Genomic DNA, 85,259 nt, shown 5'->3' with positions numbered 1-85,259 from the left:
GGGCCGCAGGCCGTGGGCCGCAGGCCGCAGGGCCGCAGGGCCGCAGGCCGTGGGCCGCAGGCCGCAGGGCCGCAGGGCCGCAGGCCGTGGGCCGCAGGCCGTAGGGCCGCAGGCCGCGGGGCCGCAGGCCTGGGGGGCGCAGGCCTGGGGGGCGCAGGCCGTGGGCCGTGGGGGTTCCGGACCGCGGGCGCGGGACCGCAGGGCCCCAGGGCCTCAGGGTTGCTGGGCCCCAGGGTTGCTGGGGCGCAGGGTTGCTGGGGCGCAGGGTTGCTGGGCCGCAGGGTTGCTAGGCCCGGGTCCGGGGCGGACGGGTTGTGGGGCGACGGGGCGTTGGCGGCGGGCTGAGCACTGGCGCGGTACACCCACCGCCGCCGCCCGGGCTACACCGTGTCGGCCGGGCGCCGACACGCGCGCCGACCCAGGCGGCCGGATTGCTCCTGCCCGCGCCGGAGGCTCGCGGAGGCCGGCCCGGTCGTCCGCCCGGCCGCGCCCGGGCGACCGCCGCACCGGAGGATCGACGGCCGGTGGCGGTCACCCGACGCCCGCGTGCTGTACCGGATGACGGTCGCGGCATCCGAGCACCCGCGCCAGATGCTGAGCCGTCAGCGACCACCGCCGCCTCCCTCCCCGCCAGAGCCCGGCCCGACCCCACCTCTGCCCGCCCCGCCTCTCGCCGCCCCGCCCCTCCCCGCCTCAGCCCGGCCCCGCCAGGCCCCGCTCGGCTCGGTCCACCTCGGCCCGGCCCCGCCCGGCCCGACTCGGCCCGGTCCACCTCGGCTCGGCCCGGCCCGGCCCCACCCGACCCCGCCCGGCCCGACTCGGCTCGGCTCGGTCCACCTCGGCTCGGCCCCGCCCCGCCCCGCCCGGCAAGAGGAACCTGGCTACCCCATTGCTCCATTCGCACCCGGCCCGGCCCCAGCCAATCCACCGTCCCCTGCACCCCGCCAACCCGCCGACGTCCGCCCAGCCGAGGGCATCCAGCCGATCCCACGCCGGTACCCCGATCAACCGGATGCCTCGCCGCTGCCGCCCGACGGCCCCAGAACCCCCGTGGCCCCACCTGCCGCCCCGCAGGCCCGACAAGCTCCACAAGCCGGCGGCTCCACCGCCCACGCAACTCCACGGCCGGGTGCCTCCGCAGCACCGCGATCTCGTTTTGCTACGGCAGTCGTCGATCCCGCGTGTCCGTACGGCCCGGCGCGCAGATCGACGACCTTCCGGGCTTATGGAGCTCGAAATAACCCCGATATCCCGTCAAGTCGCGGAGAGCGCGGGGGGAACGTAGCGGAGATCGGCCGCCCCTCCGCGCTGCCGGCGGCCGGAGCGGCCGTGAGCAGCACTGCCCGGCCCCGGCCGCCCGGTCGAAACAACGCAACGAAGCGGCCGAGGCACCGGCCACACCCGAACCGCGCCTAGTTTCCGTGCTCCGCCCGGATCACGTGCATCACCGCATTGATCAGCGCCAAATGCGTGAACGCCTGCGGGAAATTCCCCAGATGCTTCCCCGAGTACGGATCGAGCTCCTCCGCATACAACCCCAACGGACTCGCGAACGACAGCAGCTTCCCGCACAACTGCCGGGCCCGATCCAGCTCCCCGATCTCCGCCAACGCCGACACCAACCAGAACGAACAGATCGCGAACGTGCCCTCTTCGCCACGCAACCCGTCGTCGGTCTCGTCGGTCTTGTACCGGAGCACCAGGCCCTCGACCGTCAGCTCGTCGGCGATCGCCAGCACGGTCGCCTTGATCCGCGGGTCGTCCGGGGCCAGGAACCGCACCAGCGGCAACAGCAACGCCGACGCGTCCAGCGCCTCGGTGTCGTAGTGCTGGGTGAACGCGCCCCGCGAATCCACGCCCCGCTCGCACACGTCGGCGTGGATCTCGTCGGCGATCTTCTGCCAGTCGTCGGCGAGCGTGTAGTCCTGCCGCAACCGGGCCAGGCGGGCACCCCGGTCGACCGCCACCCAGCACATCACCTTCGACGAGGTGAAGTGCTTCGGCTCCCCGCGGACCTCCCAGATCCCCCGGTCGGGCTCCCGCCAGTGCTCGATCGCCTTCTCGACCTGGCGCCGCATGATCTTCCAGGTGCGGTCGTCGAGCCGGTCGCGCGAGCGGGTGTGCAGGTACATCGAGTCGAGTACGGCGCCCCAGACGTCGTGCTGCTCCTGGTCGAACGCGCCGTTGCCGATGCGCACCGGCCGGGCTCCGTCGTACCCGGACAGGTGGTCGAGCACCTTCTCGGTGAGCACCCGCTCACCGTCCACCCCGTACATGACCTGCAGGTCGCCCTGCGAGGCGACGTCGGCGACGAAGTTGAAGAAGTCGTCGGCCTCCCAGTCGAACCCGAGCGTGTAGAGGCCCCAGAGCGCGAACGTCGAGTCGCGGATCCAGCTGTACCGGTAGTCCCAGTTCCGCTCGCCCTGGGGCGTCTCCGGAAGGGACGTCGTCGCCGCGGCCACCAGCGCACCGCTGGACGCGTACGTGAGCCCCTTCAGCGTCAGTGCGCTGCGCTGCAGGTGACCCCGCCACGGGTGGTCGGGGAACGAGCCCCGGGCCAGCCAGTGCTGCCAGTGGTGCGCGGTCCAGGTCTGCCTGGCGTTGGCGTCCTCGTAGGAGTACGGCGGCTCCACCGAGGCCCACGACAGCGCCACGTACCGCTCGTCGCCCTCCTTGAGCAGCGTCCGGGACGTCGCCCGGCCACCCTCGAACCCGATCCGCATGTCGGTGGTGAGCCGCAGCGACGGCCCGCTGTCTTCCCCGTTCGACGACGTCGCCAGGCCCTGGTGGTAGCCCCGGTCGGTGTAGGACCAGCGGGCCTGGTGCTGCCCGTAGTCGAACATCGGCTCGCAGTCCATGACGACCTGGACCTCGCCCTTCACGCACCGCACGGTCCGCAGCAGGCAGTGCTGGGCGTCGTAGTCGGTGGGGGCGCGCCGCTGGGTGGGCGAGAACGCCTCGTTGTGGTGCCACGGTCCGATCAGCAGCGTGTCGCGGACGATCAGCCAGCCGCCGGACGACTCCCACGACGTCTCCAGCACCATCGTGCCGGGCAGGTACCGACGGTCGACCGGCACCATGTTGTCGGCCGGGCCGAGCCGGAAGCCGCCGGCGTCCCGGTCGAGCACGGCGCCGAACACGCTCGGTGAGTCGAGCCGGGGCAGACACAGCCACTCGACGTTCCCGCTGGGAGCGACCAGCGCCATCACTTCGCAGTCGGAGAGGAAGCCGTAGTCCGCGATCGGCGGGAACGGTGAGCGGGACGCCAGCGCGTCCGCCGACACCGGCACCCGGATCCGGTCGAAGCCACCGCCACTGATCATCGCTCGGCCGCCCGATGCCGCGGCCTGCGGTGCACACGATTCGTCATCGGCGCCGCACCTCCTCGTTCTACAGGCCGACACGCGGCCCGAAGCTGTTCCCGCGGGGACGGATTCCCCCCACGCTCCTCACCGTCCATGACGGTCGCGTCTCGCCGGGGTGACCAGTGTGTAGCACCTCGGGCGGCAAGACCAATCCCCAGAATGACGCCCCCCGTTCACCTTCAGGTTGCCACTCTCCTCGGCCCTTCACACGGTCCGTACGTACGGCTTCTGAATCCATCCGGACGACCCGGAAAGTGCACACCGTACCTCCGACCAACGAATACACACCGTCACCGGTTCGACGAAAACGACGGAACGACGAAGCCCCCGCACGCACGAAGCGCACGGGGGCCGAGAGAACCCGGGAACGAAACTCAGGCAGCGAGAGTCTGGATCGCCCACTGCATTCGGGCCACCGCCGTCTCGGGGTGCTCCCCGAACTCGGCGGCCAGCCGGCGGGCGCACTCCTCGGCTCCCCCGCAGGAGATCAGCACGGCCGCGATCGCGTCACGCACCTGCTCGGCGGTCGGCAGATCCGATGGCTGCAGAACACTCACGAAGAGCGCCTCGGCGTCGATGAGGTTGGTAGTCATGGCCTTGATCCCTTCCTGGGTTCCCGGTTCGTCTCTCTACTGGAATCAAGGTTGCGCCCGGAAAGCCGTTCCCACGATCGGCCGTTGGACAGTTCATCTGTCTCCTCCCGAACAGTAGGGAATACGCCGTTCGGAGGAGGCCCGGGTGCAATCCGCGCCGACGCGTTCGGCACGTGCCATTTCCCAGGTAGGGTGCAGCCAAATCAGCTGGTCAAAGCCTTCGAAACTGACGAATCGGGCGGGGAACTGACCACCGGCGGCCGGTCGCGCACAGCGTCGACGGCCGCCTTGAACCCGGCCGGAATTTCCCGGAACCGGTTGCGCCAGAGCGTCATCTGACGGCAGTCGTCGCACCGCCCCGCGACGCCGTCGGCCTCGATCCCCACGTGCCGGCACAGCGCCACCGCCCGGGGCAGATGGAACTCCTGGCTCACCAGCAACGCCCGGCGCACCCCGTACACCTGGTACGCCCGCACACAGGTGTCGTACGAGTCGAGCCCGGCCGGATCCGCGACCAGCTTCGCCGCCGGCACGCCCCGCGCGGCCAGGTACCGCGTCATCGCCGCGGTCTCGTTCCCCGAGGTCCCGCTCCCGTCGCCCGACACCAGGATCGCCTTCACGTGCCCGGCCCGGTACAGCGCGGCCGCGACGTCCAGACGTCCGGCCAGGAACGGCTTCGGCTTCCCGTCCGGCTGCAGCTGCGCGCCGAACACGATCGCCACCGGCGCGTCCGGAGCGTCCGGCACCCGGCTGAACCGGTGCCCCGACGAAACGCTCCAGGTCCAGACCAGCGGCCCCCCGAACGCCAGCACGCCCAGCACCACCACCCCGGCCAGCGCCCCGATGATCCGTCGCCGCATCCGCCGCCGAAAAGAACCGTCCAACGACACGTCCGTCGCATCCGCCACGCCGTTAGCGAATCAGGCCCACGCAACTGGGTAGGTTCTTCGCTCGTGACCATCGATCGGGACCTGGCCGCGCTCGCCGCCGCACATGGGGTCGCCACCGAATACGTCGGCTCGACCGGACGCCCGGAGACCGTCACCCCCGACACCGTGATCGCCGTCCTCGGCGCGCTCGGCGTCGCGGCCGGCACCCCGGCCGAGGTCGCCGCGTCGCTCGCCGACGCCGACACGACCCCCTGGCGGCGGCTGCTGCCGCCGACCGTCGTGGTGACCGCCGGCGCACCGGCCACCGTCGAGGTCCACACCCCGTCCGGGGTGGTCCCGTCGGTGGTCGTCCACACCGAGCCCGGCCCCGAGCTTCCTACCCAGAACGGTGACGTCACTCAGGCTCGCACCGTGGGTGAGCTGCTGCGCGAGGCGCGCACCGTGAGCTTGCCTCCGCTCGAACCCGGCTGGCACCGGCTGGTCGCCACCGCCGGCGGGGAGACCGCCGAGGCCGTGCTGATCGCCGCCCCGGCGCAGGTGCCGTACCCGCCCGGCGACGCCCGGGTCTGGGGCTGGATGCTGCAGCTCTACGCGCTGCGCGGCGACGACTCGTGGGGCATCGGCGACTACGGGGACCTGCGCGACCTGGTCCGCTGGAGCGGCGAGCTCGGGGCGGGCGCGGTCGTCTGCAACCCGCTGCACGCGCCCTCGCCGGTGCTGCCGCTGGAGAACTCGCCCTACTACCCGTCGAGCCGCCGGTTCCGCAGTCCCCTCTACCTGCGGGTGACCGACGTACCCGAGTACCGGGCCGCGTCCGACGAGCTCCGGTTGGCCGTGGACGATCTACGCCCGGAGGCGCCGGACGACCGGATCGTCCGCGACCCGGTCTGGCAGGCCAAGCTGGCCGCGCTGGAGATGCTGTTCCCGCTGGCCGCGTCCCGGGATACCGCGGTGACCGCGTACCGGGAGGAGCAGGGCCAGGGCCTCACCGACTTCGCCACGTTCTGCGCGCTGGCCGAGGAGCACGGCGTGCCCTGGCAGACCTGGCCGGAGGAGCTGCGCCACCCGGGCTCGGACGCGGTCGCCGCCGAGCGCACCCGGCTGGCCCACCGGATCGACTTCCACGCCTGGCTGCAGTTTCTCTGCGACGAGCAACTCGCCGCGGTCGACCGGGGCGCCCGGGAGGCCGGCATGCCGGTCGGCGTCGTGCACGACCTGGCCGTCGGCGTCGACCCGGGCGGAGCCGACGCCTGGGGGCTGCAGGACGTCCTGGCCACCGCGGCGACGGTCGGCGCGCCGCCGGACTCGTTCAACCAGCAGGGCCAGAACTGGGGCCTGCCGCCGTGGAACCCGCAGAAGCTGGCCGAGGCCGGCTACGGCCCGTACCGGGACATGCTGCGGGCCGTGCTCCGGGCCGCCGGCGGGGTGCGGATCGACCACGTGCTCGGCCTGTTCCGGCTGTGGTGGGTCCCGGTGGGCTCGTCGGCCGCCGACGGCACCTACGTCCGGTACGACGCCGACGCGTTCCTCGGCGTGCTGGCGCTGGAGGCCTACCGGGCCGGCGCGCTGGTGGTCGGCGAGGACCTCGGCACGGTCGAGCCGCACGTGGCCACCGCGCTGGCCGCGAGGAACGTGCTCGGCAGCAACGTCCTCTGGTTCGAGCGCGACGACCCCGACCCGTCCCGGGACGTCGAAGGGGAACTGCCGGACCGGCCGCGGCCGCCGGCCGACTGGCGGAAGGGCGCAGCGGCCAGCGTGACGACGCACGATCTGCCGACCGCGGCCGGGTTCCTGACCGGCGAGCACGTGCGCGTGCGGGCGGCCCTGGGGGTGCTGGGCCGGTCGGCGGCCGAGGAGCAGGCGACCGCGGACGCCGAGCGGGCCGCGCTGCTGACCCTCGCGCACGCCGAGGGCCTGGTCAGCTCGCCGGACGCGACCGGCGAGGAGGCCATCCTCGGGCTGCACGCGCTGCTGACCCGGACGCCGGCCCGGATCGTGCTGGCCGCTCCCGGCGACGCGGTCGGCGACGTCCGCCAGCCGAACCTGCCGGGGACGATGGACGAGTACCCGAACTGGCGGCTGCCGCTCGCGGTGCCGTCGGCCGACGACGGCGCGCACCGGACCGTCGGCATCTCGGAGTTCATGACCTCGGAGCGGGTCCGCCGCTTCGCGGCGGTGCTGAACGAGGTGCGCGACGCCTAGGCCCTGTCTTGCGAATCTCGCTCGCAGCGAGGCACCGCTCAGCCGTCGTCAGGCAAGGCGGAGGGATGTCCGGATACCGCTGTTGTATCCGGACAGCCCGACAGCGCGGCCTGGCGGCGGCTGAGCGGAGCCGCAGCCGAGCACGGATTCGCAGGACAGGGCCTAGACGGCGGGCACCTCGGTCTCCAGCAGCGCGGGGCTGCCGAGCAGGACCGGGATCGAGGTGTAGCCGCGCAGGACGCGGGTCTCGCGCTGGCTGGGCGGACCGGCCAGCGTGAGGCCGGGGAACCGGCCGAACAGGCGGCGCAGGCCGATCTCGCCCTCGAGCCGGGCCAGCGACGCCCCGATGCAGTAGTGGGCCCCGCTGGAGAACGACAGGTGCTCCCGGGCGTTGGCCCGGCGGACGTCGAAGCGGTTCGGGTCGGCGAACACCCCCGGGTCGCGGTTGGCGCCGGCGATCATCGCGGTGACGAACGACCCGGCCGGCAGCGCGACCCCGCACACCTCGGTCGCGCGGACCGACCGGCGGCTCGTCGCCTGCACCGGCGGCTCGAAGCGCAGCATCTCGTCGATCGCGTTCGGCCACAGCGACGGGTCGGCGTCGAGCTCGGCCCGCTGGTCGGGGTGCTGGAGCAGCAGCAGCGCCCCGGTGCCGACGAGGTTGACCGTGGTCTCGAACCCGGCCGCGAGCAGCAGCCCGGAGATCGCCAGCAGCTCCCGGTCGGTGAGCTTCCCGCTCGCGTCGTCGAGGTGGACCAGCCGGCTGACGATGTCGTCGCCGGGCTCCCGGCGCAGGCGCTCGAAGTGCGCGTACATCCAGTCCGACATCTTCTCGAGCGCTTCCTCGGACCGGCGGAACTGCCGGTAGGAGATCCCGACGTCGAGGACCGGGGCGGCCATCGTGCCCCAGGTCAGGAACTGGCGACGCATCTCCAGCGGTACCCCGAGGATCTCGGCGATGACCGTGACCGGGAGCAGGCTGGCGTAGTCGGCGACGAGGTTCCGCGGCCCCGCCGACGGCCGGGCGGCCATCGCGTCGAGAAGTTCGTCGGCACGCTGCTCGATCCGGGCCCGCAGGGCCTCGACCGCCTTGGCGGTGAAGACGCGGCTGACCAGCCGCCGGTACCGGGAGTGGTCGGGCGGGTTCGTGACCAGCAGCGACGGCGGGTCGATGGGGCCGACGATCCGCTCGTCGGCGGCGACCCGGGTGAGCACGTGCCGGGCGATGAACGGCATCGTCTCGGGGTCGAAGCCGACCTCGAACGCGTCGCTGCGCAGGACCTGGGTGACCGCCTCGTGGCTCACCGCCTGGGTTATGAGCCGGCCCTGGACCACCGGGCCGCGGGCCCGGATCGCGTCGTAGGTCGGGTAGGGGTCGCGGCGCGCGTCCGGGTCGGTGAGGATGCGGGCGTGCAGGTCGCCGTGCTTGGCCGCCCGCCTGATCACGACCCGGGCGATCCCGTGCTGGCCCATCCACCGGACCCAGGCCTTCACCGGCACGTCGCCACACCCCCGTCCGTCGTCAGGCTTATTTTGCCCTGATCCTGACGGACGGTGTCAGCTTCGTAAGGAAGAGTGGCCGGTGCGCACGATGAGGCTGAGGAGACCGTCATGACGATGCCCGACGACGTGGGTGCCTACAACAGACAGTTGATCGCGCAGTTCCGCGAGACCAACGGCGAGGCGGTCGAAGACCGTCCGTTGCTGCTGCTGACGACCACCGGCGCGCGCACCGGGCGCGAGCACACCGCGCCGATGATGTACATCCGCGACGGTGACCGGCTGATGGTCGTCGCCTCCAACGCGGGGGCGCCGGCCCATCCGGCCTGGTTCCACAATCTGGTCGCGAATCCGCGGGTCACAGTGGAACTGCCGGGTGACACGTTCGCGGCGACCGCGGTCGTTCCGTCGGGCCAGTCGCGCGATTCGCTGTTTGCCGGGATCGTCGAGCAGTACCCGTTCTTCGCCGAGCACCAGGCGAAGGTGGACCGGCAGATTCCCGTGGTCGTACTCGAACGCGCATGAGTTAGGCTCCCCTAAGCCGGTGGCGCGGGAGGAGACGGCATGGCTCGGTTGCACGCGGACGGGGTCGAGCTGGCCTACGACCAGCGGGTCGTCGCCCGGGAGCTGACCGTCGAGATCCCCGACGAGTCGTTCACGGTCATCGTCGGGCCGAACGCGTGCGGCAAGTCGACGCTGCTCCGCGCACTCGCGCGCATGCTCGAGCCCAGGACCGGCGCGGTGTACCTCGACGGCGCGCAGATCAGCGCGCTGCCGTCGAAGGAGGTCGCCCGCCGGCTCGGGCTGCTGCCGCAGTCGCCGACCGCGCCCGACGGCATCACGGTCGCCGACCTGGTGTCCCGCGGGCGCTACCCGCACCAGAAGCTGCTGCGCCAGTGGTCCCGCACGGACGCCGACGTCGTGGCCGCGGCGATGGCCGCGACCGGCGTCGCGGACCTGTCCCTGCGTCTGGTGGACGAGCTGTCGGGCGGGCAGCGCCAGCGGGTGTGGCTCGCGATGGCGCTGGCCCAGGAGACGCCGATCCTGCTGCTGGACGAGCCGACGACGTATCTGGACATCGCGCATCAGCTCGAGGTGCTGGATCTGTGCGCCGAGCTGCACGAACGGGAGAACCGGACGTTGGTCGCGGTGCTCCATGACCTGAACCACGCGTGCCGGTACGCGACGCATCTGATCGCGATGAAGGCGGGGGAGGTGGTGGCGGAGGGGACGCCGGGGGAGATCGTGACGGTCGAGCTGGTCGAGGAGGTGTTCGGGTTGCCGTGTCAGGTGGTTCCCGATCCCGAGACGTCGACTCCCCTGGTCATCCCGGCCGCGCGCGCCCGCCGCCGAGCAGCCGCCGCCGTCTGAGCCCGCGGGCCACCGGTCGGCCGTGCGCGGCCGGTCGGGTGCGGGGCGGGGTCAGCCGAGAGCGGTGGCTCGGGCTTCGGAGGCGGTCGGGGCGGCGAGCGCTGCGGAGGCCGTGGTCGTCGCGGTCGCGGCGGTCAGCTCGCGGACGGCCTGCTTCACCTCCGGCACCCGGGCCGGGGCCACACTCAGCTCCCGCACGCCGAGACCGATCAGGACACTCGCCGCGCCCGGATCTCCCGCGAACTCCCCGCACACGCTCACCGTGACCCGATCGGACGCCCCCCGGCACACCGAGTCGACGAGCCGCAGCACCCCGGGATCCCACGGGTCACCGAGCGCCGCGACCCCGCCGTCGCCGCGGGCGGCGGCCAGCGTGTACTGGGTCAGGTCGTTCGTCCCGATGCTGAACACGTCGACGAACGGAGCCAGCGCCGAGGCCTTGAGCGCGGCCGCCGGCACCTCGATCATCGCTCCGACCCGCAGCCCGGCGGGGGAAGCCTGCTCGGCCCGGAGCACGTCGTCGAGCGCGGCGCGCGCCGCGCGAAGCTCGTCCACCGTGCTCACCATCGGGAACAGCACGGTCACCGGCGTCTCGACGGCGACCCGCACGATCGCGGTCAGCTGAGCCCGGAACAGATCCGGCCGCACCAGCGAGAACCGGAGCCCCCGGACGCTCAGGAACGGGTTGGCGGTCGGCGGCACCGGCGCGTACCGCAGCGGCTTGTCCCCACCGACGTCGAGCGTCCGCAGCGTCAGGCGACGCCCACCGAGCGCCTCCGCCAGCGCCCGGTAGGCCGCGGTCTGCTCGTCGACGTCCGGCGCGGTTTCGCGGTCGAGAAACAGGAACTCGGTCCGGACCAGCCCGGCCAGGTCCGCCCCGTTCGCCGCGGCCGCGCGCGCGTCCGCGACCGACCCGAGGTTGGCCCCCACCTCGATCCGGACGCCGTCCCGAGTCACCGCCCCGAGCGACGCTCGCGAGGCCGCCGAGGAGGCCCTGGCCGCCGCGGAGTCCCGCTCGCCGACGAACCGAGCCCGGACCCCCGGCGACGGATCGACCACCAGCTCCCCGGTCGTCCCGTCGAACGCGATCGGAGTGCCGTCGGGGAGGCTCAGCACGCCTCCCCCGGCGGCCACGACGGCCGGTATCCCCCGGCTACGCAACAGGATCACGCCGTGCGAGGTGGGTGCCCCGGCGGCCAGCACGACCCCCACCACGCCCGCCAGCCCGACCGCCTCTCCAGGCGTCAGATCCTCCGCCACGAGCACGAGCCCCTCCGCGTCAGCACCAGCCCCGGCCACGGCGGCAGGGCCGGCCGCGCCGGCCGTGGCGGTGGGGCCGGCCGCGGCGGTGCGGAGTGCGGTGACGACCTGGGCACGGAGGGCGGCCAGGTCAGCGGCTCGGGCTCGGAGGTACGGATCCGCGAGCGCGCTCCAGGCGGTCTCGGCCTCGCCGACCGCGGCCGCCCACGCCGCTCCGGCCTCGGCGCCGTCGTCGATGCGGTCGAACGCGGCCGACCGCAGTTCCGGGTCTTCGAGCAGCATCGCGTGGGCGTCGAAGATCTCCGCCTCGGCCTCGCCGAGTTCCCCGGCCACGCGCTCCCGGGTCCGCCGCACCTCGGCCCCGGCCCGGCCCAGCGCGGCCAGCAGGCGCTCCCGCTCGACCTCGGGCTCCCCCGCGACCCTCGCTGCCTCCGCGCCGCCGCCCGCCGCCTCCCGCTGCCGCACCGCCCCGACCACGATCCCCGGCGACGCCGCCAACGCCCCCGCCGCCCCCAAAACCCCACCCGAAGCCGCCAACCCGCCCGAAGCCGCCCCCACGCCGGCAACGCCGAGCGCGGCACGCCCGGCCGGCCCAGCCGGCCCAACCGGCCCAACCGGCCCAACCGGCCCAACCGGCCCAACCGGCCCAACCGGCCCAACCGGCTCGGCCGACCCGGCCGGCTCCGTCGGCTCGGCCGGCTCGGCTGGCTCGGTCGGCTCGGTCGGCTCGGCCGGCTCGGCTGGCTCGGTCGGCTCGGTCGGCCGGGGCGGGAACGCGGCGAAGATCTCGTCGGCGGCGGCCAGCACCCGGGCCACGGCCGCTTCCCCACCGGCCGGGGCGGTCACCTCCACTCGATGGCCGAGCAACGCACCGAGCGTCGCCACCCGGCTGAGGCTCTCGGCCGGGACCGGGTCCGAATCCGTCGTCAGGTTCCGGAACCGCATCGGCACCCCGGTGCCGCGCACCGCCCCGACCAACGCGGCCGCCGGCCGCGCATGCAGCCCCATCGGGTCGGTGACCACGAACTCCCCCCGCGGCCCGCGATCGCCCCCCACCGCCCCGGGCGGCTCGAGCTCCCCGGACGGCTCAGACCCCCCGGACGGCTCGCCCACGGGCGGCGCGGCCTGCGCCGGCCCCGCGCGGGCCGCGCCCCGCCCGGCTCCGGGCGGCTCGAGCTCCCTGGACGACTCGGACGCGAAGGACGGCTCGACCGCAGGCACCCCGCCCAGGTGCTCCGCCTTCGCCGCAACCCCGGCAGCGGCCTCCGCCGCCACCTCGTCCCTCCCCGCACCCCCGGCCGCGGCCACCACCGCCGCGACCAGCCCCTCCACCAGCGGCGCCGGGCTCAACACCACCCCCTCGGCCACCGCAGGCTCCAGCAACTCCAACGCCATCTCGGCCGACAACAACGCCGACCCGAGATCCATCAACACCACGACCCCGGCCGGCCCGGACGCCCGCTCGATCGCCTCCGAGATCGCCACCGCATCCGTCCCGAACGTCTCCGCGTCCAGGCCGGCCGCCACCTCCACCCGCAAACCCGACCCCGGAACCATCTCCGACGCCAACCCCACCGCCGCCTCGGCCAGCGCCCGGCTGTGCGACACCACCACCAACCCGACCAGCTCAGTCATTCGCACCCAACGCCGACGCCGCCGCCCGCACCAGCAGGAACGACGACTCGGCCCCCGGATCCAGGTGCCCGGCGCTGCGCTCCCCGAGATACGACGCCCGGCCCTTCCGCGCCACCAGCGGCACGGTCGAGTTCCGCCCGGCCGACGCCGCGTCCACCACCGCCGGCCAGTCCTTCCCGGCCTCCAGCGCGTCCGCCGCCGGCACCAGCGTGTCCAGCATCGTCTTCTCCCCCACGGCCGACTTCCCGCGCGCGGCCACGCCGTCGACCCCGGCCCGGAAGGCCGCCGGGAACCCGTCGCCGAGGGCCGACGAGACCCGGAGGAAGAACGTCCCGTACAGCGGCCCGCTCGCCCCGCCGACCGTGGAGACCAGCGTCATCCCGACCTTCTTCAGCAGCGCCCCGTCGTCGTCGAACGACGAGGAGTCCAGCGCCGCCACCACGGCCGCCATCCCCCGGGACAGGTTCGCCCCGTGGTCGGCGTCCCCGACCGCCGAGTCGAGCTCGGTCAGCCTCGGCGCCGCCTCGGCGATCAGCCGCGCGTACTCCCGGATCCAGGCCTCGACGCTCACACGCCCCACCGCAACCCCGGCGTGTTCACCGGCGCGTCCCACAGCTGCAGCATCTCCTCGTCCACGGCCAGTAGCGTCACCGACACCCCGGCCATGTCCAGGCTCGTGATGTACGGCCCGACCAGCGACCGCACGATCGGCACGCCGTGCCGCTCCAGCAGCGCGGCCACCTCGCCGTAGACCAGATACTGCTCGATGAGCGGCGTCGCGCCGAGCCCGTTCACGAACGCCAGCACCCCCTGCTCGGGCGAGATCTCGGCCAGCACCGGCTCGACCAACATCGCCGCGGCCTCCCGGGCCGACGGCAGCGGCACCCGCTGCCGCCCGGGCTCCCCGTGGATGCCCACCCCGAGCTCGATCTGGTCCTCCGGCAGGTCGAACGTCGGCTTACCGGCCGCCGGGACGGTCCCCGACGTCAGCGCCAGCCCCATGCTCCGCCCCCGGTCGTTGACCCGCTGCGCGACCGCGGCGACCTCGGCCAGCGACCGGCCCGCTTCCGCGGCCGCTCCGGCGATCTTCTCCACCAGGACGGTGACGCCCACCCCGCGCCGGCCCGCCGTGTACAGACTGTCTTCGACGGCGACGTCGTCGTTGGTGACGACGGTCGCGATCTGGACGCCGTCGGCGAGCTCCGCGGCCATCTCGAAGTTCATCACGTCGCCGGTGTAGTTCTTGACGATGTGCAGCACGCCGGCGCCACCGTCGGCGTACTTGGTCGCGGCGAGGATCTGATCGGGCACCGGCGACGTGAACACCTCACCGGCGGCGGCCGCGTCGAGCATCCCGAGCCCGACGAAACCGCCGTGCAGCGGCTCGTGCCCCGACCCGCCGCCCGAGATCAACCCGACCTTGCCCGCGACCGGCCCGTCGGCCCGGTGGACCACCCGCTGCTCGAGATCGACCGCCAGCGACGGATGGGCGGCGGCGAGACCGGCGAGCGACTCGACCACCACGTCTGCGGGAGCGTTGATGAGTTTCTTCATGCCGATGCTCCTTTGCGTCAGGCCTGAGGAAACCCTACGGAAGATCCTCGGGGAGTCCACCGGAAGCGGCCGCCGCGGCCAGATCGGCGCCGAGCGCCGGGGCGAACTTGAACAGGTTCTCGCCCCAGACCGCCAGCACCGGCCCGGCCCTGGCCACCCGGATGCCGTCCCCCAGGCCGGGCGTCGGGGCGCAGTACACCTCGTCGACCGGCTCCGGATCCACCACGTCGGAGAGGAACTCGCGCACGTACTCCGACGCCAGCGCGAGCGAGCGCCGCCGGACCTCGTCGCGCCCGAGCTCCCAGGAGGCGTCCGCCAGGTGGCCGCCGATCGCCCACCGTCCCGGCGCCACCAGATGCCCGTAGGTCGTGTACCCCGGACGCCACGACCCGCTCTGCTCGATCCAGCACGGCACCCCGCCCGGCGCCGACAGCGGGAACGTGAACCGCACGTGGTGCTCCAGCGCCGACGGCACGTCCAGCCCGAGCGGCCCGGCCAGCTCCGAGGTCCGCGCACCGGCCGCGATCAGCACCGCGTCGCACTGCCAGCTGTCCTGCTCCGAGTGGACGGTCGCACGGGCCGTACCCACGGTGATCCGCCGGACGACGTCGAAAAAAAGACCTCGACGGACCGCGGACCGGAGGAATTCGCCGGTCTCGGCGGCCCGGATCACGCCGCCGCCCGGGTCGACGAGGAACGGGCCGGGCGTGCGCGGACGGGCCGGCAGGCCCGGGACCGACGACACGTCGGGGTACAGTCCACACCGGACGCCGACCGCACGCATCGCGCGGTACCGCTCGGCCGCGTCCCCGCCGCTGACGACCGTGCCCTCGGTGCCGACGAGCGTGCGGCTCGCGGTCCGCTCCCACCGGCCCCAGCCGACGCGGGCCCGCGCGGCGTAGCGGACCAGCGCCGGCGACGTGTGGGCGAGCCGGAAGATGCGGGTGTCGCCGCGGGAGCGGCCGCTCATCGGCTCGCCGGCCTCGTAGAGCCGCACCGAGACCGGGTACCGGCGCAGGGCGTAGGCGGTCGACAGCCCGACGATGCCGGCCCCGATCACCGCGATCCGCACGGTACTAGCCCTATCAGAGGGCCAAGCCTCACACCACCGGCGGCTGCGTCGACCAGGGGAAGTTGATCCAGCGGTCGGTGCGCCGCCAGACGTACTCGCAGTGCACGACCGAGTGCGGCTTCTCGTACAGCACGGCGGTGCGCGCCTCGGCGACGTGCGCCGCGCAGAAGTCGTACACGACCTCCAGCGTCCGCCCGGTGTCGGCCACGTCGTCGACGATCAGGACGCGGGAGCCGGCCAGGTCGACGACCTCGGGCACCGGCGGGAGCATCACCGGCACCGCGAGCCGCTCGTCCACCCCGGTGTAGAACTCGACGTTGATCGTCGCGACGTTCTTGACGTCGAGCGCGTAGGCGAGCGCGCCGACCGGCAGCAGGCCGCCGCGGGCGATCGCCAGCACCAGGTCGGGCCGGTAGCCGTCGTCGGCGACCAGCGTGGCGAGTTCGCGGCTCGCGGTGCCGAACAGGTCCCAGGTGAGGACTTCCCGGGAGACATCGGCGCCGACTGCCTCAGAAGATGTCACGGCCGAATCGTAGGCGCCCTGGCGGATCCGGTAACCGCGCGCAACAGTTGTTGCACTGTAATCAAAGCTTCAGCCCGGAGGCGGTCATGACCGAACTCGACGCCTACTCCCAGATCGTCACCCGGGTGGCCCGCACGGTCGGGCCGCACGTGGCCGCGCTCGCGGTCCGGAGCCGCCGCGGTGAGGGCGCCGGCTCCGCGGTGCTCGTCGACGACGACGGCCTGATGCTCACGAACGCCCACGTCGTCGCCGGAGTCACCCGCGGAAGGGTCGCGTTCGCCGACGGCTCGGAATCGAACTTCCAGGTGATCGGGGCCGATCCGCTCTCCGACCTGGCCGTCGCCCGCGCCGACCAGGCCGACCTCGGCGGCATCGAACTCGGCGACGCCGACGCCCTGCAGGTCGGCCAGCTGGTCGTCGCGGTCGGCAACCCGCTCGGGCTGTCCGGCACCGTGACCGCGGGCGTGGTCAGCGCGCTGGGCCGGTCGCTCCCGGCGCAGAGCGGAACCGCCAGCCGGCTCATCGAAGACGTCATCCAGACCGACGCCGCCCTCAACCCCGGCAACTCGGGCGGGGCCCTGGCCGACGCGAACGGGCGGGTCGTCGGCATCAACACCGCGGTGGCCGGCGTCGGCGTGGGTCTGGCGGTGCCGATCAACGCGACGACGCGGCGGATCATCACCGCCCTGCGCCAGGACGGCCGGGTCCGGCGGGCCTACCTCGGGCTGGTGACCGCGCCGTTCCCGCTGCCCGAGAAGCTCGCGAAGCGGGCCAAGGCCGCCCGCGGCCTGCGGGTCGTCGACGTCGTCGGCGGCAGCCCGGCGCAGCGGGCCGGTCTGCGCACCGGAGACCTGCTGCTCGACGCCGGACGCAGCCCGGTGCGCGACGCCCAGGGTCTGCAGAAGCTGTTGTTCACCGACGCGATCGGACAGCCGTTGCCGCTCACGGTCTTCCGCAACGGGGCGATGGTCGACGTGGTCGCGGTGCCCACCGAACTGGTCTGAAGAGGACCCGGCTCGTGCCGCCTCCCGCGCCGCGAGCCGGGCCCCGCTCAGAAGTGTGTCACCGGACGGTCTTGTTGCACACCATCAATGGCAACATCCACTTTCTCGTCGTAGAAAGCGAGGAGTCCGGTCACTTTCTGTGACTCCGGTAGTGGCGTTCGGTACGTCCAGACCACATTCGAGTGGACAGCACCGGTATCGAGCACGACGTCCCAGTACGTCGCCGCGCCCTTGTACGGACAGTGGGTGACGAGCGTCGTCGGGCGCAGGAGGTCGAGCCGCACGTCGGTGATCGGCAGGTAGTACCGGGGCGGCAGCGACGTCTCGAACAGAATTCGCGGCTGGCGCGAGTCGGCCACCACGACGCCGTCCAGGCTGACCTGCACGTGCCGGCTGCTGCTGAGGATGTCGACCCGCTTGTACGGGTCGCGCGGGTGGACGTAGACCGGCTCGTCCTCCTCCAGCCACTCGTCCATCGACGCCCAGTCGAGCCGGACCAGCGCGCGCAGCTCGGGCAGCGGCGAGTCGGGGTGGGTCACCGCCGCGCTCTTCAGCGTCCGGTCCGGCAGGACGACGTCGTGCACCAGCCCGTCGCCCCGGCTCGGCGACCGGCTCACCTCACCGGTCGCCACCAGCTCGGCCAGGACGTCGTCCCGGGGCAGGTAGTAGGTCGGGTAGTACGGCTTCTCCCAGACCAGCACCGGGGCGTCCGTGTCGGCCACCACGCGGCCCCCGGCCAGTGCCCGCACCCGCTTGCGCCCGGTCTCGACGCGAACCAGCCCGCGATTGCTCATGCCTGGAGATTCTTCACCGAATCCGGTCCATGTCGAGCACGTACGTCGTCCGTCCGCCGTCGGCCGGCCAGGCCACGACGTCGTCGTGCAGCGCGACCGCGAGCAGGTCGTCGTCGTCGGTCAGGTAGCCGAGCGGCACGGTCCGGTCGCCGGCCAGGTCCAGCAGCTGGAGCAGCCGGGTGTGGTTGCCGATCGAGTGCCCGAACACCGGCAGGTACCGGTGACGCAGCGGGGTCAGCCCCGACCAGCTGGACTCGAACTCGTCCCACGTGCGGCGGTTCGAGCCGTCGACCCGCTGGGTCGTCACCGGGTAGCCGCCGTCGCCGACCTCGACGCACCAGATCGGGCTGCACGCGTCCCGGCGGCTGGTCGGGTGGAAGTTTGCGATCCAGTGCTGCCCGGTATCGACGTTCCACAGCGTCGGCGGCGCGGTGACCAGCGACTCCGGCGCCACCGGGTTGAGCACCAGCCAGGGCCAGTACACCTCGTAGGAGTGCGCGGTGTGGTCGAGCAGGTGGGGGGCGCCGCCGTCGGCCGGGACCGTGCGGATCCCGTCCTCGGCCGGGCCGTAGACCACCTGGTCGCCGGCGAGCGTCACCGAGAACGTGTCCCGCGGGTGGGCGACCTCGTCGAGCAGCGTGAGCTTCCGGTCGCTCCACCGGTAGCTGTAGATCCGCTCGGGGAACCCGGCGCGGTGCACCCGCCAGGCCATCCGCTGGCTGTCGGCCTGGACGCTGGAGATGATCGCCGGGTTCTTCGGCGACTGCTCGAACGAGGCGATCAGGCGCGCGGTGAGGTTGTCGGCGCCCTTCTGCACGAGCCGCAGTTCCGCGTTCCCCGGGGTGCCGAACGTGTGGATGACGATGTGCCGGTCCGGCAGCACCGCGTCCACCGTGAACGTCCGGCCGCCGATCGACGACGGCAGCTTCGTCACCGCATCCGGCCAGAGCTGCTCGGCCGAGGCCGGCCGCTCGGCCACCGGGGCCTTCTCGCCGACCCCGGTCACCTTCATCAGACCGACGGTCCCGAGCACGAGCAGGACCGCGACCGCGGTCGCGACCACGGTCAACCCGCTGCGCCGCCGGGCCGCGCGGTCGGACACGACCCGGTACAGGTCGTCCGGCGGCGGTGGCGCGCCGTCGGCGGCCCGGTTCAACGTCCTCATGAGGACGTCACCCAGCGCGTGATCCTCGGGTTGCGGGTCGTCGGGATGGGGGACGTCGAGGCGGGGGTCAGGCATGTCGCCTCCAGTCGGTCGTGAGGATGTCGGGGCCTTGGACGTCGGGGTCACGGACGTCGGGGGTGAGCGGGCCGCCCGGGGCCTCGAGGTGGGCGCGGAGCGTGCGCAGCCCGCGGAGCGCCTGGCTGCGCACGGTGCCCTCGCTGATGCGCAGCCGGTCGGCGATCACGTCGTCGCCGAGACCCTCGTAGTAGCGCAGCACGAGGACGGTCCGCTGGCGCGGCGGCACCGCGCCGAGCGCGTCCCAGACCCCGATGTCCTCCTCGGCGCGGGTGATGCCGGGATCGACGGCCCATTGATCGGGCACCGCGTCGACGAGCCGTTCCCGGCGACGTTTCCGCCACCAGCTGACGTGCAGCCGCGCCATCGTGGTGCGGACGTACGCTTCCGGGTCGTCGCGCTTGCGCACCCGGCCCCAGGCCCCGCGTAACCGGATCAGGGCCTCCTGGACCAGGTCAGCGGCGTCGTGCGGATTGCCGGCCAGGACGTACCCGTACCGGGTGAGCGCGGCGGAGCGTTCGGCGACGAACTGTTCGAACCCGTCGGGCTCCGGCATACCCACCTCCCCGTTCCTGCCCGGGACGCGCGGGGCCCCAGTTCCGTTGCACGGTCCCCCGCCCGGGAATCGGATCGCCGGCCGGGCGACCGCGGTCCCGCCCGGGCGGGGAAGGTCGGTCCGGAGCGGGATCCCGGACAGGTTCGTCCGGACGGTGTCCAGGACCACCGGGGGTCAGCGGCGGCGGAGGCGGTGCGCACGTCCGCCACCGCCACCCTCCCTCTCGTGGTTCCAGGTAACCACCTCGGGACGGTTCATTCAGCGTCCACAAGAGAAACGGACACCGATACCAGAAGCGGTGCAAAGGTGCGCGACAATGGGGACATGACGTCTCGCCCCGGCATCGACACCCCGGACGCCCGCGGGCGCACCGGCCTCCACCTCACCGGCCGTGACCTGCACGGCAACCCGGACGTCGAGGTCCTGGACGTCGAGCTGCTGTCGTCGAACTGGTCGGTGCTGCGCAACAACACCTACACCTACCGGCACCGCGACGGCCGGGTCACGACCGAGACCCGGGAAACCTACGACCGCGGCAACGGCGCCACGATCCTGCTCTACGACGCCTCCCGCCGGACCGTGCTGCTCACCCGCCAGTTCCGGTTCCCGGCCTACGTCAACGACCATCCGGACGGGATGCTGCTGGAGACCGCGGCCGGCCTGCTCGACGGCGACGACCCGGAGACCGCGATCCGGCGCGAGGCCGAGGAGGAGACCGGGCACACGGTCGGCGAGGTCGAGCACGTGTTCGAGGCCTACATGAGCCCGGGGTCGGTCACCGAGCGGCTGAGCTTCTACGCGGCGCCCTACAGCGCCGAGAGCCGCACCTCGGCGGGCGGCGGCATCGCCCACGAGGGCGAGGACATCGAGGTCGTCGAGCTGCCGATCGAGCGCGCGCTCGCCCTCGTCGAGTCGGGCGAGATCGAGGACGCCAAGACGATCATGCTCCTGCAGTGGGCCGTCCTCAGGGGGCCGTTCCGAGGCGCCTGAGCTGGCTGGCGATCTGCGCCCGGGCCTTGCGCTGGCCACCCCGGACCGCGATCGCCTCCGACAACTCGGTCAGCGTCCGGATCAGGTGCGGACGGTCGACGTCGTAGCCCCGGCGCTCGCACTCGTCGGCCCAGTCGGCGACCCCGCGGTGCCCACGGGCCCGGTTGCAGCGCGAACAGGCCGCGACCTCGTTCTCGAGCCACGACGGCCCGCCCTTCACCCGCGGCACCACGTGATCGGTCGTCGCCCGGACCAGCCGCCCGAACTCCCGTCCGCACCACACGCAGGCCGCGCCGTCCCGGGCCATCCGCTCGGCCAGCCGGTCGGCCCGCCCGAGCGGTCCGGAACCTCGTGAAGCACTCATCACGTTCATTCAACGCACACGGAGTGCACAGGCATCCCTACCCTCTTGACACGGCGCCCCCCAAACTCTGACCCTGTTGCGTAGAGCGCACCCCGTTTCGCCTTCCGCATCGCCGCGGGCCCATCCCCATCGATAGAGGTGACGCGATGATCCCCGTCTGTCCTCTGGACGACCTGCCCCCCGGCGAGGCCCACCGGCTGGACGCCGTCACCCCGCCGATCACCGTCTTCCGCACCGAGGACGGCGAGCTGTTCGCTCTCGACGACACGTGCACCCACCAGGACGCCTCCCTGGCCGACGGCTGGATCGAGGGCTGCGCGGTCGAGTGCCCGCTGCACGCCTCGCGCTTCGACCTGCGCACCGGCCGCCCCGACGGCCTGCCGGCCAAGATCGGAGTCCGCACCCACGAGGTGCTGGTCGTCGACGGCACGATCCACGTCGTCCCCTCCGCCGCCGCCCCGAATCTCCCCCCGGGCGCCCAGCTGCCCGGCGTCCACTAGGAGGCCCTGATGCCCACGGCCATCGTCGTCGGAGCGGGAATCGTCGGCAGCGCGATCGCGGACGAGCTCACCCAGCGCGGCTGGACCGAGGTCCTGGTCCTCGACCAGGGCCCGCTCTACGCGACCGGCGGGTCGAGCTCGCACGCGCCCGGCCTGGTGTTCCAGACCAACCCGAGCAAGACCATGACGAACCTCGCCCAGTACACGGTCGAGAAGCTCCAGGGCTTCGGCGAGAGTGCGTTCCGCCCGGTCGGCGGCCTCGAGGTCGCGACGACGCCGGAACGGCTCCGGGAGCTACACCGCCGGGCCGGATTCGCCGCGTCCTGGGGCCTCCCGGGCCGGGTCCTCGACCCCGACGAGGCCGCCGCCCTGCACCCGTTGCTCACCGCCGACAAGATCCTCGGCGCGTTCCACACGCCCACCGACGGCCTGGTCCACGCCGTCAACGCGGTGACCGCCCAGGCCGAGCGGGCGATCGCCCACGGCGCGAAGTTCCTCGGCGGCCACCGCGTCACCGGCGTCCGCACCCGGCCCGACGGCCGGGTCGCCGGCGTCGACACCGACCGGGGCAGCTTCGACGCCGACGTCGTGATCGGCGCGGCCGGGTTCTGGGGCCGCCAGTTCGGCGCGCTCGTCGGCCTGACGATCCCGCTCCTCCCGCTGGCCCACCAGTACGCGCGCACGGGTCCGATCGCTCCGTTGGCCGGCGCCACCCGGGACGCCACCGCGCCGATCCTGCGTCACCAGGACAAGGACTTGTACTTCCGCGAGCACGGCGACCGCATCGGCATCGGTTCCTACGCCCACCGTCCGATGCCGGTCGAGCGGATCCGCCGGCACGACGAGTCGTCGGTGATGCCGAGCGTCGAGGAGTTCACCCCGGCCGACTTCGACCCTTCCTGGGAAGACGCGGTCGCGCTGCTGCCGTCGCTGGCCGAGACCAAGGTCGACGAGGGCATCAACGGCATCTTCTCGTTCACCGCCGACGGGTTCCCGCTGATCGGCGAACACCGCGAGCTGCCCGGCCTGTGGATCGCCGAGGCCGTCTGGGTGACGCACTCGGCCGGCGTCGCCCGGGCCGTGGCGCAGTGGGTGACGAGCGGCGACCCCGGCCTCGACGTCCACGAATGCGACCTGTACCGGTTCGACCCGGTGCAGCTGACCGACTCCTACGTGCACCAGCGCGCCGAGCGCAACTTCATCGAGGTGTACGACGTCCTGCACCCGCTGGACCCGCCGGCGAACCCGCGGCCGTTGCGGGTGAGCCCGTTCCACCCCCGGCAGCAGGAACTCGGCGCGGTGTTCACCGAGGGCGCGGCCTGGGAGCGTCCGCTGTGGTTCGCGGCCAACGAGGGCCTGCCCGAGACGTCGGGGATACCGAAACGCGACGACTGGTCGGCCCGGCACTGGTCGCCGATCGCCGGCGCCGAGGCGCTGGTCACCCGCGAGCGGGTCGCGATGTACGACATGACCCCGCTGACCCGGCTCGAGGTCGCCGGCCCCGGCGCGCTGGCGTTTCTGCAGCGGATGACGACGAACAACCTCGACAAGGCGCCCGGCGCGGTCACGTACACGCTGCTGCTGACCGAGGCCGGCGGCGTCCGGAGCGACCTCACGGTGGCCCGGCTGGCGCCGGACCGGTTCCAGGTGGGCATCAACGGTCCGCTCGACCTCGACTGGCTGCTGCGCCACGCGCCGTCCGACGTCTTCATCCGCGACATCACCGGCGCGACCTGCTGCATCGGGCTCTGGGGCCCCCGGGCCCGGGACGTGCTCAGGCCGCTGACCAGCACCGACGTCTCGCACCCGGCGTTCGGCTACTTCAAGGCCAAGCACCTCGCGGTCGGCGACGTGCCGGTCGACGCGCTGCGCCTCTCCTACGTCGGTGAGCTGGGCTGGGAGCTCTACACGTCGGCCGAGCTGGGGCTGCGGCTCTGGGACACGCTCTGGGAGGCCGGTCAGGCCCACGGCGTCGTCGCGGCCGGCCGGAGCGCGTTCAACAGCCTGCGGCTGGAGAAGGGCTACCGGCTCTCCGGTACGGACATGACCACCGAACACGACCCGTACGCGGCCGGGCTCGGGTTCGCGGTCCGGCCGGACAAGGACTTCGTCGGACGCGACGCGCTGAGCGCACTCGGCGAACCGTCGTCGAGACTGACCGTGCTCACTCTGGACGACGTGTCCGCGGTCGTCCTGGGCAAGGAGCCGGTGTACCAGGGCGACGAGCCGGTCGGCTACGTCACGAGCGCGTCCTACGGCTACACGATCGGGCGCTGCGTGGCCTACGCCTGGCTGCCGGCCGGCCTGCAACCGGGCGACGGCGTCGAGATCGACTACCTGGGCACCCGGCTCGCCGCCACCGTCGGCACCGAGCCGCTGTTCGACCCGAAGATGGAGCGGATCCGGAAGTGACGACGTACGACGTCATCGTGCTCGGGCTGGGCGGGATGGGGAGCGCGGCCGCGCACCACCTCTCGGCCCGCGGGCACCGCGTCCTCGGGCTGGAGCAGTTCGGACCGGCGCACGCGCGGGGCAGCAGCCACGGCGGGTCGCGGATCATCCGGCAGTCCTACGCCGAGGATCCGGCCTACGTGCCGCTGGTGACGCGGGCGTACGAGCTCTGGGACGACCTGGAGGCGGCCACCGGCGCCGACCTGCTGACGCTGACCGGTGGGCTCTACCTCGGGTCGCCCGATTCGCCGACGGTCACGGGCGCACTGGCCGCGGCCACCGAACACGGGCTGCCGCACGAGTATCTGGACGCGGACGCGATCCGGTCGCGGTTCCCGACGCTGAACCCGGGCCCCGACACGGTCGCGGTCTACGAGGACCGCGCGGGTTTCGTCCGCCCCGAGGCCGCGGTCGCCGCCCAACTGGCGATCGCCGGCCGCCTCGGCGCCGACCTGCACTTCGAGGAACCCGCGCTCGAGTGGTCGGTGCACGCGGGCGGTGTCGCGGTGACCACCGCCCGGGGCACGTACGCGGCCGATCGGCTCGTCGTCGCGCCCGGGGCCTGGGCCCCGCGCCTGACCGGCCTGCCGCTGGTGGTGGAGCGCCAGGTCCAGTACTGGTTCGCGCCGACCGGCGGCGTCGAGCCGTACCTGGACCACCCCGTCTATCTCTGGGCGGACGAGACCGGCTCGTCGATCTACGGGTTCCCGGCGATCGACGGACCGCAGGGTGGCGTCAAGATCGCGTTCTTCCGGCGCGGCGGAGCCGGAGCCGATCCCGACGCGCTGGACCGCGAGATCCATCCGGAGGAGGTCGCCGCGATGGCGGCCCGGGCCGGACGCGACCTGCCGACGCTGCCGGGCACGTTCCTGCGCGGTGCGGCCTGCATGTACACGACGACGCCCGACGAGAACTTCGTGATCGCGACCCGGGACCGGGTCACGGTCGCGTGCGGGTTCTCCGGACACGGGTTCAAGTTCGTCCCGGTCGTCGGCGAGATCCTCGCCGACCTCGCGATCGACGGCACGACCCGGCATCCGATCGCGCTGTTCGACCCGGCCCGTTTCTCTTCGGTGGGGAGCCCGTCATGACGATCCTGGATCAGCCCAGCCTGCTGGCCACGCTGCCGGGCTCCTACTACACGGACCCGGCGGTGTTCGCGGCCGAGCAGGAGAAGATCTTCGAGCCGATGTGGTTCTGCGCGATCCGGGCGGACGACCTGCCCGCGGCCGGCGCGTTCCGCACCGTCCAGGTCGGGCGGGAGAGCGTGATCCTGGCCCGCGGCCGGGATCAGGCGATCCGCGGGTTCCTCAACGTCTGCCGTCACCGCGGAGCGCAACTCTGCGCCGACGAAGAGGGTTCGGTCGGTAGGGCCTTCCGGTGCATGTACCACGCCTGGACCTACGACCTGACCGGGAAGCTGATCGCCGCACCGAACATGGCGAGCATGCCCGACCTGGACAAAAAGGCCTACGGCCTCGTGTCGGTCAGCGTCCGCGAATGGCTGGGGTACGTGTGGGTGTGCCTCGCCGATTCGCCTCCCTCCTTCGAGGACGACGTCCAGGGCGCCGTCGTCGAGCGGCTCGGCGATCTGGCCAGCATCGACGCGTACGACCTTCCGTCGCTGAAGGTGGGGCGGCGGATCCGGTACGACGTCGCGGCGAACTGGAAGCTGATCGTCGAGAACTTCATGGAGTGCTACCACTGCGCGACGATCCATCCGGAGCTCGTCGAGGTGCTGCCGGAGTTCGCGAACGGGTACGCGGCGCAGTACTACGTGGGGCACGGCGCGGAGTTCGGGGCGGAGATCGAGGGCTTCACGGTCGACGGGTCGGCCGGTCTCGACCGGATCCCCGGGGTGTCGGACGCCCAGGACCGGCGGTACTACGCGATCACGGTCCGGCCCCAGGTGTTCATCAACCTGGTGCCCGACCACGTGATCTTCCACCGGATGATCCCGCTCGCGGCCGACCGGACCGTCGTCGAGTGCGACTGGCTGTACCTGCCCGGGGTCGTCGAGTCGGGGCGGGACGTGTCGGCGTCGGTCGAGCTGTTCCACCGGGTGAACCAGCAGGACTTCGACGCCTGCGAGCGGACGCAGCCGGCGATGAGCTCCCGGGTGTACGCGCGGGGCGGGGTGCTGGTGCCGAGCGAACACCACCTGGCCGGGTTCCACGACTGGGTGCGGGCGCGGCTGGCCTGAGACGTCCGGTGAGACGGGCTCCCCCGTGGCGCCCGTCTCTCCGGCCCGGGTGGACGCCGGGCCAGCTCCTATCCATCCGCATTCGCCGGGCTCGGGATACCTTCATGTCGGGTTCCGGACGATGTGTCGACCACCGGATGGGGGTCGCCTGTGGACCTCGGACGGACGGCTCGCTCCCCCAGTAGCGCGAGGCCGGCCGGGAGGAGCACCCCACGCACCACAGTGGCGTCCAGGAGGATCGCCACGGCCGCGCCGACGCCCAGCATCCGGTACTCGATCGCCGACAACGTCATGAAGATCGAGAACGCGGCGACCATGATCACCGCGGCCGAGGAGATCACCCCGGCGCTGGCGGCGACGCCGTCGACGATCGCGGTCCGGGCCGGCCACCGTTCCTGGATCCGGCTGAGCAGGAACAGGTGGTAGTCCATGCTCAACCCGAACAGGAGCACGAACAGGAACAGCGGGAGCCAGCTGACGATCCCGCCGTAGCCGGTCCGGTCCTGGAAGACGAACGTCAGCACGCCGTAGGCGGCGCCGACCGAGAGCAGGTTCAGCGCGATCGACACGGCCGCGACCAGCGCGGACCGGAACACGACGAACAGCAGCACGAACGCCAGCCCCAGCACGAAGACCAGCACGAACGGCGTGCGCCGGGCGAGCTGGTCGGCGAAGTCGGCCGCGAACGCCGTGCGCCCGGCCACGGCGACGTGCAGGCCATCGATGGTCGTGGCCCGGAGCTTCGCCAGGGCGTCGACCGATTCCCGGTCGGTGCCGTCGCCGGGGAGCGGCACCCGGGCCACGACGACGTCGCCGTAGCGGGTCGCGGTGACGCGCGGGTAGCCGGCCAGTGCTGTCTCGACGGTGGCCGGGTCGACCGCGCGGTCGTCGTCGGACCAGACGACGACCCGGGCCGGCGAGGCGGCGCCGGGGAACGGGTCGTTCATCCGGTTGGCCGCGTCGATGGCCGGCACCGAGCGGGGCAGGCTCGCGGTGACCGGGGCGTCCTGCAGGTGCATCCCGAGCGCGGGGGCGGCGATGGCCAGCAGGAGCAGCGCAGCGGCCCCGCCCCAGACGGCGGGCCGCCGGGTGACCGCGGTGGCGAGCCGCTCCCAGAACACCGAGTAGTTCGCGCGCCCGCCACCGCGGCGACGCGGGAGCCGGCCCCGGTCGACGCGGTGGCCGAGGGACGCGAGCACGGCCGGGAGCACGGTGAGCGCGCCGAGCACCGCGACCCCGACGACGATCGCGATCCCGGCCGTGGCCCCGCGGAACACGTCGATGCCGGTCCAGAGCAGCCCGCTCAGGCACAGCACGACGATCGCGCCGGACACCAGGATCACCCGCCCCGACGTGGCCCCGGCGATCCGGACCGCGGCCCGGACGTCCCGCCCGGCGGCCAGCTCCTCCCGGAACCGCCGCACCGAGAACAACGCGTAGTCGACGCCGACCGCGACGCCGATGAGCAGCACCATCGTGTAGGCCGCGCTGTTGACCGCCAGCCAGTGGTCCACGATCGAGATCAGCGCGAACGTCGCGATCAGCGTGGTCGCGGTGAGCAGGATCGGGATGCTGGCCGCGACCAGCGCGCCGAACACGACCAGCAGGATCACGATCGTCAGCGGCAGCGAGATCCGCTCGGAGTGGCGGACGTCGGCGCCGATCGCCCGGTCGACCGCGATGGCCAGGCTCCGGTCGCCGGCCTGCGCGAACCGGGTCCGCGGGTGGCGGGCGGCCACCTCGTCGACGAGGGTGCGGACCGCGTCGGCGCGGGCGGAGCTGCCTTTCAGCACGCCGCCGACCTGGTACGTGACGAGCGCGAGCCGTCCGCCGTCGGCGAGCCTCTCGGACGCGTCGACCGGGGACCAGACCTCGGCGACCCGGGTGCGGTCCGCGCGCAGCGCGGCGGTCAGGTCGGCGACCGCGGACCGCACCGCGGCCGGGTCGGCCGGGCCGATCAGCATGTTCTCCTGGGTCGCCTGCGCACCGTCCTGGCGGTTCAGCACCCGCTGGGCGACGCCGGTCTCCCCCGGGTCGCTGCTCCGGGCGCCCGGGCCGGAGATGGCTCCGCTGACCACCACGGCCAGCACCACCGCGGCCAGCCAGCCGGCGATCGTCAGCAGGCGATGTCGGGCCGACCACTCGGCCAGGCGTCCGGGCACGCCGAGGGAAGATTTGCGCAGGCCGTCCATGACCTGGTGTCCTTTCGCCGGAGGGGCGTTCACGAGAGCTCGCCGCGAGGCGAGGAACTGCTACTCCACTGGGCCGCCGAGTTGCCGCTCGGCGGCCCAGACCTACTCCACTTCGGTGAGGACCTGCTCGAGTTTCGTCATGCGTCCGCGCAGGTCGGACAGCTGGCCGGACAGGTCGGCCAGCTGCTTGTTGGCCTCTTCCTGGCCCGCGACCGCCCGCGCGGTCAGGTCGCGGTACTCGGTCTCCCGGCTCAGCGCGGCCTTCGCCCGCCAGGTCGCGAACAGCTGATAGATCGTCACCGTGACCACGACCGTGATGAACGTGAAGATGCCGATCGCCCCGGCGACCTCGGCGAGGTCGTGTCCGTCCATGGTCAGTCTCCGTTCGGGGGGGTTCTGGTGAGCGTCGGCACGGCCGCGGTGATCGAATCCGGGGTCAGCTGGAACGCGAACTCCGTGACCTCGTAGTACCGCCGGGCCTTGCCGTCGTCGGACACCTCCATCCGGGAGGTGACCAGGCCGGCCGCCTGCAGCTTGCGCAGGTGCACCTGGAGCAGCGGCCGGCTGATGCCCAGCTCGCGGGCCAGCCGGCTGACGTAGGTGGGTTCGGTGCGCAGCGCGGCGACCACCCGCAGACGGTGCGGGTTGGCCAGCGTCGCGAGGACCGCGACCAGCTCGTCGCCGGTGGGCGGCGAGCGGGTCACGGGAGCGTTCGTTCCGACATGCCAACAGAAGTTAGCAGGTGCCAACCCTGGTTCGCATCAGGAATCACCCGGACACGCTTCCTTTGTGGACGCGGGATCCACCCATGGCTCGAGGGATCGGAGCAAGATGGCACCGAGAGCCGGCCGATGGATCAGTGAGGGGCCCGGATGGAACCGCGAACCGTACCGACCGGCACCCGACTGATCGCGCTCATCGCTCGGAGCCTGGTGGCGGCGGCGCTGGCTGTAGTGGCGGGCGCGGCTGTGCCGGCGGGAGCGGGGGCGTCGCCCGGGCCGGGCGGGGCGTTCGTCGATCTCACCGCGTCCGGCGGCGAGAGCCGCGCCGTCCGCCTCGCGCCACGCGGCGCGCTGGTCGGCAACTCCGCCCCGGCCCCCGACGGCACGTACACCGGGTTCGTCCGTTTCCCGGACGGCGCGACCCGGTCGCTCGGCCCCCTGGGCCCGCACGCTCAAGCCCTCGACGACCAGGGGGACGCCGTCGGCTGCACCGCCGCCGGCACCGGGCTGTACTGGCACGACGACACGCTGACCTACCTCACCCGGCCCGGCCGCTCGACCTGCCTGTACGCGATCAACGACCGGGGCGAGATCGCCGGCGCCTCGGCCGCACCCGGTGGCGGCGAGCGGGCGTTCGTCTGGCGGAACGGGGTGTACACCGACCTGGCCACGCCGGCCGGACGGGCGTCCACCCCGATCGCGATCAACGAGCGGGGCCAGGTGCTGGCCCGCGTCTTCGGGGTGACCGCGTCCGTCCCGATCCGCGCGACCCTGTGGACGGACGGCCGCCCGGCCGACGTCGGCGAGATGGTCCCGTCCGCGCTCAACGACGACGGAGTGGTGGTCGGGACGTCGAACGGGCACCCGATCCGCTGGGCCGACGGCCGCTCGACCGACCTGCTGCCCGCCGGCGGTTCGAACGTGAGCGTCGCCGACGTCAACCGGGCCGGGGACGTCGTCGGCACGGTGAACGACCGCCCGGCGCTCTGGCACGACGGCCGGCTCACGTACCTGGCCGACGCGGGCGAGGCGACCGCGATCAACGACCGCGGCGACGTGACCGGCGTGGTCCGCGCCGGCGACGTCCCGACGGTCTTCCGGTGGCGCCACGGCACGCTGCGTAGGCTCCCCAACCCCCCGGGGACGACGTACTGCTACCCGGTGGGCGTCGACTCGTCGGGCACGGTCGCCGGAAACGTCACCGTGGGGAACGTCAACCACGCCGTGCTCTGGACCTGACCGCCGACCGGTAGGATCGGCCGCGGAACTCCGAACCGGTCGTCCGAGAAGTGCGTCGCAGAGGGACGAGCGGGTCCACCAGCCGTGGGCAGGAGGTGGCGACAGTCCTTGTCGGCTGCCCATTTTCGGAGATTCCCATGGACATCGGCCTCGGCCTGCCCATCAACGACCCCGCTCACCTGCTCACGTGGGCCCGGCGGGCGGAGCCCGCCGGCTTCGACTCGCTGGCGCTGCTCGACCGTCTCGCCTACGACAACCCCGAACCGCTGGTCGCGCTCTCGGTCCTGGCCGGCGCCACCACCCGGATCCGTCTGCAGACCGAGGTCCTGCTCGGGCCCCTGCGGGCGACCGCGCTCCTCGCCAAGCAGGTCGCGACCCTGGACCGGATGTCCGGCGGACGCTTCGTGCTCGGCATCGGGGTCGGCGGGCGGGACGACGACCACGCCGCCGCCGGCACGCCGATCACCCAGCGCGGCCGCCTTCTGGACGAGCAGCTCACCGCCCTCCGCGCGATCTGGCGCGGCGAGCCCTACGCCGGCACCGGCATCGGTCCGCGTCCGTCCGCCCCCGGCGGACCGCCGATCCTCATCGGCGGGTTCGCCCCCGCGGCCCTCCGCCGGGTCGCGCGCCACGGCGACGGCTTCCTGTGCGCGGCCCCGCTGGCCTGGGCCGGCCCGCTGGTGGACGCGGTCCGGGCCGACTGGGACGCCGCCGGACGTGCGGGCCGGCCACGCCTGGTCGGGCAGATCAACACCGCGATCGGGCCGGCCGGCACCGTGGACCGGGCCCGTCGGGCGATCGCCGACTACTACGCGTTCACCGGCCGGCCCGGCTGGGGCGAGCCCCTGACCGATCCGGGCGAGATCGCCGACATGGTCGCCGCCTACCGCGCGTTCGGCGCCGACGAACTCGTCTTCTACTGCTACGGCGACGACGTCGACCAGATCGAGCGGCTCGCGCTCATCGTCAGTCGTACCAGTGAATGAGAGGCACGCTGGTCTGACCGACGTCCTGGCCGCGTTGCGCGCGGATCTGGACCTGGTCACCGATCGCGTCTTCGATGCGATGAGTTCGCGCATTCCGCTGATGGATTCGCTTCCCGACGACGTCGTCGCGGACGTCCACGCGAAAATGGCCGGAACCGTTGACCTTGCGCTGAACCACATGGTGGCCGATACGCCGTTGGCCGGCCTGACCGCGCGGGTCCGCGGTATCGCGGTCGAACGGGGCAACGCCGGAATACCGATGGAAGTGACTATTCTCGCCCACGAGATAGCCGCCGAAGTCCTCACCGAAATGGGAATCGAACGGCTCGCGGCCGGCGGAATACTCGATTCCACATTGCTGAGTCACCTCATTCGGCGAGCGATGCGCGTCCTGCAAGCCGTCGCCGACCTGACCGCCCGGGCCCAGCGCAGCGGGGTCGACGTCCGCTTCCGCTGGGCCGCGGCCGCGCCCGTCGGCGTGGGTCCGACGGCGGGGAGCGACTCGACCGCGCTCCGGCTCCGCCGCCGGTACCCGGCGGCGCTGATCGGCGAGGTCGACGGCTGGGCGGTGATCCTGTCGGCCGCGCCGCTGGACGACCTGCCCCCGGGATCGGGGACGGCCGGGACCGCCGGGGCCGGAGGCGCCGGGGCCGGGCTGCGGCGGGCGATCGGGGGCGCCGCAGTGGCGGCCCACCTGGGGGTGAGCAGCATGGACGGCGTCGCGGCCGCGCCGTTCCGCGCGCTGCTCTCGCTCGATCCGGCCGACCGCGACGACTTCGTCCGGAGCACGCTCGGCCCGCTGGGCCGGACCCCGACCGACGACGACCTGACCGCGACGCTCGTCTGCTACCTCGGTGCCGGCCGGCGCCGCTCGGCGATGGCCCGCCTCCTGCACGTCCATCGCCACACGCTCGATCGCCGGCTCGCGCAGATCGATCAGCTGCTCCCGGTCGAGCTGGACGACCCGTCCGAACGTCTCCGGGTGGAGCTCGCGCTCTTCCTGCTGGGCCGACACCCGACCGGCGCTCAGCCGAAGTAGCCGAGCCGGCGGCTGATCTCCTCGCCGGTGCCCACGACGACCGGCGCGATCTCGTGCAGCCGCTCCTCCGGGCACCGGTACGCCGGCCCGGACGCGCTGACCGCGGCGACCACGGTGCCGTTGGCGTCCCGCACCGGGGCCGCCACCGCGTTCAGACCGATCTCGTACTCCTCGACGGTCACCGCGTAGCCGCGCTCCAGAGCGTCGGCCAGTTGTTCTTCGAGGGCGGAGACCGACACGATCGTGGCCGGGGTGTACGCGGCCAGGTCGCCGGACGCGTACGCGGCCCGGCGGTCGGCCGCCGACAGCGCGGAGAGCAGCACCTTCCCGCTCGACGTGGCGTGCAGCGGGGTGAGCTGGCCGACCCAGTTGTGGGTCGTGACCGTCGCCCGGCCGCGGACCTGGTCGACGTTGACCGCGTAGTGCTCGCGCAGTACGGCCAGGTTCACGGTCTCGCCGACCGCGGCCGCGAGCTGTTCGCAGGCGGGCCGGCCCTGCTGGACGACGTCGAGCCGCGCGGACACGGCCCCGGCCAGCCGGACGACGCCGAAGCCGAGGCGGTACTTGCCCCGGTCGGCGGTCTGCTCGACCATGCTGCGGTCTTCGAGCGTCTCGAGCAACCGGAACGCGGTCGACTTGTGGACACCGAGCTCGCCGGCGACCTCGCTGACCCCGGCTTCGCCGCGCCGGGCCAGGATCTCCAGAACGCTGACCGCGCGGTCGACCGATTGCACACCGGCCGGCGCAGGCGGAACGACCTCTTCCGAAAGGCGCTCACTGTTCCGCATGACGCAACTCTAGGTCGTCCACAGGCCGAACGCCGGTTCTTGACCCGCGAAAATCGCCCGGCCAGACTGTTGCCGAGCAATCAACACGGTTCGCCTGGCGCAACGATGCCCCTTCGTGAGAGAGGCGGTGACGGGTGCCCGGCCTGTTCATCGACGGAATCTGGAGTCCCGGTTCCGGCGGCAAAGACGACGTACTCAACCCGTTCGACGGCAGCACGGTCGCGCAGGTCGATCTGGCCGACGCGTCCGACGTCGGTCGGGCGGTCACCGCGGCCCGGCGCGCGTTCGACGCCGGTGGCTGGGCGAACACCCCGGTCGGTGACCGGGCGGCGATCCTCACCAAGGTCGCCGACCTGCTGGCCCGCGACAAGGACGACATCGCCCGCCTGGAGACGCTCGACACCGGCAAGACGCTGCTCGAGTCGGGGCTCGACGTCGACGACGTGATCTCGGTCTTCCGCTACTACGCGGGCATCGCGGGCAGCGACCCCGGGCGGCTCGTCGACGCCGGGCAGTCCACCGTGGTCAGCCGCATCGTCTACGAGCCGGTCGGCGTCTGCGCGCTGATCACGCCGTGGAACTATCCGCTGCTGCAGATCTCCTGGAAGGTCGCACCGGCCCTGGCGGCCGGCAACACCGTGGTCGTCAAGCCCAGCGAGGTCACGCCGCTGACGACGATCCGGCTGGTCGAGCTGCTGGTCGAGGCCGGGGTGCCGGACGGCGTCGTCAACCTCGTGCTCGGCGCCGGGCCGGTCGGCGGCGCGCTGGTCGAGCACCCCGAGGTCGACCTGGTGTCGTTCACCGGGGGCGTCGCCACCGGGAAGCGGATCCTCAAGGCCGCCGCCGACACGGTCAAGCGGGTCACGGTCGAGCTCGGCGGCAAGAACCCGAACATCGTGTTCGCCGACAGCGACTTCGACACGATCGTCGACTACGCGCTGACCGCGGTGTTCCTCCACTCCGGGCAGGTCTGCTCGGCCGGCGCCCGGCTGCTGGTCGAGGCGTCGATCCACGACGACGTGGTCGCCGAGGTCGCGGCCCGGGCCGAGCGGATCGTCGTCGGCAACGGGCTCGACCCGTCGTCGGAGACCGGTCCGCTGGTGTCGGCCGCGCACCGCGACAAGGTCGAGGCCTACGTGGCCGCAGGTCTGGCCGAGGGCGCGACGCTGGTCGCCGGCGGACGCCGCCCGGACGATCCCGCGCTCGCCAACGGCTACTTCTACCGCCCGACGGTGTTCGACGGGTGCCGGGCCGACATGCGCATCGTCCGGGAGGAGACGTTCGGGCCGCTGCTCACCGTCGAGACGTTCGAGACCGAGGCCGAGGCGCTGGCCCTGGCCAACGACACCAAGTACGGGCTGGCCGGCGCGGTGTGGACCACGGACGCGGCGCGCGCCGAGCGGATGGCCCGGGGCATCCGGGCGGGCACGGTCTGGATCAACGACTACCACCCGTACGTGCCGCAGGCCGAGTGGGGCGGGTACAAGCAGTCCGGCAACGGGCGTGAGCTCGGCCCCACCGGGCTGGCCGAGTACCGCGAGGCGAAACACATCTGGCAGAACACCGCCCCCGCCCCGCTCCGCTGGTTCAAGGGCTGAGCATGGAGTTCGACTACGTCGTCGTGGGTGGCGGCAGCGCGGGGTGCGTCGTGGCGGCGCGCCTGTCCGAGGATCCGAACGTCACCGTGTGCCTGCTCGAGGCGGGCCCCACCGACGTCGACGACCAGAAGATCCTGCGGCTGACCGACTGGATGTTCCTGCTGGAGTCCGGGTACGACTGGGACTACCTGGTCGAGCCCCAGGAGCGCGGCAACAGCTTCCTGCGCCACTCGCGGGCCCGGGTGCTCGGCGGGTGCTCGTCCCACAACTCGTGCATCGCGTTCTGGCCGCCGGCCGAGGATCTCGCCGCCTGGGACCTGCCCGGGTGGACGTTCGGCGAGGTCCGGCCGCTGCTGGAACGGCTCGAGGTGAACCTGCGGACGATTCCGCCCAAGGACCCGTGCGGCGTCGCGGTGCTGGAGGCGGCGGCCCAGGCCGGGTTGCCGACCGTCGAGTTCACGAACGGCTCGACGGCGGTGAACGGGGCCGGCTGGTTCCAGATCAACGCCGACGACGACGGGACGCGCAGCTCGGCGTCGCACGCGTATCTCCACCCGATCCTCGGGGCGCGCCCGAACCTGACCGTCGTCACCGACGCCTGGGCCTCGAAGGTGCTGATCCGGGACGGGCGGGCCACCGGCGTCGAGTACCTCGCCGCCGACCGCGTGCACCGCCTCACGGTGGACGCCCGGCGCGAGGTCGTCGTCTCGTGCGGAGCGATCGACACCCCGAAGCTGCTGATGCTCTCGGGCATCGGCCCGGCCGAGCATTTGCGCGAGGTCGGGGTCGACGTCCTGGTCGACTCCCCCGGCGTCGGCGCGAATCTCGACGACCACGTCGAGGGCCTGGTGATGTGGGAAGCCGCCGCGCCGATGGTCACCGAGTCGACCCAGTGGTGGGAGATCGGCCTGTTCACGGCCACCGTTCCCGGGCTCGACCGGCCCGACCTGATGATGCACTACGGCTCGGTGCCGTTCGACCTGAACACCGTGCGGCACGGCTACCCGACCACCGAGAACGGCTTCTGCCTGACCCCGAACGTCACCCGGGGCCGGTCGCGGGGCACCGTGCGGCTGCGGTCGCGGGACTTCCGCGACAAGGCCCGCGTCGATCCGCGGTACTTCACCGACCCCGACGGCGAGGACGAGCGGGTGATGCTGGCCGGGCTGCGGCTGGCCCGGACGATCGCCGCGCAACCGGCGCTGGCCGGCTGGGTCGCCCGCGAGCTGGCACCCGGGCCCGACGCGGTCACCGACGACGAGCTGCTGGACTACGTCCACAAGACGCACAACACCGTCTACCACCCGTCGTGCACGGCCCAGATGGGCCGGGACGCGTCCTCGGTGCTCGACCCGCAGCTGCGCGTCCGCGGGGTCGAGGGCCTGCGGGTGGCGGACGCGTCGGTCATGCCGTCGCTGACGACGGTCAACCCGAACCTGACCGTGATGATGATCGGCGAACGCTGCGCCGACCTGATCCGTTCACACTGGAAGAACTGACGACGGGACGGGGGCGCTGTGGCCGGGCCGGTGTTCATCAGCTACAGCCGCAGCGACCGCCCGTACGTCCAGCGGCTCGCCGAGTTCCTGGCGGCCGCACGCCCTCGTCGTCGTCCTCACGCCGGCCGCCGCGGAGTCGGAGTGGGTACTCGACGAGGCGCTGACCTTCAGCGCCGACGGCGCGACACTGGCCAGCGGCAGCCACGACGAGGCGATCCGGCTCTGGGAGGTCGCTACCGGCCGCCCCATCGGCGTCCCGCTGACCGGCCACACCGGCCCGGTGCCCGCGGTGGCGTTCAGCCCGGACGGACGGACCCTGGTCAGCTGCAGCCGGGACCGCACCGTGCGCCTGTGGGACACCGCCACCGGTCACCCGATCGGCGTCCCGTTCACCGGCCACACCGCGTCGGTGGCCGCCGTCGCGTTCAGCCCCGACGGCACGCTCGTCGCGTCCGCCGGCCGGGACGGGACGGCCCGCCTCTCGGACGCCGAGACCGGTCACCCGGTCGGCCACCCGCTGGTCGGCTGCACCGACGCGGTGGTCTCCGTCGCGTTCCATCCGGACGGGACGCTGCTCGCGTCCGCGAGCCGGGACCGGACCGTCCGGCTCTGGAGCACGGCCACCGGACGGCCGGTGGGTCACCCACTCACCGGCCACACCGGCCCGGTGTCGTCGGTGGCGTTCAGCCCGGACGGCAAGCTCCTCGTCTCCACCGGCGACGACAGCCGGGACACCACGCTACGGATCTGGACTCTCGCCACCGGGCAGCACCGTCCGCTCAGCGGTCACCCGCACGGGGAGTACCGGGCGTCGTTCAGCCCCGACGGCTCGGTCGTGGCCAGCGCCGGGCGCGACAAGACCGTGCGGTTCTGGGATCCGGCCCGCGGCCGGGCGCTCGGCGAACCGCTGGCCGGGCATTCGGGCGGGGTCTTCACCGCGGTGTTCGGCCCGGCCGACGACCTCCTGGCCACGAGCAGCGTCGACAAGACCGTGCGGCTCTGGCACCTGGCCGCGTGATCGGCTCGGGCCGCTTCCGTCGGGGCGGCCGGGGCCGCCGGGCCCGTCGTGGCGGCCGGGCCGCCGGGCCCGTCGTGGCGGCCGGGCCGCCGGGGCCGCCGGGGCGGCTCAGAAGCGGGAGGTGGCCAGGCGGGCGGGCTCGGCCAGGGCGGGGCAGGCGGCCAGCGGCGGCGGGGGCGGGGCCTCGGCCAGGCGGGCCAGCTCCGCCGCCGGTCCGGGCCGGCCGTAGAGCCAGCCCTGCCCGGCCGAGCATCCGTGGGCGATCAGCGCCGCCGCCTGATACGGCTCCTCGATCCCCTCGGCGACCGTGCTCATCCCCAGCGCCTGGGCCAGCGCGACGATAGCGGTGATCACCGGGGCCACCGCGGTGTCGGGGCGCAGCGCGTTCACGAACGCCCGATCGATCTTCAGGATGTCGACCGGCAACCGGTCGAGACGGCTCAGCGACGAGTACCCGGTGCCGAAGTCGTCCACCGCGATCCGCACCCCGTCGGCCCGCAACGCCTCCAGCGCGGCCAGCGCCACCGGGGCGTCCGCCTCGAGCATGCTCTCGGTGACCTCGAGCACCAGCCGACGGGGCGGCAGCCCGGTGTCGGCCAGGATCCGCCGGACGTCGGGCACGAACTCCAGGTCGTGCAGCTGCCGCCCGGAGACGTTGACCGAGATCCGCGGGTTCTCGGCCCAGTCCCAGGTCGCGGCCTCCTCGCAGGCCGCGCGCAGCACCCAGCGGCCCAGGTCGAGGATGAACCCCGACTCCTCGGCGAGCGGGATGAACTCGATCGGCGGGATCGTCCCGCGCTCCGGGTGGGTCCAGCGCACCAGCGCCTCGGCCCCGACGACGACGCCGCTGGCCAGGTCGACGATCGGCTGATAGACGACCAGGAACTCGCCGGCCGGCAGCGCGTCGACCATCTCCCGGCTCTGCGCGCCGCTGTGCACGTCGACGAACGTCCGCGACCGGCCCGACAGCTTCGCCTGCTGCAGCGCCGCGTCGGCCCGACCCAGCAGCACCGAGGCCGAGTCGCCGGCCCGCCACTCGGCGACGCCCGCCGAGCAGGTCCGGTCCTCCGGGAGCAGCGCCCGCAGCCCGTCGATGATCACCGCGCCCTCGGCCGCGGCCACCCCGGGCAGGACGACGCCGAACTCGTCGCCGCCGGAGCGGGCCAGCAGCGCGTCGGCCGGGAGCACGTGCCGCCAGGCCTGGCCGGTCAGCCGCAGCAGCCGGTCGGCCTGGGCGGTGCCGAGGAGCTCGTTGACCCGCCGGAAGCTGTCCAGGTCGAGGAACGCCACGGTCACCGGCGTCGCGTCCCGCCGGGCGGCGTCCAAGGCCTGATCGACGGCGCGTTGCAGGCCGCGACGGTTGGGCAGGCCGGTCAGCGTGTCGGCCTCGGCCTCGGTCGCCTCGCGGACGAGCCACCCGATGATGACCGCCACCACCGCGTTGGTGGCGAGCAGCGGGAGCACGACGTCACGCGGGAGCCCGGTCCACGCGAGCTCGCCGCCGACCAGCGAGATCGCGATCGCGACCTGGTAGATCAGCCCCACCGCCCAGCTGAAGAAGAACATCGTGAACAGCGACGCGAGCGGGTAGATCGTGGCGTACGCGAGCGCGTGCCCCTCGTCCTGCGAGAGCCAGACGACGAGCGTGATGAACGCCACCGCGGTGCTGATGACCAGGTGGAACGCCCATCGGGGCCAGCGACGGCCGGTCAGCAGGACGATCGCTCCGGCGGTGGCCGAGGCGATACCGAGTGCGCACTCCCCGATCGCGTCGGCCAGGTCCTCGCCGAGCACGGCGACGATCACCGCGACCAGTCCGGCCGTGACGTAGCTGGACCCGGCCACGATCGACATCAGCCGGGGCGTCGCGACGACGGGTGCCTGCCACCAGCCGGCCGGTCCGCGCAGCGCGAGAAACCATCGGAGTGGCATCCGGCTCCTCTCCGCGCCTCCGGGCAGACGTCCGCTCAGTTTTATCGGCGCTGGTCACCGGGTTCTGAGTAGTACTGCTCAGCGGGCCTGGGCTGATCGGACCGCGTCCGCCGTCGTGTTCTGCGCGATCGTGACGCGCATGACCAGCAGCTTCGACACCGAACTGGCGCGCGCTGAGGCCGCGCTGGCGGCCGCCGCGCGGAATTTCGCCGAGGCCGACGGGCGCGTGCGGGTGGCACGGGCCGCGCACGCCGAGGCGCGGGCTGCTCAGGCAGCGGCGCAGGCCGCGCAGGCGGCGGCCGAGCGTTGGGCCGCGGACGCGTATCGGGCCTGGTCGGGGGCGACGGAGCACCGAGCCCAGCTGCTGTCGGTTCGTGGGTTGGCCGGCGGGGCGGCGAGCGGGTTGACGGGCCGGGGCGCGGGCGGGTCAGCGGGGCGGGACGCGAGCGGGCCGGTGGGTCGGGCTGCTGGAGGGCCGGCGCACCGGGCCGGGGGCGGGTTGGCGGACCGGCCCGCAGGCGGGCCTGCGGACTGGGCCGGGAGCGGGTTGGCGCGCTGGGCTGCGGGCGGGCTGGCGGGCCGGGTGGCGAGCGGGGCAGCGGGCCGGGTGGCGAGCGGGGCAGCGGGCCGGCCGGCCGCTCCCCCGGTCTGGGCGCCGGTGGCGGGCGAGTCGGCTCGGCCGGAGACCTCGGCGCGGTCGGTGCAGGCCGTGCTCCTCGGGCTCGGAGGGATGCTGCTGGCCGTCGCCGCAGTGGTGTTCACCGTGGTCGCGTGGGGTGCGTTCGGGATCGGTGGGCGGGCGGTGATCCTCGGGGTGATCACGGCCGGCGTGTTCGCGGCGCCCGCGGTCCTCCGCCGGTTCGGTCTCGCCTCGACCGCGGAGACGCTCGCGCTGCTCGGTCTGGTGCTGCTGCTGTTGGACGGGTACGCGGTGCGGCACGTCGGTCTGGTACCCGGGTCGTCGAGCTACGCCGGGATCGTGGTCGGGGTGACGGCGCTGGTCGCGCTCGGGTATCCGTTCTTGGTCCCGGTGGCCTCGTTGAGGCCGGCCGGGGTGGTGTTCGTGCACGTGTCCGCCGTGCTGCTGACGGTCCCTCACGCGGACAGCGCCGGGAAGTGGGCCGGGGTCTTGGTTCTCCTGGTGGCCGGGGACTTGGGCCTGCTGGCGTGGGGGCGACTCGCGGCCGCGCGGGAGGCGGCCGGGCTCGGGGCGGCCGGGAGCGTCGCAGCCGGGCCGGGGGTGGCTGGGCGAATCGCGGCTTTGGTGTGCGGTGGGGTCGCATGGGTGGCGGCAGTGGGATGCGGGCTGGTGGCGGTGTGGACCGGCGGGGTCGGGAACACGGTTCTCGGGGAGCTGTCGCTGGTGGCGTTGGCCGCGGCGGGGGTGGTGGCGGCTGAATTGGTGGCGGGCCTGCGGCAGACCGAGGCCGCACGGGATACGGCAGGGCCCCCGAGGCCGGCGGCGGAGCCGGGCGCGGCAGCGCAGCCGAGCCCGGCAGTTCGATCGAGCGCGGCGACGCAGCCGGGCGTGGTGAGGCCGGATGCGAGCGCTCAGCCCGGCACGGGCGGGCAGTCCGGCGCGGGGGAGGCGCAGCCGGGCGCGGGGGCGGCGCAGCCCGGCGCGGAGGCGACGCGGTCGAGCGCGGACACAGGAGCGGCGCAGGCAAGCGCAGGCACAGAACCGGCGCAGGCAGGCGCAGGCGCGGAATCCGGCGCGCGAGCAGCGCGGGCGGGCGGGCGGGTGCAATCCGGCGCGGGGCCGGCGTGGCTGAACGCGGGGATGGTGCGGTCAGAGGCTGGCGGGACCGCCGCGCACGCCGGAGTGAAGATCGCGCGGGCGGTGGCGGGCGGGGTGGCCTTGCTGCTGGTGTGGGCCGGGGTCGCGTCGGGGTGGGTGCGGTTCGGGCCGGAGGCGTGGGGGCTGGCGGGGGTCGCGGTCGCGGTGCTCGGGTGCGCGGTCGCGGCCCGCGGGGCTCGCGGAGCGTGGCGGACCGGGGCCGGCGCGGTGGGTGCGGCGCTGGCCAGTGCCGTCGGCGTAATTCCGGGGGCGGCGGTCGGGTTCACGCTGGTCGTGCCGTTGACGGATCCGGACCTGATGTGGGGCGCCTCGGCGGGCCGGGCCGTGTGGGGGTATGCCGGGCGGCCCGGGTGGGGGACGGTCGTGGCGCTGGTGGCGGTATTGGCCGCGTTCGGGGTGGTCGTCGGCGGGTTCGACCGCCTCGGTCGTGGGCTCGGGCTCGGGCTCGGGCTCGCCGCGGTCGGTGCGGGCGGTGTCGCGGTGCTCGGGCCGGTCGTGGCTGGGGCGCCGATCTGGGTCGTCGTCGTCACCGCCGGTGCGATTGCGCTAGTCGCGACTGTCCTGGGGTCGAGGGCGCGGGCTTGGGTCGGTGGGCCGGTCGGGAGGGTGCTGATGTTCGGGCTCGGCGGGGGGCTGGGGGCCTATGCGCTGGTGGTGGCGCTGGCTTCCCGGGGGTTGACCCTGGGAGTGCTCGGCGTGGCCGCGGCCGGGTGTGGGGTGCTCTCGTGGCGGGCGGTCGGCGGGCTGCGGCAGGCGGTGTTCGCCGGGATCGCGCTCGGGGCGGCCGTTGGGGAGGCCGGGGCGGTGGCGACCGCGCTCACATCCGGTGGGTCCGGATGGGTGGGCGGGAGCGGTCCGGCCGGGGTTGGGTTCGGGCTGGCCGGGTTGCTGGCGCTCTCCGTTGCGGCCGGGGTTCGGCGGGCTCGGCCGCTGACCGCGGCGGTCGCGGCGACGATCGCCGCCGTGGCCGGGTACGGCGGGGCGGCGCTCACGGCGGTCGACCCCATTCGCGGTGTGCTGACCGTCGACCGTCCCGTGCTGGCCCTGCTCGCCCTGGGCGCCGCCGTTCTCGCGGTGGCCGCCACCCGGCTCGCCGGGCCGCGTGGCCCGGTCAGCGGAACCGCGGCCGGGCTGCCGGGGCTGCTCGTCGCGGCCGTGGTGCTGGCTCCGGCGGCGCTGGCGACCGTGTTCGCGCCGTTCGGGTGGGTCGCCGCGGTCTGGGACGGTGCTCCGGCCGACGCCTCTCGCCTGGCGCCCTGGGTGGTGTTTCCGGGTGGGGTGCTGGAGCCGATCGCGACTCTGGCCGCCGGGGTGCTGGCTTTCGGAGTGCGGTGGGACGGCTCCCTCCGGGCGGCGCTGCGGTATGCGGTCCCGGCGTCGGCGCTCGGGGTCGCCGAGTTCGGGCCTGCTCTGCATGCGCCCTGGCCGGTCTCGCTCGGGGTGCTGCTGGTGCTCGCCACCGTCGGTGCCTCCGCGGCCGCTCCGGCCTCTGCGGTCGCGCCGGCCTCTGCGGTCGCGCCGGCCGTCGTGGCGTTCGTTTCCGGGGCGACGGCGGTGGCCTGGTCGTTGGCGGACCGTGCGGCCACGCTCGCCGTGCTCGGGGCCTTGCTCCTCGTTGCCCTCACCGCGATCGTTCTCGCCTCCGCTCCGCTCCCCCGACTTGTTGCCGCCGCTACCTCGGCGACTGCCGCCGTCGCGCTCGCGGTCGCGATCGGCGCTGCCTCGGGCGTGCCCACGGCCTATCTACTTCTCGGGGTCGCCACCGCGTCGACCATCCCCGGCCTGACCGCCGCTCCCCGGTTGGTCACCGCGACGCTCGACGTCGGTGCCGTCGTCGCCGGTGCGCTCGCCGTCCTCACCGCGGCGGCCGCCGAGGCCCTCGCCGGCCCGGCCGCCGGCTCGTTCCCGGCCGGCCCGAACGCGTTCGGCGATGCTCATGCTCAGCCGATCCTCGCCCTGACCCTCACCCTCCTCGCGATCCCCCTCGGCCTCGCCGCCCTCCGATCCGCCGCCCGGCCCACTGTTCCCCGGGCCATGCCCGCACCCGCCCTCTACGCGATCCCCGTCGTCGAACTGCTCGCGGTCTGGGCCTGGCTGGCCCGCTCCGGCGTCACCGCCGCCGAGGCCTACACGCTCCCGGCCGCGGTCCTGGCCGGCGCGTTCGGACTCTTCCTCCTCCGCCGCCGACCGGCGGTCTCGTCCTGGGTCGCGCTCGGCCCGGCGCTGGCCGTCGCCGCGGTCCCCACCGGCGCGATCGCCCTGTCCGACGGCGTCCTCGGGCTCCGCCTCCTGCTGCTCGGCTGCGCCGCGCTCGCGACGACGCTCGCGGGCGCGGCGGCCCGCCGGCAGGCTCCGTTCGTCGCCGGGGCGTCGATCCTGACGCTCGTCGCGGCCCGCGCGCTCGCACCGATCCTCCCTGCGCTCGCCGACGCGGTCCCGACCTGGGTGCCGCTCTCGCTCGCCGGGCTCCTGCTCGTCGTGGTCGGCGCCACCTACGAACAACGCCGGTCCGACGCCTCCCGCTTCACGTCGTTCGTCCGCGGGATGCGTTAGCGGAAACGCTCCAGCAGCGACGTCACACAGGCCGTGCCGAACTCCACCGCCGACGCCGGGATCCGCTCGTCCACCCCGTGCACCAGCTTCGTGAACGTCATCGAGGCGGGCAGCGTCATCGGCGTGAACCCGTACGTCTGGATGCCGAGCCGGGCGAAGAACCGGCCGTCGGTGGAGGCCGGCATGAGCATCGGGACCGGCTTGGCCAGCGGATCGTGATCGCGCAGCACGGATGCCAGCGTGTCGAACAGTCCGAGGTTCGGCTCGAGCTCGACCGGGTCGTGCCGCACGACGCTCAGCTCCACATCGTCCCCCAAGAAGGCGTGGAGCTCAGCGAGGAAATCCTGCGGGCGGAAGCCCGGCAGCAACCGTCCGTCGAGGTCGAGGACGGCCTCGGTCGGCCGGACGTTGATCGCGCCGCCGGAGGCGGACACGATGTTCGGCGTGGCCGTGTGGTGGAACAGCGGCGCGAGCGTGAGGCCGGTCTCGCCGGCCGCGCCGAGCAGACGGTCGGTCAGCGCGGGACGCAGCAGCAGACGGGCCGCCTGCGCGGCCGGAGCGGGCAACTCCGCCGCCATCGCCGAGATCATCGTCCGGACGACCGGCGTGACGTGCACCGGCAGGTGCTGCCGGTCGAGCGTGCGCAGCACGGTGGCCAGCCGGGCCGTCACGCCGCCCGGCCGGGCCAGCGACCCGTGGCCACCCGGAGCCCGCAACACCGCACGCACCCAGCAGATCTGCTTCTCGGCGACCTGCACCGGGTAGAACCGCCGTCCGGCGATCTCCATCGTGAAGCCGCCGAACTCGCCGATCGCGTAGCGCACGCCCTCGAACAGCTCGGGCCGGTTCTCGACCAGGTACTTCGCGCCCCGCTCGCCGCCGGCCTCCTCGTCGGCCAGCAGCGCCAGGATGACGTCGCCGGGCGGGGTGCGGCCCGCGTCCAGCATCCGCAGGAGACCGACCAGCATCATGACGACGCCGCTCTTCATGTCCAGGGCGCCGCGGCCCCAGACGAACCCGTCGATCAGGTCGCCGGAGAACGGCGGGTGCGTCCAGCCGTGGTCGCTCACCGGGACGACGTCGAGGTGACCCTGCATCAGCAGCGGAGGGGCCTCGCCCCGGCCCGGCACCCTGGCGACGAGGTTCTCGCCGACGACGGTCGTCGTCACCCCGCCGTCGCGGAGGAGCCCGCCGAGGTACTCGACCAGCGCGGACTCGTTGCCGGGCGGGTTCGTCGTGTCGACCCGGATCAACCGCCGCAACAGCTCCACCGGCTCGGGCACCATGCCCGCACGGTATTACACCGGCAGATAGCTCCCGGACAGCCACTCGGACAGCAGCGCCACCCGGCCCGCGCGGGTGTCGAACCCGTGGATCACCGGCGCCTGGTTGTACGCCATCGTGTCCGACGTCCGGCGCAGCTTCACGTACTCGCCGCAGGCGTCGATCGCGTAGCGCTCCATGTCGTCCTGCAGCGCGCCGACGACCGTGATGCCGCTGTCGGCGCCGATCCGCTCGAACAGAGCCACGGCCTCGCGACGGTGCTGCTTGCCGAGGTTGCGGCCGAGCTCGTCGAGCACCAGCAGCAGCGGACGCCCGGTGCCCGAGGCCAGCGCGGCCGCGCAGACGAGCTTCACCGCCTTCTCGTCCATCTGGGCGGTGTTGCCGCGTCGGTCGTAAGCGACCAGCGCGTTGCCCTCGGCCCGGCGCCAGACCGGGGTGACCTCCCAGTTCCAGCGCTTGGTCGGGTCGGCGGGCGGCTCGGGCTCGGTGAAGCGCAGGCCGGCGCCGTAGCCGCCGTACGCGCGGTCGAGATCGTCGAACTTGGACCCGACCGCGTTCAGCCGGGCGGTGATCGCCCGGGCCAGCGACGCCCGCACGGCCGCCGCCGCCTTCGCCGCCTCCTCGTGGCCGATCGCGGCCGCGTCCCGGGCCCGGCGCTTCTCGACCCGCTCGTCGCTGAGGCGCGCGCGCTGGTGGGCGTCCTCGTGGGCGGTGAGGGTCAGGTGGTCGCGGACCGCGTCCAGGAGCGCCGGGAACGTCTGCTTCTGCTTGTCGGCCTGGCCGCGGCCGGGGGTCGCGCGCTCGTCGGCGAGGGCCTCGACCTGGGCCGGGACCGGGTCATCGGGCCGGAAGCAGAGCGCGAGCATCTCGGCCAGCACGGCCTCGGCGGCGCGCCACCAGTCGTCCTCGTCGAAGAGCTGCTCGTCGTCGGGGAGGTCGGCGAGGTGGTCGTGGGCCGCGTCGATCGTGTTTCCCCAGGCCCGGAGCAGCGTGTCGAGGTCGATGACGCGGCGGCGGGTGTCGAGGCGGTCGCGCTCGACGCGCAGCACCTCACGGGCGTCCTCGACCCGGCGGCGGTTGCCGTGCAGCGCGTCGGCCTGCTGCTGGCGGCCGGTCTCGGCCAGGCGGGCCAGGTCGTACTCGTGGCGGGCGGCCGACAGCCGCGGCGCGAGCGCGTCCTCGCGCTCGGCGACCTCGTCGAGCTCGCGGCGCGCGCTCTGGATCCGGTGACGCTTGGATTCCGCGGTCACCGCGGCCCGCGCCGCGGTGAGGCGGCGCTCGGCGATCGCGACGGCCCGGTCGGCGTCGGTGAGGCGGTCGGCGGCGACGTCGAGTGCGGTGGAGGCGGTGGTCAGGGCGGTTCGGGCGCGGTCGATCCGGGCCGCGCGCCCGGTGATCGGTGCGTCGAACCCGCCGATGACGGTGGCGCCCGCGACGGTGACGGCCGCGCCGTCGACGACGGCACCGGCGCGCAGCGCGCCGAGGAAGCCCGCGAGATCGAACGCGCCGGCCACGGCCGGCAACCCATCTGCGGCGCTCCCGGCCGCGCCCGCCGCCGCGACCAGCATCGACCCCGGTACGGCGGCCAGCTCCCCGGTTGCCCGGTCTACTTGCGACGCGTCGACGACGACCGCCTCGCGGAACGGCCAGAGCAGCGGTTCCCAGACCGGACGCTGTTCCTCGGTCAACGTCACCGCGTCCACCAGCGCGACCGCCGGAATCCCCGCCTCCCGCAACGCCGACAGCTGAGCCGTCGCGACGTCGTCGCCGGCCTCCGCCACCCGCACCGCCGCCGACGCCGACGCGACCGCCTGGGATGCGATCGCCCGCGCCCCGATCGCCGCCGTCCGGGCGTCCACCGCCACCTCGAGCTCGGAGGCGGCCACGTCCGCGGACCGCCCGTCGGCGTCGCGCGCCGTGGCGTCCAACTCGTCGGCTTCCCGGCCGAGCCGGTCCAACGACGCGGTCAGCCCCCGGCGACGGTCGCGCAGCTGCTGGTGATCACCGTCCAGCGACGCGAACGCGGCCTCGGCCCGGCGCAGCCGGTCGCGGAGCGCCACGTCGTCGCCGAGCACGTGCAGCTCGTCGGCGATCGACGCGAGCCGCTCCTGGTGGGCGGCGTCGTCGGCGGCGATCCGTCCGAGGTCGTCGTCGATCGCCTCGAGCTCGTCGGAGGCCCGGGCGACCAGCACCGCGGCCCGGGACCGCCACCGCCCGCGGGCGTCGGCCTCCCGGTCGCGGGCTTGCTCGCGCCGCTCGATGCCGGACTCGATCGCGGACGCCTGCTCCTCCCACTCGAGCAGCTTCCGCTCGGCGTCGGCCGCCTTCTCCAGCTCCGCGTGTTCGGTGTTCCGGTGCCGCTGCTCGTCCGCGATCTCGTGGTCGAGGCCGGTCAGCGCGGCCACGGCCGAGAAGATCCGGTCGGGCTTGAGCTCGTTCAGCGGTTGCGCGAGCAGGTTCGCCGTCGCCGACGGGCGCACCGACGTCGAGAGGAACGACACGCACCGGATGTGCTCGCCGAACAGGACCCGGGACAGATCCCGTGCGTTGTAGTCGCGCCGTCCGGCGCGGGGCGGCAGCGCCGCCCACAGTCCGTCGGCCTGACGTTCCCGTTCCGCTTCGGTGGACGCGGTGGGAACGTGCAGCCCTTCGGTCCAGCGGACGAGGAGGTGCGGCGTTTCCCGGTCGATGCGCAGCCAGACGGTGAGCGCGCTGTCCGCCGGGTGCTCCGCGTCGGCGTCGGCGAACACTCCGACGACGTAGCCGTGGTCGGCGCTGGCGTACTCGCGGTCCTGGGCCGCGATCTCGGCCGAGAACAGCAGGTCGGCGGACTCCCGGGCGCCCGACGCGAGGCGCCACTGCTCGTCGCCGTGCAGCAGGGTCAGCGCGGCGATGAACGACGACTTCCCGGCGCCGTTGGAGTCCTTCGGGCCCTGACCGGCGACCGTGATCAGGCAGCCGGGCACCAGCGGCACGGGGTGCGTCGAGAGCCGGGAGATCCCGATCAGCTGGATGCCGATCGCGACCCGGTCCCCCACGACGTCCAGATGATCGACCGGCCGCGTCACTGCTGTCCTCCCCGGGAATGCCGAATCGCCGCGGCCAGGGGTGAGCCCGGGCCGGCGGCCAGTACCAGTTCTTCTTGCAGCAGGCGCCGCGCCGCCGGGGTGAGCCGGTGGAACTGCGGGCCCGGGACGTAGGACGCGCCCTCGGACGAGGTCCGCGCGGCCCGGATCAGGTCGGCGCTGCGCAGCCGCTGGAGCGCGTCGTTGAGTTTGCCGCGGGCCAGCTGGGTGTGGCTGCGCAGCTCGGCGACGGTCGTCGGCACGGCCGAGGCCCAGCTGTCGTCGGTGAGGTGACCGTCGGAGCGGGGGATGGCCACCGAGTGCACGAGGATCGTCGTCAGCACGGCCCGGTCGTACTCGGGGAGCAGGCCCCAGCCGCGGGCGACGAGCTCGGCCCGGACGTCGTCGTCGTAGCCGCTGGTCCACCGGCGGCCGGCGATGCGGACGAGGTCGCGGCCGGTGCGCCGGAGCACGGCGCGGAGGGTCTCGCGCAGCGCGGGGTCGCGGAGTGCGGCGAAGCCCACCTCGTCGACCGGCTCGCGCCCGTACTCGACCGCGGCCCAGGCCGCGACGACCTCGTCCCGCTGCCGCTCGGACAACGCCCCGAGGAGATCCTCGGCCGGATGCGTCATGCCGCACCCCCGTCCGCGCCGAGTGCGGCCTCGGCCGGGGGCGCGGCCTCCGCCGGGGGCTCAGCCGGGCGCGCGGCCTCCGCCGGAGGCGCGGCCTCCGCCGGGGGCTCAGCCGGGCGCGCGGCCTCCGTCTGGGGCGCGGCCTCCGGCGGGGGCGCGGCCTCGACGTCGGCCGGGGCCGGGAGGGAGCGGCAGAGCTCTCGGACGATCTCGACCTCGGCCGACGGCCAGCTCGCCACCCGCGGACCGAGCCGGATCGTCCCACCCCGCTCCGACCAGCGGATCCAGCCGGCGTCCGACAGCTGCCGGAACGCCTCGGCCGCGAACCGGTGGTGCGTCTGGGCCGACCGCGTCGGCAGCAGGTCACCGAGAACGCTCAGCACCGCGGGCACCGACGTCTCCCGCCCCGGCCAAGGATCGGCCGCCAGCTCCACCCAGCAACAGCGCAGACACACGGCGAGGACGCGGGCGGCCTCGTTGCGGTGGTCCGGAGCCGGCAGGCTCAGCCGCAGATCACGCAGCGCGGCCGGCGTCACGCCGTCCGGCCCGACCGGCACCCACCAGGCGCTCGGCTCCTCCCCCGACGGCAGCCGGACGAACCCGTCCGGACCGGAGACCCCGACCGGCACCGACAGCGGCCCCTCGGCCCGGGCCCGCGCCGCCCACAGCGCGGCCTCGTCGAGCCCGCTCACGCCGGAACCGCAACCCGCACGAACCGGCCCTGCCCGCGCCACGACGGCACCCCGTCGGCGCCCACGACGAGCCCGTCACCCCAGGTCAGGTCGTACGGCAGCGACGGGTGCTGGGCCGCCGCGACGAGGTCGGAGAGCGTCCGGCGAGCGGTCGGCCAGTCACCCGACCGTCCGATCAGGTCGGCCATGTCGACAGCGTCCCGCCCGGCCAGCACGGCTTCGGCCCGGGCGGCCAGATCGTCGGCCTCCCGATCGTCGGCCGGGGCGACGTCGGCCGGAGTGGCGTCGGCCAGGTCGTCGGAATCGGCCCGGGGAGGCCGGAGCCGTTGCGGCGCAGGCCGCTCGGCCTGGGCGACCGCCTCGGTCAGGTCGCCGGCCGACAGCCAGGCCCGCGGCGCGTCGAAGATCAGCCCGGCGAGAGGTGCGGCCAGCGCGCCGACGGACGAGCGGCGGGTGAACGTGCGCCAGGCCTCGGCCGGCAGCAGGTCCAGCGCCCGGGTGGCCCCGACCGCCTGGGTGAGCCGACCGGCCGCGGCGGTCGAGACGTCGCGGTACGCGGCGATCGCGGCCCGGAGGTCGGTGCTCGGCCGGGTCAGCTCCGGCCAGCGCGACAGCATCCGGTCGTGGGCCGCGGCCGCCTCGCCGATCAGCGAGTCGGCGTTCCAGAGCAACGGCGCCTTCTCGCGCAGCGAGTCGATCGTGCCGCCGGACGTCAGCATGAACAGCTCGGTGACGATCAGCCGGAACGCGGTCGTCAGCCGGGACGCGCTCTCGCGGGCGTCGTCCTCGGTCGCGGCCGGGTCGTCGAGGTTCAGCCGTTCCAGCGACAGCATGCGGTGCAGTTCGAGCTGACCGCCGCGGGTCAGCATCCGGCGGACGAACAGCAGCGACACGTAGCTGGTGAACGACGCGCGGTACACGTCCTGGTTGGGCCGGTCGAAGGCCTTTTGTACGGCGCCGAGCTCGCGCAGGACGCGCACCCGCGAGGTGAAGACCGGCTCCGGGAAGCCGCGGCAGGCCGACCGCATCTGCTCCATCGTGAGGCCCTCGCTGCCCGCGGCGGAGAAGGCGGCGAACAGCGCGTCGGCCAGGTCGACCAGCATCGGGTCGCTGATCACCGACTGCGCCGAGCTGCCGAGGACCGCGAACATCTGCCGGTAGACGGCCACGATCGCGAGGTCTTGGGCGGCGCTCTCGAGCGTCAGGTCATCCGGGTCCACAGTTCGGTCACTGTAACCCGGGGGTCGGACGGTTCTGTTCTGGTGTTCCGCCGTCCGAACAGTGAAGGGCCCCGGTCGTATGACCGGGGCCCTCGGTGTCAGCCCTGGCGGGCCTTCAGGCGCGGGTTCTTCTTATTGAGGACGAAGATCTGTCCGTGACGACGGACGACGATCGATCCGTCCTTGGCCTTGAGGGCCCGGAGCGAGTTACGTACCTTCATGGCTACCTCCCAGTGTTGAGAACCATTTTCAGTACGCGGGCATTCCGAGGTGGGTGGGGCGGGCGTCGTTGCCGTTGCTGTGGCCGGGACCGGGCCGTGGCCGGGCCGTGGCCGGGCCGGGGCCGGGCCGTGGCCGGGACCGGGCCGTGGCCGGGACCGGGCCGTGGCCGTTGCCGCGGCCGTGGCCGGGGCGTGGCCGTTGCCGTGGCCGGGGCGTGGCCGTTGCCGGGCCGTGGCCGGCACCGGACCGTGGCCGGCACCGGACCGTGGCCGGCACCGGACCGTGGTCGTTGCCGCGGCCGTGGCCGGGGCGTGGCCGTTGCCGGGGCGTGGCCGTTGCCCTGGCCGGGCCCTGGCCGGGCCGGGCCGTGGCCGGCCGTGGCCGTTGCCGTGGCCGGGTGCCGCTCGGGGGCGCGGCCCGGGGCGCCGTTCGGCGGGGTCGCTCGGGCCGCGGTGAGGCGGCGTGGCTGTGGCCGCCGTGGCGGCGCGGCGCGGGCCGCCGTAGCGGCGCGGCGCGGGCCGCTGGGAGGCGGCTTGAGTCAGGCCGCGGCGGGGATCGTCGCGGCGGTCGGGCGCCGCCCGGGGAGCCGGTCGAGGGTCGGGGTCAGGCCGTAGTCCGCCTGGGCGCGCAGCGCCTCGTTCGTGTAGGCGTCGGCGAGCTGCCAGGCCAGGTCGTCGCGGTCCTCGGCGACCGCCTCGTTGATGCGCGACGCGTAGTCGTCGTGGAGCTCCTGCAGGTACTGCTCAATACTCGGTGCCGTAGGCACGGTGTCCATCCTTCATCGATGTTCTTCGTACTCTTCTACTGTATCGATACAGACGCCGAAGTGCCAACGGATATTCCCGACGAGTAACCGACTACGGTCGGTAGCCTTCGCCAGGCTGACCAGCGGTGACGAGTTGGCACAAATGACCACTGAGGACAGCGGGGTCTAGCCGTTCGTATGAGGCGCGATGACCCGCTCGGCCCTTACCGTCCGGCGCCATGACCCCGGGATCCTCCTCTCGCGCCGACGCTGCCGCCTCGTCCGATCCGGCCGCGACCGTGCCGCTGGGGGTAGTTGATCCGGTTTCCGGGGGTGCGCCGGTGGCGCACACCGCCGCGGTCGCGACCGCGCTGATTCGCGCCCGCCGAGCGCAGTCCGTCATACGGACGCCGTCCGGGGGGCCGTCCGCGGGCGGCCCGGGACGGGAGCTGACGCCGGGGCCTCTACCGAGTGTTGACGAGGGTGGATCCGCCGGACCGGGTGATGCGTCCGCGCAGCATCCGGAAGTCGCGCGCCCTCACGAGGCGCAACCGAACGAAGCCCCGCCCGAGGCGCCCCGGACCGCGCCGGCGCAGCCGGCCGCCCAGCTGACGGCGGCGCGGGCAGAGGCGGCCGAGCCCGCCGCGGCGAGGGCCGAACCAGCGCGAGCCCAGCGGACGCCGGCTGAGGCGGCGCCAGCTGAGACGGCACCGGCCGGGGCGACACGGACTGAGGGAGCGCGAGCGTCGGCCGCAAGGCCCGCCACAGCCCGGCCCGAAGCCGCGCGCACTGAGGCGGCACAAACCGAGACGGCACCGGCCGGGGCGACACGGACTGAGGGAGCGCGAGCGTCGGCCGCAAGGCCCGCCACAGCCCGGCCCGAAGCCGCGCGCACTGAGGCGGCCCGCACTGAGGCGGCCCGTACGGAGGCGGCCCGTACGGAGGCGGCCCGCGCTGAGAGGGCGCGAGCTGTGGCCGCAGGGCCCGCCGCAGCGCGGCCCGAAGCCGCGCGCGCCGAAGCCGCGCCGGCTGAGGCGGCGCGTGCGCTGGGAGCGCGTGCTGAGGAGGCGCGGGTTGCGAGGGCCGGGTCTGCCACGGCGGAGCCCGCTGGGGCGCGGGTCGTCGCGGCGCAGCGTGGCTTCTCGGGTTCGCTCTCGCCGGATCGCGAACGGTTCACGACCGCGGCTGCGTTCCAGGAGGCAGCCCGGATCCCGGCTCAGCGGGTGGAACCAGATCGGTCGGCCGCCGACGTGGCCGTGCAATCGTCCTCGGCCCTCGACTCGTCGGCCGAAGCCCCACCGACCGACGAGGACAGCACCCGCGCTGACGCCACGGCACGGGGCGCTGACCCGGCGAGCCCGCAGGCGCAGCCGGCCGAACCGATGACCGGTCCGGCGACGGACGACGCGACCGCTCCCCTCCGACCGGTGGCCCCGGAAGCAACCAAGAAGGCGACTCCCGCCGAGGCGCCGGAGAAATCGGGCGGGCCTAAGCAGCAGTCGGGACCGAAGCAGGCTGCCGAGATCTTCCAGGTCACGCCGGGCTCCGCCCTGGCCGCCCTGCTCGCGATGACCGAAACCGCCGCCGCCGCACAACCGACGCCCGAGCCGCCGGCCCAGCCCACCGACCGCGCCACCACCCGGCCTGACACGGCCGGCCCCATCGCAGCCCGGGCCACTGTCACACCACCGGTCAGCGCCCCACCCGCCACCGCCCGAGCCAAGGTCTCACCCCCGCCAGGCCCAGACACGCCGGCTCCCGCCGGCCCTTCCCGCCCGGCGCCCGGCGCAGACCCGTCGACCTCGGTCGCCCGCGCCGCAGTGACCGCACCCCGCGGCCCCGCCACCACACCCCGCGGACCCGCCACCGCGCGCGCCACGGTCACCCCCCAGACCAGCACACCCCCAGCCACCGCCCGCGCCACCGTCACGCCCCCGATCAGCGCACCCCCCGTCAGCGCACCCCCCGTCAGCGCACCCCAGATCAGCGCACCCCCCACGTCCGCCCGGGCCGCGATCGCCTACCCCGCCGAGACGTCGATGTCGGCCGCAGGTCCAGCCACCACCCCGACCCCGGTCATGCCCCCCGCCAACAAGGGCTGGTCGGCCACCGAACCGGTCAGCGCCCCGCCGAACGACACCACCGCCACACCACCGACCGCTCCGAACACCTCGGCCCCGAACTCCCGTCCGACCGCCATCCCGACCCCCGTCATGCCCCCCGCCGACAAGGGCTGGTCCGCCACCGAACCGGTCAGCTCCCCACCCAAGACGACCGCCCGCGCCACCTCCCCGATCAGCGCCCCGCCGGCCGCCACCCCCTCGATGCCACCCCCCGGCACCGGATGGACGCCGACCGCACCCGTCAGCTCGCCGCCCACCCATCCCGGTCCGGCCACGTCCACCCCGCCGAAGACCGGCTCCGCCGGCTGGACGCCCACCGGCAACCCCGCCCCCGGCTGGGGTCCCCCGGAGACGCCCGCCTCAGGCTGGACGACGCCCACCCCGACACCCGTCAGCGACCTCGACGCCCGGAACGCGGCCGATCCGACCGTCGCGCTCGGGGTCGTCGAGACTCCCCGGGAGCGCCCGGCCCGGCCGCCCGCGGTCGTGGCGGCGATGGTGCTCGTGAACCTCGTCGGCGTGGGCCTGTTCGCGCTCTCGCTGCTCTTCGCGACGCTCGGCCCGGCCGTGTTCTTCGTTCCGCTGGTCGGGGCGACGATCATGGGCTGGCTGGGGCGGGGTATCTGGCGCGGTAGCCGCCTGGCGTTCGGGATCACGTCCGGGCTCTCGGCGCTCGTCATCGTCTCCGGTGTCGCCTCGATCGGCGGCGGCTCGATCGGACTCACGCTCGGACAGCTCGTCGTTCCGGCCGTGCTCATCGGACTCCTCACGGCTCAGCCCGCCACCCGCACCTACTTCTGGCACCGCTGACCCACCCCCCTCAAACCTCCGCCGCCGCCTCCCGGCCCGAGCCCCGGCCCGGGACCGGGACCGAGCCCCGGTCAGCGTCCCCCGATCCCTCCGAACCGATCCCCAACCCCCGCAACCGCGTCCCCGCCACCACGGCCGCCCCCACCATCACCACGGCCGCCGCCACCCCGGCCGCGTGCAACCCGTCCGTGAACGAATCCCGAGCCACCCGCAGCACCGCGTCCCCCAGCTCCCCCGGCAACCCCGCCGCCACCGCCTGGGCCCCACCCAGCGTCTCCCGCACCGTGTCCAACGCCTCCGACGGCACCCCGTCCGGGGCCCCCGACGTCACCCCGTGCCGGTAGATCGCACTCCCGAGACTCCCCAGCAGCGCCATCCCGAGCGCCCCACCCAGCTCCGACCCCGACTCCAGCAGCGCCGACGCCGACCCGGCCCGCTCCGGCGGCGCGATCCCCAGCGCCACCTCGGTCACCAGCGACATGACGGTCACCAGCCCGACCGCGTACGTCGTCGCGGCCAGCAGGACGATCCAGAGCCCGCGATCCGGCGACACCTGGGTCGTCAGCGTGAACCCCACGGCCGCGATCAGGAAACCCCCCGCCATCAGGTAGGCCCGGTCGATCACCCGGGCCAGCGCGTTCGCCAGCGGAGCGGCTCCACCGACCAAAATCGACGGCGCGACGCTCCACAGTGCCGCCCGCAGCGGGCTCAACCCCAGCACCGACTGCAGATACTGCGTCGCGAACAGCGCGAACCCGACGACCCCGAACATGGCGACGACGTTCAGCGCCACCGCCCCGCCGAACGCCCGCCGTCGGAACAGCGCGACGTCGATCAGCGGGTCCGGACGCCGCACCTGCCGCCGCACGAGCACCACGCCGACCGCCAGCCCGAACAGAACCGCAGATACGGGCCACCCCACCGACCCCGACGCCCCACCCCCGATCTGCGCCAGCTCCTTCACGCCCCAGATCACCGGCAGCACGGTCGCCAGCGACAACACCCCCGACGCCCAGTCGAACCGCCCCACCCCGGGGTGCCGGAACTCGGGCACCAGCACCGGAGCCAGCACCAGCAGCATGACCATGAACGGCAAGTTGATCAGGAACACCGACCCCCACCAGAAGTGCTCGAGTAGCAGCCCGGACAGCACCGGCCCCAGCGCGATCCCCGCGCTGGTCGCCCCGGTCCAGATCCCGATCGCCGTCCCGCGCTGACGCTCGTCGGAGAACATGTTCCGGATCAGCGCCAGCGTCGACGGCATCAGCGTCGCCCCGGCCACGCCCAGCACCGCCCGCGCGGCGATCAGCAGCGAGGCGCTCGGCGCGTACGCGGCCAGCACGGAAGCGCCACTGAACGCGACCGCCCCGATCAGCAGTAACCGCCGCCGCCCGATCCGATCCCCGATCGCGCCCATCGGGATCAGCAGGCCGGCCAGCACGAACCCGTAGACGTCGAAGATCCAGAGCTGCTGCGTGCTGGTCGGTTCGAGCTCGACGCTCAGGAACGGCACCGCGAAGTACAGCACGGACACGTCCATCGAGACGAACAGCAGGGGCAGGAGCAGCACGGCGAGGCCGACCCACTCCTTCCGTCCCGCGCGGACGCTGTACTCATCAGACATGAGGAGCTCCCCGAAGTTGGAATCGTTGCCAGCACCAGCATTGAAGCGCATCAAATACTGCGTACGCAACCGCCAAAGTCGCAGCTCAGACCGCACCTAGTGCACTAGTTCACCCAATCGCGCAGCTCAGCTCCGTTGTCAACTCCCACGGGCCCGTGGTGCACTAGTACGGTGACCCCCTCCGCCCGCATCACCGAAGAACTCCGCCGACGGATCGAATCCGGCGAACTGGCCCCCGGCGACCGCCTCCCGTCCACCCGCCAGATCACCCGCGAGTGGGGCGTTGCCATGGCCACCGCCACCAAGGTCCTCACCGCGCTCCGCCAGGCCGGCCTGGCCGACGCCGTCCCCGGCGTCGGCACCGTCGTCCGCGCCAGAACCAACGAAGAACAAGAACTCCCGCCCCCAGGACGCCAGCTCCCTGACCCACCGCAAAAACGCCGCCGCCCCACCGACGCCCCCCTCACCCGCGACCGGATCGTCGCCGCGGCCATCGCCATCGCCGACGCCGACGGCATGGCCGAGCTCTCGATGCGCCGCGTCGCCGCCGACCTCGGCGTCGCCACGATGGCCCTCTACCGCTACGTCCCGAGCAAGGAGGACCTGGTCGTCCTCATGCTCGACGCGGTCTTCGGAGACGTCGACCTGATCCCCGACCCGGAGCCGACCGGCTGGCGGAGCCGCCTCGAAGAGGTGGCCCGCATCCAGTGGGACATCTACCGGAAGCACCGCTGGATGGCCGGAGTGCTGTCGTTCTCCCGGCCGCAACTGGTCCCGCGCGGGATGGTGCACACCGAGTACGCGATGGCGACGCTGAAGGACTCCGGCCTCGACCCGGGCCAGCTGCTGCACGCCGCGGTCTGCCTGTTCAACCACGTGCGCAGCGTGGCGCTCGTCTACGACGAGGAGCTGCGCAACCAGCAGGACACCGGCATGGACGCCGACGAGTGGATGAAGGGCCAGGATCCCTACTATCTCGAGGTCATGGCCACCGGCCGATTCCCGATGATGACCGCCCTGCAGGCCCTACCGGACGTCGACTTCTCCACCGAGTCGATGTTCGAATGGGGGTTGCAACGCTATCTCGACGGGCTCCAGGAACTCATCAAGAACTGAGCCACCCCGCCGGATCCTCCAGCACCCGATCCAGCACCGACCACGCCGCCCCCAACGCCGCCGCGTCCACCCCGAGCACCGACGCCCGCACCACCGGCCGGGACACCGCCGCCCCCACCAGCCGCCGTTCCAGCTGAGCCTCGATCGGACCCACCAGCCACGGCGCCAGCTCGGCGTGCGCCCCGCCCAGCACCACCGCGTCCAGGTCCAGCAGGTTCAACGCCCCGGCCAGCGCCAGCCCCAGCGCCTCCCCGGCGTCGGCCAGCGCGGCCAGCATCGACGCGTCCCCGGCCGCGGCCCGCCCGGCGATGTCCGCCGACCCCGCCGCAGCCCGCCCGGCAACGTCCGCCGACCCGGCCGCCCGGGCGATCGCCCGCAGCCCCGCGTACTGCTCCAGGCACCCGTCGCTGCCGCACGCGCACGGCCGCCCGCCCGGCCGCACGGTCACGTGCCCGAGCTCACCGCTCCACCCGTGCCGGCCGCGGTACACCTGCCCGTCGAGCACCAGCCCGGCCCCGATGCCGACCTCACCCGAGACCTGCAGGAACGACCGCGGCGCGGCGGCCCCGAGAGCCCGCTGCTCGGCCCGCGCGGCCAGCGTCGCCTCGTTCTCCACCGCCAGCGGGACGCTCTGCAGCGCGCCCAGCCGGGCCAGCACCTCGCCCGCCCCGCCGTCGAGGTTCGGCGTCACCAGCAGCTCCCCGGTCGCCGGGTCCACCAGCCCGGGCACGGCCAGCGCGACCCCGGACAGCGTCAGCCCGAGCTCCTGCGCCTCCGACACCGCCTCCTGAGCCAGCGTCACCACCGGGAACGACGACGACACGACCCGCCGCACCCGCACGGCTCCGCTCAGATCGACCACGCAGGCGGCAAGATGGTCGACGTTCAGCTCGATGCCCAGCCCGGCCGGGCCACCGTCGTCCAACACCAGACCGGTCGACGGACGACCGACGCCGGTCCGGGTCGGCGCACCGGTCTCACGCAGCAGGCGTCCGGCCACCAGGGCGTCGACCAGGCCAGACACCGAGGCCCGGGTCAGCCCGGTCGCGGCCGCCACCTCGGCCCGCGAGACCGGCGACGACGCCGAGGCCACCGCCCGCAACACGAGCGCCAGGTTGTGCGCCCGCACCGAACCGATACGTGCCGGTCCAGGAAGTTCCACCACCCGCACCTCTCCCCAATCCGGCCGCAGACAGATATGTTAACGGTCTGAACTAATCACCGGAACCGCACGGAGGTACGCATCATGGCAGCGCAGCCGACCCCCGCTGACCGCTTTACGTTCGGGCTCTGGACCATCGGCTGGGAGGCCCGCGACCCGTTCGGCGACGCGACCCGCGCCCCGATCGATCCGGTCGAGTCCGTGCACAAGCTGGCCGAGCTCGGCGCCTACGGCGTCACGTTCCACGACAACGACCTCATCCCGTTCGAGGCCGACGAGGACGCCCGCGCCAACCACATCGCGCGCTTCAAGAAGGCTCTCGAGGAGACCGGCCTGGTCGTCCCGATGGCCACCACGAACCTGTTCACCCACCCGGTGTTCAAGGACGGCGCGTTCACCAGCAACGACCGCAGCGTGCGCCGCTACGCGCTGCGCAAGACGATGCGCCAGGTCGACCTGGCCGCCGAGCTCGGCGCGAGCACGTTCGTCTGCTGGGGCGGCCGCGAGGGCTCGGAGACGAACGCGGCCAAGGACGTCCACGCCGCGCTCTCCCGCTACGCCGAGGCGATCGACACGCTCGTCCAGTACTCGCTCGACCAGGGCTACGACCTCAAGTTCGCGATCGAGCCCAAGCCCAACGAGCCCCGCGGCGACATCCTGCTCCCCACGGTCGGCCACGCGCTCGGCTTCATCTCGATGCTGCAGCACGCCGACCGCGTCGGCCTCAACCCCGAGGTCGGCCACGAGCAGATGTCGAACCTCAACTTCGTCGACGCGATCAGCCAGGCCCTCTGGCAGGGCAAGCTGTTCCACATCGACCTGAACGGCCAGCACGGCCCGAAGTTCGACCAGGACCTGGTGTTCGGTCACGGCGACCTGATCAACGCGTTCTTCCTGGTCGACCTGCTCGAGCACGGCCCGCTCGGCGGCGGCCCCACCTACGACGGTCCCCGCCACTTCGACTACAAGCCCTTCCGCAACGAGGACCTGACCGGCGTCTGGAACTCCGCCGCCGCCAACATGCGCACGTACCTGCTGCTCAAGGAGCGCGCGCAGGCCTTCCGCGCCGACCCCGAGGTGCAGGCCGCGCTCTCCGAGCACGGCGTCACCGGGCTCGCGCAGCCCACCCTCAACGAGGGTGAGTCGATCGCCGACCTGGCTGCCGACCGCTCCGCGTTCGAGGACTTCGACGTCGCCGCGGCCGCCGCCAAGGGCTCCGGCGCGGTCCGCCTCGACCAGCTCGCCATCGAGCACATCCTGAACGCCCGTTAGATCTACGCCTGCCCGGCGGGCGCCGGTCCCTTCCGGTTCCGACGCCCGCCGCCGTCCGCGGTTCTTCGGATTGCGGGCTAGTCAACGTCAAAGCACGCCGGATAGCGGGCTTTTGGCGGCAAAGGCCCGCTAGGGCGGTGCGCGGGCGGCGGATGAGCAGGTCCACGGGCGTGAGCGCTCTATCGGCGAGCCCGAGGAGCGGCGGCCGAACGGGGCGGGCAGACTGGGGCGGTGAGCGCTCAGCTGAACCCGGACCGGACCGAGTGGGACGTCATCGTCATCGGCGGCGGCCCTCCCGGCGAAATTGCCGCGCAGTACGCGACCCAGTTCTCCGGCCTCGAAGCCGTGATCGTCGAACAGGAACTCCTCGGCGGCGAGTGCTCATTCTGGGCCTGCATGCCGTCCAAGGGACTCCTCCGCCCGGTCGAACTCGTCTCGAACAGCCGCGACCTCCACGGTGTCACCGGCGCCCGGCTCGACGTCCAGGCCGTGCTCGACCGGCGCGACAAGATCGTCAACCACCACGACGACACTTCCCAGGTCGACTGGGCCACCGGCGCCGGCATCGACGTCGTCCGGGGCCGCGGCCGGCTGGCCGGCGAGAAGACGGTCACCGTCGACGGCCGGACCCTGACCGCGCGGCACGCGGTCGTCCTGGCCACCGGCACCCGCGCGAGCGTCCCGCCGATCGACGGGCTGCGCGAGGCCCGCCCGTGGACGTCCCGCGACGCCACGAACGTGCACGAGATCCCTCGCCGGATCGTGATCGTCGGCGGGGGCGTCGTCTCCTGCGAGGCCGCGACCTGGTTCCGCGGCCTGGGTGCCGAAGAGGTCACGATCGTCGAGGGCTCCGAGCGCCTGCTGTCGAAGAACGAGCCGTTCGCGGGCGAGATCGTCGCGGCCGCTTTCGCCGACTCCGGCGTCACCGTCCGCACGAAGACCCGCGTGACCGACGTCGCCCGGCCCGTCGTCAACGACAACGGCGAGGGGCTGATCCACGGCGGCGAGGTGACCGTGACCCTCTCCGACGGATCGACGGTGACGGCGGACGAGATCCTCGTCGCCGCCGGCCGGACGCCGAACAGCGACGACCTCGGGCTCGAGACCGTCGGCCTGGAGCCGAAGGGCTTCGTGGACGTGGACGAGCACCTGACCGTGCCGGGGATCGACTGGCTCTACGTGGTCGGCGACCTGAACGGCAAGGCGCTGCTCACCCACATGGGCAAGTACCAGGCCCGCATCGCCGGCGACGTGATCGCCGACCGGGCCGCCGGGAACGCCGCCCGGCAGCACGACCACGCGATCGTCCCCCAGGTCACGTTCACCGACCCGGAGGTGGGCTCGGCCGGCCTCACCGAGGCCCAGGCCCGCGACGCCGGGCTGGACGTGTCGGTCGCCGAGTACGACATGGCCGCGCTGGCCGGCACGTACCTGGTGCGCGACCACTACACCGGCCGGGCCAAGCTGGTGCTGGACGGAGACCGCCTGGTCGGGGCCACGTTCGTGGGCACCGGCATCGCCGAGCTCGTGCACTCGGCCACGGTCGCGATCCAGGCGAAGGTCCCGCTGGGCGAGCTCTGGCACGCGGTGCCGAGCTACCCGACGATCAGCGAAGTATGGCTGCGTCTGTTGGAGACGATTGATTCGCAGCGCCGGGGGAAATAAGGGCTACGATTCGGACATTCCGGTAACTCGTCTACAGGAGTACCCCATGCGGTTCCTCGGTCGGCTCAGCCAGCTGCCTCCGCGCCTGGCCACGGGCGCGTACATCCTGAACTCCGGCCTGTCCAAGCGGAACGCCGACGAAGAGGCGGCCGCCGGGATGCACGGGATGGCGGCGGGCACCTACCCGTTCCTCGCCGGGATCGAGCCGAAGCAGTTCGCGAAGTACCTCTCCACCGCGGAGATCGCGCTCGGCACCGCGCTGCTGGTGCCGATCGTCCCGGCCGCGGTCGCCGGGGCCGGGCTGGCCGCGTTCGCCGGTGGCCTGCTCGGGCTGTACCTGAAGACGCCCGGGCTGCGCGAGGAAGGCAGCATCCGGCCCACCCAGGCCGGGACGCCGATCGCCAAGGACGTGTGGATGTTCGGAATCGGCGCCGGCCTGGTGCTGGAGAGCCTGACCAGCCGGAAGAAGTAGAGCTCTACTCCTTCACGACGTCGGCGAAGCTGTCCGCTCCGACCTTGGCCAGGATCGCCTGGCGGGTCTGCGGGCAGCTCTTCGTCGTGAGCGTGTCCAGTTGCGTGGCGATCGCGTCGCGCAGGCCGGGGTTGCTGCTGGCGATCGTCGCGACCTGGATCGACACGATCGTCCGCGCGTCCGACGGGCTCGTCGCCGCGGCGACCTGCGGTTCGATCTGTTCGAGATGACCGCAGAGCTGGTCGCCCGACGCCGCCGCTGATTGCGACGGACTCCCGGCGGTCGGCGCCGGGTCCGCGGTGCCGCACGCGCTCACCAGCGCCAGTCCGACGAGAACGATCCACCGTCTGCTCATGTCCTGTCTCTCCCTGATCGACGGGTAGGAACGGCGCCGGACACACCTGGCTGACACACGGGCCGCCCGTGTCAACGGGTTCACGGGTCTCGGATTGTTCACAACTTGGCGACCAAACCCGCTAACCCAACCCCATTTATCGCGAAGACCACCCACTCACCCGCGCAGACTGTTAACAATGCAGCTAACAAAATCGCGCCGTTGACGGAGCTCGACCCCCGTCAATAAGTTCGACCCCTTCTCACCGCGCACGCTCACCCCCTTGGAGCCTCCATGCGCCGTGCACTGGCGAGCATCGCTGCCGCCACGCTGGCTCTCGCCCTGGCCGGATGCGGCGGATCGTCCGGCCCCGACGTCAAGACCCAGGGCGGCAACGCCCAGCTGACCGTCGGCACGATCCCGATCGTCGACGTCGCTCCGATCTACCTCGGGAAGCAGAAAGGCTTCTTCACGAAGCGGCACATCGACCTGACGCTGAAGACCGCGGCCGGTGGCGCCGCCATCGTGCCGAGCGTGATGTCGGGCGAGTACCAGGTCGGGTTCTCGAACTTCACGTCGTTGCTGCTGGCCCGCGACAAGGGCCTCCCGCTCACCGTCGTCGCGAACGGCGTCTCCAGCACCGGCGTCCAGGGGAAGGACTTCGGGGCGATCGTCGTCGGAAAGGGCAGCCCGGCCCAGACGGCGAAGGACCTGGCCGGCAAGCGGGTCGCGGTCAACACGCTGAAGAACATCGGCGACACCTCGGTCCGCGCCTCGGTGCGCAAGGCCGGCGGGAACCCGGGCTCGATCAAGTTCGTCGAGCTCCCGTTCCCCGACATGCCGGCCGCGCTGGCCGGCGGCCGGGTCGACGCCGAGTTCATCGTGGAGCCGCAGCTGTCCCAGGTGCTGGCGGCCGGCGCCCGGGTGCTGACCTCGACGTTCGTGGACGTCGCGCCGAACCTGTCGGTGGCCGGCTGGTTCGTGAACGAGAAGCTGCTGAAGTCCGACAAGGGCCTGGTCGCCCGCTTCGTCGAGGCGATCCGGGAGTCGAACGCCTACGCCGACGCCCACCCGGACGAGGTCCGGCAGATTCTGAGCCAGTACACGAAGATCAGCGCGGACCTCGCGCCGAAGCTGACGCTCCCGAAGTGGCCGGCCGAGATCAACCGGACGTCGGTGGCGACCGTGGCCCGGCTCGCGACCGACGACAAGGTGCTCTCCAAGACGCCCGACTTGACCGCGCTCTATGCGAGCTGACTGGCGTCCCGTGGCCGGTGCCCTGATCGCGCTGGCGGTGTGGGAGGCGGTGCCCCGGGCCGGCCTCGTGTCGTCGACCGATCTGCCGCCGGTGTCCTCGGTCTTCCGGGTCCTGGTCCGGGAGGCCGGGACGGGCGAGTACTGGTCGGCGATCGGCGACACGGTCTGGGCCTGGTTGCTGGGCCTGCTGATCGCGGCCGCGGCGGCGATCGGGCTCGGCTTCGCGCTCGCGCTGGTGCCCGCGGTCCGCGCGTTCACCACGTCCAGCGTGGAGTTCCTGCGGCCGATCCCGTCGGTCGCGCTGATCCCGCTCGCGGTCATCGTCTACGGCACGGGCCTGGGGTCGACGCTGCTGCTCGTCGTCTACGCGGCGTTCTGGCAGATCTACGTGCAGGTGCTGGCCGGGGTGGCCGACGTCGACCCGGTCGCGGACGAGACCGCCCGGTCGTTCCGGTTCGGCCGCTGGGGCCGGATCCGGCACGTGACCTGGCCGTCGGCCCTGCCGTACGTGCTCACCGGGGTCCGGCTCGGGGCGGCGGTCGCGCTGATCCTCGCGGTGACCGCCGAGCTGGTCATCGGCGCGCCCGGCCTCGGTCAGCAGATCGCGGTCGCCCGCTCGGGCACCGAACCGGCGCTGGTGTACGCGCTGGTGTTCACCACCGGCGTGCTCGGCGTCCTGGTCAACGTCGGCGTGCGGACCGGTGAGCGCCGGCTGCTGTGCTGGCACGCGTCCGTCCGCCGGGAGGTGCCGGTGTGAGGGTGGTCCGCTGGTTCCTGCTGCCGATCGTCCTGATCGGCGTGTGGTGGGCCGCCTCGGCCGGCGGCCGGAACTTCTTCCTGCCGACGCCTCCGGCGGTCGCGAAGGCCTTCGGTCCGACGTGGACCTGGCCGACGATCCGAGCCGACGTCGTCCCGAGCGTCGTGCGGCTGCTCGTCGGTTTCGCGATCGCCGGCGTCGCCGGGGTGCTTCTCGGGCTCGCGATCGGGTCGTCGGCCCGGCTGCGCGCCTACACCGAACCGGTGCTGGAGTTCCTGCGGGCGGTGCCGCCGCCGGTGCTCGTCCCGGTCGTGATGCTGTTCGCCGGTATCGACGACACGATGAAGATCACCGTGATCGGGTTCGGGTGCGTCTGGCCGGTGCTGCTCAACACGATCGAGGGCGTCCGGGCCGTCGACCCGGTGCTCGGCGAGGTCTGCCGGGCGTACCGGATCGGGCGGCTGACCCGGCTGCGCACGCTGGTGCTCCGCGGGGCCAGCCCGCAGATCATGACCGGCCTGCGTCAGGCGCTGGCGATCGCGATCATCCTCATGGTGATCAGCGAGATGTTCGCGGCCTCCAGCGGGCTCGGGTTCACGATCGTCCAGTTCCAGCGAAGCTACGCGATCCCCGAGATGTGGACCGGCATCATCCTGCTCGGCCTGCTCGGCGTGGTGCTCGCCGGGCTCTTCGGCCTGGCCGAACGAGTGGTCCTGCGGTGGTACTTCGGGCTCCGCCGATCCGGGAGAGGTGCGCAGTGACGCTGCTGGAGATCACCGGCCTGCGGAAGACCTACGGGGACGTCGAGGCGATCCGGGACGTGTCGGTCGCGCTCGAGGCCGGCGAGCTGGTCTGTCTGGTCGGGCCGTCCGGGTGCGGGAAGACCACGCTGCTCAAGTGCGCCGCCGGGCTGTTACGGCCGACCGGCGGCAGCGTGACGCTCTCCGGGACGCCGGTCACCGGCCCGCCGGCCGACCTGGCCGTCGTCTTCCAGGAGTACGGACGGAGCCTGTTCCCCTGGCTCACCGTGCGGCGCAACGTCGACCTGCCGCTGCGCGAGAAGAAGGTGAAGAAGGCGCGGCGGGCCGCCCTCGTCGAGGAGGCGCTCACCGCGGTCGGCCTGGCCGACCGCGGTGACGCCTACCCCTGGCAGCTCTCCGGCGGCATGCAGCAGCGGGTCGCGATCGCCCGGGCGGTCGCGTACCAGCCGTCGGTGCTGCTGATGGACGAGCCGTTCGCGGCGGTCGACGCGCAGACCCGGGCCGACCTGGAGGACCTGATCCGCTCGATCTGGCAGAAGTTCGGGGTGACGATCCTGTTCGTCACCCACGACATCGACGAGGCCGTCTACCTCGGCGAACGGGTCGTCGTGCTGTCGGCGTCGCCCACCGTGGTGCAGGAGACGCTGACCGTCGATCTGCCGCCGGAGCGGGACCAGCTCACGACCCGCCGGGACCCGCGCTTCACCGAGCTCCGCGCCCACGTCTACGCGGAGATCCAGGCGGCCAAGAAGCGAGGGCCGGCCGCGGTCACCGGCTGAACAGGTTGACGAGGTTGCCGTCGGGGTCGCGGACCAGCAGCGACCGGTTCCCCCACGGCATCGTCGTCGGCGGCAGCACGACCTCGGCGTCGATCTTTCCGGCGAGCGCGTCGACGTCGTCCACCAGAAACTCGACGATCACCGAGCGGTTCTCGCCCGGCCGCAGCGCGTCCGGCGGCAGCATCGCGACCGTGCGCGTGCTGCCGATCGCGAGCGTGGCCACGTCGGTGCTGAACTGGGCGAAGTCGGGCGTGGCCCAGGTCGCGGTCAGCCCGGTGACCTGCTCGTAGAAACCGACCAGCCGGGCGACGTCGGCGGTGATGACACGAATCGATACGAAGTTCATGCCGAGAAGGCTAGAAGTGATACCGGGCAGGATCCGCCCGGTATCGCCTGGCAGATCTCGCCGGATCCTGGGCCGCCGACGCGGCAGGGTCGGTCCGTGACAGGGTGCCGGTGCGTCGGCGACGCTCGGGGGATGGAGACCCGAGACGCCGACGAGCTGTGCGCGCTCGACGCGACCGACCTGGCCCGGCGGCTGCGCGCCCGCGAGATCTCGGCCCGGGACGTCGTCGACGCCCACCTCGACCGCATCGACCGCGTCAACCCGCAGGTGAACGCGATCATCACGCTCGACGCCGAGGGCGCCCGGGCGGCGGCGAAGGCCGCCGACGACGGGCCGGTGACCGGGCCGCTGCACGGGCTGCCGATCGCGTTCAAGGACACCCACGACACCGCGGGAATGCGCACGACGTACGGATCCCCGCTGCACGCCGACAACGTGCCGGCCGAGGACGAGCTCGTCGTCGCGCGCATCCGCGCGGCCGGGGCGATCCGGATCGGCAAGACCAACGTCCCCGAGTTCGCGGCCGGCTCGCACACGTTCAACACGCTGTTCGGCGCGACCCGCAACCCCTACGACCGGGGGCGCTCGGCCGGCGGCAGCAGCGGCGGGGCGGCCGCGTCGCTGGCCGCCCGGCTGCAGCCGATCGCCGACGGCAGCGACCTGGGCGGTTCGCTGCGCAACCCGGCCGCGTTCTGCAACGTCGTCGGGTTCCGTCCGACGCCGGGCCGGGTCCCGGCGCTGCCGAGCGACAACCTGTGGGACCCGCTCGGCACGTCCGGCCCGATGGGCCGCACGGTCGCCGACGTGGCCCTGCTGTTCTCGGCGATCGCCGGCCCCGATCCCCGCGCGCCGCTCTCGCTCGAGACGCCCGGCGACGCGTTCCGCACGGTTACCGAGATCGACCTGCGCGGCCTGCGGGTCGCCTGGAGCCCGACGCTCGGCGGCCTCCCGATCGACCCCGCGGTCTCCGCCGTCCTCGCCGCCGCGCCGACCGTGTTCACCGAGCTCGGCGCGCTCGTCGAGGAGGCGACCCCCGACCTCTCCGAGGCCGAGTTCGCGTTCCGCACCCTGCGCGCGAACGCGTTCGACGTCGGCTTCGGCGCCAGCTTCGACGAGCGTCCGGACGCGTTCAAGCCCGCGCTGGCCTGGAACATCGAGCAGGGCCGCGCGCTCACCCGCTCCGACGTCGGCCGGGCGGTGGCCGCGCACTCGCGCGTGTACCAGGCCGGGATCCGGTTCTTCGACGAGTACGACGTCCTGCTCGCGCCGGTCACCCAGGTCGTCCCGTTCGACGTGGACGACGAGTACCCGCGCGAGATCGCCGGCGAGGAGATGCACTCCTACCTGGACTGGATGCGGGCCGCCTACCACGTCACGACGCTGGGCGCCCCGGCGATCTCGGTGCCGGCCGGCTTCACGCCCGAGGGCCTCCCGGTCGGCCTCCAGATCGTGACGAAGCCCCGCTCGGACCTGTTCACGCTCCAGGTCGCGTCCGCCTTCGAGGCCGCCACGCACCACGGACGCCGAACCCCGACGTTCTAGGCATGTCACATCCGGCCACCGCCGGTCCTCCTAGCCGGTATGAACGCTCTCGCGCACGTCGTCACACTGGTGGCCGTGGCCGCCTACGCGCTGTCCGGGGCCGGGGCGCTGGCCCGGCTACCGGTGATCCGCACCGGCATGGCCGCGGTCGGCGTCCCCGAGCGCTGGCTGATCTTCCCGATCGGGACGCTGAAACTGGCCGGCGCGGCCGGTCTGCTGATCGGCCTGCTGGGGGTGCCCTCGGTCGGCGCCGCGGCCGCGGTCGGGCTGGTGCTCTACTTCACCTGCGCGGTCGCGTTCCATCTCCGCGCCGGTGACTACTCGCCCCAGTTCGTGCTGGCCAACCTGCTGCTCGCGCTGGCCGTCGTCGAAGTCGTCGTGTTCCGGTGAACCCCACCGACGTCTACCTCGACCACCGCGAGCTGCTGTTCGCGATCGTCTACGGCCTGCTCGGCAGCGTCGCCGACACCGAGGACGTCCTTCAGGAGACCTGGCTGGCCTGGTCGGCCCGGTCGGCCCGGGCACAGAGCGGGACCCCGATCACCCACCCCAAGGCCTACCTGGTCCGGGTCGCGGTGAACCAGGCGCTGGCCCGGCAGGACGCGATCCGGCGGCGCCGGGAGACCTACGTCGGGCCGTGGTTGCCGGAGCCGCTGGTCACCGAGGCCGGCGCGGACGCCGGGCTGCTGCACGCCGAGTCGCTCTCGCTCGCGCTGCTCGTCGTCCTGGAGACGCTGACGCCGCTGGAGCGCGCGGTGTTCGTGCTCCACGAGGTGTTCGGCTACCCGCAGGCCGAGATCGCCACGATGCTCGACCGGTCCCCGGCCGCGGTGCGCCAGCTCGCGCACCGGGCCCGCGAGCACGTCCGCGCCCGCCGTCCCCGCCGGCCCGCGGACGCGCGCCTGCGGCACGCGCTCACCGAGCGCTTCGTCGCCGCCCTCCGGGACGGCGACGTCACCGCGTTCCTGGAACTGCTCGCTCCGGACGTGACGCTGTGGACGGACGGCGGCGGGAAGGCCCGGGCCGTGCCCCGCCCGGTGAGTGGCCGGGACCGCGTCGCCCGGGTGCTCGCGGGCATCGCCACGCGCTATCCGGGCCGGTTCACGGTCCGCTACCGGCCGGTGAACGGTGAACTCTCGCTGCTCCTGGAGGCCGACGACACCCCGTTCGGCGTCATGGTGCTCGACCTCGACGCCGGCGCGCCCGCGCCGATTCGCGAGGTGTACACGATCACCAACCCCGACAAGATGCGCCTGCCGTCGGGTTAGGACTCGGGAACTACCCCGCTACGCTGCGCGTTTGTCGGATCACAAGGATTCCGGATCGACAGAGAATGCCATCCGAGGAGAAGTCGTGGTCTTTCGGAAGTTGATGCACGCGTTCGGCGCCGGTGGGCCGTCCGTCGACACGGTGCTCGAACGCAGCGACTGCCGCCCCGGCGAGCTGTTGCGCGGCGAGGTGCGACTGCGCGGGGGCGACCGCACCGTCACGATCGAGCGCATCGAGCTCGGTCTGGTCACCCGGGTCGAGTTTGAGGGCGGCGAGCACGAGTCGGCCGGCGGGGTCGAGTTCGCCCGGCTGCCGCTCTCCGGGCGGTTCGAGCTGGCCGAGCACGCCGACCAGGTGCTCCCGTTCCAGTTCGCGGTGCCGTGGGAGGCGCCGGTGACCGCGGTCTTCGGGCAGCCGCTGCGCGGGATGGCCGTCGGGCTCAAGACCGAGGTGTCGGTGGCCAAGGCGATCGACGCCGGGGACCTCGACCCGGTCGCGATCCACCCGCTGCCGGCCCAGGAGCTGTTCCTCGACGCGGTCGCCCGGCTCGGGTTCACGTTCCGCAACGCCGACGTCGAGTACGGCCACCTGCGCGGGGTGCCGCAGCAGATGCCGTTCTACCAGGAGATCGAGTTCTTCCCGGCGCCCCAGTACGCCGGGCGGCTCAACGAGCTCGAGGTCACGTTCGTCGCCGGCCCGCAGGCGGTCGACGTCGTCCTCGAGGTCGACAAGCGTGGCGGGCTGTTCAGCGGCGGCGCCGACACGTTCCACCACCTGCGGATCGACTACGCGACCGCGGGCCGGACCGACTGGGCCGGGTACCTCGACGGCTGGCTCCAGCAGCTCCTGGCGAACGCGCACAGCTACGGCGGCCACTCCCCATACGGCCACGGGGGTTACGAGAGCCACGGCGCCTACGGTGCCTATGGGCACCACGGCCACCGTCGTCATCGCGGTGGGATGGGCATGGGCGCGGTGGCCGGCGCGGCCGCGGCCGGCTTCGTCGGCGGCATCGTCGCCGACGAGGTCTTCGAGGAGGTCTTCGACGACGACGGCGGAGACGACGGCTTCTTCTAGCCGGCCCCGACGGCGTCGAGCGCTCGCTCGACGCCGTCGAACAGCTCGTTCACCAGGGCCGGCTGCTCCGCGGTCACGAGCTCCGGATCCTCACCGGCCAGGATGCGCTGCGCCGCGACCTGGCGGGTCGTCCGGAGCGCGGCCATGATCAGCGCCGCGGACCATCGCGCCCGGGTCGGCCCGCTCTCCGGCGCGGCCGTCAGCAGCACGGACGTCAGCAGATCCTCCAGCTCCTCCACCGACTCGCGCATCCGCGCGCGCAGCGTCGGCGACGCCAGGATCGTCCGCCAGAACTGCCGGTGATCTCCCGCGCCCCCGAGCGGATGGTCCTGCTGCAGCAGGTCGAGGGCCAGCTCCCGGATCGCCCCGACCGGCGACACGCCGTCGGCCCGGCCGTCGATCGCCGTGAGCAGCAGATCCCGGGCCTCGGGCAGCCGGTCGAAGAACATGTCTTCCTTGCGCGGGAAGTAGTTGAAGACCGTCATCTTGGAGACGTTCGCCGCCTCGGCGATCTCCGCGACCGTCACCGCGTCGAACCCCCGCGTCACGAACAGCAGCGTGGCCTCGTCCGAGATCCGCTGCCGCGTCTCGAGCTTCTTCCGATCCCGCAGGCCCATGTCTTCGATCATATACCTGGCCAAAACTTTGACTCGGTACATATTCTGGTCCAATGACTTCCAACCACGATGTCGTCGTCGTCGGAGCCGGACCGACCGGGCTGATGCTGGCCTGCGAGTTACGCCTGGCCGGCGTCGACGTCCTCGTCCTCGACCGCCTCGCCGAGCCCGACCTCACGACCAAGGCCGGCTCGATCACGCTCCCGACCGCGGCCGCGCTCGACCGCCGCGGTCTCCTCCCCGACCTGGTCGCGGCCCAGGAGCGCGCGCTGGCCCAGTTCCGGGCGTTCCTGGCCACCCGCACCGGCCCGGCGGCCGGCCCGCGCACGCCACCGCCGAAGTTCCTCGGCCATTTCGGCGCGCTGATGCTCGACGGCACCCTGCTCGACGAGTCCGACCCCGCGTTCGCCGGGCACGGCCCGGCGGCCGACGTCGGGCTTGTCCCCCAGCAGGAACTCGAGGCCCTCCTCACCGCCCGGGCGACGTCCCTCGGCGTCGAGATCCGCCGTTCCACGCCGGTCACGGCCTTCGAGCCGGACGCCGACGGAGTCACGATCTCGGCCTCCGACGAGCGGCTGCGCGCCGGCTGGCTGGTCGGGTGCGACGGCGGCCGGTCGGAGATCCGCAAGAACGCCGGCTTCGACTTCCCGGGCACGCCCCCGCAGATCACCGCCTGGCAGGCGGTCGCCGAGATGACCGGCACCGAGGGGCTGCGACCCGGCTGGAACCGGTCGGCCCGGGGCGTCTACGCGTTCGGGCCGATGCCGGGCCGGATCCTCGTCGTCGAGTTCAGCGGCTCCCCGGCCGACCGGGACACCCCGGTCACCCCCGACGAACTCCAGGGCGCGATCCGGCGGGTCACCGGCGTCGACGTCACGGTCACCGGGATGTCGAGCATCACCCGGTTCACCGACAACGCCCGCCAGGCCACCGACTACCGGCGCGGCCGTGTTCTGCTCGCCGGCGACGCCGCCCACGTCCACTCGCCGTTCGGCGGCCAGGGCCTCAACCTCGGCATCGGCGACGCGGTCAACCTGGGCTGGAAGCTCGCCGCGGTCGTCCGCGGGTGGGCGCCCGACGGCCTGCTCGACACCTACACGGCCGAGCGTCACCCGGTCGGCGCCCGCGTCCTCGCCTGGACCCGGGCCCAGATCGGGATCATGCGCTCGGACCCCTGGGCCGACGCGCTGCGCGACCTGGTCGCCGACCTCGCGAACACCACCGACGGGACGACGTACCTGGTCAAGCAGCTCTCCGGAGCCACGATCCGGTACCCGCTGGCCGGCACTCACCCGTTGATCGGCTTCATCGCGCCCGATCTGGCGCTGGCCGACGGATCCCGGCTGGCCGAGCACTGCGTCGACGGCACCGGCGTGCTGGTGGATCTGACCGGCGACCCGGCCGTGCGGGCCGCGGCCGCCGGCTACCCGGGCCGGGTGACGCTGGTGACCACCACCAGCACCGATCGGCCCGGTCTGGCCGGGCTGCTCGTCCGCCCCGACGGCGTCGTCGCCTGGGCCGCCGACCGCGACGAGCCCGACCCGGCCGAGGGCCTGTCGGCCGCTCTGCGGACCTGGTTCGGCGCCCCGCTCAGCGAACCGGCACCGCGGCGATCGGAGCCGGTATCCGTTCGGTCGCGGTGAGCAGCGTCTTCGCGTCCGAGGTGTACGCGATCGCCTCACCCTGACGGCTGGCCGGCAGCGCGATCTGCCGGGGCGCGCCGGACAGCATCGCCCCGACCACGTCGCCGGTCGGCGCGCTCCACTCGAACGCCCGGTCGTAGGTGCGCAGCACAACCCGCTTGCCGTCGGCCGAGACCGCTCCCCCGGTCACCAGCCGGCTGCGGTACCGGCACGACGGGCACCACCGCCGGATGTGCAGCCGACCGGCCAGGCGCAACGACCCGACCGGCGCCAGCGGGGCGTTCGCGACGTAGACCCCGGGCGCCTCCACGGTCTTCGTCACGATCGCGACCTGACCCCGGCGGCTCAGCAGCAGCGCCTCGGCGTCGTGCGGGCCGTCCGGGTACTTCAGGTCGTAGCGGGTCACCGCGGTCGCCGGGGTGCCGAGCCGCCACCGGAACAGCGACACCGCGGTCCGCCGCGTCGTGTTGCCGCCGATGTCGGCGATCCAGAACGCGCCGGACGCGTCGACCGCGAGGTCCTCGGTGTCGAACCGTTTCCCGCCCAGCGGGGCCGCGGCCGGGTCGTGGGCCGCCGGCGGACGCAACACGGTCCGGTGGGTCACCCGGCAGGAGCCGTCGAGCCGCCAGAGCACCGGTCCGGTGTCGTTCAGCACCGAGAACCCGCCCGGACGCTCGACCAGCCCGCTGATCTGCCCGAGCCGCTGATCCGCGACCACGCACCGGGTCGCGGGCCGCCCCACGGCCGGGACCGGCCCGGCGCTGGCCGGGGCAGGCCCGGCCAGGACCGCGGCGCTCATCAGCCCGCTCCCGATCCGTACCGCGAGGGTTCGCCGCCCCGTTGCCACCGCAGCCCCCGTCTCCGCCGCCCGCTTTGTCCGTTTCTAGCGAGCGGTACGCACCGTACTAGATGCGATCGGACGGCGCGGGCGCGGCGTCGGCATAGAAGGAGGAGGCCGCGCGGGCGGCCTCGGCCACCGCCGACCGCAACTCCGGCGGGCCGAGCACCTCGACGTCGGCGCCGAGGGCCAGGAAGTCGGCCTGGGCCTTGCGGATCCGCTCGATCCCGATCGTGGTCACCACCCACCCGTCGGCGTCCGGCGGACCGGCGTTCTCCCTGGCCGCGGCCACCATGGCCGGGCCGCCGAGCAGGTGCTGCAGGTAGTTCAGCCCGGCCGGCGAGATCCGGACCTCGGCCACGTCGGTGATCAGGTTCGCCTCGAAGCGCCGGGTCCACTCCTGCCAGTACGCGGCCAGGTCGAAGCCCTCCGGACGCTCGAACCGCTCCCCCAGCTCGCAGACTTCGAGCAGGTGCGACACCTTGTAGGCGCGAATCTCCCGGCCGGACCGGGCCACGAAGTACCAGACCCCGGCCTTGAGGACGACGCCCAGCGGATCCCAGACCCGGTCCACCTCGCGCGGGGCCCGCCAGCGGCGGTACCGCGCGGAGATCCGGCGCTGGTTCCACACCGCGTCGGCCACCGCGGCCAGGTGCGGGACGTCCTCGGCCTCGCGGAACCAGCCCGGCGCGTCAAGGTGGAAGCGCTCGCGCATGCGTTCGGCCCGGGTGCGCAGCTCGGCCGGGAGCGCGGCCAGCAGCTTCAGCTCGGCCGCGGCGAGCTCGGTGCCGAGGCCGAGCGCGGCGGCCGGCCCGGGCAGGCCGACCAGGAACAGCGACTCGGCCTGATCGACGGTCAGCCCGGTCAGCTTCGTGCGGTACCCGTCGACGAGCTGGTAGCCGCCGGCCGGACCGCGGTCGGCGAAGAGCGGGACGCCGGCCGCGGAGAGCGCCTCGACGTCCCGGTAGACCGTGCGCACGGACACTTCGAGCTCGTCCGCGAGCTCCTGCGCGGTCATCCGCCCGCGCGTCTGCACGAGCAACAGCAGCGACAGGAGCCGATCCGCACGCACGGCCCGGCTACTCCTCCGACGGCGTCCCGGTCTCCGCGTCCGGCGTGGCGTCCGCGTCGGCCTTCGCGTCCGTCTCGGGCTTGGCGTCCGAATCGGGGACGGAGAGCAGACCCTCGAGGGCCGCACCGATGATCCGGCGGAAGGCCCGGCCGGGCCTGGCGCGGTCGAGGACCGCGACCTCCAGCTGCGCCGCGGACAGCGTCCGCGGGTTGCCGTTCTCGCCGCCGATCGACCCGAGCGCCTCGGTCGCGACCTTGAGCGCGGCCCGCAGATCGTGCTCGTTCGAGTGCTTCTCGCGCAGGTTGGAGGCGATCGCCTCGGACTGGCCGCCCATCGCGATGAAGCCCGGCTCGTCGGTGACCGACCCGTCGTAGGTCAGGCGGTAGAGCTCGTCACCGGCCGCCGACGCGCCGACCTGGGCGACGCAGACCTCGACCTCGAACGGCTTGGACTGCTCGCCGAAGATCGCGCCGAGCTGCTGCGCGAACGCGTTGACCAGGCCCCGCGCGGTGACGTCACGCCGGTCGTAGGAGTAGCCGCGCAGGTCGGCGTAGCGGACGCCGACCTGGCGCAGCGCCTCGAACTCGTTGTACTTGCCGACCGCGGCGTAGCCGATGCGGTCGTAGATCTCGCTGACCTTGTGGAGGGCCTTCGACGGGTTCTCGGCGACGAACAGGACGCCACCGGAGTAGCTGAGCACGACCACGCTGCGGCCGCGCGCGATGCCCTTGCGCGCGAACTCCGAGCGGTCGCGCATGAGCTGCTCGGGAGAGGCATAGAACTGCATTGCCATCTTTGCTGGATGCCCCTTCGCTAGACGCCGGGATTGGCGGTTCGGTCGGCGATCACTTCGGCGACCACCGCGCCCACCTCGTCGTCGGTCAGCCGGCGGACGCCCTCGGCGTCGACGACCGCGAGGATCGGGTACAGCTTGCGGATGATGTCGGGACCGCCGGTCGCCGAGTCGTCGTCGGCCGCGTCGTAGAGCGACTCGACCAGGATGCGGACCGCCCCGGCCTCGTCCATCGCCGGCTTCCAGAGCTTCTTCAGCGACGACTTCGCGAACACCGAGCCGGAGCCGACCGACGAGTAGCCCTGCTCCTCCCAGCAGCCGCCGGTGACGTCGAACCCGAAGATCCGGCCGGCCGCGGCCGGGTCGGTGGCGTCGAGGTCGAACCCGGCGAACAGCGGGATCACCGCGAGGCCCTGGAGGGCCGCGCCGAGGTTGCCGCGGATCATGATCGAGAGCCGGTTGGCCTTGCCGTCGAGGGTCAGCGGCGTGCCCTCGATCTTCTCGTAGTGCTCGAGCTCGACCTGGTACAGGCGGATCATCTCGATCGCGATACCGGCCGTGCCGGCGATACCGGCGACCGAGTACGCGTCGGTCGGGAACACCTTCTCGATGTCCCGCTGAGCGATCATGTTGCCCTGGGTGGCACGCCGGTCGCCGCCCATCACCACACCACCGTTGTAGGTGGCGGCGACGATCGTGGTGCCGTGCGGGGCCACCGCCCCGTGGTCACCCGGCGGCAGCGGGCGCCGGCCGGGCAGCAGCTCGGGGGCGGCCAGGTTCAGGAACTCGGTGAACGACGACCCCACCGGGGCGTTGAACAGGTTCGAGGAACGGCCTGTTGTCACCTGGATCCTCTCTCGTACGTACACGTTGAGCTTGTCGCAACCCTACCGTCAGATGCACGAAGGCCGCCCGGCGAGGCCGGGCGGCCTTTCGTTCGTTCCGGGGAGCTACTCGCCGCCCTTTTGTACGTAACCGCGGACGAACTCCTCCGCGTTCTCCTCGAGCACCGAGTCGATCTCGTCGAGCATCGAGTCGACGTCCTCGGTCAGCTCCTCGACCCGCTCGGCGACCTCGGGGTTCGCCTCTACTGCCTCGACCTCGTCGACGTCCTGCCGGGCCCGACTACTCTGCGACTGACCGCCGCTGTCCCTGGTGCTCATGGCGTCTCCCCTCGGTTCGCATCTCGACGGTACCTCCCCTTCGGGAGGTTTGGACCGTTGTTAACGTCCCGGACCCGTCAACGCATCAAGAAGCTCGGTGGCGCTGTCGCACCGATCGAGCAGACTACCGACGTGCTGCTGCGTGCCGCGCTCCGGCTCCAGCATCGGCACCCGCACCAACGACTCCCGGCCGACGTCGAAGATCAGCGAATCCCAGCTCGCCGCCACCACCGACGGGCCGTACTTCTCCAGGCACCGGCCGCGGAAGTACGCCCGCGTGTCGGTCGGCGGCTTGAGCATCGCCCGGGTGACCTCGTCGTCGTCCAGCAGCCGCTTCATCGCCCCGCGGGCCACCAGCCGGTGGTACAGGCCCTTCTCCGGGCGGACGTCGGAGTACTGCAGGTCGACCAGGGCCAGCCGGGGCGAGTCCCAGCCCAGCCCGTCGCGGTCGCGGTAGCCCTCGAGCAGCCGCAGCTTGGCCACCCAGTCGAGCTCGGTGGCGCACAGCATCGGGTCCTGCCGCAGCCGCTGGAGCACCGATTCCCAGCGTTCCAGCACGTCCTTGGTGATCGGGTCGGCGTCGTCGCCGAACCGGTCCTCCACGTACGTGCGGGCCCGCTCGCAGTAGATCTCCTGGATGTCGAGCGCGGTCATCTTCCGCCCGTCGCGCAGGCTGACCTTGTGCTGCAGGGCCGGGTCGTGCGAGACCGAGCGCAGGTCGGTGACCGGCTCGGCCAGCGCCAGGTCGGACGGCAGGACCTTGTCCTCGATCAGGCTCAGGACCAATGCGGTGGTGCCGACCTTGAGGTACGTCGAGATCTCGGACAGGTTCGCGTCGCCGATGATGACGTGCAGCCGGCGGTACTTCTCGGCGTCGGCGTGCGGCTCGTCCCGGGTGTTGATGATCGGGCGCTTGAGCGTGGTCTCCAGCCCGACCTCGACCTCGAAGAAGTCGGCCCGCTGGCTGATCTGGAACCCGGAGCCCGACCCGTCCTGCCCGATGCCCACCCGCCCGGCGCCGCAGACGACCTGGCGCGTGACGAAGAACGGCGTCAGGTGGGTGACGATCTCGCTGAACGGCGTCCGGCGGCGCATGAGGTAGTTCTCGTGCGCGCCGTAGGAGGCGCCCTTGTTGTCGGTGTTGTTCTTGTACAGGTTGATCGGCGGCGCGCCCGGGACGGTCGCGGCCCGCCGCGACGCCTCGGCCATCACCCGCTCGCCCGCCTTGTCGAACAGCACGATGTCCCGCGGGTTCGTCACCTCGGGCGTCGAGTACTCCGGGTGCGCGTGGTCGACGTAGAGCCGCGCGCCGTTCGTGAGGATGACGTTGGCCAGCCCCAGATCCTCGTCGGCCAGCGCTTCGGCCGGGTCGTAGAGCGCACCGCCGTAGTTGAACCCGCGGGCGTCGCGCAGCGGCGACTCCTCCTCGTAGTCCCATCTGGCCCGGCCGTTGCGCGACGGGTCGTTGCGCGACCCGTACGCGTTGACGATCTGGGACGAGGTGACCATCGGGTTGGCGCCGGGCTGGCCGGGAACCGAGATGCCGTACTCCACCTCGGTGCCCATGATTCGTCGCGCGCTCATGAGTGAAGCCTACGTACCTCGGACCGCGACCGCCCGGCCTGGCCGTCGGCTTCTGCGCCACAGGCCGCCGTCGGCGTTCGGTCCGGCGTCCGCCGGGGCCGGGGTCGGCGCGGTCAGGTCGACGTCGTCCGCCGACAACAACGCGGCCGGGACGGCGTCCGGAACCGGGGGGTCCACGGTCGCCGGGGACGGCGGCGGCCCCGGCTCGGCCGGAGCCGGCGGGTCGCCGGAGACCGGCGGCAGGTCCGGCGCGCGCGGTCGGAACCGGCCCGCCAGCGGGACGAGGACGCTGACCGTGGCCAGCAGGAACAGCGGGTAGACGACGCTGAACTGGCGGGCTCCGGACGGAACCCCGACGAGCAGGCCGAGCAGCGCGCTGACCAGGCCGCCGCCGAACGCGAGCGCGGCCAGCGGGTCGCGGACGGCCCGCAGCGGGGCGGCGAACACCGTGATCAGCAGCACCGCGCAGAGCAGCGCGTCGGCGGCGATGTAGGTGCCGTCGACCTGGGTGGCCTCGTGGATGCGGTCGGCGATCGACCCGACGACGCCGCCGGTGCCCTCCGAGATCACCTCGCGGGCGCGCCCGAGGTAGCGGGCGTCGGCGATCGGCAGCACCTGGCCCAGCGCGACGACGCCGACCAGCGAGCCGACCGCGGTGGCGGCGTAGGGCAGCCAGCGGTTGAGCGGGTTGCGGGCGTTCCAGGACGCGGCCAGCCAGGCCATCCCGACCGCGCCGACGAGCGCGATCGACGTCGACCGGCTGAGCAGCGCGAGCGTGATCAGGACGCCGAAGACGGCCAGGGCCCTACGGCTGCGGGGACCGTCCAGAGGGAGCGTGAACAGGCAGCCGATCGCGAGCGCGATCGCGAGCATGTCCGCGGTGCCGGCCAGGCCGGCGACCGCGATGCGGTCGGTCAGCAGGAACATCACCGCGGTCAGCGTGGCCGCGGCGGCACCCCAGCGGCGGCGGGCGAACACCGTGATCAGCACGGTCGCGACCAGCAGCGCGACGACCGGGACGACCAGCAGGCCGCTGTACCCGAACAGCGCCACGAACGGCGCCGAGAGCACCGGGTACACGATGTTGGGGTCGGCCGAGGTGGCGTGCTGGTAGATCCAGGTGTTGCCGTACTCCCAGCACGGGCCGCCGCAGCCGGAGTCGAAGAACGGCAGCATGTGCAGGTCGTCGTAGGTCTTCATGCTGGCGTCGGCCGGCGAGTAGCCGAGGATGCGGTAGGCCCAGGCCAGGCTGTAGATGCTGGTGGGTCCGTAGTGCCAGGTCCGGTCCTGCAGCTCCGCGAACGTGACGACGACGAGGACGCCGATCGTCAGCCAGGCGTGGCCGGGGAGCGAGCCGATCCAGCGCAGGCCGGTTCTCGTGGGGGCCCAGATCCGCGGGGGCCTCGCGGCTTCGATCGCTTTCCGGACGGCGTTCTCGCTGAGCCGGTTCGCGGGGGTGCGCGGTACCGCCTCGGTGGAGCGGGACGGCCGCTGCCGGACCGGGCCCCAGAGATCGGCCAGCAGCGCGACCGTCGCCAGCACGAGCAGCGGGACGATCGGCGCGTGGTACCGGAACGAGGCCGGCCAGAACTCGATGACGTTGATCGCGCTGACGGTGAGGAACGCGCCGACGGCCATCGCCGAGAGCTCGCTGCGGAACCGCCAGATCACCGCGACCGTGAGCATCACCAGCAGCGCCATCAACCCGAGGTCGTACCGGACCCGGAGCAGGTCGGAGGTGATGATGTTCCAGGTGACCGGCGCGATCGCGGCCAGCCCCTGGGCCTGGAAGTACTGCTGGGACAGCGCGTTGAACTGCGCGGTGAGGCTCAGTTCCTCGCCGCCGAAGATGATCGGCGTGACGACCATCTGGGCGATCAGGATGCCGAAGCCGACCAGGTTGCCCCAGAACGCGAACGGCAGCCAGACGTTGCGGAAAGCGCGATCGCGGATCGCGACCAGCAGCCAGGCGCTGCCGACCGCGGCCGGCAGCGCGATCGCGAACTGCCGGTTGAGCATGCCGACCGCGACCAGGACGACGTACCAGACCAGGTGTTTCCGGGTCGTGCGCTTGGCCAGTGGCAGGAGCAGCAGCGGCGCCGCGAGCAGCGCGAACGCCGGGCCCTCGGTGTGCGCGACCACGCTCCACCGGGACACGTACACCGGGAGCAGCAGCACGACGCCGGAGAGCAGGGCCCAGCGCTGGCCCCAGAGCCGGGACGCCAGCATCACGGTGGCGACGACCGCGATCGCGTAGCCGACCATCGGCACGACCAGCATGCCCATCGGGCCGATCAGCGCGACGAACGGCGCGGAGAGGAACGGCAGCAGCACGCGCGGGCCGACGACGGCCGCGTACTGGCCGGTGAAGAACTTGTGCTGGTAGTCGTCGGGCCAGCAGGACCAGCAGTCCTTGAGGCCGCCGTTGTCCCACAGGTAGTTGTACGAGAGCTGGGCCGCCTCGGGCTGTGGGTGGCCGAGGTACCAGTACGTCCAGGCGAGGTAGATGCGCGAATCCGGCCCGAACTGGGGGTTGGTGATCAGCGCCAGGGCGACCGCGAGGACGTAGAGCAGTGCGAGGAGTATCCAGGCGCGCACCGGGAGTGCGGCGACGAGGCGTCGATGAATCGTCCTCAACGTCGCGGTCCGGCGCCTGTGTGCGTCATCTGGAGAGGTACTGGTTCCCGTAGTCGTGATGGCCGGTGGCGGGCCGCGTCAGCGGCCCGCCACCGGGTGGGTCAGAGATACTGTCCCGTATTGCTCGCGGTCTCGATCGACCGGCCCGCTTCGCTGCCCTTTCCGCCGGACACGAGGGTACGGATGTAGACGATCCGCTCGCCCTTCTTGCCGGAGATCCGGGCCCAGTCGTCGGGGTTGGTGGTGTTCGGGAGGTCCTCGTTCTCCCGGAACTCGTCGACGCACGAATCCAGCAGGTGCTGCATCCGGACGCCCTTCTGGCCGAGCGTCAAGAAGTCCTTGATGGCCATCTTCTTGGCCCGGTCGACGATGTTCTGGATCATCGCGCCGGAGTTGAAGTCCTTGAAGTACAGGACTTCCTTGTCACCGTTGGCGTACGTCACCTCGAGGAAGCGGTTCTCCTCGGTCTCGGTGTACATCCGCTCGACGACGCCCTGGATCATCGCGCTGAGCGTCGCGTCGCGCGAGTTGCCGTTGGCCTTGATGTCGTCGTCATGGATCGGCACGCCGCCGGTGATGTACTTGCTGAAGATGTCCTTCGCGGCTTCCGCGTCCGGACGCTCGATCTTGATCTTCACGTCGAGCCGGCCCGGCCGCAGGATCGCCGGGTCGATCATGTCTTCCCGGTTCGAGGCGCCGATCACGATGACGTTCTCCAGGCCTTCGACGCCGTCGATCTCCGACAGCAGCTGGGGAACGATCGTGTTCTCGACGTCCGAGGAGACGCCGGAGCCACGGGTCCGGAAGATCGAGTCCATCTCGTCGAAGAACACGATCACCGGGGTGCCGTTGGATGCCTTCTCGCGCGCCCGCTGGAAGATCAGCCGGATGTGCCGCTCGGTCTCGCCGACGTACTTGTTGAGCAGCTCCGGGCCCTTGATGTTGAGGAAGAACGACTTGCCGGCGTCGTTACCGGTGTCGCCGCGGACCTCGGCCACCTTCTTGGCCAGCGAGTTCGCCACCGCCTTGGCGATAAGCGTCTTGCCGCACCCGGGCGGGCCGTAGAGCAGGACGCCCTTCGGCGGCCGCAGCTCGTGCTCGCGGAACAGGTCGGCGTGCAGGAACGGGAGCTCGACGGCGTCCCGGATCTGCTCGATCTGGGACGAGAGGCCACCGATCGACGAGTAGTCGATGTCGGGCACCTCTTCCAGGACGAGCTCCTCCACCTCCGACTTCGGGATGCGCTCGTAGGCGTACGCCGACCGGGGCTCGAGCAGGAGCGCGTCACCGGCCCGCAGCGCGACGTCGTCGAGGGTGTGGGCCAGGTACACGACCCGTTCCTCGTCGGCGCGGCTGAGCACCAGCGCGCGGTCCTTCACCCCGGCGTCGTCGTACAGGATTTCCTTGAGGGTCACGATCTCGCCGGCCCGCTCGACACCGAGGGCCTGCACGACGTTGAGGGCGTCGTTGAGCATGACCTCCTGACCGCGGAGGAGGCTCTCGGCCTCCACCGACGGGGAGACGGCGACCCGCAGTTTGCGTCCGCCGGTGAACACGTCGACGGTTCCGTCGTCGTGTGCGGCCAGGAAGACCCCGTAGCCGCTGGGCGGCTGGGCCAACCGGTCGATTTCCTCCTTCAGCGCGACGATCTGCGTGCGCGCTTCTCTGAGGGTCGAGGCCAGTTTGTCGTTCTGTTCGGTGAGGCGAGAGATCGTTGCTTGCGCGGTGGCAAGACGATCCTCGAGGGTCCGGACGTGCCGGGGCCCTTCCGTGAGCTTGCGGCGCAGGAGCTGGACTTCCTCCTGGAGGAAGTCCACCTGGGCCGTGAGATCGCGGACCTCCGCCTCGCGCCGCGCGCTGCCGTGCGCGTCGTTCGGATCTGTGTTCACGAGCGGCCACCTCCCCCGGTGATCGGTGCACCAACAGTACCGAGTCCCCCGCAAAGCCGTCGTGCAGTCGATGCCCGCGTCACAGAAGGGAAACTTTGTCCTGTTCACTCATTCGCCTTTACCGCAGGCCAGGAGGACACTCGCTGTTCACCCAGAGTCGCGGATTCGGCGATCCGGGTAGCCGGTTGTGAAAAATGTGGCATTCCCCGTTACTCGGACGGGAACCCGGCTGGGCGTCCGACGTGAAACGTGCCTACGCTGGCGGCGCGGAAGATTTTCTAGGGAGGACACGTGTCGGACACTGCCGCGGACGCGCCGCTGCGGGTCTGGGTCGATCAAGACCTCTGCACCGGAGACGGCTTGTGTGTCCAGTACGCCCCGGAGGTCTTCGAGTTCGACATCGACGGCCTCGCCTACGTGAAGGGCGACGACGGCGAGCTGCGCACGTCACCCGGCGATCAGGTGGCGGTGCCGGCGAAGCTGCGGCTGGACGTGATCGGCTCGGCCAAGGAATGTCCCGGCGACTGCATCCACGTCGTCCGTGAGTCCGACGGCGTCGAGGTGGCCGGCCCGGAGGCTTAAGCCTCCGGGGTCGGGTCCGGCTTCGCCGGGGCCGGGGTCGGGTCCGGGTTCGCCGGGGCGGTGGCTGGGGTGGCCGGGTCCGGCTGGCCCGCTTTGCGGGCCGCGTAGGCCTCGGCTCCCTTGGACGGCTTGCGCTGACGCTTGGGGGCGACGACGCCGTCGGCGAGACGGCGGGTGCTGATCAGGAACGCGGTGTGCGCCACCATCCGGTGGTCGGGACGCACCGCGAGCCCGTCGACGTGCCAGTCGCGGACCAGCGTTTCCCAGGACCGTGGCTCGGTGAAGCTCCCGTGCTCCCGGAGCGCCTCGACGGTCGCGCTCAGCTGCGTCGTGGTGGCCACGTACGCGATCAGGACGCCGCCGGGGATGAGCATCGGGGCGATCCGGGGCAGCACCTCCCACGGGGAGAGCATGTCGAGGATGACCCGGTCGAACTCCTCGCTGCCCGCGTCGGCGACGTCGCCGACGGTGAGCGTCCAGGCCGGGTGCGGTGCGCCGAAGAACCGCTCGACGTTGACCCGGGCGATGTCGGCGAAGTCCTCGCGCCGCTCGTAGGAGTGGACTTTCCCGCGCTCCCCGACCGCCCGCAGCAGGGAGCAGGTCAGTGCGCCGGAGCCGGCCCCGGCCTCGAGGACCCGGGCGCCCGGGAAGATGTCGCCCATCGCGACGATCTGGGCCGCGTCCTTGGGGTAGATGACCTGGGCGCCGCGGGGCATCGACAGCACGAAGTCGGAGAGCAGCGGGCGGATCGCCAGGTACTGGGTGCCGGAGCTCGCGGTGACGACGATGCCTTCGGGCTTGCCGATCAGGTCGTCGTGGGCGAGCGCGCCGCGGTGGGTGTGGAAGGAGCGACCGGGCTCGAGGACGACGGTGTGGAGCCGGCCTTTGGGGTCGGTGAGCTGGACGCGGTCGCCGGGGAGGAAGGGTCCGCGGCGGGCGGTGCCGATGGGGGCGGGGTTTTTCGCGGGTTCCGCGGGCGTGGTCGCGGCGGGCATGGCCGCAGCGGGCGTGGCCGCGGGTTCCGTGGCGGGCGTGGCCGCGGGGGGTTCCGCGGGCGTGGCCGCGGGATCTGCGGGCGTGGCCGCGGGGGGCGTGGTGTCGGTCACACCGGCGGGTTCTGAGGCCACGTCGGTCATTGTCGTCCCGTTCGGGACCGGTGCCGTCACCAGGATCTCCTTCGCTTGGTCCGGCGCACGACTCTAATCGCGCGCGGAGTTATCCACCGGTCCGGGGTGAGTGCGGCGAACTGTCGGGGGGCTGGCCTAACCTGTCGCGCATGACCGAGTCTCCCGGCGCACTGCTCCCGATCGTCGGGTCGCTGTCTCCGTCACGAGCGTCGGACTTCAAGACCTGCCCGCTGCTCTACCGTTTCCGCAGCATCGACCGCCTGCCCCAACGCCCCACCGCCGCCGCCACCCGAGGCACCCTCGTCCACGCGGTCCTCGAGCGCCTCTTCGACCTCCCGCCCGGCCAGCGCTCCCCCGCCGCCGCCGAGGCCCTGCTCTCCCCGGAGTGGAACCGCCTGGTCGACGAGGTACCCGAACTCACCGAGCTCTTCGAAACTCCGGAATCCCTCACCACCTGGCTCGAATCGGCTCGAGGCCTGCTCTCCGGCTACTTCACCCTCGAAGACCCGAACCGCCTGGCCCCGGCCGAGCGCGAACGCCTGGTGGAGGTGGTGCTCGATTCGGGCCTCCGCCTGCGAGGCTTCGTCGACCGAATCGACGTAGCCCCCACCGGCGAGATCCGCGTGGTCGACTACAAGACCGGCGCCGCCCCGAGGGAGTCCTTCGAGGGCAAGGCGATGTTCCAGCTGAAGTTCTACGCGCTGGTCATCTGGCGCACGAGGGGCGTGGTCCCGAGGATGTTGCGCCTGCTCTACCTGGGCGACCGCGAGGTCCTCGACTACGTCCCGGACGCCGACGAACTGATCCGCTTCGAGCGCACCCTCCAGGCCCTGTGGGCGGCCATCGATCGAGCCACCGAGGCCAGGGATTTCCGCCCGAACCCGGGCCCCCTCTGCGGCTGGTGCGACCACCAGGCCCTCTGCCCCGCCCACGGAGGAACACCCCCACCGTTCCCCGAAGCCGCGCCCCCGGCGATGGAGCCGATGACGTCCCCAGCCGCCGAAGACTGACGCCGAGCGGCGCGAGCGGGGGTGGGTTGGTGGGGGGCGGGCCGCCGGCGGGGCGGGGGGCGGGGTGGGTGGGCGGCGGGCCGCCGGCGGGGCGGAGCCGGGCCAGATGGGCCGGGCCGGGCCTGGTGGGCCGAGGGCAGGTGAGTCGGCGGCAGGTGGGTCGGCGGCAGGACGATGGCACGGGCGGGGGATAAGGCCGGGCCGAGCCCTCATTCGGCCGCCCATCCATCCGCCTCGCCGACTCGAACCGGCACCAGCCGTCCCCCACCGGCGCCACCCGCACTCACCGCACCACACCACCCCGCACCCAGCGCACCACACCACCCCGCGCTCACCGCACCGCACCGCACCGCCATCTCGCCGCGCAGCACCACCCCGCCGCGCCGCCACGTAGCACCGCACCCCGCTGCGCAGCACCGCAGCACCGCACCGCCGCACAGCACCGCACCGCCGGCACGTAGCACCGCAGCACCGCCGCGCAGCACCACCTCGCCGCGTAGGCACCGCACCCCGCCGCGCAGCACCGCAGCACCGCACCGCCACGTAGCACCACACCCGCCGCGCAGCACCGCAGCACCCCCGCGCAGCACCACCCCGCCACGCAGCACCGCACCTCGCCGCGCAGCACCGCACCACCGCACCACCGC

Annotated in this window: 74 protein-coding genes; 32 read left to right on the top strand and 42 right to left on the bottom strand. The window is 73.0% G+C overall.

The window, feature by feature from the left end; genetic code table 11:
• Nucleotides 1-1,412: 1,412 nt before the first annotated feature.
• From FL583_RS32525 to FL583_RS32515, 3 genes are all read right to left on the bottom strand, one after another.
• Nucleotides 1,413-3,323: a glycoside hydrolase family 15 protein gene (locus tag FL583_RS32525; RefSeq protein ID WP_142708710.1), complete on the bottom strand. Its 1,911-nt coding sequence runs from the start codon at nucleotides 3,321-3,323 to the stop codon at nucleotides 1,413-1,415.
• Nucleotides 3,324-3,739: 416 nt separating this feature from the next.
• Complete coding sequence (locus FL583_RS32520; protein WP_142708709.1) at nucleotides 3,740-3,958, bottom strand: hypothetical protein; 219 nt, start codon at nucleotides 3,956-3,958, stop codon at nucleotides 3,740-3,742.
• Between the two features lie 203 nt (nucleotides 3,959-4,161).
• The gene (locus FL583_RS32515) at nucleotides 4,162-4,866 is read right to left on the bottom strand and encodes a SanA/YdcF family protein (protein WP_205752671.1); all 705 of its coding nucleotides are present in this window, start codon (nucleotides 4,864-4,866) and stop codon (nucleotides 4,162-4,164) included.
• A gap of 45 nt (nucleotides 4,867-4,911) precedes the next feature.
• Here FL583_RS32515 and malQ point away from each other — a divergent pair, with 45 nt between their 5' ends.
• The gene (gene malQ / locus FL583_RS32510) at nucleotides 4,912-7,050 is read left to right on the top strand and encodes a 4-alpha-glucanotransferase (RefSeq protein ID WP_170323980.1); all 2,139 of its coding nucleotides are present in this window, start codon (nucleotides 4,912-4,914) and stop codon (nucleotides 7,048-7,050) included.
• A 162-nt stretch (nucleotides 7,051-7,212) separates the two neighbouring features.
• Here malQ and FL583_RS32505 read toward each other — a convergent pair whose 3' ends face one another.
• Nucleotides 7,213-8,550: a cytochrome P450 gene (locus FL583_RS32505; protein ID WP_205752670.1), complete on the bottom strand. Its 1,338-nt coding sequence runs from the start codon at nucleotides 8,548-8,550 to the stop codon at nucleotides 7,213-7,215.
• Nucleotides 8,551-8,667: 117 nt separating this feature from the next.
• Here FL583_RS32505 and FL583_RS32500 point away from each other — a divergent pair, with 117 nt between their 5' ends.
• Together FL583_RS32500 and FL583_RS32495 are read left to right on the top strand one after the other, a co-directional pair.
• A complete protein-coding gene (locus FL583_RS32500) occupies nucleotides 8,668-9,075 on the top strand; it encodes a nitroreductase family deazaflavin-dependent oxidoreductase (protein ID WP_142708706.1) in 408 nt (135 codons plus the stop codon).
• A 39-nt stretch (nucleotides 9,076-9,114) separates the two neighbouring features.
• Nucleotides 9,115-9,921, top strand: coding sequence for an ABC transporter ATP-binding protein (locus FL583_RS32495; RefSeq protein WP_142708705.1), 807 nt, complete (start codon nucleotides 9,115-9,117; stop codon nucleotides 9,919-9,921).
• A 51-nt stretch (nucleotides 9,922-9,972) separates the two neighbouring features.
• Here the strand turns inward: FL583_RS32495 and ptsP are convergent, their stop codons facing one another.
• From ptsP to FL583_RS32455, 5 genes are read right to left on the bottom strand one after another with little or no spacing between them, the layout of a single operon-like run.
• Nucleotides 9,973-12,816 (bottom strand): phosphoenolpyruvate--protein phosphotransferase, encoded by a 2,844-nt coding sequence (gene ptsP, locus FL583_RS40510; RefSeq protein WP_170323979.1) that lies wholly within the window; start codon nucleotides 12,814-12,816, stop codon nucleotides 9,973-9,975.
• Nucleotides 12,809-13,396, bottom strand: a complete 588-nt coding sequence (dhaL, locus tag FL583_RS32470) for a dihydroxyacetone kinase subunit DhaL (protein WP_170323978.1) — start codon at nucleotides 13,394-13,396, stop codon at nucleotides 12,809-12,811. The genes ptsP and dhaL overlap by 8 nt, the downstream gene beginning before the upstream one ends.
• On the bottom strand, nucleotides 13,384-14,370 hold the full coding sequence (gene dhaK, locus FL583_RS32465; RefSeq protein ID WP_142708703.1) for a dihydroxyacetone kinase subunit DhaK: 987 nt from the start codon (nucleotides 14,368-14,370) through the stop codon (nucleotides 13,384-13,386). Before dhaK ends, dhaL begins: the two co-directional genes overlap by 13 nt.
• 34 nt (nucleotides 14,371-14,404) lie before the next feature.
• A complete protein-coding gene (locus tag FL583_RS32460; RefSeq protein WP_142708702.1) occupies nucleotides 14,405-15,442 on the bottom strand; it encodes an NAD(P)/FAD-dependent oxidoreductase in 1,038 nt (345 codons plus the stop codon).
• Between the two features lie 28 nt (nucleotides 15,443-15,470).
• Nucleotides 15,471-15,965: a phosphoribosyltransferase gene (locus FL583_RS32455; protein ID WP_142708701.1), complete on the bottom strand. Its 495-nt coding sequence runs from the start codon at nucleotides 15,963-15,965 to the stop codon at nucleotides 15,471-15,473.
• An 86-nt stretch (nucleotides 15,966-16,051) separates the two neighbouring features.
• On the opposite strand from FL583_RS32455, the gene FL583_RS32450 reads away from it, so the two are divergent.
• A complete protein-coding gene (locus FL583_RS32450) occupies nucleotides 16,052-16,969 on the top strand; it encodes a S1C family serine protease (RefSeq protein ID WP_142708700.1) in 918 nt (305 codons plus the stop codon).
• A 47-nt stretch (nucleotides 16,970-17,016) separates the two neighbouring features.
• Here the strand turns inward: FL583_RS32450 and FL583_RS32445 are convergent, their stop codons facing one another.
• The 3 genes from FL583_RS32445 to FL583_RS32435 are packed head-to-tail and all read right to left on the bottom strand — an operon-like array spanning nucleotide 17,017 to nucleotide 19,559.
• On the bottom strand, nucleotides 17,017-17,763 hold the full coding sequence (locus FL583_RS32445) for a DUF427 domain-containing protein (RefSeq protein WP_142708699.1): 747 nt from the start codon (nucleotides 17,761-17,763) through the stop codon (nucleotides 17,017-17,019).
• Between the two features lie 13 nt (nucleotides 17,764-17,776).
• Entirely contained in the window at nucleotides 17,777-19,003 is a 1,227-nt protein-coding gene (locus tag FL583_RS32440; protein WP_142708698.1) for a hypothetical protein, read from the bottom strand.
• Complete coding sequence (locus FL583_RS32435) at nucleotides 18,996-19,559, bottom strand: SigE family RNA polymerase sigma factor (protein ID WP_142708697.1); 564 nt, start codon at nucleotides 19,557-19,559, stop codon at nucleotides 18,996-18,998. The genes FL583_RS32440 and FL583_RS32435 overlap by 8 nt, the downstream gene beginning before the upstream one ends.
• A gap of 324 nt (nucleotides 19,560-19,883) precedes the next feature.
• On the opposite strand from FL583_RS32435, the gene FL583_RS32430 reads away from it, so the two are divergent.
• Nucleotides 19,884-20,549, top strand: a complete 666-nt coding sequence (locus FL583_RS32430; RefSeq protein WP_142708696.1) for an NUDIX domain-containing protein — start codon at nucleotides 19,884-19,886, stop codon at nucleotides 20,547-20,549.
• Here FL583_RS32430 and FL583_RS32425 read toward each other — a convergent pair.
• Nucleotides 20,524-20,913 (bottom strand): HNH endonuclease, encoded by a 390-nt coding sequence (locus tag FL583_RS32425; RefSeq protein ID WP_170323977.1) that lies wholly within the window; start codon nucleotides 20,911-20,913, stop codon nucleotides 20,524-20,526. The genes FL583_RS32430 and FL583_RS32425 overlap by 26 nt on opposite strands.
• A gap of 146 nt (nucleotides 20,914-21,059) precedes the next feature.
• Here FL583_RS32425 and FL583_RS32420 point away from each other — a divergent pair, with 146 nt between their 5' ends.
• The 4 genes from FL583_RS32420 to FL583_RS32405 are packed head-to-tail and all read left to right on the top strand — an operon-like array spanning nucleotide 21,060 to nucleotide 26,067.
• The gene (locus FL583_RS32420; protein WP_142708695.1) at nucleotides 21,060-21,413 is read left to right on the top strand and encodes a bifunctional 3-phenylpropionate/cinnamic acid dioxygenase ferredoxin subunit; all 354 of its coding nucleotides are present in this window, start codon (nucleotides 21,060-21,062) and stop codon (nucleotides 21,411-21,413) included.
• A gap of 9 nt (nucleotides 21,414-21,422) precedes the next feature.
• A complete protein-coding gene (locus tag FL583_RS32415) occupies nucleotides 21,423-23,825 on the top strand; it encodes a GcvT family protein (RefSeq protein ID WP_142708694.1) in 2,403 nt (800 codons plus the stop codon).
• Nucleotides 23,826-23,860: 35 nt separating this feature from the next.
• Nucleotides 23,861-24,955: an N-methyl-L-tryptophan oxidase gene (solA, locus tag FL583_RS32410; protein WP_420843226.1), complete on the top strand. Its 1,095-nt coding sequence runs from the start codon at nucleotides 23,861-23,863 to the stop codon at nucleotides 24,953-24,955.
• On the top strand, nucleotides 24,952-26,067 hold the full coding sequence (locus tag FL583_RS32405) for an aromatic ring-hydroxylating oxygenase subunit alpha (RefSeq protein ID WP_142708692.1): 1,116 nt from the start codon (nucleotides 24,952-24,954) through the stop codon (nucleotides 26,065-26,067). The genes solA and FL583_RS32405 overlap by 4 nt, the downstream gene beginning before the upstream one ends.
• A 68-nt stretch (nucleotides 26,068-26,135) precedes the next feature.
• On the opposite strand, the gene FL583_RS32400 is transcribed toward FL583_RS32405, so the two are convergent.
• From FL583_RS32400 to FL583_RS32390, 3 genes are all read right to left on the bottom strand, one after another.
• The gene (locus FL583_RS32400; protein ID WP_142708691.1) at nucleotides 26,136-28,259 is read right to left on the bottom strand and encodes an MMPL family transporter; all 2,124 of its coding nucleotides are present in this window, start codon (nucleotides 28,257-28,259) and stop codon (nucleotides 26,136-26,138) included.
• Nucleotides 28,260-28,361: 102 nt separating this feature from the next.
• Nucleotides 28,362-28,631, bottom strand: a complete 270-nt coding sequence (locus FL583_RS32395; protein ID WP_142708690.1) for a hypothetical protein — start codon at nucleotides 28,629-28,631, stop codon at nucleotides 28,362-28,364.
• Nucleotides 28,632-28,633: 2 nt separating this feature from the next.
• Nucleotides 28,634-28,963, bottom strand: coding sequence for an ArsR/SmtB family transcription factor (locus FL583_RS32390; protein ID WP_142708689.1), 330 nt, complete (start codon nucleotides 28,961-28,963; stop codon nucleotides 28,634-28,636).
• A gap of 168 nt (nucleotides 28,964-29,131) precedes the next feature.
• Here FL583_RS32390 and FL583_RS32385 point away from each other — a divergent pair, with 168 nt between their 5' ends.
• Both FL583_RS32385 and FL583_RS32380 read left to right on the top strand, forming a co-directional pair.
• Entirely contained in the window at nucleotides 29,132-30,220 is a 1,089-nt protein-coding gene (locus FL583_RS32385; RefSeq protein WP_142708688.1) for a hypothetical protein, read from the top strand.
• A 137-nt stretch (nucleotides 30,221-30,357) separates the two neighbouring features.
• Nucleotides 30,358-31,206: an LLM class flavin-dependent oxidoreductase gene (locus FL583_RS32380; RefSeq protein WP_142708687.1), complete on the top strand. Its 849-nt coding sequence runs from the start codon at nucleotides 30,358-30,360 to the stop codon at nucleotides 31,204-31,206.
• Here FL583_RS32380 and FL583_RS32375 read toward each other — a convergent pair.
• Complete coding sequence (locus FL583_RS32375; RefSeq protein ID WP_142708686.1) at nucleotides 31,187-31,603, bottom strand: hypothetical protein; 417 nt, start codon at nucleotides 31,601-31,603, stop codon at nucleotides 31,187-31,189. The genes FL583_RS32380 and FL583_RS32375 overlap by 20 nt on opposite strands.
• Between FL583_RS32375 and FL583_RS32370 the strand changes: the two genes are divergently transcribed.
• Nucleotides 31,589-32,245, top strand: coding sequence for a helix-turn-helix domain-containing protein (locus FL583_RS32370; RefSeq protein ID WP_142708685.1), 657 nt, complete (start codon nucleotides 31,589-31,591; stop codon nucleotides 32,243-32,245). The genes FL583_RS32375 and FL583_RS32370 overlap by 15 nt on opposite strands.
• Here the strand turns inward: FL583_RS32370 and FL583_RS32365 are convergent.
• Complete coding sequence (locus tag FL583_RS32365) at nucleotides 32,233-32,979, bottom strand: IclR family transcriptional regulator (RefSeq protein WP_142708714.1); 747 nt, start codon at nucleotides 32,977-32,979, stop codon at nucleotides 32,233-32,235. The two genes, FL583_RS32370 and FL583_RS32365, sit on opposite strands and share 13 nt — an antisense overlap.
• A gap of 188 nt (nucleotides 32,980-33,167) precedes the next feature.
• Between FL583_RS32365 and FL583_RS32360 the strand changes: the two genes are divergently transcribed.
• The 3 genes from FL583_RS32360 to FL583_RS32345 are packed head-to-tail and all read left to right on the top strand — an operon-like array spanning nucleotide 33,168 to nucleotide 37,148.
• On the top strand, nucleotides 33,168-34,631 hold the full coding sequence (locus FL583_RS32360) for an aldehyde dehydrogenase family protein (RefSeq protein ID WP_142708684.1): 1,464 nt from the start codon (nucleotides 33,168-33,170) through the stop codon (nucleotides 34,629-34,631).
• Between the two features lie 2 nt (nucleotides 34,632-34,633).
• Entirely contained in the window at nucleotides 34,634-36,130 is a 1,497-nt protein-coding gene (locus FL583_RS32355) for a GMC family oxidoreductase (RefSeq protein WP_142708683.1), read from the top strand.
• Nucleotides 36,131-36,146: 16 nt separating this feature from the next.
• Nucleotides 36,147-37,148 (top strand): WD40 repeat domain-containing protein, encoded by a 1,002-nt coding sequence (locus FL583_RS32345; protein ID WP_420843225.1) that lies wholly within the window; start codon nucleotides 36,147-36,149, stop codon nucleotides 37,146-37,148.
• Nucleotides 37,149-37,256: 108 nt separating this feature from the next.
• Here the strand turns inward: FL583_RS32345 and FL583_RS32340 are convergent, their stop codons facing one another.
• Nucleotides 37,257-39,080, bottom strand: coding sequence for a putative bifunctional diguanylate cyclase/phosphodiesterase (locus tag FL583_RS32340; RefSeq protein WP_142708681.1), 1,824 nt, complete (start codon nucleotides 39,078-39,080; stop codon nucleotides 37,257-37,259).
• Between the two features lie 139 nt (nucleotides 39,081-39,219).
• Between FL583_RS32340 and FL583_RS32335 the strand changes: the two genes are divergently transcribed.
• Nucleotides 39,220-43,431 (top strand): SCO7613 C-terminal domain-containing membrane protein, encoded by a 4,212-nt coding sequence (locus FL583_RS32335; RefSeq protein ID WP_142708680.1) that lies wholly within the window; start codon nucleotides 39,220-39,222, stop codon nucleotides 43,429-43,431.
• Here the strand turns inward: FL583_RS32335 and FL583_RS32330 are convergent.
• The 8 genes from FL583_RS32330 to FL583_RS32295 form a co-directional block, all read right to left on the bottom strand.
• On the bottom strand, nucleotides 43,428-44,717 hold the full coding sequence (locus tag FL583_RS32330) for a M20/M25/M40 family metallo-hydrolase (protein WP_142708679.1): 1,290 nt from the start codon (nucleotides 44,715-44,717) through the stop codon (nucleotides 43,428-43,430). The genes FL583_RS32335 and FL583_RS32330 overlap by 4 nt on opposite strands.
• Nucleotides 44,718-44,729: 12 nt before the next feature.
• Nucleotides 44,730-47,783, bottom strand: a complete 3,054-nt coding sequence (locus tag FL583_RS32325) for a coiled-coil domain-containing protein (RefSeq protein ID WP_142708678.1) — start codon at nucleotides 47,781-47,783, stop codon at nucleotides 44,730-44,732.
• Nucleotides 47,780-48,412 carry a hypothetical protein gene (locus FL583_RS32320; RefSeq protein ID WP_142708677.1) on the bottom strand — a complete coding sequence of 211 codons (633 nt, stop codon included), beginning with the start codon at nucleotides 48,410-48,412 and terminating at the stop codon, nucleotides 47,780-47,782. The genes FL583_RS32325 and FL583_RS32320 overlap by 4 nt, the downstream gene beginning before the upstream one ends.
• The gene (locus FL583_RS41220; RefSeq protein WP_205752667.1) at nucleotides 48,409-49,104 is read right to left on the bottom strand and encodes a hypothetical protein; all 696 of its coding nucleotides are present in this window, start codon (nucleotides 49,102-49,104) and stop codon (nucleotides 48,409-48,411) included. Before FL583_RS41220 ends, FL583_RS32320 begins: the two co-directional genes overlap by 4 nt.
• On the bottom strand, nucleotides 49,101-50,324 hold the full coding sequence (locus tag FL583_RS32310; RefSeq protein ID WP_142708676.1) for a hypothetical protein: 1,224 nt from the start codon (nucleotides 50,322-50,324) through the stop codon (nucleotides 49,101-49,103). Before FL583_RS32310 ends, FL583_RS41220 begins: the two co-directional genes overlap by 4 nt.
• Nucleotides 50,325-50,422: 98 nt before the next feature.
• On the bottom strand, nucleotides 50,423-50,545 hold the full coding sequence (gene ykgO, locus FL583_RS32305; RefSeq protein WP_142708675.1) for a type B 50S ribosomal protein L36: 123 nt from the start codon (nucleotides 50,543-50,545) through the stop codon (nucleotides 50,423-50,425).
• Between the two features lie 539 nt (nucleotides 50,546-51,084).
• Nucleotides 51,085-51,312 (bottom strand): hypothetical protein, encoded by a 228-nt coding sequence (locus FL583_RS32300; RefSeq protein WP_142708674.1) that lies wholly within the window; start codon nucleotides 51,310-51,312, stop codon nucleotides 51,085-51,087.
• Between the two features lie 1,999 nt (nucleotides 51,313-53,311).
• Nucleotides 53,312-53,491 (bottom strand): hypothetical protein, encoded by a 180-nt coding sequence (locus FL583_RS32295; protein ID WP_142708673.1) that lies wholly within the window; start codon nucleotides 53,489-53,491, stop codon nucleotides 53,312-53,314.
• A gap of 13 nt (nucleotides 53,492-53,504) precedes the next feature.
• On the opposite strand from FL583_RS32295, the gene FL583_RS32290 reads away from it, so the two are divergent.
• A complete protein-coding gene (locus FL583_RS32290; protein ID WP_142708672.1) occupies nucleotides 53,505-54,224 on the top strand; it encodes a hypothetical protein in 720 nt (239 codons plus the stop codon).
• A gap of 10 nt (nucleotides 54,225-54,234) precedes the next feature.
• Here FL583_RS32290 and FL583_RS32285 read toward each other — a convergent pair whose 3' ends face one another.
• Nucleotides 54,235-55,848, bottom strand: coding sequence for an MFS transporter (locus FL583_RS32285; RefSeq protein ID WP_142708671.1), 1,614 nt, complete (start codon nucleotides 55,846-55,848; stop codon nucleotides 54,235-54,237).
• 171 nt (nucleotides 55,849-56,019) lie between these two features.
• Here FL583_RS32285 and FL583_RS32280 point away from each other — a divergent pair, with 171 nt between their 5' ends.
• Entirely contained in the window at nucleotides 56,020-56,964 is a 945-nt protein-coding gene (locus FL583_RS32280) for a TetR/AcrR family transcriptional regulator C-terminal domain-containing protein (RefSeq protein ID WP_142708670.1), read from the top strand.
• Here FL583_RS32280 and FL583_RS32275 read toward each other — a convergent pair.
• Nucleotides 56,954-58,126, bottom strand: coding sequence for an ROK family protein (locus tag FL583_RS32275; protein WP_205752665.1), 1,173 nt, complete (start codon nucleotides 58,124-58,126; stop codon nucleotides 56,954-56,956). The genes FL583_RS32280 and FL583_RS32275 overlap by 11 nt on opposite strands.
• An 84-nt stretch (nucleotides 58,127-58,210) precedes the next feature.
• Between FL583_RS32275 and xylA the strand changes: the two genes are divergently transcribed.
• The 3 genes from xylA to FL583_RS32260 all read left to right on the top strand — a co-directional run bounded on the left by xylA (nucleotide 58,211) and on the right by FL583_RS32260 (nucleotide 61,535).
• Nucleotides 58,211-59,398 (top strand): xylose isomerase, encoded by a 1,188-nt coding sequence (gene xylA / locus FL583_RS32270; RefSeq protein WP_142708669.1) that lies wholly within the window; start codon nucleotides 58,211-58,213, stop codon nucleotides 59,396-59,398.
• Nucleotides 59,399-59,629: 231 nt separating this feature from the next.
• Nucleotides 59,630-61,063, top strand: a complete 1,434-nt coding sequence (locus FL583_RS32265; RefSeq protein ID WP_205752664.1) for a dihydrolipoyl dehydrogenase family protein — start codon at nucleotides 59,630-59,632, stop codon at nucleotides 61,061-61,063.
• Nucleotides 61,064-61,109: 46 nt separating this feature from the next.
• Complete coding sequence (locus FL583_RS32260; protein WP_142708668.1) at nucleotides 61,110-61,535, top strand: hypothetical protein; 426 nt, start codon at nucleotides 61,110-61,112, stop codon at nucleotides 61,533-61,535.
• A gap of 4 nt (nucleotides 61,536-61,539) precedes the next feature.
• Here FL583_RS32260 and FL583_RS32255 read toward each other — a convergent pair whose 3' ends face one another.
• Nucleotides 61,540-61,890: a hypothetical protein gene (locus tag FL583_RS32255; protein WP_142708667.1), complete on the bottom strand. Its 351-nt coding sequence runs from the start codon at nucleotides 61,888-61,890 to the stop codon at nucleotides 61,540-61,542.
• A 273-nt stretch (nucleotides 61,891-62,163) separates the two neighbouring features.
• Here FL583_RS32255 and FL583_RS32250 point away from each other — a divergent pair, with 273 nt between their 5' ends.
• From FL583_RS32250 to FL583_RS32235, 4 genes are read left to right on the top strand one after another with little or no spacing between them, the layout of a single operon-like run.
• Complete coding sequence (locus FL583_RS32250; protein WP_142708666.1) at nucleotides 62,164-63,126, top strand: ABC transporter substrate-binding protein; 963 nt, start codon at nucleotides 62,164-62,166, stop codon at nucleotides 63,124-63,126.
• The gene (locus FL583_RS32245) at nucleotides 63,116-63,883 is read left to right on the top strand and encodes an ABC transporter permease (protein WP_142708665.1); all 768 of its coding nucleotides are present in this window, start codon (nucleotides 63,116-63,118) and stop codon (nucleotides 63,881-63,883) included. The genes FL583_RS32250 and FL583_RS32245 overlap by 11 nt, the downstream gene beginning before the upstream one ends.
• Nucleotides 63,880-64,644 (top strand): ABC transporter permease, encoded by a 765-nt coding sequence (locus tag FL583_RS32240; RefSeq protein ID WP_142708664.1) that lies wholly within the window; start codon nucleotides 63,880-63,882, stop codon nucleotides 64,642-64,644. Before FL583_RS32245 ends, FL583_RS32240 begins: the two co-directional genes overlap by 4 nt.
• 2 nt (nucleotides 64,645-64,646) lie before the next feature.
• A complete protein-coding gene (locus tag FL583_RS32235) occupies nucleotides 64,647-65,423 on the top strand; it encodes an ABC transporter ATP-binding protein (protein ID WP_142708711.1) in 777 nt (258 codons plus the stop codon).
• On the opposite strand, the gene FL583_RS32230 is transcribed toward FL583_RS32235, so the two are convergent.
• Nucleotides 65,413-65,769 carry a VOC family protein gene (locus tag FL583_RS32230; RefSeq protein ID WP_142708663.1) on the bottom strand — a complete coding sequence of 119 codons (357 nt, stop codon included), beginning with the start codon at nucleotides 65,767-65,769 and terminating at the stop codon, nucleotides 65,413-65,415. The two genes, FL583_RS32235 and FL583_RS32230, sit on opposite strands and share 11 nt — an antisense overlap.
• Before the next feature lie 132 nt (nucleotides 65,770-65,901).
• Between FL583_RS32230 and FL583_RS32225 the strand changes: the two genes are divergently transcribed.
• The 4 genes from FL583_RS32225 to FL583_RS32210 all read left to right on the top strand — a co-directional run bounded on the left by FL583_RS32225 (nucleotide 65,902) and on the right by FL583_RS32210 (nucleotide 69,657).
• Nucleotides 65,902-67,311, top strand: a complete 1,410-nt coding sequence (locus tag FL583_RS32225) for an amidase (RefSeq protein WP_142708662.1) — start codon at nucleotides 65,902-65,904, stop codon at nucleotides 67,309-67,311.
• Nucleotides 67,312-67,350: 39 nt separating this feature from the next.
• A complete protein-coding gene (locus FL583_RS32220; protein ID WP_142708661.1) occupies nucleotides 67,351-67,701 on the top strand; it encodes a DoxX family protein in 351 nt (116 codons plus the stop codon).
• On the top strand, nucleotides 67,698-68,579 hold the full coding sequence (gene sigJ / locus FL583_RS32215) for an RNA polymerase sigma factor SigJ (RefSeq protein ID WP_142708660.1): 882 nt from the start codon (nucleotides 67,698-67,700) through the stop codon (nucleotides 68,577-68,579). Before FL583_RS32220 ends, sigJ begins: the two co-directional genes overlap by 4 nt.
• An 85-nt stretch (nucleotides 68,580-68,664) precedes the next feature.
• Entirely contained in the window at nucleotides 68,665-69,657 is a 993-nt protein-coding gene (locus tag FL583_RS32210; RefSeq protein WP_142708659.1) for a sporulation protein, read from the top strand.
• Here FL583_RS32210 and FL583_RS32205 read toward each other — a convergent pair.
• Entirely contained in the window at nucleotides 69,654-70,274 is a 621-nt protein-coding gene (locus tag FL583_RS32205; RefSeq protein ID WP_205752661.1) for a TetR/AcrR family transcriptional regulator, read from the bottom strand. The two genes, FL583_RS32210 and FL583_RS32205, sit on opposite strands and share 4 nt — an antisense overlap.
• 53 nt (nucleotides 70,275-70,327) lie before the next feature.
• On the opposite strand from FL583_RS32205, the gene FL583_RS32200 reads away from it, so the two are divergent.
• Complete coding sequence (locus FL583_RS32200; protein ID WP_142708657.1) at nucleotides 70,328-71,917, top strand: FAD-dependent oxidoreductase; 1,590 nt, start codon at nucleotides 70,328-70,330, stop codon at nucleotides 71,915-71,917.
• On the opposite strand, the gene FL583_RS32195 is transcribed toward FL583_RS32200, so the two are convergent.
• From FL583_RS32195 to arc, 8 genes are all read right to left on the bottom strand, one after another.
• Nucleotides 71,865-72,716: a hypothetical protein gene (locus FL583_RS32195; RefSeq protein ID WP_142708656.1), complete on the bottom strand. Its 852-nt coding sequence runs from the start codon at nucleotides 72,714-72,716 to the stop codon at nucleotides 71,865-71,867. The two genes, FL583_RS32200 and FL583_RS32195, sit on opposite strands and share 53 nt — an antisense overlap.
• Before the next feature lie 106 nt (nucleotides 72,717-72,822).
• Entirely contained in the window at nucleotides 72,823-73,827 is a 1,005-nt protein-coding gene (locus FL583_RS32190; RefSeq protein WP_142708655.1) for a helix-turn-helix transcriptional regulator, read from the bottom strand.
• 7 nt (nucleotides 73,828-73,834) lie between these two features.
• Complete coding sequence (gene prcA / locus FL583_RS32185; RefSeq protein WP_142708654.1) at nucleotides 73,835-74,620, bottom strand: proteasome subunit alpha; 786 nt, start codon at nucleotides 74,618-74,620, stop codon at nucleotides 73,835-73,837.
• Between the two features lie 20 nt (nucleotides 74,621-74,640).
• Nucleotides 74,641-75,471, bottom strand: coding sequence for a proteasome subunit beta (gene prcB, locus FL583_RS32180; protein ID WP_170323982.1), 831 nt, complete (start codon nucleotides 75,469-75,471; stop codon nucleotides 74,641-74,643).
• Between the two features lie 99 nt (nucleotides 75,472-75,570).
• The gene (locus FL583_RS32175) at nucleotides 75,571-75,783 is read right to left on the bottom strand and encodes a ubiquitin-like protein Pup (protein WP_142708652.1); all 213 of its coding nucleotides are present in this window, start codon (nucleotides 75,781-75,783) and stop codon (nucleotides 75,571-75,573) included.
• Nucleotides 75,784-75,843: 60 nt separating this feature from the next.
• Nucleotides 75,844-77,367 carry a depupylase/deamidase Dop gene (dop, locus tag FL583_RS32170; RefSeq protein ID WP_142708651.1) on the bottom strand — a complete coding sequence of 508 codons (1,524 nt, stop codon included), beginning with the start codon at nucleotides 77,365-77,367 and terminating at the stop codon, nucleotides 75,844-75,846.
• 9 nt (nucleotides 77,368-77,376) lie between these two features.
• Nucleotides 77,377-80,004 carry a glycosyltransferase family 39 protein gene (locus tag FL583_RS32165; RefSeq protein WP_142708650.1) on the bottom strand — a complete coding sequence of 876 codons (2,628 nt, stop codon included), beginning with the start codon at nucleotides 80,002-80,004 and terminating at the stop codon, nucleotides 77,377-77,379.
• Between the two features lie 101 nt (nucleotides 80,005-80,105).
• Nucleotides 80,106-81,893, bottom strand: coding sequence for a proteasome ATPase (gene arc, locus FL583_RS32160; protein ID WP_142708649.1), 1,788 nt, complete (start codon nucleotides 81,891-81,893; stop codon nucleotides 80,106-80,108).
• A 291-nt stretch (nucleotides 81,894-82,184) separates the two neighbouring features.
• Between arc and FL583_RS32155 the strand changes: the two genes are divergently transcribed.
• Nucleotides 82,185-82,475: a ferredoxin gene (locus FL583_RS32155; RefSeq protein WP_142708648.1), complete on the top strand. Its 291-nt coding sequence runs from the start codon at nucleotides 82,185-82,187 to the stop codon at nucleotides 82,473-82,475.
• Here the strand turns inward: FL583_RS32155 and FL583_RS32150 are convergent.
• Nucleotides 82,472-83,470 (bottom strand): tRNA (adenine-N1)-methyltransferase, encoded by a 999-nt coding sequence (locus FL583_RS32150; RefSeq protein WP_142708647.1) that lies wholly within the window; start codon nucleotides 83,468-83,470, stop codon nucleotides 82,472-82,474. The genes FL583_RS32155 and FL583_RS32150 overlap by 4 nt on opposite strands.
• 281 nt (nucleotides 83,471-83,751) lie before the next feature.
• On the opposite strand from FL583_RS32150, the gene FL583_RS32140 reads away from it, so the two are divergent.
• Entirely contained in the window at nucleotides 83,752-84,612 is an 861-nt protein-coding gene (locus FL583_RS32140; RefSeq protein WP_142708645.1) for a RecB family exonuclease, read from the top strand.
• Between the two features lie 209 nt (nucleotides 84,613-84,821).
• Here the strand turns inward: FL583_RS32140 and FL583_RS41215 are convergent.
• Nucleotides 84,822-85,259: hypothetical protein (locus FL583_RS41215; protein ID WP_205752660.1), on the bottom strand; the 438-nt coding region annotated here is incomplete at its 5' end.

Origin of the sequence: Cryptosporangium phraense (assembly GCF_006912135.1) — a bacterium.
In the GTDB taxonomy this organism is placed as follows: domain Bacteria; phylum Actinomycetota; class Actinomycetes; order Mycobacteriales; family Cryptosporangiaceae; genus Cryptosporangium; species Cryptosporangium phraense.
The sequence above is the reverse complement of the archived record's forward strand: the minus strand, read 5'-3'. Positions and strand labels throughout refer to the sequence as shown.

What these genes read in the sequence shown, in the direction of transcription:
- FL583_RS32525 (WP_142708710.1), bottom strand. Translation starts at nt 3,323, where the DNA reads ATGATCAGTGGCGGTGGCTTCGACCGGATCCGGGTGCCGGTGTCGGCG.
- FL583_RS32520 (WP_142708709.1), bottom strand. Translation starts at nt 3,958, where the DNA reads ATGACTACCAACCTCATCGACGCCGAGGCGCTCTTCGTGAGTGTTCTG.
- FL583_RS32500 (WP_142708706.1), top strand. Translation starts at nt 8,668, where the DNA reads ATGCCCGACGACGTGGGTGCCTACAACAGACAGTTGATCGCGCAGTTC.
- FL583_RS32495 (WP_142708705.1), top strand. Translation starts at nt 9,115, where the DNA reads ATGGCTCGGTTGCACGCGGACGGGGTCGAGCTGGCCTACGACCAGCGG.
- ptsP (WP_170323979.1), bottom strand. Translation starts at nt 12,816, where the DNA reads ATGACTGAGCTGGTCGGGTTGGTGGTGGTGTCGCACAGCCGGGCGCTG.
- dhaK (WP_142708703.1), bottom strand. Translation starts at nt 14,370, where the DNA reads ATGAAGAAACTCATCAACGCTCCCGCAGACGTGGTGGTCGAGTCGCTC.
- FL583_RS32450 (WP_142708700.1), top strand. Translation starts at nt 16,052, where the DNA reads ATGACCGAACTCGACGCCTACTCCCAGATCGTCACCCGGGTGGCCCGC.
- FL583_RS32445 (WP_142708699.1), bottom strand. Translation starts at nt 17,763, where the DNA reads ATGAGCAATCGCGGGCTGGTTCGCGTCGAGACCGGGCGCAAGCGGGTG.
- FL583_RS32440 (WP_142708698.1), bottom strand. Translation starts at nt 19,003, where the DNA reads ATGCCTGACCCCCGCCTCGACGTCCCCCATCCCGACGACCCGCAACCC.
- FL583_RS32435 (WP_142708697.1), bottom strand. Translation starts at nt 19,559, where the DNA reads ATGCCGGAGCCCGACGGGTTCGAACAGTTCGTCGCCGAACGCTCCGCC.
- FL583_RS32430 (WP_142708696.1), top strand. Translation starts at nt 19,884, where the DNA reads ATGACGTCTCGCCCCGGCATCGACACCCCGGACGCCCGCGGGCGCACC.
- FL583_RS32425 (WP_170323977.1), bottom strand. Translation starts at nt 20,913, where the DNA reads ATGAGTGCTTCACGAGGTTCCGGACCGCTCGGGCGGGCCGACCGGCTG.
- FL583_RS32420 (WP_142708695.1), top strand. Translation starts at nt 21,060, where the DNA reads ATGATCCCCGTCTGTCCTCTGGACGACCTGCCCCCCGGCGAGGCCCAC.
- FL583_RS32415 (WP_142708694.1), top strand. Translation starts at nt 21,423, where the DNA reads ATGCCCACGGCCATCGTCGTCGGAGCGGGAATCGTCGGCAGCGCGATC.
- solA (WP_420843226.1), top strand. Translation starts at nt 23,861, where the DNA reads ATGGGGAGCGCGGCCGCGCACCACCTCTCGGCCCGCGGGCACCGCGTC.
- FL583_RS32405 (WP_142708692.1), top strand. Translation starts at nt 24,952, where the DNA reads ATGACGATCCTGGATCAGCCCAGCCTGCTGGCCACGCTGCCGGGCTCC.
- FL583_RS32400 (WP_142708691.1), bottom strand. Translation starts at nt 28,259, where the DNA reads ATGGACGGCCTGCGCAAATCTTCCCTCGGCGTGCCCGGACGCCTGGCC.
- FL583_RS32395 (WP_142708690.1), bottom strand. Translation starts at nt 28,631, where the DNA reads ATGGACGGACACGACCTCGCCGAGGTCGCCGGGGCGATCGGCATCTTC.
- FL583_RS32385 (WP_142708688.1), top strand. Translation starts at nt 29,132, where the DNA reads ATGGAACCGCGAACCGTACCGACCGGCACCCGACTGATCGCGCTCATC.
- FL583_RS32380 (WP_142708687.1), top strand. Translation starts at nt 30,358, where the DNA reads ATGGACATCGGCCTCGGCCTGCCCATCAACGACCCCGCTCACCTGCTC.
- FL583_RS32370 (WP_142708685.1), top strand. Translation starts at nt 31,589, where the DNA reads ATGCGCGTCCTGCAAGCCGTCGCCGACCTGACCGCCCGGGCCCAGCGC.
- FL583_RS32355 (WP_142708683.1), top strand. Translation starts at nt 34,634, where the DNA reads ATGGAGTTCGACTACGTCGTCGTGGGTGGCGGCAGCGCGGGGTGCGTC.
- FL583_RS32340 (WP_142708681.1), bottom strand. Translation starts at nt 39,080, where the DNA reads ATGCCACTCCGATGGTTTCTCGCGCTGCGCGGACCGGCCGGCTGGTGG.
- FL583_RS32335 (WP_142708680.1), top strand. Translation starts at nt 39,220, where the DNA reads ATGACCAGCAGCTTCGACACCGAACTGGCGCGCGCTGAGGCCGCGCTG.
- FL583_RS32330 (WP_142708679.1), bottom strand. Translation starts at nt 44,717, where the DNA reads ATGGTGCCCGAGCCGGTGGAGCTGTTGCGGCGGTTGATCCGGGTCGAC.
- FL583_RS32320 (WP_142708677.1), bottom strand. Translation starts at nt 48,412, where the DNA reads ATGACGCATCCGGCCGAGGATCTCCTCGGGGCGTTGTCCGAGCGGCAG.
- ykgO (WP_142708675.1), bottom strand. Translation starts at nt 50,545, where the DNA reads ATGAAGGTACGTAACTCGCTCCGGGCCCTCAAGGCCAAGGACGGATCG.
- FL583_RS32295 (WP_142708673.1), bottom strand. Translation starts at nt 53,491, where the DNA reads ATGGCGGTCGGACGGGAGTTCGGGGCCGAGGTGTTCGGAGCGGTCGGT.
- FL583_RS32290 (WP_142708672.1), top strand. Translation starts at nt 53,505, where the DNA reads ATGCCCCCCGCCGACAAGGGCTGGTCCGCCACCGAACCGGTCAGCTCC.
- FL583_RS32285 (WP_142708671.1), bottom strand. Translation starts at nt 55,848, where the DNA reads ATGTCTGATGAGTACAGCGTCCGCGCGGGACGGAAGGAGTGGGTCGGC.
- xylA (WP_142708669.1), top strand. Translation starts at nt 58,211, where the DNA reads ATGGCAGCGCAGCCGACCCCCGCTGACCGCTTTACGTTCGGGCTCTGG.
- FL583_RS32260 (WP_142708668.1), top strand. Translation starts at nt 61,110, where the DNA reads ATGCGGTTCCTCGGTCGGCTCAGCCAGCTGCCTCCGCGCCTGGCCACG.
- FL583_RS32255 (WP_142708667.1), bottom strand. Translation starts at nt 61,890, where the DNA reads ATGAGCAGACGGTGGATCGTTCTCGTCGGACTGGCGCTGGTGAGCGCG.
- FL583_RS32250 (WP_142708666.1), top strand. Translation starts at nt 62,164, where the DNA reads ATGCGCCGTGCACTGGCGAGCATCGCTGCCGCCACGCTGGCTCTCGCC.
- FL583_RS32245 (WP_142708665.1), top strand. Translation starts at nt 63,116, where the DNA reads ATGCGAGCTGACTGGCGTCCCGTGGCCGGTGCCCTGATCGCGCTGGCG.
- FL583_RS32230 (WP_142708663.1), bottom strand. Translation starts at nt 65,769, where the DNA reads ATGAACTTCGTATCGATTCGTGTCATCACCGCCGACGTCGCCCGGCTG.
- FL583_RS32225 (WP_142708662.1), top strand. Translation starts at nt 65,902, where the DNA reads ATGGAGACCCGAGACGCCGACGAGCTGTGCGCGCTCGACGCGACCGAC.
- FL583_RS32220 (WP_142708661.1), top strand. Translation starts at nt 67,351, where the DNA reads ATGAACGCTCTCGCGCACGTCGTCACACTGGTGGCCGTGGCCGCCTAC.
- FL583_RS32205 (WP_205752661.1), bottom strand. Translation starts at nt 70,274, where the DNA reads ATGGGCCTGCGGGATCGGAAGAAGCTCGAGACGCGGCAGCGGATCTCG.
- FL583_RS32200 (WP_142708657.1), top strand. Translation starts at nt 70,328, where the DNA reads ATGACTTCCAACCACGATGTCGTCGTCGTCGGAGCCGGACCGACCGGG.
- FL583_RS32195 (WP_142708656.1), bottom strand. Translation starts at nt 72,716, where the DNA reads ATGAGCGCCGCGGTCCTGGCCGGGCCTGCCCCGGCCAGCGCCGGGCCG.
- prcA (WP_142708654.1), bottom strand. Translation starts at nt 74,620, where the DNA reads ATGGCAATGCAGTTCTATGCCTCTCCCGAGCAGCTCATGCGCGACCGC.
- FL583_RS32175 (WP_142708652.1), bottom strand. Translation starts at nt 75,783, where the DNA reads ATGAGCACCAGGGACAGCGGCGGTCAGTCGCAGAGTAGTCGGGCCCGG.
- dop (WP_142708651.1), bottom strand. Translation starts at nt 77,367, where the DNA reads ATGAGCGCGCGACGAATCATGGGCACCGAGGTGGAGTACGGCATCTCG.
- FL583_RS32150 (WP_142708647.1), bottom strand. Translation starts at nt 83,470, where the DNA reads ATGCCCGCCGCGACCACGCCCGCGGAACCCGCGAAAAACCCCGCCCCC.
- FL583_RS32140 (WP_142708645.1), top strand. Translation starts at nt 83,752, where the DNA reads ATGACCGAGTCTCCCGGCGCACTGCTCCCGATCGTCGGGTCGCTGTCT.